Genomic DNA, 115,343 nt, shown 5'->3' on the forward strand with positions numbered 1-115,343 from the left:
AATGGATGGTTATGAAGTTTGCCAAAGGCTAAAGGAAAACCCAGTCACCGCTGATATCCCAGTTATTTTTGTTACTGCCAAAACAGATGTCGTGGATGAGCAGAAAGGTTTCGAGCTTGGAGCGGTCGACTACATCACCAAGCCAGTCAGCCCTCCAATTGTTAAAGCTCGAGTAGCGACTCATATCTCCCTCTACGATCAGAACTTGGCACTTTCTAATAAAGTGAAACAACGCACAGAAGCACTAGAGCTGAGCCGACTTGAAATCATTCGTAAATTAGGACGTGCCGCGGAATACAAAGATAATGAAACGGGTATGCATGTTGTACGCATGAGCTACTACTCGAAGATACTCGCAGAGCAGCTTGATGTAAGTGCTCGCTGGGTAGAGCTGCTCTTTCAAGCCGCCCCAATGCACGACATAGGCAAGATAGGTATTCCGGATAATATTCTTGGTAAGCCTGGAAAACTCGACAAAGACGAATGGGAAATTATGCAAACTCACGTCAACATTGGCGGTGACATCATTGGCAATAACGAGTCTGAACTTCTCAAAATGGCGCAAGAAATCGCGCTTTATCACCACGAAAAGTGGGATGGCAGTGGCTACCCTCACAAACTTAAAGGTGAAGAGATCCCGCTAAGCGCTCGTATTGTCGCTATTGCAGATGTTTTCGACGCACTAACCAGTGAGCGCCCGTATAAACCTGCTTGGCCTGTTGAGAAAGCAGTGAGTCTCATCGAAGAAGAAGCCGGCAAACATTTTGATCCAAACTTAGTGCCAATCTTCATCAGCAAGTTAGAAGACATGCTTTCTATCAAAGATTCATTTACCGATGAACTAGAATAATCATTACAGGTAGCTTATGAATACTGTTTCTCGATTCGCCTCAGACTCGAAAAAAATACTGGTCGCTTTTGTTATTTCCACATTAGTACTTTTCTCTGTCGCGGCTGCAGGTTGGTTTAACCTTAATAAACGATTCCTCGGCGTGGAAGACTATGCGTTAAGCACTCAACTTTTGACATCCGTGGATAAGCTTCGAGTCTACGAGTTAACTTTCAGTGATGACAATCAACTACCTGCCGCTGAAATGGTATTTAACGAGGCCAACGAAACCACAAAACTGGCTCAGTTATATGCTGAAAATAGTCAGCAGCCTAAAGCAACCAACCTTCTTGCTAGCTATCTTGAAGATTTTGAAGCGTATAGTGAGCTTCTGTTATTCAGCGAAGAAACACGTGAACGAATGAACTCCCGTTCGCTTGCAGCGACTCAAGCCTTATCCGATATGCAAGCGTCTCACAAAGCAACCATTTTGAACGTCAGTGATTCTGTTCGCCAATTACGAGACCAAAGTGAAGCTCAAGCCGATATCGCAATGAAATCTGGTTGGCTTTCGACCTTGAGTGCAAATGTGCAAAACTTAGCAAAAGAATACTTACTCAATGAAACGCCTAAAGCTTTTGCACTGGTTAAATTAGAACTGAACAAAGTGTCGAGTTTGGTCGCCCAACTTGAAAACGAGATATCTGATATCGAAGGCACTCAGAATCTGCAGCTTGTGACTCAATCTAAGAATCGTTTTCTTACCAACCTTGTTCAACTGCAAGGTTTACCCAAAAACGCAGACAAGCTTAGAAATTCCATTATTAGTCAGGTTTCTCGCACAGGCATTGAACTGTCTCGCTCATCAACAAAGCTTTCCGAACAGCAACAAGCTTTACTAACCGACCTAAACAAAGAAGTTACTCAGGCTCAAAGTGACCTCTCATCTCAACTTGCCGTTGGTGAAAACTTACTGGTCATTCAAACTCTTCTTAGCCAATCAAAGCAGTATAACCGCGACTTTTCACTCGCTGACGAAGAAAGCCAATTACTGATTGCGGATATGGTGTTTCAGCTAATCAATAATATGCAATCTACATCTGTCGCTGCAAAAGAACTCCTCAGCCGCTATGCACCTGAAATGAAAGTGTCTGCTTTTGATGAGCATGTGGCAATGTACGAGTCTGAATTCATGTCACTCGCAGAAGCGCAGTCCAAAAGTCATAGCGTTCAAGCGGCTATGAACGAACACTTCTATGCTCTTAGAGATATGGTCTCGTCTTCTTACCTTGCTGAAAACGAGAATGTAAAAGATTCTTCAAGTGTTTCTTTCCATTTGGGCATTGGCGGTTTGATCTTTTTCGTCATCATTTTGCTAATGGGAATTTTGGCTAATAAGTCCCACTCAGCTTTGGCACAATTTGCGAAGAACTTAGCCGTCGCTCGTGATGAAGCAGATGCAGCGAACCAAGCTAAATCGGACTTTCTTGCCAACATGAGCCACGAAATCCGAACGCCAATGAATGCGATCATTGGTATGAGTTATCTCGCGTTAAAAACCGACTTAACCAAAGCCCAGCGTAACTACATACATAAAGTAAAACTCTCATCAGATTCTTTATTAGGTTTAATCAACGATATTCTGGACTTCTCTAAAATTGAAGCCGGAAAACTCGACATTGAAAACGTAGATTTCCACTTAGAAAACGTACTCGACAATATTACGAACCTAGTGGGTTTACGTGCATCTGAGCGAGGGCTAGAGCTGTTAATCCAAGTAGACCGTGATGTACCAACCAACCTAGTTGGCGACCCACTACGACTTGGGCAAATCCTCATCAACCTAAGTAATAACGCCGTTAAATTTACAGAGAAAGGGGAAGTCAAAATCTCAATATCTGTCGCGGAAAGACAAGGTGATAACGTCAAACTTAAATTCGCAGTAAGTGATAGCGGAATTGGTATGACGCAAGAACAAGCAGCGAAACTGTTCAGTAAATTCACGCAAGCAGACAGTTCTACCACACGTAAATACGGTGGTACCGGCCTTGGCTTGGCAATCAGTAAAGAATTAAGCCAATTAATGGGTGGCGACATCTCCGTCACAACTGAACTAGGCAAAGGCTCAACGTTTGCATTTACGATTGAAACTACCGTCAGTCACTCGATCACTCAAAACCGAGTGGTAGTACCGACTTCGCTCAACAATCTTAAAGTCTTAGTTGTTGACGATAACTCAAGTGCCCGCCTGATCGTTGGCGACATTCTTGAGTCTCTGAAATTCACTCCAACGCTTTCAGCATCAGTTGATGAAGCGTTATCAGAACTTTCCAACGCCGAATCTCAAGACTCTCCTTTCGATCTCATTATTTCAGATTGGAAGATGCCAGGGAAAGATGGGGTTGACTTAGTCGAGTCCCTAACGAAAGGTAACCTACTTACTCAATTGCCGAAGATCATGATGCTCACCGCATACGGCCGTGAAGAACTCTCTGAAGCCCTTACAATAAGAGGATTAGAAGTTCCCAGTATTTCTGATAAACCAATCACTTCTTCCCATCTATTTGATTCTATCGTGTCACTATATGGCTTAGAAACAGGAAGAGTGTCGCGTAGTGAAATTGAGCAGCAAACACAACTTGCCAACGTTCAGCAACTTGCTGGGGCTAATATTCTTCTGGTCGAAGATAACGAGATCAACCAGGAGCTCGCGACCGAGTTACTTGAAGGTCAGCAAATCCGTGTCACCATCGCTGAAAATGGACAAGAGGCGATCGACAAATACAAACAAGCGATCGCTGAACAGCGACCATACGATGGTATTTTAATGGACTGCCAGATGCCAATTATGGATGGATACGAGGCAACAGAGCATATTCGCGTCCGAATCGGAGACCAGGATGTTCCAATTATCGCGATGACCGCAAACGTCATGGAGCGTGATAAAGAGAAAGCGTTGAGCTGTGGAATGAGCGACATCATCGCTAAACCTATCGACGTAGGTTCAATGTTTGCCACATTAGCAAGTTGGGTGACCCCATCTCAACCGGTTGAGTTTGTTTCTCCAACCACTTCTTATTCTGCTGAAGAACCAGCCCTTGCATTAGACTTATCAGACGTCGATGGGCTCGACACTGACCTCGGCTTACTGCGTGCGAACAACAACCATAAGCTGTATCAGAAATTAGTCTCAAGATTTGTTGATACTTATTCAGATACCGAACTAGTTGTCGCTGAAATCAATGGTTCTAGCCAAGAAAGATACATTCACACCCTAAAAGGCGTGTCTGGAAACTTAGGGGCGACCAAGCTTCATGATCTCTGTGAAGACCTAGAAAGAAAACCAGATAACCAAGCTTTAAAAGAAGAAGTCATCACTCTAACATCTGCGTTAACTACCGCTGTTGGGGTCGTAATGTCCACCTTCGACAATGACACGGCAGAAAGTGATCGTGGCTCGCAAGAGATACAGACTGATGCAACTCTATACCAAACATTGGTTGAAGCGACAAAAAATGATGATACAGAAGCGTTATCAATCGTTCTTGAAATCGAAGATGGACGAACTGTGGGATTATCACCACAAGCGTTCAAACAACTAGAGAACGCCCTTGAAGAATTCGATTTTGATACCGCAATGGAAATTCTAGATACGTCGAATTTAGCGAACTAGACATTAAACCCAATAATTTCAATACTTTAAAAGGAGCCTTCAGGCTCCTTTTTTGTTTTCATCGCTCAGCTCTTTTCGCCCGTGAACTTTATGAACAAAACCTACTTTATGTCCTTTATTCTCAATATCACCACATTAAAGACAAACTTGTAACATCGCGTTAACTTTAGCTTATCTACTCGGCAGCTTGCAGTTTAAAGCTACTGGATAGGCAACATACAAGCATAAGTATCAGTCAACGAACCGATACACTCACATAAGGAACGTGAATCATGTTTAAGGCATTAAAACCTACACTAGCAGCTTCAATCATCGCAGCTACCTTTTCTTTCAGCTCTCTTGCTGCCGATGTTGAAAAAATCCATTTCCTAATCCCTGGCGGCGCCGGTGGCGGTTGGGATATGACGGCTCGCGGTACAGGTGATGTACTGGTTAAATCAGACATCGTAGATAACGTATCTTTCCAAAACCTTTCTGGTGGCGGCGGTGGTAAAGCAATCGCACACCTAATTGAAACTGCTAAACGTCAAGAAGATACCTTGATGGTGAACTCGACTCCAATCGTTGTTCGCTCTCTAACCGGTGTATTCCCTCAATCTTTCCGTGACCTTACGCCTGTTGCGGCAACTATCGCTGACTATGGTGCAATCGTAACCTCGGCAGATTCAAAGTACGACACTTGGGAAGATGTAGTTAAAGAATTCGAATCGAATCCTCGTAAAGTAAAAATCGCTGGCGGCTCGGCTCGCGGCAGCATGGATCACCTAGTAGTTGCTGCAGCGTTTAAAGGCGAAGGCTTCGACGCTAAGAAAGTTCGTTACATCGCTTACGATGCTGGCGGTAAAGCAATGGCTGCCCTACTTTCTGGTGAAACTCAACTTCTATCCACTGGCCTTGGTGAAGTCCTAGAGATGTCTAAATCTGGTCAAGTGAAAGTTCTTGCAGTTACTGCTCCTAAACGTCTAGATGCAGCTCCAAACATTCCTACGCTAACTGAATACGGCAATGAAACAGTATTTGCTAACTGGCGTGGTTTCTTCGCAGCTCCTGGTACTAGCCAAGCGAAAATCGATGAATGGAACCAAGCACTTAACAAAATGTACACCACTGATGAATGGCAAGTTGTTCGTGACCGTAACGGTTGGATCGACAACTACAAAGGCGACAAGGACTTCTACGCATTCCTTGAAGACCAAGAGCAACAAATGGGTGACCTAATGCGCGAGCTAGGTTTCCTTAAGTAAGACCCTGATGGCCTAGGGCTGGAAACGGCCCTTTCCTGTTTTGCCGTACATGAGTTTAACCCTGAAAAACTCCTTTGTTTATTTGTAAGTCGCCTGACTAGCAGCAAGCTTCTTACCTTCCGTTAATGATCCTGAATCTTCTCATTAACTCGCTTATGTACGGCTTTTTTTATTCCCCCTTTACCACGCAAATGGAGTTGGATATGTCGGACTTGCCAACCAAACTATTAAGTAAAGAGTATCTTCTGTGTCGCGACCGCGTCGGCGCTATGATTTTCTTACTCGTATGCCTTTGCTATGGCTACCAAACCACACTCATTCCTTTATTCCCTGGCGACGAATATGAACCCTTCACGGCTCGTACCCTGCCAACACTCTTAACCTTTGCGGGTATTGGCTTATCGCTACTGTTACTGGTTACCGGACAAGAAGACAAACAAAGCGGTGCAGTATCAGATTTTGATTGGAAGCTACTTATCAGCTTTCTAGTTCTTATGGCGTTGTACGGCCTAGGTCTTACTTACTTAGGATTTGTATTAGCGACAAGCTTCTTCTTGCTTGCAGGTTTTTACCTACTAGGTGAGCGTCGTAAACCGGTGTTGTTTGGAGCTTCATTCCCATTCGTTATCGCGTTTTACCTTCTATTAACCCAAGGTCTAGATATCTACCTAGAGCCTGGTCTAATTTTCACACTTTGGTAGGGATAACATTATGTTAGACGGAATTTTACAAGGACTTTCTACCGCAGTCATGCCAATGAATATCATGATGGTAATCGTTGGCTGTTTTGTGGGTACATTCATCGGTATGCTGCCAGGCTTAGGACCGATTTCAGCCATCGCTCTGATGATTCCTATTACATACGGCCTAGACCCATCTTCAGGTCTAATTCTAATGGCTGGTGTTTACTATGGTGCGGTATTTGGCGGTTCAACCTCTTCAATTTTGATTAACGCTCCTGGTTGTTCATCGACAGTGGTTACAGCCTTCGATGGCTATCCAATGGCACAAAAAGGCCAAGCCGGTAAAGCACTTGCTCTTGCAGCATACTCTTCATTCACTGGCGGCACGCTTTCAGCAATCATGCTACTTATTGCGGCTCCTGCTCTAGCAAGCGTCTCGCTAAGCTTTCAGTCGTCTGACTACTTCGCATTAATGTTACTTGGCTTGTCAGCGGTTGCGGCGTTTGCTGGCCCTGGTCAAGTGGTGAAAGCTTGGATGATGACCATTCTAGGTTTGATGCTTTCAACCGTAGGTATCGATAAAGGTGTAGGCGTAGAACGCTTCACTTTCGGCCTAACCGATCTTATGGATGGTTTCAGCTTCCTACTATTAGCAATGGCAACATTCGCTCTTGGTGAGACGCTAATGGGTATCCTAAAACCTGAAAAAGACACCAGCGCCGAAGAAAGCCAGAAGATGTCTGACATTGGTAGCATGAGAGTTACTAAAGAAGAGATCAAAGAAGTGGCACCGGTTTCAATTCGTTCATCGATTCTAGGGTTCTTCACCGGTGTTTTACCAGGTGCAGGTGCGACTATTGCCGCATTCCTAAGCTACGGTATGGAGAGAAGCTTAGCGCCAAAAGACAAACAGAAAGAGTTTGGTAAAGGCAGCATCCGTGGTCTAGTTGCACCAGAATCTGCGAATAATGCGGCTTCTAGTGGCTCGTTTGTACCACTACTAACGTTGGGTATTCCAGGTTCAGGTACAACCGCTATCATGCTAGGCGCACTTATCGCTTATGGTATTCAGCCTGGTCCTCGCCTATTCGTTGAGCACCCGGACGTATTCTGGTCAGTTATCATTTCTATGTACTTCGGTAACATTGTACTAGTGATTCTAAACTTACCTTTAATCCCTTATATCTCGAAGCTATTGGCAGTACCAAGGACGGTTCTTCTTCCAATGATTTTGTTCTTCTCGATTACGGGTGTGTACTTAGTTTCATTCAACACAATGGATGTATTCATCATGCTGTTAGTCGCTATGGGTGCTATCGCATTGAGATTGGCTAACTTCCCTCTCGCACCGTTACTGCTTGGTTTCATTCTTGGCGGTTTAATGGAAGAGAATTTACGTCGAGCATTAATGATCAGTGATGGCGAGTTAAGCTTCCTTTGGGAACGTCCAATCACAATGACATTCACAATTCTGGCAGTACTTGTGCTTGGTAGCCCAATGTTCGTAAAACTGTTTCAAAAGTTCAGAGCTAAACCTGTAGAAGCTTAATATCCCCCGAGCTTATAACCCCAAAAGGAGCGATTTCGCTCCTTTTTCTTTTTCTATGCTTAATAGCGCCATCAATTCATAAAGTTGTGATTAAACGCAATCAAAATTGTCTAATATTCAAGCGGGACTTCAAGTATTGTATACAATCTATTTTGTTATTGGTTGGAACTAATGGATTGGTTCATTTTATTCTTCTCTGGTGTGATTGGCGGCATCCTCAACTCTATTGCGGGCGGGGGGAGTTTTATTACTTTTCCCGCACTCATGTTTGCTGGCGTACCACCAATCGCGGCTAACGCTACCAACACTTTTGCTTCTTGTGCTGGCTATATCAGTGGCGCATATGCGCTGAGAGAAGAAATCATCCACGGCACTATGCAGCTTAGAATGACCATTACTTTAAGTATCCTAGGTGGAGCCATTGGCGCTTACCTATTATTGAACACGCCAGAAGCCGTCTTTACTCAATCCATTCCCTGGCTATTGTTATTTGCCACCCTACTTTTCGCTTTTGGCGGAAAAATCAACCACGCATTAAAAAAAGCCACGTCTAAACATAAACATGCTGCTAAGGCTGGAACGCTTTCAACTGGGTTATTGTTGCTGGTTGTATGTTTATATGGCGGCTATTTCAACGCGGGTTTAGGAATTGTTACGTTGAGTTACCTGGCGTTGGCCGGATACACCAACATAACAGTGATGAATGGCATCAAGCTACTTGTGTCAGCTTGTGCATCCTTTGCTGCAATTGTCTTTTTTATCGTCAGTGACTCGATAGACTGGTCACTCGGCTTTGCGACGTTGCTAGGCACACTTCTCGGTGGCTATCATTCCGCAAAAGTATCCCGGGGCATTTCACAGCAAACCATCAGAACCACCGTGTTATTCGCAAGCGTTATGATCACTGGCTACTTCTTCTATTCTACTTACTCGTAACGAGAACAATTACTCGCAGTGAGCTATCCTAATCTTAGAACCCATGATTAGTGCGCATACTCATGACTAAAACATTCCTTCAAATACTTATTACAATTGCATTATTTACATCAACTAGCACTGCATTCTCAAAAACGGTGGTTTTGGCTAACGGAGAATGGGCGCCCTACCAATCCCAATATCTTCAGCATTCTGGATTTGTCTCAAGGATCGTCAAAGAAGCCTTTGAAGAAGAAGGTTACGACGTCGAATTTGAATTTCTGCCATGGATGAGAGGCGTAGAGAAAGCCAAACTCGGAGAAATTGATGGCACATTCATTTGGGCTCACAGCGATGTGAGGGAAAAATATTTTCACTTTTCAAACCCAGTCCTTACCCTAACCACATCATTATTCCACCGTGTTGACGAGCAGCTAATCTGGAAGCAACCAGAAGACCTAAGAAAATACACCATTGGCGGTGTGATTGGATATGTATATGGATTAGAGGAACTTGAAGAGCTTGGTATCCTTAACATCGACCGAATCCCGAACGATACCGGCAACTACTACAAGCTAACAGCTGGCCGACTCGACATTGTCTTAGAAGATACCGATGTGGGCTTAAACATACTGCGCCGCCTTAACCTTTCACACGAGATTAAAGCCGACCCGAGAACACTTAACCAGCGCCACTATTCATTAATGATTTCACGTAAGTCAGAACGCTCGGAAGAGCTCATCAGTGCCTTCAATCGTGGCCTGAAAAAGCTACAAAATGATGGGCGAATTGATAAATACCGTGAAGACTCAGTGAAAGAAGGGTACAAGAAGTAGCCCTAAAAGCTCTCTACTTGTTGCACTTAACATCCAAGTGAAGTTTGCACACACATCAAACAAAACACTTTATTTTTATCAATAATTTATATTTCCCTTATCAATTCAATAACACTGACATACTATTACGCTCGTAATTGTAAGCCGACTAAAGAACACGTAGTCAGGTTACATAATCAATCCAAATAGGGTTATTTTGATTTTGTTCACTTTTAAGGATGTAAAGTGTCATGAAAAACCTTTCTTTCAAAAATAAGATCGTTGCGTTAATCGTATCAATCATTTCTATTACCATTCTGGTCTCCTACTTTAGTGTGAACCACTTTATCAGTGGTTATATCTACCAATCTGATACTAAAAATATTTCACACAATATCGACTTGATGCAGCAAAAGCTTTCTGGCGAACTTCAAAACAAAGTCTCTTTAGCGGAAAGCCTAAATTTCAGCATGATGGATATCACTGAAACCAAAGAACGTTCCGGTTTTCACCAAGTCGTTAAGATCGTTAATGGCTATGCTTTCGACGATTCAGGCAACATGGAAGAAGACGCTGCTCAGACTTTTATTGACCGCGCAGAAAACCACCCAGAGGGCACCATTGTTAGCCCGGTAACTTTGGCTAACCAAAAGCCTGTTATTACTATATCCATTAAGCGAATTGACGACTCTGTTGATTTCTTTGTCTTAGACCTTCAAGAGTTTGGCGACGTTATTCGCCAATACTCGATAGAAGGCAGTTACGCGGAACTCATCTCAGACAACAACATCACGATCTATTCAAATAAAGCGAGCGATAACGTTATTCCTGTCTATCACGCTATCGAGTTTTCAGGCCAAACTTGGCAACTGAACGGCTATATCGATACAACACTGATTGAAAGTAACACCGCGTCTCTTAATAACATGATCACCTTAGCTTTATTAGTGAGTGGCTTGATCTTCATTCTCTTGAGTGTGTTTCTACTTAACATTGCCTTCAAGCCTCTTCAAAATTTGAAAGCCGTCGTGGCTGACTTATCTCAAGGCAATGGCGATTTAACTCAACGCCTAGAAGTTTCTTCAAAAGATGAAATCGGCGAGATTTCCACATCGATTAACCTTTTCATCGAAAAGCTCCAGTCAATGTTTGTGGAAGTGCTTGATTCAGCAGCCCAGATAGATGCAGCGATTGGCCAATTGTCTCAGCAATCAAAGTCAAACGCTTCGACTTTGAATAGCCACACTGTAGAAACTGAACAAGCCATTGCGGCTATCGAAGAGCTAAGCGCAACGGCTAGCTCGATTGCGCAAAGTTCTAATGATGCGGCGAAGTTGACTGAATTAACCAACTCTAATGCTGGAGAGTCAAAAGAAACGGTGACTGGTGCGGTTTCAAGCGTATCAGACTTGATGAGCCAAGTAGCCTCAATGTCTGACACTATCAGCACGATGAATGAAGATACCAAGCAAATCAGCTCTGTACTTCAGGTCATTGGTGACATCGCCGAACAAACCAACCTACTTGCCCTAAATGCAGCCATTGAAGCTGCTCGTGCAGGAGAACAAGGCCGGGGGTTTGCCGTGGTCGCTGACGAAGTAAGAGCCTTAGCAGCGAGAACCCAACAAAGTACATCTCAAATTAACGAGATGCTTTCTAAGCTTCACGGGACAACGGATAACGTTGTGAAAGAGATGGCAACCACTCATTCAAGCTGTGAGCAAACGGCAGATAAAACCAATGAAGTAATGACCTCTCTAAACGTGGTGACCGATTCTGTTGTTGAAATCAACGATCTGAATACCTTGATGGCAACCGCTGCTGAGCAGCAAAGCCAAGTCACTGGCGAAGTAAGCCGTAACATGTCTGCCATCCAAGAGATGATTCAGCAACTGAATATCAACGCTTCTGAAACGACTTCGGTAAGTGATGAACTAAGAGCAACATCAAGTAACCTTTCCGATGTGGTAAGCCGATTTAAAGTTCAATAATTCACCAGAGTTAAGTACGGTCTACACGTAAAACGCCGCTTCCTAAGAAGCGGCGTTTTACGTTTAATAACCATATAGCTCGTTAAAAATAGCGGCGCCAAAAAGCTAGCCCCAAGAACCATATCGCAACAACTCCCAACCCACCAGCCGATACATCTTCTTGCTTCAAACTTTTTCCACCTAAGGTATTCTCCGCCGCTGCCAATGTGACTGAGTATGGAACCGCAGCCCCATCACCAGACAGCCAAGCATCATCATGCGAGAGCGTAACTTTCAGTGTGTGGCTATTAATTCGTTCCACTTGGGAAGAAGACACTATCTGATATTCATTTGAACCCGTATCGGTTAGCCCATATAGCAATACTTTGTTAGGTAATGGCTCAGTGAAATGGAGAATTAACACATGCCTACCGGAGCTCGGGGTCAGCGTATTCCAAGTAAGCGAAAGGTTCCCCCAAGGGTATTCCAGACCGGGTTGACCAAAAGTTGAATCTAGTTGCGCGAAATCATCGCTGCTATCAGGTGAACTCACTTGCCTTTTCATAGAGCCCGTCACCACACGAACAAACGTATTTCCATCTTCTAATGCAACAGACATCCCTTGCAGGTTTTCTGTCACGAGACCATCAACATGACTCGCGTCATAAGCCTTATCGCCGGCCTCTAGAGCATCAATAATTGAATCAGAGTCCGAATCCAGTGGCGACGTTAAGTCACTGCCAATTTCATCTCTGTCTGTCACACCATCGCCATCTGTGTCGAATGAATTTGGGTTAAGCCCGAGTGAGATAGCGAGCTCATCACTGATTCCGTCAAGGTTGGTGTCTGCACCAACCTGAACCGCGGTACCTACTAAATCAGGCTCTATCGTAAGAGGAAATACATTATAGATTTTCGTTCCAGCAATGCCGTCCTGACCATCAGGCTCCCGATCTAAAGCGTTGATTTCTAAACGAGCACCATTAGTCACGACTTCAAATGTAGTGGACGTGTTTGCCATTGGGTTACCTAAACCAGGGTGGTAGATCTGAAACGCATAATAAACCGTTAAAGTGCCATCATTATTTCGCTCGAAATGAAGTGTGTCACTTGCAGGGTCGATGTCATTCAAATCATGTAAGGCGTAATTAAAGCCCACGGTAAGCGTCGTACCGGATATGGTGACCGTGTCTGTTTCGAAATCCCATATCCATTCGGGATTGGTTACTCCATAACCCATTACATTTCCTAACGGCGCGGCTCGCAACGTCAGTTTATAATCGCCAGTGTACTGGCCGCTTGTTGGAATTGAAGCAAAGGCAAAGCTTTGCAAACTCCAATAAAGAGCAAAGACTAAAAGCAAACGACTTACCATGAGTACCTAGCTCCTATGATTCCATTAATTCCCGGGCCAGGAATAAAGGTGGGTAAATCTGGTGCCCCCTGCCCTCTAATCGCGTATGCAGTTTGATAGGTCGTATTAGTGAGGTTGTTAATCTCTGCAAATATTTGGAATTGATGATTGGGCTGATAGCCCAGCTTCAGACCCAATAAGAAGTATGGGTCTTGAGAGTTCTCGCTCGTATTCATATGATCAGTAAAAGTTTCTAGCGGCTGCCAAGTGAAATTAGGACTGACTCGCCACGATTCCAAAAACGAATAATCGACACTACCTTGAATCAAGTGAACTGGCACACCAGCGATATTATTACCTTGGTAAAGCCCATCTTTGAAATAGAAGTCACTCCAATTGTAGATCAATGTACTGGTCACATTATCTCCAATTAACCACAACTCTTGGTGGTCATGACTAAGGCTCAGTTCCACACCATGATGAATCGTTTCTCCACCATAGTTTATGGTTTGTCCATTAACAGCAAAATCGCCAACAACAGAAATTAGCTCATCTTCAACCCATGAGTAATACCACGACGCATTCACGGCAAAATTTTCAAAATGAAATTGTCCACCCACCTCGGAAGTTGTCGCTGTCTGAGCGTTGAGCTCGTTGATGAACACATGATTATTTAGTGGATCCGTTGGATTAGCAGATACGGTCGCAAGCTGCCAGAAGTTCGGCGCCTCTGAGCTGCCACTGATATTGGCGTAGAGTCGGTTGTCTTCATTCAGCTGATAAACAAGCCCAAGCTTAGGATTCACTATCTGATATTCAAAAGAACTGTCTAATAAACTTTCTGTCAGTTCATCCGTGATTTCTCGGGAGTTATATACCCACTGCAACGCTAGGATAGAAGACAAACCATCAATCCATTCATACGTCCCCTGGGCCCCTAATGTCACGTTGTTTGCCGTGAGATCCATCCTTGCTATGGGCTTCATTAACTCCCCTGTCGCGGGATGGACTGAGGCTATTTCACGAGGCATCTCTCCCGAATTTCCTTGGAGAAAGACAAGAACCTGCCGATTCAGATAGTCATCTGAATAAAAGTTGAAAGTAGAACTCGCATCCATACCAACATTTTTATGTTGCGTATCAGCCTGAGTCAGCGGATTTCTAAACTCATCCGTTAGGCGTTCAAAATACACTCCCAATTGATATTCAGAGTCATCATCGTGCCATAGGCTACGGTTCGCTAAACGAAGTTGAGTAGTATGACGAAAAGGTTTACGTACGGGGATATTAAGTAGAGTATCCATAGGTTCGTCTCCTTCACCCATAACCTGTCCCGGTGTATCAATAGCTCTTTGCTTAGTCAGCAAAAATGGGATTTCGAAGTCATTGTCAGCCAAATTAATATAAGTACGATTCTCCCAACTTGAGGACGCATAACCCACATTCATTGCAAGGCTGTCTCGACGTGCTTTACTGTGATTGCGGTAGCCATCTCGCTGACTTGAGCTTCCCGATAAATAGTAATCCCAGTTTTTATTGCTATTGGCTAGGGCAAACCCGCCTTTAATTAGGCCATATGACCCGACTTCTCCTTGTATTTCATTTTCAGAGTTCAACCCATTTTTGCTGTGGAAGTTGATCGCGCCCCCTAAAGTCGTCGAGCCATAACGCATCGCATTGGCACCACGGTATACCGACAGGAGCCTCGCCTGTTCAGGGTCAACCAACCCTATAACAAAGGAGCCGTCCGCCTGATTGAGTGATAACCCATCAAAAAGTAACTGAATCCCTCGGTTAACAGGGTTGTCCTGAATACCGGAGCCCCTTATGTTTATCCTCGGTTGGTCATTCCCACCAAAAAACTCCTGAACGACAATACCCGACTGCTGACTTAGCACCTTCGCCAAAGAAGATTGGCTTCCAGCTAATTCTGAAGTATCGATTAAATTGGTTCCGCCGGGCACTGCTGCAAGCTCTTCCTCTACTATCAGTAGCTCAGCTTCAGCCTGCCTCTTACCTTCAATGACGATGGTTTCCGTTTGCGCAATTAGATAAGGGCTTATCGAAATAAGCCCTAAACCCATCACCTTTACTACAAGGTTCATCGCTTCTCCCGTCGTCTGAACAGAGAAAACGCCGTTAGCATTGCAAAGCTAAGCCAACCGAGGCTACCACCGCTAGATGAATCTGCATCGGCAGCGTTGTCCGTTACCGTTGTTTTCTTTTCCGGGGCCGCGAATAGAAGTTCAGTTAGAATCGTAGGGGCACTATCAGGGTTACTTAGTTCTAGCGAAACGTTGCCATCGTCTGACACCGCCCACTCAAGCTTGTTAAACTTTTGAACAAACTTACCTAGCTCCATATCTAGCTCTTTGGCGACATGGTAAATTTCGAGCCCTTCAGGGATTTCATCGAATGCGAGAAGTAAATCGACGCTGCTTTTCATTTCAGGGTTGTCGATAGCAAACGCGACATTACCGTATTCATAGTCGAGCACCTTTTCTTGTTCATTAAACTCCGGCGGTAAAAGGCTAACTAATGTGTGGTCTAATGCTACAGATAGGTCGAGTGGATAGGAGCGCGTATGTTTGAAAGACTCTCCACCAACACTCGACAAAGTAAACTTCGCTTTACCTTGCAACGAAATGCCAGACACAATAGCTGCGTTATTCGCTAAGTCTCCAGCTTCATGAGCGTCAGATAAGCCGTCTTGGTCGCTATCTATCCCACGTAAATAGACAGGGGTTTCGACTATATCGTCAATATTGTCGCCATCAGTATCAGTGACGGCCGGGTCTAAATACAGCAGAGCTGACATAGCATCAGTAATACCATTTTGATTGGTATCCACTAGCGTATCCAAAACCATATTTGACGAACTATATTCAGTCTGAACGACAGCTGGAAACACATTTTCGATTCGTGTTCCCGGAACATTGTCACTGCCGATTCCGTCTTCTACATCTGCGGTGGTAATAGACAATGTACCGTCATCGTTCTTCTCTACGTGAAAATGGGTGGTGGTTACTGCAACAGGAAATGGTGTCGCCATTGGTACCATCATTGATGGATCGAAATATTTTTTATGAGCATAAGTCAGATGGTACAAACCTGATGCTTCATCGTAACTTAATGGAATCGCCAACTGATCCATACTTGTTAAAGTGATATCTTCATCATTTCTCACGTTTTCTATTTCATCTTGATTGAACGCTTGAAACGGAACCATCATGACAAAGGCTTGCAGCATACTACCGCGAATCGTCACTACTTCATTATCAAAATCCCATCGCCAAACTCCGTCTGGTTCTGTATTGCCTAGTACTTTGTATTTTTCACCATTATGTTCACCATTCAGAGCAAACTCTGGCCAGGGCATTCCCATCAAACCCTGATCTTTATGAGTATTCATATTGAGTGAATAGTTTCCGACGTAGTTACCGTCGATTGGCGAAGCATAAGTAGCATTCGAGAAAGCGAACGCAGCCGCTATCGCGCTCACACGCGACAGTCTAATTAATGTCATGATAATTCCTTTTGAATAAAGTGACCCGATGGCCACTTTTCTTACCTAATATTGAAGTGAAGTTATTGAGCAGAACCCGTCCAGTTCAACTCAATATCCCAAGGGAAAAGTCCGTAAATTGCTTCACCAATCACACCATCACCATCTGAATCTAACGTCTTGAACTCAAGTCCAAAGCCCGTATCTGTGATTTCAAATTTCGACGTCGTTCGTGCTTTTGGAAAACCATATAGAGGGTTATAAGCCTGAAATACATAATCAAGTGTGTATGTGCCATCGCCATTATCTGTGAATGAGATAGGATCATGAGCGCTGTAACCTACAGGGAATATGGAGAATGAACTTTTAATAAAGCCGGAGTTAATCTTTACGGTTTTATTGTCAAAGTCCCATTTCCAGTTATAGCGTTGACTGCTTTTTGCCATCAACTTGTTAGCCGTAGTTCGAACTTCCAAGTTGTAATCACCGCTATAGCTACCTTGGATATTGGCAGTTCCTGCCGCAAATGCTCCTGAAGCAAGAAGAGTTAGTGATAAAGTCGCTAATTTAAGCATGATACCTTCCTTTATTTGGTAATGATTATTGTTTTCATTTGTATATTGAGCGAATTGTTCTTATCCGCAAATGACAAATGTCAATTCACTACCACTGGATGTAATACATACCTTTTGCTAGGAAAATAATGGCAAGCATGTGAAAGAAAACACTTAAGTGGGTGTACTTAAACCGTTTTGAAGTCATGTTGCCGCAGATTGAATACTTCATTGCCACTAAGAAATGAATCAAGACGCTTAGCGCTAATAATATCTTTACTGTTAATAGCGTTGAGAATGAAGTGGAAAACACAGAGGGTAACGGACTTAAATGCTGATACCCCATTAAAGCACCAGTCACAAACAACGTCACAACAACAAAAGGCATGATTTTTCGCCCTCTGAGGTGAATACCTTGCTCGACCAATGACATAGTTTTGGCGGGAAGATGCGGCCTAATTCCTTCTAAAATTAGTACTTCAAATGCCACTATACCGATGAAGATTGCAGCACATAAAAGGTGTAAACCCACTAATACGCCATAATGCATAATTTATTGCCCTATTGGTTGTTTATCTTAGTTATTGATGTGTATGATAATAGTTATCAATAAGATTAACATTTCAATAGAAATCTCAAATGACATTTGTCAACGGCACGGACCTAATGGACACAATTACGGACCAATTAATCCATAACTCTTTCATTTTCTCGAACATCGATATCAGTGCAAAGGTCTCCCTTTGCAAAGGCATGCAAATAGTAAAAATTTCACAGGGGAAGCACTTATTCGAAGCTGGGGATAACGCCAAACGCTTTTATCTAATTAAATCTGGTGAGATTGCGCTTTACCGTTTTTCACCTGAAGGCGAAGAGAAAATCTTTCAACAGCTAGAGGGAGGTGACAGCATCGCTGAAGCCGTGATGTTCATGAACCCAAGTGTTTACCCACTTAGTGCTAAGGCAAAAACCGACAGTGTTGTGTTGTCTTTTTCTCGCGAAACTCTACTTCAGTTTTGTAGTGCAAATTCCAATTTCGCTTTCCAATTACTCGGGGCAATGGCGAGTAAACTGAACCAAGCTGTCAACCGAGTGGATCAACTCACGCTAAAAGGAGCAAACCAAAGGCTAGTTTCTTACTTGCTAGAGCTTTATAAAAAACAAGGCGCAGACTGGCTAAAACTACCTGTCGCACACAATGTTCTTGCTGGACAATTAAACATCGCGCCTGAAACCTTATCTCGGTTATTCAAGAAATTGCGCCAAGAAGAGGTCATTAGTGGTAAAGGAGGAGTCGTCGTTTTACTAGATATCGACAAAATGTGCGATCTCGTCAACCTTCCAAACCCTTTCAGTGTCAAAGAGCTTCCATCTCATGGAGAAGTGATGGGCGGATGCTGTAATTTGTCTGGTCATTGGATCTAACTTTACATGTTCGATTGGAATCGAACTGTATTCCTTAAAAATTCCGCCATAAACATCGACAAATCATCGTTTTAGTGAACATTTGTTTCAGAATAAACACAATTTTAGTGATGAGATTAAAATTTGCCAGATCGCTCGGTTACTTTATCACCACTTGATTGGTATGGTAACAATTCTTACTTTTGAGATATTTTCATAACAATTAAAACAATTACACAACGGAAGTTAAGGTTGGTTTACACAATGTTTGACTACCCCAAGCTAAGCCAGTTAGCTGCGCAAGACAAAAATATCACTGAAATTTTGGATGACGTATTCCAGTTCGCACGTACCTATTACCCTTCTCTATCTCGGTTTTCGGTCGCATTACTTGGTGAGAACAAAGCGTCTAACTATTACATCTCAGATTTTCTTCATCATGCTTCTAACAAAGACTGTTCCGAGCATGAACTACAAGCGCAGTCTGCACTTGCAAGAATGTCTATTAACCCTGAAGTTAGAATCATTAACGATCTTACCGCGATGGATGCGACGGAAAGAATCAAAAAGCTAGTTCAAAGTGGGCACAGAAGTAGCTATACCTCGCCTATTCCACATCGCGGCCAAAACCTAGGCTTTATCTTCATCAATGCAGAGCAAATAGGTTTTTTCAGTGAACAAAATGTAGAATGCGATATCGCCTTCCTAACGCAGGTTGTCACCAACCTGTTTGTTCAGCAGTTTGAGAATCAGCGTCATTTTCAAAGCTCGTTATCCATTGCCTTAAACATGGGGCATGCGCGCGATCCTGAGACTAAAGAGCACCTAACGCGTATGGGCAAATACAGTGAACTCCTGGCTCGCCTGCTTTCAAAAAGAAAATCTGCGATCACTCATCAGTTTATTCACCGCATTCGGATATACGCCCCTTTCCACGATATTGGCAAATATAGAATCCCAGACAGAGTTTTATTTAGTACTGAAAAATTCTCTGACGAAGATCGTAAGGTCATGAATAACCACACCATCTATGGCGAAGAAATCATTAACGATGTCGTCAATATTTCTAAAAACCATGCGATTTCTCAGGAAGAAATCCAGTTCATTAAAAATATCGTTCGTCACCACCATGAACGTTTTGACGGCGAAGGTTTACCTGATTCTTTAGGGTTCTCTCGTATCCCTTTAGAGGCTCGTATTGTGACCTTAGCAGACGTATTTGATGCCTTACTGAGTAAAAGAGCTTACAAACGAGCATGGCCCCTTTCAAATGTAGTGTCCTACATAGAACAGCATAGTGGTGGGCTTTTTGACCCAGACTGCGTTCAGACGTTAATCAGCCATATTGATTTATTTCTAGCAATCCGCAACAAATACGGTGATCAAGAATCATCTCAAAATGCGATAGCTTCATAGCCACTAGGTGAGCGTGAATGGATTAGTGTAGCTGGGTTCATTAAGGCACAACCAAGCTTATGGTGACTTTTACCCCCTAAATTGTATACAATATATAAAACAATCATAAATAAGGAAGCAACATGATCTGGAAAGTCTATTTAAGCGGTGAGATCCACACAGATTGGCGTGAACAAATTATCCAAGGTTCTAAGCGACTCGGGCTGAATGTGGAGTTCTATTCCGCAAATACAGACCACGAGTCGAGTGACGCGGCTGGTGATATTTTAAGAGAGAACAGTTCTAACTTTTGGCGGGACCATCAATCATCAAAGGTCAATGCGATTAAAACTAAAACCCTGATAAAACAGTGTGATATTGGTATTGTTCGCTTCGGAGATAAGTACCGTCAGTGGAACGCAGCGTTCGATGCTGGTTTGCTAGCGGCAATGGATAAGCCTTTCATCACACTTCATGATGACACGCTTATCCACCCCCTTAAAGAGGTGGATGCGGCAGCAATGGCGTGGGCAGAGTCTCCACAGCATGTGGTAGAGCTTCTCAACTATGTTGTGAACAAATAAATCCTATTGTAAGTAGAACCTACTGCTAACAATAAAGTCCAACTCTAATACACCAATTGGTATTGACGATTTCAATACCATTAGGTGTATTTTCTATTGCGATGACAAATCCCCTCTCCTCCTACTCAAGTGAGAATGGTACTGGTTTTTGACAAAATAGTACTTTAGGCACTCTTGAACACTGCAAAATGGCAAGAAAGTACCACTATTTGACAAACCACTACTAAAAACGAAGAACAAGAGCCTTAACCTAGCTTTATTGCTAAAGAGGGTTCTGTCATGAAAACGCTAACAAAACAAATTAAACAACTCGTCATCCGAAACCGTTTCGACTGGGTCGCTCTAATCGCCCAAGGGTACGGAGTTAACTACCCCGGGCTATGGAAAACGCTCGGCTATCAATGCCCACAAGAGTTTAAGTCTGATTATCAAGCTAGCCTATTACACTTGCCCAGCTCTGATATCAAAAAGTAAGAGACATCATCACTTCCCCTTTCTAGCGGCTCTGTTTAGTCAGCAGGGTCGCTAGAACCTCGAACCCTTTAAATAGACGAAACTAATCCCACCCCAGACGTGGCTTAAACCTTAAATTTTAGAACTATCGTTAAACCTCGAAAGAAGAGTAATCAAGATCACCGAATCAGTTTTTTTGATATCAATTTAGGTTAATTTTCAACCAGAGGTGAGATACTAACTCTGTTAAAGGAAAACACTGTTTAGGGGGCAATATGAATACCAAACTAGGTCATGTTATGTCATCAAGTAGACTTATCTGCTTTGTCGCTTTTCTTGCTGCAACTTTTGCGTGGGTACTCAGTATGCCTGCACTATTTTCTGTATCGGTATTGTTTCTTATCGTAAGCGCTGTCGTTTACGTGATGGATATAATGAAAAATAACGCAAAAGAAAAAGACGCCTAATCCGCCCTCTTTCGATACATTGACTATCGTTGAAAACAAAAAAAGGATGCCAATTGGCATCCTTTTTTAATATTCAATACTGAATCTAACGAACGATTAAACGTCGTAAGTTGTAGAAGCAGTGTCGCCGCCTGTACCAGTCCAGTTTGTGTGGAAGAATTCACCACGTGGACGGTCAGTACGCTCATAAGTGTGAGCACCGAAGTAGTCACGCTGAGCTTGAAGCAAGTTAGCTGGCAGACGAGCAGTTGTGTAACCGTCTAGGAAAGATAGCGCAGAAATCGTACACGGCATTGGGATACCAGACTCTAGAGATTTCGCTGCTACTTTGCGCCATGCTACTAGGCTGCTTTGTAGGATGTTTTTGAAGTAATCATCAGAACCTAAGAATGCGATGTCAGGGTTCGCTTCGTACGCATCACGGATGTTGCCTAGGAAAGCAGAACGGATAATACAACCGCCACGCCACATTAGCGCTACGTTACCGTAGTTAAGGTCCCAGCCGTTTTCGTTCGACGCTTCACGCATTAGCATGAAACCTTGAGCGTAAGAGATGATCTTAGAAGCTAGTAGAGCTTGACGTAGTGCATCAACCCACTCTTGCTTGTCACCTTCAACTGGCGTGATTGATTTCTCAAACAAAGCTTCCGCTTCAACACGTTGGTCTTTCAGTGCAGACAGGCAACGAGAGAATACAGACTCAGAGATAAGCGTTAGAGGAATACCTAGGTCTAGTGCGTTGATACCCGTCCATTTACCCGTACCTTTTTGGCCTGCAGTGTCTAGAATCTTCTCAACTAACGCTTCACCGTCTTCATCTTTGTAACCAAGGATGTCAGCAGTGATTTCAACTAGGTAGCTGTCTAGCTCAGTCTTGTTCCAGTCAGCGAATACCGCTTGCATCTCGTCAGCAGACATACCTAGGCCATCTTTCATGAACTGGTATGCTTCAGTGATAAGCTGCATGTCACCGTATTCGATGCCGTTGTGTACCATCTTAACGAAGTGACCAGCACCGTCGTTACCAACCCAGTCACAACAAGGCTCACCAGCGTCAGTTTTTGCAGAGATACCTTGGAAGATTGGCTTAACCGCTTCCCAAGCTTCTGGTGCGCCACCTGGCATGATTGAAGGACCGAAACGAGCACCTTCTTCACCACCAGATACACCAGTACCGATGAAGTGGATGCCTTTCTCACGACAATGCGCTACACGACGGTTAGTATCTGGGTAGTTAGTGTTACCACCATCAATGATGATGTCGCCTTCGTCTAGAAGTGGGATTAGGTTTTCGATGAACGTATCTACAACGTCACCAGCACGAACCATAAGCATCACTTTACGTGGCGCTTCTAGCTTCTCAACTAGCTCTTCTAGAGAGTAAGCACCAACAATGTTAGTACCTTTAGCTGGACCTTCTAGGAACTCGTCTACTTTTGCAGCAGTACGGTTGTGAGCAACAACTTTGAAGCCGTTGTCGTTCATGTTTAGGATAAGGTTTTGACCCATTACTGCTAGGCCAATTACACCGATATCACCTTTCATTATTTATATCTCCTTGCGGCTATTCGCACTTATGCGATAGCACTTGCTGCATTTGAATCTAGGAACCACTCTGTTTCACCAGTTTTAGACTGGATCTTCGCTGCCGGGTAAGGCAACTCTGAAGCAGGAGTAGTATGAATTTCTTTAACGATTTCAACTTTACCCGCGCCTAGCACTAGGTAGCTGATTCGTTTTGCTGCCTCTAAAACTTTTGCTGTTTTAGAAACGCGGATTTGACCTGACTCTGGGTGAGAAGCCATTACTGATAGGTTCTCATCTTGGTAGTTCGTCGCACCTGGGAATAGAGAAGCCGTGTGGCCATCAGCGCCAACACCTAGCAGAATCCAATCGAAAACAGGCGTACCATTTTCAGATGGGATTACATCAGCCATCTCTTTAGCGAAACGCTCCACTTCTGCTTTCGGCTCATCTTCACCACGAATACGATGTATGTTTTCTGCTGGTAAGTTTACTTGGCTGAAAAGAAGTGCGTTCGCTTCACCATAGTTACTTTCTGCATCATCAGGTGCCACGCAACGCTCATCACCCCACCAGAAGTGAAGGTTGTTCCATTGAATGCCTTCAGCATATGGCGCTTGTGCCAATAGCTTGAAAAGCATTTTAGGTGTACTACCGCCAGATAGTGAAATGTGAACAGGTTTGCCCTGTTCGCTGTACGCTTTCATTTCGTTTGCTAGGTTTTCAACAACTAGCTCTGGCGTTTCAAAGATCTTGTGGTTGATCATAATTCGCAGTAATCCGTGTCTGTTAAGTTTTTGCATGGGAAACGCCATGCGCGACCATCACGTTGAAGCAGTTCATCTGCCTCTTGTGGGCCCCAAGTACCACAAGCATAACCAAACAGCGCTTGAGGATCTTGTTTGAAATCTAAAATTGGTTGAACGTACTTCCAACATGCTTCTACTGCATCGGTACGTGCAAATAGTGTTGCGTCACCGTTTAGCGCATCAAGAAGAAGACGCTCATAAGCCGTTAGCATTTGAGTTTCTGGTAAGTCAGAGTAAGAGAAGTTCATTTTCACTTCTTTTGCTTTGAAGCCAGCGCCTGGCTCTTTAAGGCCAAAACTCATCTGAATACCTTCATCCGGTTGAATACGGATGATCAGTTTATTTTCTGGCGCGTCTTGGCCGAAAACAGGATGAGGCGTGTTCTTAAAGTGAATCACGATTTCTGTTACGCGAGTCGGCAAACGCTTACCAGTACGTACGTAGAATGGTACACCATTCCAACGCCAGTTGTTGATGTGTGCTTTTAGGCCGATATAGGTTTCAGTACGCGAATCGTCTGCTACACCGTTTTCTTCACGGTAACCCAACAAGTGTTGACCACGAACGTCTGAAGCCGTGTATTGGCCTAAGACTAGGTCATTACGTAGGTCATCTTCTTCAAGCGGCTTCAAGCATTGCAGCACTTTCACAACTTCATCACGGATTGAATCCGCATTGATTTGTGCTGGCGGCTCCATACCAACCATCGCTAACACTTGTAGCAAGTGGTTTTGGAACATATCACGTACCGCACCAGAACCATCGTAGTACCCACCGCGCTCTTCAACACCTAGGAACTCTGCACCTGTGATTTCAACGTAATCAATAAAGTTACGGTTCCACAGTGGTTCAAACATGGCATTAGAGAAACGAAGTACAAGTAGGTTTTGTACCGTTTCTTTACCTAAGTAATGGTCGATACGGTAGATTTGGTGTTCTTGGAAGTGATGATGGATTTCTTCATCTAAACTCTGAGCCGATGCTAAATCGTAGCCGAATGGCTTTTCGATAATTAGACGGCGCCAACCGTTTGATTCGTCATTCAATCCATGCGCAGCCAGGTTTGCCGGGATAACGCCATATAGGCTCGGCGGCGTTGCTAGATAGAATAACGTGTTGTGGTTTTCAAATTGATATTCTTTCTCAATTTTATCCAAACGCATTGCTAAACGTGCGTAGTCATCCACATCAGAAGTATTGATTGCCTGGTAATGCAGGTGGTCAATAAAAGCATTCAGAATCTCAGGCTCAGTTTTTTCCATATCCTGAAGGGATTGCTTTAATTTTTCGCGATAAGATTCGTCACTGTAATCAGTGCGACTCACACCCAAAATCGCGAAGGATTTTGGCATCTGATTGTTCGCGTATAGGTGATATAAAGCAGGGATCAGCTTACGGTAGGTTAAGTCTCCCGATGCACCGAAGATTACGATGCTGCTGTTTTCAGGTATTACCATCATCTTTCCTATAAAAACAAGGTATTTAGTATTCGCCAACGGTAGCAGCGAGATACAAAAATAGATAATAGGTCTTAACTATTACACTAATAGTTAGCGCCTATAACTCTAGAAATGTGTTTGGTAAATGAAAGTGATCAATATCACTTTCGATACGGGTGCGTATTGTCTACGACTATTTGATATACATCAACCACTGTGAAGGCAATCGATTAAATATTGACTAATTTGAGGTAGATTTACTGAGAAAGTGGCAGAAAATTAGTAAAGATTATGAAAGGAGATGAGCAGTTTTCACCGCTCTTCGAAAAGTATGATATCTGGTCAGATTTCTGACCAGCTTAATGATTAAGATGTGGAAAGTTCTAGCGCACGAGTTTTGTGTAACAACGTTCTGGTCGACCAACGGTTCCGTAATTCAAATCCGCTTCAAGTTCACCGGCAGTAATCAAGTATTCTAGGTAGCGCCTCGCTGTCGTTCGGCTCGCCCCTATCTTGTCACCAGCTTCATCTGCTGTAATTTTTACGTCTCCGTGAAATAGCGCTCGTATTTTATCTAAGGTTACGCCATCGATCCCTTTGGGAAGGCGATTTGACGCTGCTGAATCTGCGCTATTTGACGCTTGCAGCATTTTATCGACTAAGCCTTGGTCTAAATCAGACACACTGTCGATCTCTTCGCGCTGTGATTGATACTTTTTCAAAGCGGCCTCTAAGCGAGGAAACATCACTGGCTTTAAAAGATAATCAACCACACCACCACGCATGGCTTGCTGTAATGTGTCCACGTCTCGTGCTGCAGTGATAAGAATCACATCACACCCTTGGTTGCTGCCTCGGACTTTCGTCAAAATATCTAGCCCTGATCCATCGGGCAAATACACATCCAATAACACCAGTTCTGGCTTCAACACATCTAACTGCATTTCCGCTTCTGCTTGAGTGGTTGCAATTCCAATCACTTCGAAACCACCCATCTGAGTTAAGTAACGATTATGAAGCTCTGCAATCGCGATATCATCTTCAATGATCATCACTCGCGTCAACGCACTCATTTTTTTGTTCCTTCAAACACAAGTTCTTCCTTCGGTAAATACACCGTCATTCTTGTTCCATATTGCTTATTGCTGACCATTTCCAACTGACCATGGTATCTATCAGCCAATTGCTTAATGAGGTAAAGGCCAACTCCTCGATTCGTTGCTGCTTTGCTTGACACTCCCTTTTCAGTAAGGGAATCAATCGAGAGTTCTACTGGCAACCCGCATCCTTTGTCATCCACTTCCAGAATAATTTCATTACCATAATCGCTGACCGACACGTCAATGATTCGTCTGGATTGCGCAATATGCCCTTCTTCTTTTATCGACGTCATCGTCGCATCAAATGCATTGTCGATAAGGTTACCTAAAATGGTCACCACATCATCGGAGTTAAGCCATTCAGGCAATGGCTCTAACCTTAAGCCCTCTTCAACTGCAAGCTCCAGGCCTAATTCACGAGCTCGCTCAGTTTTGCCCAGTAACATACCTGCGATAAGAGGGTCTTTTACCGTTTCACGCAGGAACTCAATTAATACTTGATAGTGTGCCGTTTCCTGCCCAATGAGATGCTGAACAGACTCCAATTCACCCATCTGTACCAAACCACTGATCGTATTGAGTTTATTCCGATGCTCGTGAGTTTGTGAGCGAAGCAAATCCGCATATTCACGAGTTTGAGAAAGTTGCTCTGTTAGTTCATTAATTTCATCACGCAAACGGAAACTTGATACCGCCCCTACCACTTCACCATTAACAATAATCGGGCTACGGTTAGCGATAAGACGCTTTTTATTTAAGAACAGCTCGATATCATGGTCTGACTCACCCGTCACCAATAAGTCTTCTAAGTCACTACCCGGTAAGACATCTGAAAATCGTTTATTAAGCGCGGTATCTCGTTCTATCGATAGAATCTGACAAGCACTTTTGTTAATCGAACGAAGGTGCCCATTTGAATCGATACTTAGGATACCTTCTTTGATGGTACTCATCGTGACATCAAGTTCGACATACAAACGCCCAATCTCTTCAGGTTCAAATCCTAATATGGCTTTTTGGAAACGACGAGAGGCATAGTTAGAAATGACCGCATTGACCGCAACCACCAGCAATGCCATCAAGATTAAAAAGGCGAGATAAGGCTCTATTCGGTCTTGTAACCGCTCGAGTAAATAACCAACTGACACCACACCAATGATCTCACCATTGATATTTTTGACCGCGGCTTTACCACGTACCGACACACCTAGTGAACCTTGAGCAACCGAGACATACGATTGTCCATAAACAAGGGCTTTTTGGTTATCCCCGCCTCGCATTGGTTTTCCCACACGAGCGTCAATTGGGTGAACCAAGCGGATACCTTGGTCATCACCAATCACTATGAATGCGGCACCAATTAATTCAGTCAAATTACGAAAACGTTGTTGAATGTTATCAGTATCATTGCCTTCAATGATCTCGATAACCGTCGGGCTCGTCGCTAAAAATTCAGCGACACCTAAGGCTTTAAGGCCCATTTCTTTTTCTTGAGAATCTTTGATATATGCGAAGCCAGCAGCCGAGAGTATTAACAACTCGATCAACCCTGTTACTGTCATGATGATCAGTAATCTTTTACGAAAACTGATATTGCGCCATCGCATAAAAATATTCCTTATTTTCAACGCGTTTAAATTAACACTTACTTAACAGGCGCACCTTAAAGGGATGAGATATTTGTGAACCTTACATTGAAATATAACTGACCAAAATATAAATAGTGTAACAAGTGTTCAATCTGGTAGCAGAGAACGCTAGGCACAGGCAAGTACCCTTTTAGAAGTTATGAGCCTTGAGTCATAATATTTTGACCATTTATTGACCTAGATCACTCCGATTTTAGGTTAAATTTAGAACAATTCTTGAAATTCAACTTATACTAAATTCAGCCTTAAAATTTAGTGTTTCCGTGGTGGGCTGTTTTAAATTTGAAACACAGAAGGCAAAATTGAAAACTTAAACATGCTATCTAACAACGTCAGGCAAAAATAGGCTTACAAATCAGGACAAGTTTTCACTTGGACTCCATAACTCCAAAAAGCCACATAACCATTACAAGAATGTGATGATACATAGCTAAGTTTCCGTACCACTTTTTATAAGTATAACGTATCAACATTGTTAATAAGGAAAACGACAATGGAACGCGATTCATTCGGAATTTGCCTTTCTAAGGCCATGCTGTTTGACAACCTACAATCCACTTTTACCCATGTAAGGGCCTATGAAAAAAGTGATAACACGACCCCAGATTTGAAAGTGCTTCTCGCATTCCCTCAAATGTCGGGAAGAGATTTGCTCCAAACCATGCAAGGCTCTCGACAGCTAGTATGGCGAGCAGACCATCACTGCCCTAACTTCAAGTAAAAGTAAACAAAGCCAAAAAGAGCGCATTAGCGCTCTTTTCTTTTATCTGTCCAAAGCAAATTCTCGAACCACAGCAAAATTTGATTTGTTCAAATGTTAATCTCATAAAGACAACGCCAACGCAATCAGTTAACATTAGAGTTAATACTCTAATGTTAACTGATTGCTCATGAAAACCATTCGTTCAAATATTGCAAAACGTATTGCCGTTCTTTTCATTGCTAGCTCAAGCACCTTCTCAGTTCTCTCCGCCCCTATTTCATTTGATGAAGCTTGGGAACTGCTGCAAGAGAACAACAACTCTTTGGCTGCTCAACAAGCCAACCTTGAGCGTTACCAACACTTACAAAGTGCCTCAAATAGTTTAAACCTTCCTTCTGTCAGCCTAGGAGCGAATTACACTCGCCTAGATACAGACGTGACGGTCAGTGGAGAGCAATTAGTAGAAAGTACTGGCTCGTCCATCAATGTTCCTCCAGCCTTTGCTGGTATTGTTGATGGGTTACTATCGACCACTTCAACCATCACTGAACGCGACATTTTTTCATCTTCAATACGTGCGATTTGGCCAATTTTTACTGGCGGACGCATCTCCGCTGCTCAAACAGCTGCTGAAGGCAAAACGGAAGAAGCGAAAAGCCAATATGCGATGGAGCGTCAGGCGCGCTATGAAGATCTCAGCAAGTACTATTTTTCTGTGCTGTTAGCGAAGGATGTACTCGCGACGCGACAAGCGGTAGAAGCAGGCTTAGTCCAGCATCGTGATTTTTCACTGAAATTAGAGCAGCAAGGTCAAATCGCCAAAGTAGAAAGGCTTCAAGCGGAAGCTTCACTGGATAAAGCGAAAGTAGAAACCAATAAAGCGCGAAAAGATCTCAATATCGCTCAGCTCGCCTTAAGCCAAATCTTGGGCCAGTCCTCCACTGTAGAGCCTTCTGATTCATTGTTTATAAACAATAACCTTCCGATGATGGATGTATTTATCAATCAGACGTTATCAACTTACCCTGGACTAGACTTGTTAGACGCAAAAGAAAAGCAAGCTAGCAGCCTAATTAAAGCTGAAAAAGGGAAATACTACCCTGAGGTTTACCTTTATGGGGATTACAGCTTGCATGAAGATGACTCTTTAGCGAGCCAAATGAAACCAGATTGGTTAGTCGGAATTGGCGTAAACATTCCTTTAGTCGATACATCAGGTCGTTCCGAGAAAGTATCTGCGGCGCACAGTGCTGTCACCCAAGTCAAATACCTTAAAGCCCAAGCGAAACAAGACCTGACCGTATTGGTTCAAAAAACTTACCTAGAAGCTCAACAAGCAGTGGAAGAAGTTATGGGGCTAGACTCTAGCATTTCCCTTGCCCAAGAAAACTTGTCTCTACGTAAAAAAGCATTTAATCAAGGGCTATCCAATTCATTAGAAGTCGTTGACGCTGAACTTTATCTCGCAAGCATCAAGACACAGCAATCCGTTGCTCGATTTCAGTATCTAATTTCACTCAATAAGCTTCTTGCTTTAAGCAGTGAGATGGACACTTTCTCAAGCTATACGAACAACTCTATTACAGCTCTACCTTCACCAGACCAGCAAAAGGATCCATCATGAAGTCCATTAAACCAATTTTAACTTCTGCACTCACATTAGGCGTGATTGGTTGGGTGGGTTACAGCTTCTATCAAGCTTATCAACCGCAGCCGATAAAACTTCAAGGCCAGATTGAGGCTCAGCAATACAGCATTTCTTCTAAAGTACCAGGCCGTATTGATCAGGTTCTAGTTCGTAAAGGCGATCAAATCGAAAAAGGTGAGTTAGTTTTTACTTTGCACAGCCCTGAAATCGACGCAAAACTTGAGCAAGCTTTGGCGGGCGAAGTGGCAGCTGGTGCGTTAGCACAAGAAGCGGAAAAAGGCGCACGAACTCAGCAGATCCAAGCATCAAAAGACCAGTGGCAAAAAGCCAAATCAGCAGCAGACCTCATGGAAAAAACGTATAAACGTGTCAATAACTTATACGAAGATGGTGTGGTCGCTGAGCAAAAAAGAGATGAAGCTAAGACTCAATGGCAAGCCGCAAAATACACCGAGAGCGCCGCTTTTCAGATGTACCAAATGGCTAAAGAAGGCGTACGTGATGAAACTAAACTGGCCGCTGCACAAAAGGCGCGCATGGCTGCTGGTGCCGTTGCCGAAGTCGAAGCATACGCTGCGGATACCCAAATCGAGAGTTGGTTTAATGGTGAAGTTTCACAAGTCTTACTCAACAGCGGTGAACTTGCTCCACAAGGATTCCCTGTCGTGACTGTGATTGATACAAACGACACATGGGCGGTACTCAATGTTCGTGAGGATCTGCTTAGCCATTTTGAGAAAGGCACAACCTTCATGGCTTATTTGCCTGCTCTTAATAAATCCATTGAGTTTAAAGTTTCTCATATTGCTGTAATGGGCGAGTTTGCTACTTGGCGGTCAACCGACGCTGCACAAGGGTTTGATTTACGCACGTTCGAAGTTGAAGCGCGCCCTGTTCACGCAAAAGATAAGCTCCGCATGGGCATGAGTTTAGTGGTTGAGCTATAGGGATCGTCATGGTTTCAATGTTTCGCACACAATGGCGCATCATTAAGCAAGATAAATGGCTATTATCTTGCTTAACTTGGCTACCGATTTTGCTTGCGCTAAGTGTCTGGTGGATATTCTCTCAAGGTATTGCTCGCGACCTTCCGATTGGGATCGTAGACCTTGAGCACAGTCAATTGTCACGTACTCTAGCGCAGAAGTTCGATGCATCTCCGACTCTTAAAATTACAGGGCAATACTCTAGCCCTAGTGAAGCAAAGCAAGCGCTGGTCACTCGCGACATCTATGGCTATGTGATTATTCCCAAGGGTTTCGACAAGGCTATCTATTCACAGTCTAACCCGCAGATTGCTGCTTTTTACAATAGCCAATTTATCCTAATCGGTAAGCTATTCCACACAGCAGTTTTGCAGGTTCAGGGCACTTTTGGTGCTGAACTTGAAGTGATGAAGGGGTTAAGTCAAGGGAATACCAACACCCAGTCTGCGCTTGGTCGAGCAGTATCGGTAAAAACGCAAATTACTCCCCTCTTCAATAAAAACACCAGTTACGCTCAGTTTCTTATCTCTGCAGTTGTGCCGGCTTTATGGCAGATAACTATTGTAGTAGGAACGATTCTCGCACTGAGCGCAAACCATCAAAAACTGGGGCTTAATGCCTGGCTATCGACCCGCTCAGCGATTTCGCTAGTGAGAACTCTTATTCCTTACGTCTTCATTTTCAGTGGATTAGGGTTAGCGTTTACATTTTGGTTTTACATCGTCCTGCAATGGCCGATGAATGGGAGTTATTTCACCCTTTTCATCGCCCAAGTCGCTACCGCATGGGCTTGTATCGTGATGGGGTGTCTGTTTTTCTTCTTAACCCTCGACCCAGCGCGAGCAATGAGTTTTGCAGGAGCCTTCACTGCACCAAGCTTTGCATTTATGGGGATTACTTTTCCCGTAAGCCAAATGAATGAGTTGGCTCAAACTTGGCGTAGTCTGCTTCCGATCAGCCATTACATTGAAGTGCAAGTACAACAATCAAGTTACGGTGTAACTAAATTTTCAGCATTTTCTCCATTGATACCTATGGTCGGCTACCTCATTCCGTGTCTACTTGTCGTATTACTTATCAAAAAACACTTGCGATCAGCATAAGGAGTAGAAGCATGAAGCGTTATTCGTTGTTAAGACTGATCAAAAATGAATTGCTCGCTATTCTAACCAATCCCGTCGTTAGCCTGACCGTTTTTGGCGGCGTTATATTCTACTCATTCTTGTACCCTCTTCCGTACGCGAACCAAGTTTCGCAAGAGCTGCCGATTGCTATCGTTAACCTTGATAACAGCCAAACGAGCTATCAGCTTGAACGTATGGTAGATGCAACTCCGCAAATTACGGTTACTAACCGATTGCATAGTATCGCGGACGCAAAAGACCAACTGCTTGCCCAAGATATCGGAGGCTTTTTAGTGATCCCTGAGCATTTCTATAAAGATCTGCTCCTTGGAAAAAGTCCAACCCTTTCTTATGCCGGGGATGCGTCATATTTTCTTGTCTACGGCACGGTTGTAGAAGGGCTAGCGAAAGCCGGAGGTACATTAGCCGCTCAAGTGAAAGTCAGCCATATACTGGCCGAAGGTAGCCCACTTGCATTTGCACAGAACCAATACAACTCGTTTTCTGCAAACATGAAGCCTACGTTTAATAGTCGAATGGGCTACGTTGATTATGTCGTACCAGCTGTATTTGTATTGATCCTTCAACAAACATTAATCATGGCAGCTGGGTTGATCGGAGGCACGCAAAAATCGACACAAGGTTACTGGGTTAATACACCAAAATTTACCTTACTCGCCATTCGTATTTTGGTGTTAACCGCGCTGTATTACCTGCTTGCCATGTATTACTTCGGCGCAAGTTTTGAAATGCATGGTATTAATAAGCTTGCAAGTATTGATACGTTACTTACGCTCCTTCTTCCATTTTTGGTCGCGAGTTGTTTGATAGGAATTATTCTTGGGGAATTACTGCCAAGACGTGAACTGGTTACTGTGGTTGTTCTAGTTAGCTCAATGCCATTGATTTTCCTAGCCGGCTTCATTTGGCCTGTTGAGATGATTCCAGCACCTTTGGTTACCCTATCCTCATTTTTCCCGAGCACACCGGCTATCCAAGCCTTTCTATCTACCAATCAAATGGGGGCTGCGTGGTCTGATGTAATTGGTTTATGGGGAACAATGTGGTTACAAGTTCTTGGCTGGGGTGCACTATGTTGGTGGGCTTGTTCTAAACAGCGCGCAACCTCCCCTATTAGTTAGCTTTTAGCTTCAGCCGCTATTTGATCAAAATATCAAATGCTTACAGCAATAAAAAAGGCTCCGCAATCGGAGCCTTTCTCTTTAAACCTTATTTTCTTTCAAATGAGTTATAAACCCATATCTTCAATTAGTGACTTGATCTGTTTTAAGTCCATTTGATGAACCGCGATCATTTGTCGGATATCACTCAACCTAGAATTAGCGGCATCGTGTTTATCACAAGCATCAGATTTTGCGTCCCATGACGCTCCCTCTAAGAACACGTCGCACTCTTTCTTAAGGGGCTCTATGTTAGGCAAAATTGAATCTCGCTCTTTTTCTAGTTTTTCGAGCTCTTGAGAAATTTGAAGTTCTTTCCTAAATAGCTCTCGTGAGCGTTCAAACATTGTGGACTGCATGTCTGCTTGACGATTCAGCTTAGTATTTTCTTTCTGAGATTCAGTAAGAACTTGTTTTTGTTCACTTAGCTGCATTTCCAAAGAAAGGTTCGCTTTTTCTAACTCAATCGAGGCGTCCTGCAAGGCTTCGAGTTCTTCCAAGTGAACTTTAGCTTGTTTCGCTAACGCTTCTTCAATCTTAGAATCAATTTCTGTATCAACTTTAGCGACTTTCTCTTCTACACGAGTCACTAACTGTTTTTTGCTATCAAGAAGTTCTTCATACCTTTGTTCTAAGACGCTATAAGTATTTTCCCATTTCGTCGCGGTGACAGAAGAACCCACTAAACCGCCTAATGCCAAGCCGATGACCGCCGCGAGACCAATATAAAGGTGACTGCGCTTATCACGCTCCTCAATGACGACGACTTCTTCTTGTTCATTTTGTTCAGTGTTCTGATTCACAGAAAGTCACTCCCATAAGCATTGTTTGTGTTGGCTCGGCGTTAACGAGTCAGTTCCGAGATCATTAATGTTGCGGTATATATAAGAAAACTGCCTACCACAGCAAAAATCACCCCTTTTTGCACTTTTTCATTTGTCCTATAGCGAAAAAGAAAAAAAGCCAGTGCGATCAAAAACGCAATTGCTATCAATCGAGTCATACATCCTCCTTGTTCCCTTTATTTTATACCATTTAAATCGGTAATTTACGTCAGAGTTTGGTTGTTTAATCGTTTACTTGTCTAACATTTGTGCAAACAGATTTTTTGGGGCTGACATCACATTTATCTTTGGTTAGGATGCCCATACAGATTATCTATGAATTAGATAATTGTTCCGATGAAGACTGCAGGAGAGTGGTTTTTAACCAAAACTTAACATTTGGTTAGATTGACCCGCCGAAGAAGTAAATCTTTCAGGTGCTTTATGCTGATGAAAATCAGAAAAGCGAGGACTGTTGTTGGAGGAACCTCTGGAGAGAACCGTTAAATCGGTCGCCGAAGGAGCAAGCTTAGTGATCCTAGCTCAATTTAGTAGCTGTCGTTAAGTGAAACTCTCAGGCAAAAGGACAGAGGAGTGGAGAGCTACAACCTTAATTAACACAAGAATTCTGTCTAGAAATCCGTATGTATTAAGTGGTGTTTTCGATCATTATTGATCAGCACTGCCCTTTCCCTCTTCTCCTTAAATTTTTTAATTTATTAAGGGGAAATCAATGAACCGCCTATACGACACTTTACAAACCATCGACAGCCTAGTTTGGGGGCCACCGCTACTTATATTACTTGTTGGTACCGGTATCTATTTCACTTTTCGCTTAGGCTTACTCCAATTTCGATACCTACCAACTGCTTTAAAAATGGTCTTTAGCAAGGACAGAACTGGCTCTGGCGATGTTTCTAGTTTTGCCGCTTTATGTACCGCTCTTTCAGCGACGATTGGTACCGGTAATATTGTAGGTGTGGCTACTGCCATCAAACTTGGCGGCCCTGGTGCTCTATTTTGGATGTGGCTAGCAGCAGTATTTGGAATGGCGACGAAATACGCTGAATGTTTGCTTGCAGTGAAATACCGTAAAGTTGATAGCAAAGGCCAAATGGTTGGCGGACCAATGTACTATCTACAATATGGCGTAGGGTCACGCATTCTTGCGGTACTGTTTGCAGTGTTCGCGTTAGGTGTCGCTTGCTTCGGTATCGGTACTTTCCCGCAAGTGAATGCGATCCTTGATGCGAGCGAAATTTCATTTGGTGTGTCACGCGAAATTTCTGCTGTTGTACTGACTGCGTTAGTTGCCTTTGTAACGCTTGGCGGTATTCAGTCGATAGCTAAGGTTGCGGGCAAAGTCGTACCAACAATGGCATTATTTTATATCGTCGCTTGTTTGAGCGTACTTATTTCTAATGCTGACCAACTTCTGAATGCTATTCAACTTGTGATTAGCTCGGCCTTTACGAATACGGCAGCAACCGGTGGGTTCTTAGGTGCTAGCATTATGCTTGCTATTCAATCAGGAATCGCGCGCGGCGTGTTCTCCAATGAATCAGGCTTAGGTAGCGCACCAATGGCAGCAGCGGCAGCTAAAACCGATTCTTGTGTGAAGCAAGGCCTGATCTCTATGACAGGGACATTCTTCGATACCATCATCATTTGTACTATGACGGGTCTTGCTCTAATTCTTACTGGCGCTTGGCAAACAGACTTAGCGGGCGCGGCGATGACTACTCACGCTTTTGCGGTTGGTTTAAATGCTGACACATTAGGGCCAATGCTTGTTTCGGTCGGCCTTATTTTCTTCGCTTTCACTACAATCCTTGGTTGGAACTATTATGGTGAGCGCTGTGTCGTGTTCTTGTTTGGCACTAAGGCTGTATTGCCTTACAAAGTAGTATTCTTAGGATTAGTAGCGTCAGGCGCATTCTTGCAGTTAGACATGATCTGGTTAATTGCCGATATTGTGAATGGATTGATGGCTGTACCTAACCTTATTGGCTTGATAGCACTTAGGCACGTTGTAATTGAAGAAACAAAACTATTTTTTAATAACAGCGCCTCTCAAGATAAACACCAATCAGTCGCGGTGTAGGAAAGACTTCTGAATCTTCACCTCAGTGATACTTTTGCGTGAATGGCACTTCGGCTGAAAGCCAGTAAAAAGCCCTTAGACTAATCTAAGGGCTTTTTGTATTCCGTAACTGTTATCAGGAGTTCTTGACTACATCAAAAGCAAGTGGCTACAGCTAGCTAACTCACTCCCTAAAGTGTTCATAACGTTACGCGCTTGGCGCATCTTCTACTAAAAGCTTAATGCCCAAAGAAATCAGAACCACACCCGTAACGCCTTCCATCCATTTCATAAAGGAAGAGTTCTTTAACGCCTGTTTCGCTGAATTAATTGCACCCGCAATACTGCATTGCCAAACCATAGCGATACAAAAATGGATACCTGCCATCAACATAGAGTGCGCGAACGGCGAGCCATTGGGGTCGATAAACTGAGGTAAAAACGCGAGGTAAAAGACGGCTGTCTTAGGATTTAGTACGTTAGACAAAAATCCTTCTCGAAGCGACCGCCTAACATCAAACTGAGAATGACTGCTATCAGTCACACTTAGTGCTTGCTGACCTTTTAGCATTCCATAAAGGCTAGACGCTCCTAACCATATTAAATACGCTGCACCAATCATCTTCACAAACTGAAAGAGTTCTGCTGATTGCAGTAAAATGGCAGAAATACCTATTGCAGAGAATGTCGCATGAACAAATAAGCCTAAGCAAATACCCAAGCTAGTGATATAACCATCTTTCGCACCAGAGCGAGTAGTATTTCGAATAACCAAGGCTGTATCTAGCCCAGGGGTTAGTGTAAGAATAACAATTGCGACTAAAAACGCTTCAAAGTTAAGAATATCCATTTACTGTTGGCTCCATTCTGAGGCTCGCAATTGAAAGCTGAGCCTCATACATTCTAGAAATTGCGAGTTACTGCATAGTTCTTACTTTCTCATAAACGAAAAAGATTAGCGAACAATCAACACTTATCTATTTGCAAGAACGATGGGATCACCTCCTGCTGACCAAGCAAATATGGCTGATTCAACGGCTCACAAAATTAAATCCATAGAGCACCAACCAGAATGAGACTTATTCTCCAAAATATATAAAATAGTTAGATATATTACCTATTCATTGCTATCACCTATTTGGCGATTTGTAATCAGGTTGTTAGAATCAAGTTTTTATGATCAGGGAAGTTGCATGAGCGCATTCAAAAAACTGGTTGAACATTCTAAAAAATGTTCTCACTTCAAACATTTAGGTTCTATCTGCGGATGGGATCAAGCGTCTATGATGCCCGCAGGAGGCAACCAAGCCCGTAGTGAAGCTATGGCTGAGTTATCTGTTCATATTCATGGCTTAATGACTCAACCCCAACTGGCCGACTGGTTCAATGAAGCGGAAACCGAGACTCTGAACTCAGACGACCAAGCCAGCCTTCGTGAGCTTAAACGTCAGTGGCAGCAGGCTAACATTCTTCCAGAAAAGCTTGTACAAGCGAAATCTCTAGCAGGTTCAAAGTGTGAACATGCATGGCGTAGCCAACGTGGGGAAAACGACTGGAATGGATTTGAAAGAAACTGGCGTGAAGTGGTCGAGCTGTCTAAAGAAGAAGCACAGATCAGAGCTGACCACGCTAATTTGTCCCCTTATGATGCAATGCTTGATATCTATGAACCAGGAACAAGCTCTGCGTCTCTCGACACCTTATTCGCAGATGTAAAAACATGGTTACCCGACTTAATCGATCAAGTCATTGACAAGCAGTCTACTGAAAAGTTTGTCGCACCTTCTGCAACCTACTCAACCGAAAAACAAAAAGCACTTGGCTTAGAGGTCATGAAGTTACTTAAATTCGACTTCAACCACGGCCGTTTAGATGAAAGTGTCCACCCGTTTTGTGGAGGAGTGCCTTCTGATGTCCGCATCACTACGCGCTACGATGAAAACGAATTCGTCCAATCTTTGATGGGCATCGTTCATGAAACTGGTCATGCTCGTTATGAACAAGGTTTGCCTAAATCATTAGCTGGCTTACCGGCTGGTGAAGCTCGCTCGATGGGCATACACGAGTCCCAATCTCTGTTCTTCGAAATGCAGGTTGGCCGTAGCGAGCCATTCATCGGACACTTAGCACGTCTTGCGAGTAACCAATTCAGCGGTGCTGAATTTGAAAAAGAAAACTTCCAAAAAATCTATACTCGTGTTGAGAAAGGGTTCATTCGCGTCGATGCAGACGAGCTTACTTACCCTGCTCATGTCATTTTACGTTATGAAATTGAGCGCGATCTTATCAACGGTAAGATCAAGCATACCGACGTACCTGAACTATGGAATCAGAAAATGCAGTCCTATTTGGGGCTGTCTACTAAAGACAACTATAAGAATGGTTGCATGCAAGATATCCACTGGACGGATGGCGCTTTTGGATACTTCCCGAGCTACACACTAGGTGCGATGTACGCAGCTCAGTTCATAGCTTCAATGAAGAAGACACTTGATGTGAACTCTGTGATTGAAAGCGGCGATCTATCGCCAATCTTCAATTGGCTAGAAGCTAATATCTGGAGTAAGGGCAGTTTACTAACAACGAATGACTTAGTGACTCAAGCGACTGGTGAAACCTTAAACCCAGAGCATTTCAAAAAGCACCTTATTGAACGTTACTTGTAGTGAAAAGCCAGTGCCTCTTACCAGGAGGCACTGTTATCCCCTGACCGCAGTGACTGTCACTTCTATTAAAACTTTCCCTTCAAGTGCGACACCTAAGCAAGCTCGTTGTGGCCAGTGTTGCGGGTTGTCACCTAACCATTCACACCACACTTCATCCATTGTTTGTTTGTCTTCCATATTCGCAATAAATACCTGAGCGCTGACAATGCGTGTTTTGTCTGATCCCAATTCTTCCAAGTTTTGAGCGATAGTTTGCAGTGTTAGTCGTGTCTGACCTCTGATACCTTGATCCGTATCAGATGACGTCGCGACCGTCCAAACAAGATCTTTATAAGCGGAAGATTTGTTACGCCCGTTATAAATACCGGCTTTCTTTCTATCATTACCTCTCCTTGTAAATAAACCCTAAACCACTGCGCTCTCTTCTTACTCAATAAAGTGAAGAGGATAACCGTGCCAAATCCTCCAAATCTAAATCGACGACGAGGTCAGGTTATTTCCAACCCTGAAGCCAGTTTTCTTTCTGTTTCAGTTCTTTCCAGTCAATGAGGTATTCTTTTTTTGAAAGTATCGCTTCCAAAGTGCAAGAAGCCACCGCACCACTTTCTTCAAACTCAACATCAGACACCAAAAAATGCTTTTCTCTGTTTTTCGGCTTCACGGAAGTCCACTTGCTGTTCAACAATTTAGCAGGATTAATGAGATTCATATCCACTCCTAATTTTACCCACAAACGTAGGGCGTTATACGAACTCTATAGACATTTAGTTCAAGTACGCATGTCGACGCTCTAAAGCAATCAAGACTCTAAATACGTTTTGGGGCTTTAATAGGATGACCTTCTAACTGCACAGTGTTTCTTGAATCTTAAACTTATTAACTGTTAAGTATTCAATGTCTCTGAGGTAAGCGTTTAGATGCCCTTGCTCTATATCATTGGTAAACTGTTCATGACCCTTGGCGGCTTCAGCACGCATAAAATCCACTAATGCCTCTAGTCGCTTGACCATCGCATCTACCAAGTTCTCCTTGTCAGTCATCGTTACTCCATAACTGTCACAGAACCTCTTTGCCCTTAATATCTGTTCGTCAACCGATCCTAGCCTATCCGCTGGGTCAGTTTTAAAAGGCGCCCAACAATAAATAGAATAAGCTAGGTCCCAAATCCTAGGGGCTGGATGAGCGGCATCAAAATCAAAAACGCCCGATACAGTATTGCGAGTTAGCGCGACATTATAAGGAGTAAAGTCTCCATGACATATTACTTCAAACGGCTCTCGCGGCTTTAACATCCAAGGTAACTCCGTCACGTTTTTCTGAGTCAAAAACGACATCGTAGCGTCATGAATTTTTCGTAGTAATTGTGCAGCAGAGTCTAACGCCTCCATAGTGGCAATCGGCCCTGACAACGGGTAATTATATGTGTCACCGACAACGTAACTTAGTACTTCTTGCTTACCGATAACCGCTAGTAATTTAGGCGCTTCACTCACATTGTTATCGTTCAAATGATTCAACAATAAATGAACCGAACTGCTCCATGGTTGTAATGGCCGATAGACAGCTTCACCATCGCGATAAATTGCGCTTTTTCTTCCACCAGTTAACTCTTCCATTTAACCCTTCTCTTTATGATTAATGAGCGTGACACCAACAAATCTTTATCAATCAACGCACTCCTGAATTTGTTTAGACCTTCACTTCTCTAGTTTCATGACAAAATCATTCAATTCTGAAAGCGTTCGAATAACATACACATCTTTTTCCTTGGCATGAGCCTGTATCGACTCCATAAACTCGTTGTTCCAAAATCTCGGGCACATTTTAAGGGTTTTGTAACTGGCTAACGTGCCTTTAAGTACAGAGCACCCTTCAGGCCAACCTTCTGGTGTTACGAAAAAGCCTTTCAAAAAACGTTTTGTGACAAACCAATAGCTCAACACGTACGGAAGGTCTATATAGATCAATGTATCCGCCTGTTGTAAACGATTATGAAATGCCCCTATTGGCCCCAAACCATCGATAACCCAGTGCTCGGATTCCAATATTGTGCTGTGAGCCTTATCAAATACTTCTCTAGAAACCAGTTCACCACTTGGTTCATAGGCAATCGAATCCAATTGATGAAGTGGAAGATTAAGGTTGGAAGATAATGCCTTGCTTAACGTCGACTTTCCGCTACCTGGTTTACCAAAAACGGCTACTTTCTTCATGGAGTCACCTCTAATAAAATAAATTCTATAAAGGCAGATACAGAAAACCCACCTTTACTGGTGGGTTTGACAAACAACAACGCATCAAAAAACCACCATTCCTATGGAATGATGATAATTCGTTGGTTAAGTCGATTTTGTTTCTTTTTCATACAACCACTCTCATATACATGGTGTGACTTGTCAATCACATTCGCGATTAAAATTGGCGTTAAGATTAGTGTTAGCGCTCTTCCATATCCAATCGCTTTCTTCGTTGTCATGCGCCTTTGCTTTAAAGTTAAGCCATGCGTTTCTTCGGATTTTTTTGCACCAATATTTCTCTAACAAGTGCACAATTTGAGGCGACTTTCAGATTGTGATTTAGCCACTTCAACTAAGTAGGTGCCAATCCCCTTTGCCAAAAATGACCTAAATCAAGACAAGGTTTGATTACCCCTTCCTTATCATAGCTTTCAATATCAGTGCTCTATAACATCAAGGTGGTTAATCAATAATAAAAAAGTGAGAAAGAATCATGGGTTCAATTCAGCAATTTATGACACAACATCACAAAGAGTGTGACGATTTGTTAGTAGAAGCAGAAGGTATGCTCGCTAAGCAAGATTGGGCCGCATTTTCTGCACGTTGGGCTCAGTTTGAAAAAGAAACATTGCACCATTTTGAGTTAGAAGAGCAAATTCTGTTCCCTGAATTCGAATCTCAAACCGGTATGACCTCAGGGCCAACCATGGTGATGCGTCACGAGCACGAACAAATCAAATCAATGTTCGATCAAATGAATTCAGCCATCGATCAGCAAGATATTGAACGTGCAATGGGGAGTTCTGAAAGTATTATGATTTTTATTCAGCAACATAATATGAAAGAAGAACAAATCCTTTATCCAATGACAGATAACCACCTCAACAATGGAGAAGCCGTTGTTGAAAAAATGAAAACGCATTAGTAACAGCGTGCTCTTTGAACATAAGGAATAACGGTATGCTGTTAGAAAATGTGCAGACTCTTGATGTGAGTGAGTTAGAACCTCCGCACCCAATGCATCAAATTACTTCTTCATTGAAGCTATTGTCAGCTGGAGAAGTACTCTCAGTTAAACATAGAAGGCTTCCTATTCCGCTATTCGATATGATTGAAGGTCAGTATCAACACGATCACGTCCAAATTAGCACAGAGCACGTTCAAATTTATTTTTGGCGACAAGATGATGAATGTGCCTGCAGTTTGGCCTCTAAGTTAATTAAAGAGTGTGAACTGCGATGAGAATGGCGGGGCTTAACTTTGATGCCATTCCAGATATATCGACTCCCTTCCGGTTTTATCTAACCGCACCGATATTTGTTATATTTGCTTCTCTACTACTGGCATTTCACGGTGACTCCATTTGGCTGAGCCGCTGGATGCCAGTTACTCTTGCCGTCACCCACTTGGTCGCGCTAGGCACAATGGCGATGATCATGATTGGTTCACTCTTTCAAGTGATGCCCGTTTTGTGTGGCGCGCCTATTCCGATTAACGGATGGCGGCTCACGCTGTTCCACTCCATATATTCAATCGGCATTGTGGCCCTTAGTGCAGGATTTCTTGGGTGGGCTAATTTTGGCATTGCTTACATTCTTCTTAGCGCGAGCTTAAGCTATTTCATATTCAAGCTTGGGCAAGCACTGCTGTTCAATGCAAAAGGGGAACAAACACGTTTTCCAATACTACTTTCAATCATTGCGCTTTCAGCTCTAATGATTCTTGGCCTCTTTTTACTTAGCGGCTATTTATGGACTCAATTGCCCGCCTTAGGAAAGTCTTTAACAAACTTGCACGCAGGAGTTGGCGCTTTTGGCTGGGTCATGCTGCTGATTATGGCGGTCAGTTTTCAAGTCATCCCAATGTTTCATGTCACACCCAGTTTTTCGGCTCGATGGCGTAATGGGTTAGTGCTCTCTTCTGCACTGGGACTAGTCATCTCCGCATTAAGTATCCAAGAAGTCAGTACCCATTGGGGATGGGTTATTTGTATCACTTCTGCATTATTTTACTGTGGCATAACCCTTGAGAAATTAGGTAAACGGAAACGAAAGTTGCCCGATATCGTCGTGACTTACTGGCGGTTTGGGCTAATCAATTTAATGCTATCCTGTGTATTGTTACTCTGGCTAGTAGTGCCATTTACTCACCCAATTTGGGCAATTCAGTGGCATAGCAAACTAGAAGTATTAATTGGCTTTGTTTTTAGTCTGGGCTTTGTTCTTGCGATTATTCAAGGAATGCTATTAAAGATCGTTCCTTTCTTGATCACCTTACACCTTCAGCGAATCATGATGAAAAATCCTATGTCAATGATACCGCTCCCCGACCATTATCAACTGATCAGCCGAAAGCGAATGAAATATCAATTCAACCTTTACCTCGCGTTGTTCATCAGTATTGTGATCTGCTTTTTTGCCCCTCACCTCACCGTACTTATTGCCATCGCTTTTACGGCAAATTGGTTATGCATTGCCAACAATATTTTTCACGCATTACGACAATACCGAGACTATCGTAATCAGTTAACCTCCACTGCTCCAAATACAATGCCTACATAACCTCATATTAAAAAAGCGACTAAAGGTAGCCCTCCCCCTAGTCGCTTTTATTTAGATCTATCTACTGTTTAAGCTAAGAAGAATTTATAGCCAAGAGAAAACATTAACAAGCTTAACGACAGTGAAATCGTTCTCTGGATTAGCTTAGGTCCATATTTCATCGCTGAAGCACTACCCATATGGTTACCAAGTAAGTTCATCACAACAAGTGGCAGCGCTAGTGCGTACAAAACATGCCCTGCAATAACGAAGGCAATTAAAGCACCAATGTTTGATGCAAAATTAAATAACTTAGACGTCGCTGATGCGGCAACCAAATCAAATTTAAGCAAGTAATGAAGAGCAAGAATCAGAAAGCTACCAGTTCCTGGGCCAAAAAATCCGTCGTAAAATCCAATCACGAATACTGCTGCCGGAACACCAAACAGGATTACGCCTTTCTTAATTTCTTGATCCGATTCCTCTTTGTTTTGCTTCTTAGGAATGAAAGAGAGAACAATACCAATTGGCAACATGCCAAGTATAATCTTTCCGATTGTATCAGGATCAAAATACAGTATTGCTTCAGCACCAGCATAAGCCCCTATTAAACCAGCAGGGATACCTGTTGCAGCGGCGGTCCATACCACTCGTTTATTCTTCACGAAATTTCGAATTGCGGCAATCGTGCCTAAAGTACTGACGATTTTCTCTTGCCCTAGCGCTACTTGTGGTGGCAACCCCGCTAGTATAAACGACGGAACAAGAATCAAACCGCCGCCCCCAGCGACACTATCAATAAAGCCTGCTGCAAATGCCGATACCATTAAGGCAACTAGTACCCAAAATGTAATGTCGCTCCCTAACCATTCCATAATCTAATCCTTTATATATTTATTATTCGTAAGCTTTAATGAGTACCGACGTATCCATTCTGCCAAGCCCTTTGGCTTGAAGATCTGCATATTGAGCATCCACTTCTTGTGTTAGCGGTAATTCCAAATCATGTTTTTGTGCTTCATTGAGACAAATGCCTAAATCCTTTCGCATCCAATCAATCGCGAATCCGAAGTCAAACTTGTCTTCCGCCATCGTGACAGCACGATTTTCCATCTGCCATGAGCCCGCCGCGCCGTGCTTTAATACGTTAACGACTTGCTCAATATTCAAATTCGATTTTTGAGCCAATAGTAGCGCTTCGCTTAACCCTTTAAGCACACCAGAAATACAAATCTGATTGACCATTTTGCAACGCTGTCCTTGCCCGTGGCCGCCTAGAAGCGTTGCCTGTTTAGCGTAACTGTTCAGAAGTTCAGAAATCGACGCGAATACCGTTTCTTCACCGCCACACATGATAGTCAGTGCACCGTTTTCAGCACCGGCTTGACCACCTGATACTGGAGCATCAACAAAGTAAATGCCTTGCTTTTTACACGCTGCTGCCAATTCCTCGGCGAGTTCTGCTGATGTAGTTGTGTGGTCAACTAATACCGAACCCGACTTCATGCCCATTAAAACGCCGTTATCGCCATACACGACGCTTCTTACGTCGTCATCATTACCTACACAAATTGCAACTACATCGGCGTGCAGTGCTGTTTCTTTTGGTGTGACGGCATAGTCACCTTTGTATTGCTTAGCCCAATCTTGCGCTTTACTCTCTGTACGGTTGTATACTTTGGTATTAAAGCCAGCGTTAGACAAGTGCCCCGCCATTGGAAAACCCATTACGCCTAATCCGATAAATGCTACGTTTTTAACTTCCATTGCCTTGCTCCTAATCTTGTCCAATATGTTCTGTTTTTGGGTATGCTTGTACGATTCGATCTAAAGAGTTCATTCCAAATAAACGCATCAGCCAACGATCTGCTCCGTCGTCTCTCGGAGAGAACCCCTCGCGGCTATGCAATACTCTTTGATTCTTGATAATCACCAAATCGCCTGGTTGATATACGATGTGTTGCTTCAATGAAGCATCTTTCAATTGAGCCTCCAACATCACTAGTGCCGCGGCAGCTTTCTCTGTCATTGGAGTAGTGTTTTCTTTGTCATAACGGCAATGAATTACGCCATTGTCATCAAATACCACCAACGGCAAAATCGTCGAACTTGATTGCCCAAATGAATCTGGTCGTCTAATACTAAATTGTGGTTTTGCTAACTCTTCTAGTACTCCGCGGCTGAGCTTCGCCATCAGTGAATCAATCAAGATAAAATTTGAGCTAACGCTCAAGTCAGAGCGAAGTGCCATTAAAGAAAGGAACTCCGGACATCCGCTCTTTCCATTCAAAGGTTCACAAGAAAGAGGTAAATCAGGGTTATCTACGTGATGTCCGAATGTATGTGTAGAGCCGTGTGAAGACTTCTCGTTGCGCCCTTTAATTGCCGGTACAACATGGCGAAAAAGCAAGCCATCATTCTCTGTTTTATACGCAATTGGTTCAATTCCAGCCAATTGATATATGCCAATGTGACACGCGCTAGCCAATGGTGTTTTTGAGGGTGCTAAATAGCCTTTATAAGGTGTCGCACACAAATCGTTGTCGATCGGTAAGCCGCGAACAATCAGTGCACATTGTTCATCAGAGGTTTTGAATCGCTGAATCGCTTCTACAATGTTTACCGGCAAGCTATGTTTCACAGTATTTCCAAGCCACTCTCGAGTTTCTAGCCAAGAACTGTCATCCCCTAACCTTAGGTTTGTAAAAGTACTTTTTAGTTTTCTCGAAGCTTCATATGAAATATGCAGCTCCTGCACACTTTCAAACTGAAGTGACTCAACATGAGTGTTTAACATTTCCCTATCCCTAATTTGACGTTGTTATTTTGTTTTGAGTTAATTTAATTCAACCTAATGACATATGTCAATAACAAAAATTAACATAATTTACATATTTTTATTTATATTAAACTAAGTAATGGACTATACTCTTCGTCATATTGAGTCAGGAGGAAGGCTGTGAGTGACGTAAAATTCAGCAAGATAGCGCAGGTTATTAGGGAAAGAATTGAGTTAGGTGAATATTCACCTGGTTGCAAATTACCAACTCATCGTGTTTTAGCTAACGAGTTAGACACCACCCCTGCAACGGTCGCAAAAGCATACAAGCTATTGGCACAAGAAGGTCAACTTGAATCCTTTGTTGGCCGCGGGACATTTGTTTGCGCCCAGTCTGACTTAAATGTTGCAATTAAAGCGCCTGAAGAAGAAGACAACTTTAACTTCTCGATCTTACAACCTTGCTTGTATAAGAACGTCGCACCTTTAAAAAAAGCGTATCAAGTAGCTGGCGAACAGCTGACTTCTGAACTGATTGGTTATACTGAATTTTCTGGTCACGAAGCTCACCGATTAGCTGGCGTAAAATGGGCAAAGCACTTCGGTTTAGAGGGTGGCGATACAAACAACACAGTGTTAACTGATGGTGCTCAGCATGCACTCTCTTTGCTTATTAATCTATTGACCAAACCTGGAGACACCATTGCGGTTGAATCTCTGACCTACCCGGGTATCCTAGCTATTGCGAGTTTGGCAGGTCGAAAAGTCGTTGGCGTTTCGATGGATGAACAAGGTATTTGCCCAGCCTCTTTAGAGAACGTTATAACTGAACACAAGCCGAAGTTGGTTGTCGTTGTCCCATCTCATCAAAACCCGACAGGCATTACTATGCCAGAGCCTCGTCGAAGAGAAGTCGCCAATGTCATTGAAAAACATAACATTTGGCTGGTTGAAGATGATATTTATTGCTTCTTAGATGAAAATCCCATTCCTGCGATCAGCAACTTTGTTCCTGAAAAAGCATTCCATGTATCATCACTGTCCAAAGCGCTTAGCCCAGCCATGCGATGCGGTTATATCAAAGCACCACTTAGCCAAATGGCATTATTGAATGCTCATATCCGTGCCAACATTTGGTTATCGTCTCCAATCAATTACATTGCTGCGACTCACTTGATTGAATCAGGGGAAGCATTTGAAATAGCTGAGAACCAAAGGAAAACAGCAGCAGAAAGACAAACAATCGCTCGGAGTGTGTTGCCATCGATTTGGTGTCGAGCAACCGGATACCACATCTGGTTGCCCTTGCCAGTAAACTGGAAAGCCGATCGTTTAATGATGGAAGCCAAAAATCGAGGTGTCATTGTAAGCAGTGGCGGGTACTTTGATGTTAACGGTAGTGAATCCGAACATGTTCGACTATCTCTGATGTCTGTCAGCACGGAAGCCCGGCTTGAAGAAGGGTTGAACATCTTAAAAGAGCTCTTAGATTCTGAAACCAGTACCTTGTTCCCATTCTAATTCTTCTCACTTCCAAGCGCTTCGATTCTGAGGCGCTTTTCGATTTCCCCTCCCTAGCTCATCTGTTCCAGGTATTCTTATGCGTAAAATGCAAAGACGTTTTGAAGCATGGTAGCATGCAAGTCAGATCATAAAATGTAGGAATTACGATGTCTACGACTAACCGATTATTGCTGTTTTTAGACGTTGTTCAACAAGGTTCATTCACCAAAGCAGCCACCTTACACGACATGGATAATTCCGCGCTCTCCAAACAAATAAAGAAACTAGAAGCCGACCTTGGTGTTCAGTTGCTCAATAGGTCTACACGTTCTTTTTCTCTAACTTCTGCTGGTGAAGAGATTTTGGATCAAGCCCATGTTCTGAAAGACTCACTTGATCAGGTTCAGCTTATCGCCGACTCTTATCAATCTAAGCCGAAAGGGATTCTAAGGATCACCTCCCCTATTTTCTTCGGACATGGGTATTTGCAACCTGTGATTTCGCAATTCATGAAAACCTATCCAGATATCCAGATTGTTCATGTCTTATCCGATAAAAAGAATGACATCATTTCTGAGAATATTGATCTCGCATTCCGCTTGGGCAAGCTACAAGATTCAAACCTCATTGCAAAAAAAATTGCTGAAACTAACTTTATATTGATCGCGTCAAACGACTTCATCAAAGAACATGGCAACCCAGCTACACCTCAAGAGCTAATACAACTGCCATCGGTTCTGTACACCAATGGGGATATGACGGTCGATCAGTTAGTCATAAACGATGAAGTAGGAAGTGCATCTTATAGTACCCACAAAATGAAAGGGAGCTATAAGGTCAGCGACGTAAGAACCACCATTGACGCAGTGAGAGATGGACTCGGCTATGCGATGATTGAGCTTGCTAATTTACATAGCTCACTAGAAGAATTAAACCTTTCGTTACTCCTACCCGACTACGATATATCAACCAAAGATACCGCAATTTATGCTATCTATCCGCACAGAAAGCATACGAAGATTGCAAAGATGTTTGTTGAAGAAGTGCAAAAATACATTGGGACACCACCAAGGTGGGAAATATATTTGAAGTAAACAACTCGAAGAAAAAAGCCCCGCAAATTCAGCGGGGCTTTTTAAGAATTATAACACTGAGATCACATCGTCTAATGCAAGACGTGCTTTTGGAAGTCCGTGATTATAGTCTTCGCCATCTTGATGGTAGCCAATCGCTAATGCGACTTCACAAACATGCCCATCTAGATGGTCTTTAAATGCTTCACCAACAAGAGCTGAGTCAATACCTTCCATCGGCGTAGAGTCGATACCTAAGCGAGCAAGTGTATGCAAAAGGTTCCCCAAGGCAATATAAAGCTGCGCTTTCGTCCACGTACCATTGTAACCAGACTCGTCAGTATTCATCTCAGCGAACGCGTATGCGCCCATAAAGGTATCGTACATATCAGCAGGTAAATGTCCTGAAGTCACTTCCGCATCCACACGTTTAGCAAATTTTTCTTTAGTGAACTTCGGATCATGCGCTAGCAAAATCGTATGTGATGCCGACTTAGCATGTGGCTGATTGAATTGGTGCATATTTTCAAACGTATCGTGGAAACGCTGCTTTGCTTCATCACTCTCGATAACAATAAATTTCCAAGGCTGAGAGTTAATGGATGAAGCCGACAAGCGAATCGATTCCTTGATAACTTCCATATCTTCAGAGGTAATACGTTTCTCTGCGTCATACTTTTTAGCTGTATAGCGGTTATTTAAGTCTGTAATAATTTGATGTGCCATTTCGAATTTCCTCGTAGAGCGAAAGCAATGGAGGCATCTTAGAGATTACTACCAATTAGAAACAGACTAAAAATCGCCAATCATTATGGATAAAAATCACCACAATCAGATTAAGTACCCGATTAAAAGCAGAAGTGACAATTTTCTTCATTCAGGCCCGCTAGGTTTTGCAACGCAATCATATGTTTGAACCCTTCTTCTTTCCCCATATTGTATCCAGCCATCAGCTTTCTTTTATCCATTGTCAATCTCTTCACATGGTAATCAGGAGAGGGAGCAATTACTCGAACCGTAGCATCGCTTGGCGGGTTACGAATGAACTCAATGGATGCGTTATACCGTTCTTCCCTTAACAACATTGCCTGTACTAACCTAGGATTATCAGAAAACAATGCATTGACTAACCTTGGGTACTTCAAAGGCTTCATCTGAAAAGTAAGCGGGCGAGAGAGAACGACAGTAATATCTTTGAACCCATTGCGGTAAGCTTCCATCACTGGAATAGAATCTGCAACGCCGCCATCGGTGTAACACTGATTATCAAAACACGGCGTATCTTTATAGATCATTGGCAAAGCTGCGGTTGCTTCCATGACCTTATCTATATTGTCTGGCGTGACTTTGTGATATTCCGCTTGACCATTCTTAATGTTGGTCACCGCAACGTACAATGGAATAGCGGAAAATAACGTTTGATTATCAATAGGGAATGCCAGTTTTGATTGTTCCCATAGCCATTTCACATCCGCTAAACTTCCACCAGAAATAGCACGCCTAATATTAAAAAAATCTTTCGTCGTCGCCATTTTAGTGATGACTTCAATGCTGCGCTTTGGCTGTTGAGACAAGAAACCTACAAGATTACTCGCCCCAGCCGAAACACCAAAAGCAGCCTCATACGGGCTATGATTTTTTTCCATGAAAGCGTCTAGTACCCCACTGGCAAAGACCCCACGCATTGCCCCACCTTCTACTACTATTGCTTTTTTTTCATTCATATTCTTATCCCCCAATTGCGGCTGAGGATAAATCGTTACGCTTATTGAATAAAATTGGTTGTGGCTTTTTATTCAATAGGGAAAACCTATAGCCTAATTGAGTCGTATATCTAGTCGACGAATTGAGATTAGAGGCTCGCCATTCTGATTCACTATCAGTAGAATGCCGCCTTTAACCAAAAAACAATAATAGGGAAAAACTTTGCATACTCTCGAGCAGTTACGAACAGGTCAGCTAAAAGGCGTAAAGCGCGTTCAGATCTCGGAACAACTTACATCATTTCCAATGGAAATTCTTGAGTTAGCGGATTCATTAGAAATCTTAGATCTGTCGAATAATCGCCTTTCTGATATTCCCGAGCAAATTGCTGAGTTACGCAAACTAAAAATCCTATTCGCCTCCAATAACTTATTTACCGAACTACCGGCTTCACTAGGCGCGTGTGGACAGTTAGAAATGGTCGGTTTCAAAACGAATCAGATTAAAAACGTTCCAGAAACATCACTACCACAACAATTACGTTGGTTAATTTTAACTGATAACCAAATAGAAGCTTTACCTAACTCTTTAGGCGAACGCCCTCGCCTCCAGAAGCTCGCGTTAGCCGGTAATCAAATACGTCAACTGCCGAAAACTATGTCTAAGTTAGTAAACTTAGAGTTAATCCGACTATCAGCAAACCAGCTTCAAGAGTTTCCTAAATCGCTACTGGAGCTACCAAAATTGGCGTGGATCGCATTTGCTGGAAACCCATTTTGCAAGCATGCCGTCAGTTCAGAAGGCGTACCAAAAGTTCCTTCTACGAGCTACAGCTTAAATCAAGTTTTAGGTCAGGGTGCTTCTGGCGTCATTTCACACGCTAACTGGCACAATCCAGAGTTTGATTTTCCAAAAGAAGTTGCCGTAAAGGTGTTTAAAGGAGAAGTGACAAGTGACGGCTATCCGCACGACGAACTTGAAGCTTGTCTACAAACTGGTTTTCATCAAAACCTTGTTAAATCAATCGCTCAAGTCGATGAACCAAATTACCTTTCACTAGTGATGGAGCTCATCCCTTCTGACTATTTCAACTTGGGATTACCGCCTTGCCTAGAGAGCTGTACTAGAGATAGGTTCAATGACGGCTTTTCTTTATCAATTGAGAATATCGATAAAATTGTCACGCAAATGATCGGTGTATTTGAGCATCTTCATGCTAACAAAGTTTGTCATGGTGACCTATATGCTCACAACGTACTGATCAATAGCCAAAGTGAGATGATATTTGGTGATTTCGGAGCAGCTTCAATCTATGGCTACTTAAGCCAAGACCAGCAACAAAAAGTTAAAGCGATTGAATCTAGAGCTCTAAAATATTTCATTGAAGATCTTTTATCCGTTTGCGCTCCTGAAGACAAGTTCAGTACAACCTTTAAGAAATTAGAAAACTTCGTCGCCTAAACTAAAAAAAGCCTAGTTATTAAACTAGGCATTTTTTAAGGCTTAACTTGGGCAAGCTTTAAGTAGGAGTGGAGCTCTCCATTCTTGTACTCTATGGCCGAATGTATATTCACTTCCCTATTGCCAACCACAATAAGTTGATATTTATTTTCACCTTTAGCGATTTCTACGTCTAAACATCCATCTTTAATGCTCCAACACCCCGACGTCGCAAAACGATCAAAGAGCCGGTATTCATTAAGGGTTCCATCATGGCGAAAAATCACTTCCGTTATATACCCTCCGGTACAGGTCTTAATCCAAGTGGTATCAGCAACGTCTGCACGCTCGAGGGATCTTCTAGTTGAACACCATTGAGAGAAAGCCTCTGCCTGTTCATCACTTATGAGAGACTCATGTCGCTCTAAAAGTTGATGATTATATTCACGCTGAAATAGCTGAAACATTATCTCTTTAGACATAAACAAGATTTCCGAATTAAGGTGCTAGTTGATATTGAACGACATAGAGCTGATCAATACCTGGATATATATCTTGTATCACGCGTTTTAATTCAAAGAGCGTCATGTTTTCTTGTTGAGCATGAAAGTCGTCCAAGTCCGCAAATAGAACCGGAGTAACAGACAGTATTTTTAACGAACAAAACTTTCGACCGCTTTCAAGAGTTGAGACTTTGACAACAGTGCCGGACTGATAGTATTTTTCCGATTCATCGCGAATCGTGATAGTTTTCTTGCCTGAAAGGATATCTGCTTCAAAACGTTCGAAGAATGTCATCGTCGTTAGGGCTTTCATTTCTCATTCCTAGATAGATTTTGTCCCGATAATTTACCCCAATTAGTGACAGGTAAGAAGAGGGACTTCTAGCAACTTATTTACTCTGAATTCGATTAGGAATTAAGAGCTATAACATTAAGTCGTAATGGGAATATTAGCGAAGACGACAGGCTGAATTTACTGCAAAATAAGGGGAATCACTGCAGTTTACAAAGTACGTTTAGCCCGCCGCTGTTCACACAACGTAAGAATTAGTTGTTTATCTTCTTCTGAAGAAGCATTCCAATTAATGATTTCTAGATAAGTTCGATAACAACCTAAGCAAACATCGTTATTATCTAAACAGCAATTCCTAACGCAAGGGTTAGGAATCGAATGCTTTCCACACTGAGAGTTAGAACGACTTACAACCATTTAAGATACCTCTACTCAAATACTAGAGGTTTCCATCAAGTTTGCCTAATACTTACAGCGTTAAAGGCCGCCAGTTGTATCCACAAAACTGCCAGTGACAAAGGAAGATTTATCAGACGCGAGCCAGACGATCGCTTCTGCTACTTCGCGTGGCTCCCCACCTCTTTTCAAAGGTATATTTTCACGAAGTCTATCAACACGACAAGCCTCACCGCCTGATGCGTGCATTTCAGTATAAATTAATGCCGGTCGAACACCATTTACTCGAATCCCCTCTTCCGCAACTTCCATTGCTAAGCCGCGGGTCATTGTATCCATTGCCCCTTTAGAAGCTGCGTAGTCTACATATTCATTGGGAGAACCACTCTTGGCTGCTCCTGACGACACATTCACGATACTTCCACCTGTCCCACCATGTCTTGTGGACATCCTTTTGACTGCAGCTTTACTACACAAAAAGCAACTCATGACATTAGTTTGTAGAATCTCAGAAAACCGTTCAGCGGAGATATCTTCCATACGCGATTGCTGCTTTAATATTCCAGCATTGTTAACCAGTACATCAAGAGTTCCTAGCTCATTGTCCACCGTATTAAATAAGCGCTCCACATCTTTTTCAATTGAAACATCGGCTTGAACAACTATGCATTTCGCCCCTAACTTCTCAATATCTTTCTGCAGTGCTGAGGCCGCATTGAAGTCAGACACATAGTTGATACATACGGAATAACCTTCTTTGGCGAGCAATTTAACTGCCGCAGCGCCGATACCTCTTCCACCACCTGTTACCAAAGCTACTTTATCTTTTTTCATTTTCTTCCCTGAATGGAAATCCAAACAATGTGTTGAAATAACATAACCTTACCCAACATTGCCGTGCAACCTTTTTATAAGATTGCACTGATACCCCTATTGCACTAACTAAGCCTCAGAGGTATCAATATTCAGTGTAAAGAGGACCGCCACAGTGTTGATGAGAACAAACTCACCATACGTTAGGTTAAGACTAACTTATTAGTAGATAAGAGAAACTCAGACAAGCGTTAAAGGAAGGACAAATTTCAGGTAATAAAAAAGGAGAGCCGAAGCTCTCCTTTTCTTAAACCTTTAAGCAAACTCTAAATTATAGAGACGCTTTCGCTTTTTCAACTAGAACTGCGAATGCAGCCTTGTCGAATACTGCGATGTCAGCAAGAATCTTACGATCGATCTCGATAGATGCTTTCTTAAGACCGTTGATGAAACGGCTGTAAGATAGACCATTTTGACGAGATGCCGCGTTGATACGTGCAATCCATAGTTGACGGAATTGACGTTTCTTGTTGCGACGGTCACGGTAAGCGTATTGACCAGCTTTGGTAACTGCTTGGAAAGCTACGCGGTAAACACGTGAACGTGCTCCGTAGTAACCTTTAGCTTGTTTTAGAACTTTCTTATGACGTGCACGAGCTTGTACACCACGTTTTACGCGAGGCATTATGCTTCTCCTAAACTAAACGATTATTAAACTAAAAAGAATTAAGCGTATGGCATCATACGTAGAACTTGAGCCACTTCACATTTAGGAAGGATCGCATTCGGACGTAGCTGACGCTTGTTCTTAGTAGTACGCTTAGTCAGGATGTGACGTTTACCAGCGTGCTTAAACTTAATACCACCAGCAGTTTTCTTGAAACGCTTAGCAGCACCTTTGTTGGTTTTCATCTTAGGCATGATGAATAACTCCGCATTGTTGAGTTGTTAATAAACATAGTAATTAGGGCGAATAAAACGCCTCTGCTGTAAAACAGCAGAGGCGCTATTATTACTTGTAAAGCCTTTAATTACTTCTTCTTCGGCGCCAATACCATGATCATCTGGCGACCTTCAATTCTCGTTGGGAAAGATTCGACTACTGCAAATTCTTCAGTATCCGCTTTCAAACGATTTAGAACGTCAACACCGATGTTCTGGTGGGCCATTTCGCGGCCACGGAAGCGAATTGTTACCTTCACTTTGTTGCCGTCTTCTAGGAAACCAGTCAGGTTGCGTAGTTTTACCTGATAGTCACCAATATCAGTTCCAGGACGGAATTTAATTTCCTTAATCTGAACCTGTTTTTGCTTCTTCTTCTGCTCTTTCGCAGCTTTGCTCTTCTCGAAGAGGAACTTACCGTAGTCCATCACACGACAAACTGGCGGCTCGGCGTTAGGGCTGATCTCTACAAGATCCATACCAGCTTCATTAGCTGCTTCAAGTGCTTCATTGATTGAAACAACACCAACAGCTTCACCATCAGCGCCAGTTAGACGAACTTCACGTACGCCACGAATATCACCGTTTAAACGGTGCTGGTTTTGTTTGGCCGGTTGTTGGCCACGTCTTCCGCCTTTAATAGCTATTCCTCCAGATTGAGCTTACGGCTTGAAACCTCAGCTTGGATGTAAGAAATAAAGTCATCCACTTTAAACTTGCCAAGGTCTTTACCTTTACGCGTACGTACTGCAATTTCGCCGGCTTCCATTTCTTGGTCACCACACACAAGCATGAACGGTACACGTTTCAAAGTATGTTCGCGGATTTTAAAGCCTATCTTCTCATTTCTCAAGTCCGCTTTGACTCTAAATCCACTTTTTTGCAGTTTTTTTGTAATTTCTTGCACATATTCAGACTGTTTGTCGGTAATGCCCATTACAACTGCTTGCTCCGGCGCCAACCAAGTTGGGAAGAAGCCTGCGTATTCTTCAATTAAGATACCAATGAAACGCTCTAGTGAACCAAGGATAGCACGGTGAATCATAACTGGCGTGTGACGCTCGTTATTTTCTCCAACGTAAGTTGCACCTAAACGCTCTGGTAATGCAAAATCAAGCTGCACTGTACCACATTGCCACGCACGATCTAGACAATCATGTAGCGTGAATTCAATTTTCGGTCCGTAGAATGCACCCTCGCCGTCTTGAATTTCATATGGAATTTCCATTGATTCAAGCGCTAGCTTAAGGTCAGCTTCCGCACGGTCCCACATTTCATCAGAACCTACACGTTGCTCAGGACGAGTTGACAGCTTAACTACGATGTTTTCGAAACCGAAAGTCGTGTAAGTGTCATACACCATCTCGATACACGCTTTCACTTCTTGCTGTACTTGTTCTTCAGTACAGAATACGTGAGCATCATCTTGAGTAAAGCCACGAACACGCATGATGCCGTGTAGTGCACCTGACGGCTCATTACGGTGACATGAACCAAATTCAGCCATACGTAATGGTAGATCACGGTACGATTTAAGACCTTGGTTGAAGATTTGAACGTGACCTGGGCAGTTCATTGGCTTAAGAGCGTATTCACGGTTTTCTGAAGAAGTCGTAAACATTGCTTCTGAGTATTTGTCCCAGTGGCCTGAACGTTCCCAAAGAACGCGATCCATGATTAATGGACCTTTCACTTCTTGGTAATCGTATTGAGTTAGCTTTTCGCGTACGAACATTTCTAGTTCACGGAAGATTGTCCAACCATTGTGGTGCCAGAAAACCATTCCAGGAGCTTCTTGCTGCATGTGGAATAGATCTAGGTGCTTACCAATCTTACGGTGGTCACGCTTCGCCGCTTCTTCTAAACGAGTTAGATGAGCTTTTAATGCTTTTTTGTCGTGGAATGCAGTGCCGTAGATACGTTGTAGCATCTTGTTGTCACTGTTACCGCGCCAATATGCGCCCGCAACACTTAGAAGAGTAAAGTGTTGGCAGAACCCCATGTGCGGTACGTGTGGCCCACGACACATGTCGATGTATTCTTCATGATGGTATAGGCCCGGACGATCGTCTTTAGAAACGTTTTCATCCAAGATTTCCATCTTGTAAGTTTCGCCGCGAGCTTCAAATGCATCGCGCGCTTCCTGCCAGCTAACCGTTTTCTTAACTACTTGATACTTGGTCTTAGCAAGCTCTTTCATACGCTTTTCGATTTTTTCGATATCTTCTTGCGTTAAAGAGTGTTCCAGATCGATATCGTAGTAAAAACCATTATCGATAGTTGGACCAATTGCCATTTTAACTTCTGGGTAAAGCTGTTTAATCGCGTGGCCAAGTAAGTGAGCACAAGAGTGGCGAACGATCTCTAAACCATCGACTTCGTCTTTCGCGGTGATGATTTCAAGGCTCGCATCTGCTTCAATTAGATCACAAGCATCAACACGCTTGCCATCTACACGGCCAGCGATGGTTGCTTTCGCAAGACCTGGACCGATTGATAGTGCAACATCTAAAGTAGAAACTGGGTTGTCGAATTGACGCTGACTGCCGTCAGGAAGAGTAATAATAGGCATTATTTGTCCTTTACAGTGGTGTTGCATACCAAGCAACACATGCTAAGTGTATTTCCTTCAAAACACTGAAGGAATTCAATAAATAGATAAAAATCACTAAGTAAAGTCGTGCAATACTGATGCTCAAACCTTTACTAAGCCGACCATTCTAACCGACCTATCAAAAATAACAATCAAAGCGATAAAGATTGTTTAGCCTCCTTATCACCCGTTTTGTTGGGGTTTTCTCTTACGTTAAAGATTTCGCACTAAACTTATAGTCAGACAGGCTGCATTCAAGGAGAAGATATGAACAGATATTGGGTTTTCATTAGCCTACTCTACTTCGCCTCAGCTCAGTCGAATGAACAGCCAAACCAATACGGTCCAATCACTAGCTACGCTCAAGCACCGCTTCAAACCATAAGCCTAACCCCACGTTTAAAATCGGGGTTTTCTTTACCTGAAAATGAGTTTCAGTTTTATTCGAGCTTGACCGCCGCCAGCATTTGGATTGAATCCGGCGACTATCATGCTGATTATTATCAGAACCAACTGATATTAGGAGGGAAATGGCAAGCATCAAAGAACTGGCAGTTCGACCTTAACTACCGCTGGAACTATGCTGCGAACAACTACTTAGACGGGCTCGTAAGAGATTTCCACAGCCTATTTGGAATTTCTCAAAATGGTAGAGATCAAGTCGATAACCATCAATTCAATATTCAAATTCCTAAATACGGCATTGATGCACAAGGCTTCCAGCGAACGACGATAGTTAATGCATTGACTTTATACGGACAATACCAAGTATTGACCCAAGAAAATTACGGTTTATCTATTGGTGGCGCAATTTATGTCAATCGAGTCAATAACGGGACATTTGAAGGCGACAGTGTCGAGCAAAGCCTCCAAGCCAATTACACACACACTAAAGACGAGCATACACTTTTCGGTACGGTTGGTACCAATTACCGGCATAGCCAAAACATGATTGGCGACTTTCCAATGAAGAAAATGACATTATCTTTGATCGGTGGTTACCAATACCAATGGCGTAAGAACCATCAAATACATTTAGAGTATCGATGGTATCAAGGGGCTGAAAGTGGCTCATCTGACTTTGCTCATTCCGCTAATGAGTTCTTGCTCGGCTACCGTTACTTGATGGAAAACTCGGCGATTGAGCTATCACTCGTCGAAAACGTTTTTTACATGGACAACAGTACCGATATCGCTTTTTCAATCGGCTATATACGCTAGTCATAAAAAGGGTAGATGGAAATGCCCATCTACCCTCTCCTTGTTAACTGGATAACTAAATGCTTAAAACATGCCTAACCGCATTCGATACTTCTGAGTCACTTGCATTCATTGACAAGCTAAAAGAAGTATATTGATCCCCTCTAAAGCTCAATGAGCGGTCAACTTCTGCCAAGCAATGTACCATCTGACCTTCCAATACAAATGAAAGCTCAACTTCTTTATTATTTACAAAACCACCAGACCTAAATTCCAGTTCTTGGTAGCACCCCGAGCGAGAAGAAAAGTTATTGCTCTTCAAATACCCTTTTTCAACATCCGCTTTAACCATCGTCATTCCTGCCGCTTCAAGGGCTGAAATTACTTTGCTTACGACAGGCAACGGCTTAACTTGCACAAAATCACGGTCTTTAGGGTCAATTGCAAAATCAATATCAAGCGTCGTTTCTACCCACACATGAGTTTGATTTTTTAGCACATTAAGTTCAGTAATCGGTGTTTCAGGATTCAACTGTAATCTGAAGGGAACTTGTTTGACTTCTCCAGGTTGAACCACAAACGATTCAACAGCCTGAATTCGCCCTAAAGAGAACGTCTCATAGCTCGTGCTATCTTCTGTTTCGACTTTGACTTCAGTATTAAGAACCAAATTAATTGCATCTATTTGCTGCTCAACGTCTCCACCCATAATATGAACTTGGCCTGTCAGTTCTCCGCCCTGAACGACATCAATACTGTCTAAAATCGTATCTACTTTCGCGGCACCAATACCTAAAGACGATTTTAATTTCTTAAACATACTTATTTCCCAATCATCACTGATAGTTATTATTCATTAGAGTTAGGCTAGTGAACCTTGTTTACTCACCGGATTCAAGCCTTCAACCATAAAGAATTCGAGTGACACACCATTCGTCTGCGTACCAATTGAAAATAAATCTGAATACGTTAAGCTATTTGTATAGTCAATTTAAGGGTCAATTATGCCTAGCTCTCCGCTTTACCTTCAGATCAAACAGTACATTGACGAAAAAATCGTGAGTGGTCAGTGGCCGGTTGGACACCAAATCACTACAGAACTTGAGCTTACAGAGCAATTTAATGTCAGCAGAATGACTGTCAATAAAGCAATTCGCGATCTTGTATCTGAAGGGAAACTTGTAAGAAAGCCAAGGCTGGGTACTTTCGTCTGCAAGAGTAAAGATAAGGCTGAATCTCCCCTGCTAGATATTCGAAATATCGCGCAGGAAGTCAAAAATAGAGGCCAGGATTACAGCAGTGAAGTACTGAAACAATGCGAGATCATTGCTGATGAAAGTGTCGCCACACGTTTAGGTATCATGCTTGGCGCTACCGTGTTCTACAGTGAAATCATTCACTTTGCAGATCAAAAGGCCATTCAGCGAGAAGTCAGATGGGTTAATCCACTTTACGCCCCACAATATCTAGATCAAAACTATACTCGCACCACCCCAAACCAATACCTTTCCGAAAACTGCCCACTTAGTGCTATTGAGCACACGGTAGAAGCAATAGTCCCTGATGCTGCTACCAAACAGATTCTTGAATTGTCAGGCTCTGAGCCCTGCTTGCTGCTTAATCGCCGTACTTGGAGTGGAGACAAGCTTGTGAGCTTTGCCCTGCTTTACCATCCAGGATCTAAATACAAATTAAGCTCCAAGGTTTTGCTCTAATATAGGGTTTCATCCTATTTACTGATCACATTTTCGCAACATCAACTTGCTAAGTATCATTTAATGCTCTATTTATTTGTATATACATTTAAATGTAATTATCGAATAAGACGAGATTGGAATGGATTTAATACTTAGTAATGCGCGTTTAGTTACGATGGCTTCTTCAGAATCTGGTTACCAACCGACCGAGCCTAAACACGTCGTCGTAAAAGCAGGAAAAATCGTTTCAATCTTTAATACACTCAGCGATGTTGATTCTCAACTCCCTATTATCGACTGCTCCGAAAACATCGTTACTCCTGGCCTTATCGACAGCCATACTCACCTTGTATATGCCGGAAACCGCGCCAACGAATTTGAAATGCGTTTGCAAGGTGTGCCTTATCAAGAGATCGCTAAACAAGGGGGAGGCATCCTTTCAACGGTACATTCAACTCGAAACGCTTCGGAAGAAGAGTTAGTGGATCTTGCACTTCCTCGCTTAGAAGGTTTGATGAAATCAGGTGTAACGAGTGTCGAAGTAAAATCTGGCTACGGATTGACCTTGAACGATGAATTAAAGATGCTCAGAGCTGCAAAGGCGCTCGAAAGTCATCGTCACATTAAAGTGTCTACCACTTTGCTAGCTGCTCATGCTCTTCCACCAGAGTTTGCGGGCAAGGCAGACCAGTATATTGATTTGGTCTGCCAAGAAATAATCCCTGCAGTTGCCGAAGAAAACTTGGCCGATGCCGTTGATGTGTTCTGTGAGTCCATAGGGTTCAACCTAGATCAAACCGCCAAAGTGTTTGAAGCAGCAAAGCAGCATGGACTCGCAATTAAGGGGCATACAGAGCAACTTTCCAATATGGGTGGCAGCGCTTTAGCTGCAAAATATGGTGCACTTTCTGTTGATCATATCGAGTATCTGGATCAAGCAGGTGTAACACAGCTCGCTCAGTCCAACACCATCGCTACACTACTCCCTGGTGCATTCTACTTCCTAAAAGAAACGCAAGAACCACCGATTCAATTATTACGCGACAGTAACATTCCGATGGGTATAGCGACTGACTTAAACCCAGGAACATCCCCTTTTGCAGACCTAACCTTGATGATGAATATGGCCTGTACATTATTTAGACTCACACCAGAAGAAGCTCTGCGTGCAGTTACTGTCAATGCCGCTCAAGCAATAGGACAAAAAGGTAAACGAGGACAAATAGCAGTAGGGATGGAAGCAGACTTTGCAATTTGGAACATTCAACATCCAGCTGACCTAAGCTATCAAGTAGGTGTCCCACGCTTATCGCAACGTATTGTTAATGGAGTAATCTGTCATGACTAATTCTGTGCAACCTGAAACTACCCACGAATTTCACTGGCAAGGACGACATGACGCTGAAGACGGTGACCTAGGTCAACGTGTACATCACGCTATTCGTTCAAAACAAGTGTTCGACTTAAACGCTGCTGAGCAAAGTGTGGCGATATTGGGTTACGCTTCTGATGCCGGTGTTGCAAGAAACAAAGGCCGAATTGGAGCTAAACGTGCTCCTGATTTAATCCGTCGCGCATTAGCTAATATGGCTTGGCACCAAGATGCTCCCATCTACGATCTTGGAAATGTCACTTGCGAAGACGACCAATTGGAGCTGAGCCAAGCTCAGTGCTCAGATGTTATTGCTCAAGCCCTGTCTTCAACCAAGGTGATCACTCTCGGAGGCGGTCACGAAGTTGCATGGGCATCATTTCAAGGGCTAGCTAAGCACTTCAAAGCAACGCAACCAGACAGCAAGCCGAAGATTGGCATCATCAATTTCGACGCCCATTTCGATTTACGCGCATTTGAAAGCCACCTAGCGGATGTGAAACCAAGCTCGGGCACCCCTTTCAATCAAATTCAGCAATATTGCGCTGAAAACGATTGGCTATTTCACTACGCATGCCTTGGCGTCAGCCGTGCAAGTAACACCGCTGCACTCTTTAAAAGAGCTGACGAGCTCGGCGTTTGGTACGTAGAAGATCATGAGTTATCTCATATCAATCACATCTACCATCTGACTCAATTACAGCATTTTATCGACAACTGCGACTACATCTACCTGACGATCGATCTTGATGTATTCTCAGCAGCCACCGCTCCAGGAGTCAGCGCTCCTGCCGCTCGTGGTGTCAGCTACGATTCACTTGCCTTATTCCTAGAAAGAATTTTGCATTACAACAGCAAACTACTCATTGCAGATATCGCCGAATATAACCCCACCTACGACGTAGACAGCCAAACCGCTCGACTAGCGGCAAGGCTAAGCTGGGACATCGCGAATGCAATGGTCAAGAAACAACACAAATAAGTTAGCTCACAGAGCCTAACGATAAAAATAACCCTACGTGAAACTAAAGGAGTCTCAAATGACGGATCATCACTCAAATGACCCTCGTCTCGATACCACTCGTGAAATTCGTGCACCACACGGTACTACACTACGTGCTAAGTCGTGGTTAACAGAAGCACCGCTTCGTATGTTAATGAACAACTTAGACCCAGATGTAGCAGAACACCCGCATTCACTAGTGGTTTATGGCGGTATTGGTCGCGCGGCTCGTGATTGGAAATGCTACGACAAGATCGTTGAAGTGCTTGAACGTCTAGAGGATGACCAAACGTTACTTGTTCAATCAGGAAAGCCTGTGGGTGTATTCCCTACTCATAAAAATGCGCCTCGCGTTCTGATTGCTAACTCTAACCTAGTGCCACACTGGGCAAACTGGGAGCACTTCAACGAGCTCGATAAAGAAGGTTTAATGATGTACGGCCAAATGACAGCGGGCAGCTGGATTTACATTGGCTCGCAAGGCATTGTGCAAGGTACCTATGAAACCTTCGTTGCTATCGCGAAGAAGCATTTCCAAGGCGAAGCGAAAGGAAAATGGGTTCTAACTGGCGGTCTTGGCGGTATGGGTGGCGCGCAACCACTAGCAGCAACCATGGCTGGTTTCTCTATGATTGCCGTTGAGTGTGATGAGTCGCGTATCGACTACCGTTTACGCACAGGTTACGTAGATAAGAAAGCCACCAGCTTAGATGAAGCGATGGCGATCATCAAAGAATCTGACACGCCTATTTCTGTTGGTCTTCTAGGCAACGCGGCTGACGTATTCCCTGAGCTTGTGGAACGCAATATCACTCCTGACGTGGTAACAGACCAAACTTCAGCGCACGATCCACTGAATGGCTACTTGCCACAAGGTTGGAGCATGGAAAAGGCTGCACAAGAACGACTAGTTGATGAAGCTAAAGTTGTGAAAGCGGCAAAACAATCGATGGCGATCCAAGTACAAGCAATGCTTGACCTTCAATACCGTGGCGCGGCGACGGTGGATTACGGAAATAACATTCGCCAAATGGCACTTGAGGAAGGCGTAGAAAACGCATTCGATTTCCCGGGGTTCGTTCCTGCATATATCCGTCCATTATTCTGTGAAGGTATCGGCCCATTCCGTTGGGCAGCGTTATCTGGCGATCCAGAAGATATCTATAAAACAGACCAAAAAGTAAAAGAGCTTATCCCTGATAACCCACACCTACACAACTGGCTAGACATGGCTCGTGAGCGTATTCAGTTCCAAGGTTTACCTGCTCGTATCTGTTGGGTTGGATTGAAAGACCGCGAACGTCTAGGCCAAGCTTTCAATGAAATGGTCAAAAACGGCGAGCTAAAAGCACCGGTGGTTATCGGCCGTGATCATCTAGATTCAGGTTCTGTAGCCAGCCCTAACCGTGAAACTGAAGGCATGATGGATGGGTCAGATGCCGTTTCAGATTGGCCGCTACTCAATGCCCTACTAAATACTGCAGGTGGTGCAACGTGGGTTTCTCTTCACCACGGCGGCGGTGTTGGAATGGGCTTCTCACAACACTCTGGCATGGTCATCTGTTGTGATGGTAGCGAAGATGCGTCACAACGTATCGCTCGCGTACTTCATAATGACCCTGCGACTGGTGTTATGCGCCATGCCGACGCAGGTTACGACATTGCAAAACAATGCGCGAAAGAGCAGGAGCTCGACCTACCTATGCTTAATGAAGAACTGAAAAACCTTTAATGTCTGGAGAAAACATGCTGAATTTATTACTAAAACCTGGACAGCTAGGCCTATCGGAACTGCGTAAGATCAGCCGCAGCCCTGTCAATCTATCGCTAGATCCAGAAGCCATTCCAGACATCGAAGCGAGCATGCAAGTTGTAGAACAAGTGATCGCAGAAGATCGCACAGTCTACGGCATCAATACGGGTTTTGGCTTGCTAGCCAACACCAAGATCGCCCCGGAAGATTTAGAAGTTCTACAGAAGAGTATTGTGCTCTCGCACGCGGCAGGTATTGGCGAGTTCATGTCGGACGAAACCGTTCGCTTAATGATGGTACTTAAAATCAACAGCTTAGCACGTGGTTATTCAGGTATTCGCCTGAAAGTAATCAACGCGTTAATCGATCTAGTCAACGCTCAGGTATACCCATGTGTGCCACAAAAAGGCTCGGTCGGCGCTTCTGGTGATTTAGCCCCATTAGCTCACATGAGTACTGTCCTACTTGGAGAAGGCCAAGCAAGACATAACGGCAAAATCATTACTGGCCTAGAAGCCATGCAAATCGCAGGCTTAGAGCCTATCACACTTGCACCGAAAGAAGGCTTAGCGCTGTTAAACGGTACTCAAGCATCTACGGCGTTCGCTCTTGAAGGCTTGTTTGTCGCTGAAGATTTGTTTGCATCCGCTACCGTATGTGGTGCTATGTCAGTAGAGGCCGCTTTAGGCAGCCGTCGTCCATTTGATCCACGAATCCACCGCGTACGCGGCCACAGAGCACAAATGGACGCAGCAATGGCATACCGCCATATGCTAGATCAAAGTAGTGAGATTGGTGATTCTCATACCGGTTGTGAAAAGGTACAAGATCCTTATTCACTTCGTTGTCAACCTCAAGTCATGGGTGCATGTTTACAACAGATCCGCAACTCTGCAGAGATCCTAAAAGTAGAAGCGAATTCAGTATCGGATAACCCATTGGTATTTGCTGACGACGGCGACATCATTTCAGGCGGTAACTTCCACGCTGAACCAGTAGCGATGGCAGCGGATAATTTAGCGTTAGCCATTGCCGAGATTGGTAGCCTTTCGGAGAGACGTATGGCTCTACTGATCGACAGTGCATTGAGTAAGCTTCCTCCGTTCCTCGTTGATAACGGCGGCGTTAACTCTGGATTTATGATCGCTCAAGTGACGTCCGCGGCACTCGCGAGTGAAAATAAGACGCTAGCGCACCCAGCATCGGTCGACAGCTTGCCAACTTCAGCGAACCAAGAGGATCACGTTTCAATGGCAACGTTTGCAGGCCGACGCTTACGTGAAATGGGAGAAAATACCCGTGGTATCTTGGCAGTCGAATATCTTTCTGCCGCTCAAGGCATCGATTTCAGGGCGCCAAATAAGTCTTCTGTACGTGTTGAAGAAGCTAAGCAAATCTTGCGTGAAAAAGTCTCTTTTTATGATAAAGACCGCTACTTCGCACCGGATATCGAACAAGCTAACTTATTGCTCAAGCTTTCTGTACATAACCACTTAATGCCAGAAGGCTTACTAGCAAGCTTCTAATATCAACTATTCGAAAGGGTTTACTTCGGTAAACCCTTTTGTAATGAACCACTATCCACTTCACACTCCTCTCCTTTGCTCATAACCACAGCATGGTAAAAGCGTCTATTGAATAACTGACAAGATGAAAAAAGAATCATATGAATACATGTTCTAACTGGATAGACCATTAGTTTCATCATAGTTGGATATAATCGCGACCAGATTTGACTACTAAAAGCGTATTATGTTTCTGACACCGTATTTTTCAACTGACCAAAACCAATTTCAATTCACTCGTGAGCAAGCAAGCCACTTCGCAAAAAAAGTTGCAGGTGACTTCAACCCAATTCACGATGAAGACAACAAACGCTTCTGTGTGCCAGGCGACTTATTGTTCGCTGTTCTTCTGCAAAAAGAAGGCATTAGCCAAACAATGCGTTTTGATTTTTCTGGTATGGTTAGTGATGGTATTGCTCTTAATGTCGAAAATAAATGCGATAAAGAAAGCGCACTTGTAGACGCAAATGGCAAAGAATACCTACACATGACATGTGAAGGTGAACGCAGCCACAACCAAGCATTCATTGAACATGTAGTAACAAACTACGTTCAATTCTCTGGTATGAACTTTCCTCACATCATGGTTCCTCTTATGGAAGAGCAGCAAATGATGATCAACTGCCAACGTCCATTAGTTATTTATGAAAGCATGGAAGTTGAATTCACTCACCTAGACCTATCTCACCCTGAGGTTGTATTCTCGGGTGCAACTTTTGATGTTGAAGGTAAACGTGGTGTTGTGACGCTAAACTTCGATTTCAAAGAAGATGGCGAAGTCGTCGGTAAAGGCATTAAGCGTATGGTCGCAAGTAGCCTGAAGCCATTCAGCCAAGAAGCAGTTGATGACCTAGTAAACCGCTTTAATGAACGTAAAGATATGTTTCTCGCTCAATTTGCAGCAGCGGCGTAGTCATAGCTAATCACCCATATTAAAAAGCCCTGATAAGCTAACTTATCAGGGCTTTTTGTTTATTTCATGTCATTGTAAACAATCATTGGTGATAAACTTTTCTTCTGTATGCGACAAGCATTAATACCGGTACTAAAAACCAAGCTACTCCACCACCACTAGAACTCGATGTGGCATTTGATCGCGTCGTTGACGTAGTGCTATCTGTCTCTTCTGTATCTGATGTATCTGATGTATCTGATTCTTCCGAGCCTGAAATATCTGTGCCCTCTGAACCCGAAGTATCCGTATCTCCTGAATCCGAGCTATCCGAGTCTTGTGAGCCTGAAGTGTCTGAGCCTTCCGAACCCGAAATATCAGTATCTTCAGAAGACGAACCATCCGTGTTTTCCGAACCTGAAGTATCCGTGCCGCCTGAATCCGAATTATCCGAGTCTTCTGAACTTGAAGTGTCTTTATTTTCGTAAGGGAGGCTACCCAGGTCTTCTGAATAAGTAATCTCAAACACTTTCACTCTATCTAACCCACTAGTCACAATCTCATCTTTAGAATATAAAAGGGTGAGCACATTGTCAGAATCTCTATATAGGGGAACATCAATGTCTCGAGTTACTTCTCCACTTAGTCGCATGACACTCTTGCTGTTACTAAAGATAGACACTTCATCGAAATCAGCCTCCGAAGATACATTTAGTGACACAGTTACCGTTCCTTTAGGTATACCGGTGATCATCAGTTTAGTGCTTTCGTTATGGGAAATTGTTGGGGAAACGATACTCCCACTCTCGCTATCCCAAGTACCATTAATGCTGTAAACACCATTGTTAGGAGCAGTAATAAGATTCGTTACACTATCTCGTGCTAAAATCACCCCTTCGTATGAAGCGCTCATTTGGATATCGCTAGGGAACGTATTACCGTCGGTAGAAAGTGATATCGTCGCTTTACCTGAGGTTAGATCATTTACTGTATAGGCGATTTGAACTTGGCATGTACCACCAGCCTCAATCCCATTAACAGAGCAATTCTCAGAAACAATATTGGTATCTGCGGTAATAGCTTGGAGAGCTGTTACCTTGACAATCTGATCCGAATGATTGGTTAAGTCGAAGCTGTGGTGATGTTGACCGACTAACTTAGGCCCAACACGTTCATTCTGGCGATAACTTAAACCAGCCGTCTGCATTTCGATCCAGTCAGCAAAATGACTAACGTTCGCATAAACTCCATAAGCATTTTGTTGAGCACATCCGATTCCCCAACTAACCACACCTAACTGCTCGAAATTTTCACCACTTTGAACCACAATAGGACCGCCACTGTCGCCTTGGCAGGAATCCCTACCGCCTTGAGAATACCCCGCACAAAATGCATCATCACCGATATCCTCATAATCTCCACCTAGAGAAGTACAAACGTTTTGGTCGACCAATGGAACATCCACTTGATACAAGTGGTTTGAAAAAGAGGTACCGGCGCCAGCATCTTGATCCCCCCAACCCATCACGGTTAGCAACTCTCCAGTTTGAATATTCGAACGAAGATATTTATCGGCGGTGCTAATGGCTTTTTCGTTAACACTTTCCGCTAGTTCGATAATCGCTATATCATTATCATTAGAATTCGTCTGAGCGTAATCAGCGTGCACATAAACAGCCTGTACTTTATAACTGTGTTCATTGACCGTTTGCGCTTGTAGATCACTTTGTCCAATCACAACATAAAAATCTTCGGGTTCAAGTGTATCTACACAATGGGCAGCCGTTAAAATGTATTTTGTGCCAACAAAGCTACCACCACAAAACTGCCCCAAGTATGCGTCTGGATTATTGAAAGATAGCGCCGTCATGAATGGCCAACTGCTACTATCTGATTGCGTACCATTGATGATCCGCGAAGAGGCTTCAGTCGCAGCCATAGCCGACGATAACCCTAGAGAACTAATACTCAGAGTTAGCAGCATCGCCTTTAAGTTTTTCATTGGTTTCCTTACTCCAAATTGCACCTATATATTCACCAGAACAATAATTTATAAAAAATCGAATCTGAAGAAATAAAACACTATTCAATTTATTTTTGTGACGAATAAAACTTATTAGCACTCACTGATTTAGCTTGTTCTAAATCCACCTGCGTTCTTGTGCCATTCAAAAAATCAAAAAAGCCCCGACAACAAAAGTTATCGGGGCTTTTTCATCAGGGAGGCGAATCGCTATTTACGTCTTCGATTGGCTAAAAATAGCAGAACCACAGGTACAAACCATCCTAAACCACCACCACTTGAACCACTTTTCGCAACATTAGAACCATTTGATTTTGAGATACTTACCGCATCTGAATGGCTAAAGCCACTCACTAATGCTCTATCGTCACCAGCAGAAAACAATCCGTCTTTCTTGTACTCAAGTAGAAGGGAATTGTCGTTATCTCGGAGTAATGGGACCCTTATGGTGCCAGTAAACTCACCACTGACGCTATCTACTAACCAAGCGTTACTATAAATGTTAAGAACATCGAAGCTTTCTTCAGAGCTGACATCCAAATTGAGGGTTAATGTGCCCGTTGGAATACCCGTAACAACCAGTTTACTCTCAGTATTATCCCATTTGTTCGACGAAACTAAATCACCGTTATCTTCCTGCCACTCATGTTGTGTTGTATATACATCGTCATGTTGGATCGATACTTGATCAGCTACGTTACTGGACGCCGCTTTCACACCAACATACGTCACTTTCATCTCTATATCTGATAAATTGCCATGATCGGTCAAAACAGATATTTTTGCCTCACCAAAATCTAACTCATCAACCATATAAGAAATGTTGATCTCGCATGATGCTCCAACACTTAGTGGTGTCGAACATGTATTACTTTGAATTGAGGTATCTGTTGTAACGGCAGTAATTTGAGTAACTGATACTGGCTGTTGAGTATTGTTGGTCACGCTAAAGGCATGAGTGTGCTGTCCGGCTAACTTCGCGCCTACACGTTCGTTTTGTTGGAAGCTAAACCCTTCCGTCATCGAAGAAATCCAATCGGAAAAATAGCTCACGTTAGCGTACACGCCATAAGCACCTTCTTGAGCGCAACCAATACCCCAGCTAACGACACCTAGTTGTTCATATTCATCGCCATTTTTCACGACGATAGGACCACCGCTATCCCCCTGACAGGAATCTTTCCCACCCTCAGGGTAACCTGCACAAAAGGCATCCTCGCCAATACTCGCATAGTCTCCACCAAGGCCTGTACAAGTAGACTGCTCAACTAAAGGGACATCGACTTCAAATAAATGATTAGACGAAGAATAAACGTCTGGGTCAGCATTTTGATCACCCCATCCCATAACAGTTAAAACTTCACCAGACTCCAAATTATTTCGTAAATATCGATCGGCTGTAGTTATGGACCTAGCATCAGGAACATTCGACAACTCAAGAATTGCTAGATCATTTTTGATATTTGGAGATGATTCATAGGAAGAGTGAATATAAACTTGTTCGACAGAGTAGCGGCTACTCTCTGCATCAGAAGCCGATAAATTCGAAGTACCTACGACAACATCAAAGTCTAGTGATTCAAACTCTTCGACACAGTGAGCAGCGGTAAGAACGTATTTCCCACCGATGTAACTCGCTCCACAAAACTGCCCATCATAAGCATTTACGTTTTTGAACACTAAAGCTGTCATGAAAGGCCAACTATCACTCCCTGATTGCGAGCCATTTATGATGCGCGAAGAAGCATCTGTCGTAGCATGAGCCGACGATAGCCCTAGCGAACAGACGCTTAGAGCTAACAGCGTCGTCTTAAAATTTTTCATTCGTTTTCCTATACCAACTTATATCTATACATTCACCAGAACGATAATTTATAAATAACTTTGGTTAAAGGAATACAACACTATTCAATTGTTTTTTGTGACGAATGAAACTTATTAGCATTAACTGATTTAGGGGGTGCTAAACCCATCTGCGCACTCGTTGCTTATAATCCACATAACTAGCCCCGAACAAGGCTTCAAGTGCCTGTTCTTCTGGTTTTATTTGAAACTGGTTCATATAGATGACGAACAAACAACTTAAGCTGATACTGAAAAAATTCTGTAAGTAATAACCAAAACCAAATAACACTAAAAACAACCCTAAATACATTGGATTACGGGTATACGCGAAGATTCCGGAATCGACGACTAGCGATGCTTGCTCAGGTTTTATTGGATTAACCGTGGTCTTCCTTTTTCTGAATTCATAGACGCCCGCAAGACCGATATACGTACTGATTAGTACTAAACCTCCAAACACATAAAAGCGAAAAGGAAACTCTACTAGCACGTTCACAAATACTGTACTGACATAGTACGACAGCCCAAGCATCACAATAAAAAGGGCCACCGGCGGTATTTTCAATTCCAGAAACTTCATAAACTAAATTCATCCTAGCTCTAACACTAATGACAAAAAGCCCAGTAAAAATACTGGGCTTCGTGAGTTACACTATATTGACTAACGCTTGTAATGGGTGAGCGAGTTTCTCCCCCTCAAATCGCTTCACTTGGCTGCGACAGGAATACCCCGTAGCCAAACATCTATCTTTCGGCAAGGATTCCATTTGTGGCTTCCAGCTCAAACCGTAGATATCTTTCGACGTTTGAAGCTTATCGACCTCATGACCATATGTACCGGCCATACCACAGCAGCCTACTGGAACTGTATTCAACTTAGCACCGAAGTGAGTGAAGATAGCGCCCCACTCTTTCTCGGCGTTCGGCATTTTGGTTTTTTCTGTACAGTGAGCAAATAAATACCACGCCTCTTCCGAGTCACTTTTCTTCGGCTCGAATTCAGCAAGTAATGGGCTCATCCATTCATGAACAGTAAGTACATCAAACTCGCCACGCTTGTCCCCTAACACTTCAGCGTATTCATCGCGATAACAAAGCACTAGAGCTGGGTCTACGCCCACCAATGGTATTTCAAGCTCAGCAACCATAGACAAAAAGTCAGCCGTCGATTTGGCGTTCTTAGCAAATCGACTTAAGAACCCCTTAACATGTTGGGCTTTACCGTTTGGTTTAAACGGAAGAATTACAGGAGTTTTGCCAAGTTTAGCGGCCAGTGTTGCAAAGTCTTCCACTACATCTGCATCATAGAAGCTAGTAAACGGATCTTGAACTATGATGACGTGTTGTTTTCTGTCTTCTAGAGAAAGGCCCGCTAACGCTTGTAGATCAAATTCTTTCACTGAATTGTCTTTAAGTCGCTTTTGTAATGTCGGGACAGACATCAAAGGTGCATCGACATAACCGATCGTTGAAGCTGTTAAGTTTTGTGCCCATTTTTGTGATAACGCAGCATTCACGACTTTTGGCGCTTTTGCCATCAGCGGCAATACCGTTTCGATATTAGCGACGAGATAATCTTTTGCAGGGCGCTGATAACGATCATAGTAAATGTTGAGGAATCGCGAACGGAAACTTGGGACATCAACCTTGATCGGACATTGGCTTGCACACGCTTTACACGCCAAACAACCGTTCATTGCGTCGTAGACTTCATGAGAAAAGTCGTACTCATGACGTTTATTTAACGAGTTCCTCACTCGTTCAATCATCGTTTTGATAGGTGTCGTGTCTTTTAGCGCTTGTTGCTCTAAATCGAGAATATCTACACCTTGTTCTGTGAGCTGACGTAACCACTCACGAACTAGCCCTGCACGCCCTTTCGGTGAATGACGGCGGTCGGCCGTCACTTTCATCGATGGACACATCGGTGAGCTCGTGTCGTAGTTGAAACACAAGCCGTTACCGTTACATTCCATCGCTTGTTTGAAGCTGTCACGCACTTGAACATCAATCTGGCGATCATAGTAACCGCGCTTAGTGTCACTCACTTTAACCAGTTCAGCGTCACTCTCTAAAGGCGTACAGATCTTGCCAGGGTTCATTTTGTTATGCGGATCGAACGCCGATTTAATTCTGCGTAATTCGGTGAATAGCTCTTCACCGAAGAAATCTGGACCATATTCAGAACGGAAGCCTTTACCGTGCTCGCCCCACATTAAACCGCCGTATTTAGCCACCAGCTTGACCACTTCGTCGGATACTTGATGCATTAAAGCTTCTTGCTGCGGATCGCACAGATCTAACGCCGGACGAACATGGAGTACTCCTGCATCCACGTGGCCAAACATGCCGTAGTTGAGCTCTTTTGAATCAAGAAGTTCACGAAACTCGGCAATGAAGTCGGCGAGATTCTCTGGCGGTACACAAGTATCTTCTGCAAACGCAACTGGCTTCGCACGGCCTTTCGCTGCGCCTAATAAACCTACAGCCTTTTTACGCATGTTGTAGATTCGGCCAATGCTTGCGAGATCGCTACAAACCTGAAAACCGATAACGCCGGCTTCTTCTGTTTCAACCATAGTGGCGAGCTTATCTGTCAGCGCCTGCACCTGCAGTGCTACTTCTTGCTCATTTTGCCCAGCAAACTCGACCATATTAATGCCGAGCATTTCTTTATTTGGAACATCAGCGAGTAAGTCACTCACGGTATGCCAAACAATGTCTTGCTTCGCTAAGTTGAGAACGCGGGAATCAATGGTTTCAACAGACAGCGCACTTGCTTCCACCATAAAAGGAGCGTTGCGTAGTGCTGAATCGAAGGTGTTGTACTTCACGTTCACCAAAGTGCGCGCTTTAGGGATCGGAGTTAAGTTCAGCTTAGCTTCAGTAATGAACGCTAGAGAGCCTTCAGCACCACATAGAACACGGGTTAAATCAAAAGAATCATCTTGTTCACTAATCGCATTCTTAAGATCGTAACCGGTTAAGAAACGATTAAGAGGAGGGAATTTATCCACTATCTGCGCACGCTTTTCACGACAAACCAACTCTGTAACTTTCAATGCCTCAGACGCGTATTCCCCTTCTTGAGGTAAGCCATGAGACAAATCAGATTCTAAGCACGAACCATCCGCAAACACCGCTTGCAGCGACAGAACATGGTCAGACGTTTTGCCATACTTTAACGAGCCTTGCCCTGATGCATCGGTATTGATCATACCGCCCAATGTGGCTCGATTACTCGTTGAAAGATCTGGAGAGAAGAAATACCCAAATGGACGTACAGCATCATTAAGTTGATCTTTAACGATACCTGACTGAACTCTAACCCAACCCTCTTTTTCATTAATTTCAAGGACCTGGTTCATATGACGGGATAGGTCGACAACGACCCCCTTCGTTAAAGATTGACCATTAGTCCCAGTGCCGCCCCCTCTTGGAGAAAAGGTAATTCTCTCAAAATCGGATTTTGAGCTAATCTTTCCTATAAGGGTCACATCTTTTGTTGTTCGAGGGTGAACCACAGCTTGAGGTAATTGTTGGTAAACACTGTTGTCGGTTGCAACAGCTAGACGGCTAGAATATTGAGATTCGATATCGCCAGTGAAACCTGCAGCTTTTAGTTCATTTAAAAAGCTTACAACCACCGGATCGACATCCGCATTGAGTTGAAGTCTTGGTAACATTTGCTTCCTGCCCCTACTTCGCTGATCCAATCAGCAATGGGTTGATAGTGATTTTGATTATATTTTTGAGTTGAGTCACTTTACTACTAATAACTTCATATAAAAAGGTGATCAAATAAGAATCTCAGTGCGAAAATGAATCTAACGCTTTCTTTTTCCTCAAATCTATTCAATATATATTGAACAACATTCGTTTAATGGATACATCAAGAGCACATGGCAATGAAAAAAAATAAAACAGTAACAACAGAAGATATTTTATTGAAGCTGTGCCAATCGGTATCTGGTGTCTTAACATCAGCAACAGCATCTCAAGTTTCTTACTCTGCGATGGTGCAGAAAATCAACAAGACCAGTCTGAAACCAGACTTTGGCTGTTTTGTTCTATTTGATGGTGGTTTCTCTGGCCTCGTCGTCATTAACTTTACTTCCAAAGCCGCTTTGGAGCTTTATACAAACTACATGCGCAATATGGGCATGCCTGAAGAAGAGCTTGCTGTGCTACACACTTCTGATGAGGTAGGTGATGTACTGGGCGAGTTAATGAACCAATTGGTTGGTGATTTCACTAATAAAATTCGCAAAGAGCTACAAACAAATATCACGCAAAACCAACCGAAAATGCTGGCATTGAACAAGCAAGTGAACCTGTCTGTCGACACCAACTTGGATCGCCCTCAGGCACGTCGAGTGACGTTCTCTACTGAAGCAAACAACATCTTTTACCTTGAGCTAGCAATGGACAAGACTGAATTTATTCAGCTAGAAGAATTCGAAGTGTCTGAAGATGAGTGCCCGGATTCAATCTTAGAAGCGACTCAACAAAAAATGAATACGCCGAAGGAAACACCAGAATCAAAAGGTTCTGATGCGGCCACTGACTTGTTGGATGAACTAGGTATCTAATTCCATATTACCCTCTTACCAAGTCACCCTGTCGTTCGCCGATGACGACACCATTGAACGCCACCGAACTTCTTCGGTGGCGTTTTGCTAAGTAGAGATTTCCATCTACCAATGAAATTACGCTAGATAAATCATCCTTAGGGCTCAGCTTAACTAAGCTTAAGCCTAGTGTTAATGTCACTGAATCAGACACACCGGAATGCTGATGGGGAGTCCTCTGGCTCTTCATTGATCGCTGAATCGCTTGTGCGATTTGTTTAAGCGGTGCTGCTTCTATACTCTCTATCAGAATAAAAAACTCGTCCCCGCCGTAACGGAAGATACTAGCTTGAGTATGCTTGCACGCATCCGTTAAGACTTGAGCGATATTTTTTAAAACAGAATCACCAGCATCATGTCCATAGCTATCGTTGTATTCTTTGTAGAAATCAACATCTATCATTATCAAACCAACCGTGGCTTGCTCAATACAAAGCTTAGTTATTGAGCTCTCTAGCTGAAGGCGATTGAGCAAACCGGTCAACGGATCAGTCATCGCAAGATGATTCAATTGAACGTTACTTTGCTGCAATTGCTTTTGTTGCTCTATCAGAGTTTGCTGTTGGTGCAAATTCTGCAGAGCGATCGCTATATATTGCGCAAACTGCTCAAGTAACTGACGATGATAGGTTTTGTACTTGTACGCTTCATGATGCTGGACTGTCACAATCCCAAGTAACTCATCCCTCAATAATATTGGAGTAAACAGAACAGAATTAGTATTGTGGTCTGAACCGGTTTTATAAGTAAAGTTGCGTCTGAGGTTACTGCCGAGCGCAGAAGCCACTTCTTCATCGGTTCCAGTGTTAATCAACACCGTCTTTCTTGTTCGGCAACAATACGCCCCGATCCCGTGGTTGCTTTCACATTTGACAACTTTGGGCTCGACTCGACACCCTCCATCAACGGTAAAACAATAATTCAGTTCGTTATTGAGGGCGTCATATAAACCAATACTAAAAAACGTCGCCGGGAACAGAGTTTGAATGTCATAAAACACGTCGACGATGTCGTCCACTAAGTTCGTCGACGTCGCTATTTTTTGACCAAGCAAAGTAATCGAACTGAGTTGATTCAGAAGCTCTTCCTGATTTATTTTTTCGCGGTATTCTCGAACCCGCTTAATATTTGCCTGAAAATATTGGCTTTCTTGACTTTTAAATCGCTCGAGTTCACTTTCTGCATAACCAATTTGTTCTTCGTAAACTCTATCAATATCATCACGTTCATTGAGACGTTGATGACAAGATTTTAAGATCGAGTACAGTCCAAACAGTAGTTTTGCGTGGTCTTTTATCTGCTTTCCTGCGATAACTTTGTCGCACAATTCGATCGCCTGATGGTAACGATGGCTGTCGAAAAGAAACTGCGCGTATAGGTAAGCGGACTCAGCAACCCCATAGCCGTCATTCTGTTGAACAAAGGTGTCATAAGACGCTTCGAAAAGCTGATTCGCTTGATGGTGAGCATCACGATCTTTTTCAACCAAGGCTAAATATAGGTTTGCAAAACCAAGATTGCGGGTAAATGAATGGGCTTGGCTAAGGGCTATGCTCTCTTTTAACCAAACCTCTGCTTCTCCTAGCTCACCTAACTCTCTTTTCGAACGCCCATAGTTGAGGTAACAAAGACTCAGAGAAGATGGGTCACTTATCTGATGCAGATTGGTAATGGCCGACTTAGCAATATCTGCGCACATTTCATAATCCCCTAACTGACTGTAAATAGCCGCCAAGTTAGTATTAAGTAATGACTCGAAATATGCGTCTTCGAATTCCTGTTTAGACTGTGCTTCCAGTAAATACGTTAATGCTTGCTGATAATCCCCTACAAGAGAACATAAAGTGCCTAAATGCACTCGCAAATATTGTGCGAGTACGAATTCACGATCTCGTTCACACGCACCAAGTAGATCCAGAAACTCTACCGCCGCTTGCTCAAATTGATGACTACGATACTTCTGATAGGTATCCAAAAACGATAGATAATGAAGGTTAGGCTCCAGCGCGGCATTTGAATAAATCAGCTGTATTCTGGTTTTTAGCTCAACCACCGCGTTAGCGGTTCTGTCCATGTAAACCCTTGATATCATTTTTAAACAACACTGATCCGTTGCGAATCGCATGCATCTCTAACCTTCACACTTCATTATACAGAACATAGTATTATATAGTAATTACAAGTCACTATCTCAATTCGCCTGATTACTTGCCTCTTTCTGTTCAAGGCGAAAACAGGTAAAATGGCGGACTTTTCTAAATTTGCGGAAGATATCTAGTTAGTCGATGGATAAGAAAAAAGCCCTTAAAAAAATTGCGAAGTGTTTAGAACTTGGCAATTCAGCAAACGTAAATGAAGCCGCTAACGCGATTAAAATGGCTCATAATTTGATGATCAAATATGGTCTTGAAAAAGACGATATTGAATTCATCAAGATGGGGAAAACTCAATCTACTCACTTACTTCCTGCGAATATCAGTTCCACTCTACTTCGAGTGATTCGTGGCATTAATACCAAGTTTGGTGTTGAAGCAGTTTTGCTTAACCACAAAGGTTTAAAGCGTGCCGAATTTATCGGTGAAGCCGATCGAGCGATATTCGCCGCTTTTGCTTTCGACATTATTTACCGCGAAATGAACGAGCACACAGGTCAATTCAGAAATAGTTTTGCGGGCTCAGGAACGAGCTCACTTGAAGTCACTCGTCGCGTGAACTCATTTGTTTCAGGTTGGGTTGAAGGTGCACTGGAAAAACTTCCGGTGATCACGCCAGATGATGAATCAAACAACAAGATCAACAACTATATTGATAAAGAGTTCAAAAACATCGATCGTGAAACCTTTAAACAGCAATTGAAAGAAGCGATGAAAAACTTAACCGCCGATTACGAAGTCGGCTTAAAAAAAGGGCGTAAGCTTTCAGTTAACCGCCCTGTTGCTGGCGCTCAAGCCGCGAAACGTATTCAAAAAGCCTAAACTCTATTCTTTACAACCCTTTGAAGGGTTTGATATACAGAACATTATTTTTTATACGCAACTCTACTTGATAACAGTAGTACCGTTATATATGGAGATTTCAAATTGAAAAAAATGACGATCGCTTTGGCTCTGACTATCGCTTTAACTGGCTGTCAGGCTACTCAACGCCAAAATGCGACAACCGGTGAATCAGAAACAAATTCAGCGACTCAAGGCGCACTTCTTGGCGCGATCGCGGGTGCAGTAGCAGGAGCAGCAACTGGCGATGATTCAAAAGACCGTCGTAAGCGTGCCCTTATTGGCGCAGCTGGTGGTGCGGCTGTCGGTGGCGGTATTGGCTACTACTTCGATCAACAAGAAAAAGCGTTACGCGAAGAACTTCTTAACTCAGGTGTTCAAGTCGAACGTGTAGGTGAGAACCAGCTATTACTGCGATTAGAAAACGGTATCGGCTTTGCCTCAGGTTCATACGCATTAGAATCGAGTATTCATAATACGCTTCGCGGCGTCGCTCGTATCTTAGTTGAATACCCAGATACAAGTTTGGTTATCGATGGACACACTGACAGTACAGGCAGTGAATCTGGCAACCAAGTATTGTCAGAGCGCCGTGCAGAATCAGTACGTTCATTCCTAATCTCTCAAGACGTTGCAGCTGGCCGTGCCATTGCTCGTGGTAATGGTGAACGTTACCCTATCTGCGATAACAAAACGTCAGAAGGACGAGCATGTAACCGCCGTGTCGAAATTCAGATATTACCTCTGAAATAATCCACGATAAGGCTCGGTCTCCTAAAAGACCGAGCTTTTTTATTGAGTACCCATAATTGTTTAAAAAATTTTTCATCTCACTTGTTCTCTCCTTATCAGCAACTGGGGTTCACGCTGACTCTATTGCGAGCCTGACAGAAAAGGCTAACCAGCAAGATCCAAAATCTCAGTACCTGCTGGCTCAATCGTATGAGCTTGGAGTCGATGTAAAGAAAAACGATGACCACGCGTTTTATTGGTATTCACAGGCAGCACAAAACGGCCAAAGCAATGCACAAAAAAAAGTGGCCTACTTTTTAGTAAAAGGGATTGGTACCAAGCGGGATATAAGCGAAGCTGCTCGTTGGTATACACAACTGGCGTTAAACGGAGACACTCAAGCCCCGTTGCAACTAGCAAAACTTTATGAAGCTTTCCCTAATGAATTTAAGCCTTTAGATCTTGCAGAAGCTTGGTATCAGGTCGCTCTGAAATTTGATGAACAGGCGGAAGAAGGTTACAACCGCGTTTTAGAAGCACAATTTAATGCTCGCAAAGCTAATCAGCTTTCATCTTTCGAACAATTAGACATCGAGTTTACTGAACCCGAAGTTTCAGAAGAGCCACAATTACAAGAATCTAAAGCAACTACTGGCGGCTTAACCACTCAAGAATATGTGTTGGCTGTGCTTTTAGTCCTCCTCACTGTCGCGCTTTTTCTCATGGCTAAAAAAATCAAAGCCAAACGAACAAATAATCAACAACAGCAACAAAAAAGTTTGGATGATCAACTGAAGAGTCAGCAGTTCACGATCAAACAGCAAAAAAGACAGTTAGAAGCCATGTTCCGTGAGGTCAAAAAGTATCAAGCAAACAATAAAACTCAGAAGCTCAAAGTAGCCTGTGCGTTATTTGGCTACACTCCGACAGCCATACCTGATGCTAAAAAAATTAAAGTTAGGTATAAGCAGCTATCCAAGGTTTATCACCCTGATTTGCATGGTAGCGATGAAGAAATGAAACGCTTGAATGCAGCGCTGAAAACGATACTACAAAATGTTACACAAAAGTAACCAAACGTAATAAGTTATGTCTATTACTTTCGCTTAGGTCTGAATTTATTACCCTCGCAATCGATATCGCTCTCAAAACCACGTAACAAATAGTTAACTTCACCCGGTCAAATATGTCATAATCTATCTCGACAATAACACCTGATTCAAACAGGTGGGGAGAATAGAATGTTCACAATTGAAGGCACATGTGATTGGTGTAAGCAGCCAAATTTAGTAACTAAGCACGATTATATCGACGGTAAATTTCATCATGCATGTAAAGAGTGCAATGATTTAGCAGTATTAGACGTACGTCAATTCAACATTGGCGAAATGGAAATGAGAGCGAAACTATCTCAAGCCACCCTACGCTAAATCAGTATTACTCGTCGATTAAAATGAAGAAACATAAGAAGCGCCCTAGGCGCTTTTTTTGTATTTGTCTCCCCTAGCACCTCGAACCTCATTCCATTTATACAGTGTTTTCAAACAAACACCTGTATAAACACATTAAGTTCTTTCTGAACCTCAGATTTTCACAAAAACCAGCTAAAACAAAACCTTCATAAAAACAATAACTTATTAAAGTCATCACCTATATACACCAAAATGCGTTCGAAAAAGCATCAAAAAAGTCTTGAATTATGAGCGAACAATAACTACTGTATAGACATACAGCATGTATATAAGGACAGCAAAATGATTCAAGCACAGGCTCAAACTTCACATACTCAGTTCCATGGCGCTATTAACTCACGCCGTGTAAGTTCGTTTAATCCGTCTTCATCTGTATTTGAGCGTTTGTCTGAGTTGTCTAACCAGAATCAATGGGTACTCTTCACTTCAGAGACCCCACGACCTTCCGCAAAACAATTGGAAGCACATGCCGTCTGCTGTAATCGCGTCATTCATATGAAAGCCTCTAGTAGCCAAACAGAAGAAATCATTGTAATGAAAGCCATTCAGTCAGGAAACGCGAGTGCCGTCGTTGCTAGTGACGCTATCGCTCCATTTAATCAAGCGCAGTTAAAGAGCCTTGCAAGACAATATCACTGTGAAGTGTTCTTCATCCCATCTTCATCATCTGTACACTAATTCGCGACTCGCTGATTAAAAAACCTGTCTTTTTGCCTCCTAGTAACCAACTCTATTAGGAGGCTTTTTTATGTACCCAAAAACATAGCAAACGTTTGCTTTTTCTGTGGCGACAAAAAATAGTTCTGGTATGATGCCGTCTAAACACAGTGCACCTTCGCACTCTCGTCTGACGTTTGATAAAAGATAGGAATGTCTAAATGAGCCTCGCTGATCAAGTTCTTGCAGTAAATGATGATCTACCAATCCGCACCAATAAGCCTGTTCACAGTGGAAAAGTCCGCTCTGTATATTGGTTAACCGAAGAAGACAGTCAACGCCTGATCAAAGATAAGGGTTACGATGTCGCACCAGATGCGCCACTCGCAATAATGGTGATCAGCGACCGTATTTCAGCGTTTGATTGTATCTGGCGTGGCGAAGGTGGTCTAAAAGGCGTTCCTGGTAAAGGTGCTGCATTAAATGCAATTTCCAATCACTGGTTTAAGTTATTCAAAGAAAACGGCTTAGCAGACAGCCATATCTTAGATATCCCTCACCCATTCGTATGGATCGTGCAAAAGGCTAAGCCAGTAATGATCGAAGCTATCTGCCGTCAATACATAACTGGGTCGATGTGGCGTGCGTACGACAATGGCGAGCGCGAGTTTTGTGGTATTGAAATGCCTGAAGGATTAGAGAAAGATAAGAAGCTGCCAGAGCTACTGATTACTCCTTCAACAAAAGGTATTTTAAAAGGTATTCCGGGAGTCCCTGAAGCCGACGACGTGAATATCACTCGTCAAAATATTGAAGACAATTTTGCTTCATTCAACTTCTCCCATTCTTCAGATATCGCGCATTACGAAAAGCTGCTAAAAGAAGGCTTCAACGTGATCAGCCAAGCGCTTAATGAAGTCGGTCAAACATTTGTTGATACTAAATTCGAATTTGGCTACGTGCATGATGCAAAAGGCAATGAGAAGCTTATCTATATGGACGAAGTCGGCACACCAGACTCATCTAGAATCTGGGATACGCAGGAATATAAAGCCGGTAAAATTGTCGAAAACTCTAAAGAAGGTTTCCGTCAGTTCTTACTCAATCACTTCCCTGATCCAGACATTCTTTTGAACAAAGAACGTATGCCGGAAAGAGAAGCGCTTGCACAAGATAACGAGCTTCCATTAGATGCGCTTATGTCCGTTTCACACACTTATACAGATATTGCTGAAAAAATCACAGGTAAGAGAATCGTTCTAAGTGAGAATCCAAAGCAAGAAATTGTTGATATTCTCCGCTCTGAATACGACTTGATTGATTAATCAAAAACCTCACATAGAAAAGCGGCCTCAATTGAGGCCGCTTTCATTTTGAGCGTTCATAGTCATTGTTATAAGCGAATTGTAAACTCTTCCTGAGATTTACCAGTGATAACCAAGTGACTTCGCGACTCGATATATTCGATTTGTTCATCTTCTAATGAGTACGGCATGACCACTTTAAGTTCATTAATTCCTTCTAATTTCGCGAGCTTTAGTAACGTTACGATATTCGACTCATCACTCTTGCGAGAAGACATTGATTTCAATGCCATTTCCCATAGTCTGTCTTCCGGTGTTGCGAGCTCTTTGAGGCTATCTCGCCACACTGTCCCAAATACAGGCGCAAAAGTTGTGAGTGCTTCTAAAAATGTCCATTTTTTACTGCATGAGGCCCCAAGAAACGTTGTGTAATCAAATTCCACACTCGTTTTCTTTTGCTTATCCATAATGTCCCCCGACACACTAGCAACACAATGTTCTAAATATCCAACAAGTGGCTGGTTATAGCAATAGGATATAAGAGATCGGTCTTTTATACCCTCTTTAGTACACAAAAAGAAATATCAAATTCAAAGTCGTAACAATCCATGAACGCAAAATTACATATATGTGCTTAATTGATTAATATTTTAGTGGATGAATAAAAACTACTTTATATCTACAATTCGACTCGCTTTCTTATACTGAACTCTCCACCCTTGCCACGTTGGAAGTTCCCAGCGTTTTGGTACCGTTTTTCTTAGCCCGCTCTTATGCACCACATACACCAACTTTCTGCTCGGAAAATATTCTACCGTGAGTTGCAGATCGCCTAAACAAAGCGATAGAGGGTGCTTGGCTGCAAAGTCATTATATTCCCAATAAGGTATACCATCGAAAGGGAAATCCTCATTCGAAAATAGGCTTAAATCATCTAAGTTTTCGACCCCTAACGACTCCAATTGATTCACAAACCACGATTCAAATGTCAATACGGAGAGCTCGTCAGTCATTGTACTCGCTTCCGAAAGCCCTAGTTGAACATACAACTGCCACATTGCTATTTCTTGAGAGCGCTGAATCGCTAGCCCCTCCAATACCTGTTCAGCAATGACCATATCTACGATTGGTTTTAGAGCCAGTTTCCCTTCAGGTTCGGCATGTTTGGTCGCGATAACCCTACCTGCATACATTAATTGAAGCTCGGTGAACACTTGCTCACCATCGGTAATAGTCTCTCCTTGCTGCCATTCTCCGACTTCGTTATCTACGAGCAATGATAGTGGTACAGGCATAGTCACAGTCGCGAGTGTTAACGTTTGTTTTACCCCTCTTCCGGGTAAGCTATGCGTATCTAATACAATACTCGCTTCAGTTTTATCGCTTAATAGGCTTTGCTTCCCTAACATTACTTCAAGGTGGCCATTTGAAAATGCGTCTCTACGTTTAGCCCTACGCACGAACAATAACTCTGGATGTAGTGCAACAATGGCTTTAATTAGGTCATTGCGGTCATAACGAGATGCGACTTCAAGCTCAGGCAATTCGAACACTTCTCTCATTTGATTCGAAAGTCCCCTTGCTTCTTTGACAGCGTCAGGTTCAGTTATCAAATTAGGGAGTGGATGCCCTCTAACCAATTTCACTAGTAATGTCGCATCGCATTGTTCAGGAATAGTCTCAATTAATTCTTCGAATTGTTCTTCACTTTTAGGAAGTTGGTATAACTTGGCGGGAACCGACAGCGCTGCGGTTAAATCAATCATGACTTCTTTTAACGCCTTATGACTGATCCTAGTAACCAAGTCTGCATAAATTGCATCAATTGGTAGCGGGTATAACGCTTTTCCATGCTCAGTAATCGCACCTTTCTCATCAATCGCTGACATCATAAGCAGCTTTTGTCTCGCCGAATCTAGCGATTTACTAGGCAACTCATCGATAAATGACAGGGATTCCATGTTGTACCCACAGCTAGCGCTGGCGAGCAATGGTTCGATCAATTCTTCACGCTGAAGCTCTGGTGGAGTCACAAGTTCCAATGCCGCGTGCTGCCCATATAAGTGCACACATACCCCTTCCATCACACGACCAGCGCGGCCAGCCCTTTGCTTGGCGCTAGCTTGAGAAATATTTTTTAGTGAAAGCGTCGTTCGCCCATTTCGTTGAACCGTTCTTCGCTCTAATCCGGAATCGATAACAACCTCGATATTTGGGATCGTTAACGATGTTTCAGCCACATTGGTCGCGAGCACAACTTTCCTTTGGTTTTGTATGGTAAGTGCGAGATTGCGTTCTTCATCACTAACAGAAGCGTGCAGCTTGACGATCTTGACACCATCAAGACCACTTAACATTTGAGCGCACTGAGTGATTTCTTTACGGCCTGGGAGAAAAACCAAAATATCGTTCGAAGAGTGCTCCAGTTGATATTCAACTTCCGCTTTCACTTTCTGTTCGAGGTTTCTAATATCTGGTAAATCTCTGGAGTCACGAGAACGATATTGTACTGCGACCTTGTAAATTCGGCCTTCGCTCTTCAACCGTTTCGCAGACAAGTAAGTCGCTAGCTTTTCGCCTTCAATAGTCGCCGATGTGATAATTAATCGGTGACTCTGTTTTTGCTTTAACAACGCAACGAATAAATCGATGTCCCAACGACGTTCGTGAAATTCATCGACGACGATGGTATCGAATTCACTGAGCCCACTTTCCGAAAGCCACCTTAAAGCGACACCCGGAGTTACAAACACAACTTCTGTCTCAGCTGTAAATGTCGCTTCTAACTTAATTGCGTAACCAATTTTTTTCCCTAATGGTTCGCCAGATTGTTCAGCTAAGAATTGAGCTAAAGAAGTACACGCAATTCTTCTTGGTTCAACCACCAATACTCGACCTTGCTCGGCCGCCCAAATGGGTAGACGTGTCGACTTACCTGACCCTGTTTCAGCTTCAACGATTAAGTGATGATGTTGCATAGCCTGCGAGAATTCAGACTTTAAAGAATCAATGGGAAGCGTGTGCATATAATAGAAAGGTAACTTATAAAATAGAGCGATTTGAGATACGTGATTATAACCAAAATTGCTACTAATTTGCGTCCACGTTCAACTTAACGAAAGTTTAATACTTAATTGCATCATATAAAGGGAGAAATTGTTTACAATTGAATAACTAAACCGTTATCATTTTTCTCGTATTCTTTCACCCCTACATAGGCAACCAATGAACAACGATAAACGCCCTCTTTATATCCCGTATGCGGGCCCAGCCCTCCTTGCCACTCCTCTTCTAAATAAAGGTAGCGCTTTCTCAGCAGAAGAACGCAGCTCTTTCAACCTAGAAGGCTTATTGCCAGAAACTACCGAAACTATTCAAGAGCAAGTTGGACGTGCGTACAAGCAGTACTGCAATTTCGATAACGATATGGATAAACATATCTACCTTCGAAACATCCAGGATACTAATGAAACGCTTTTCTATCGTTTAGTACAAAACCACATTTCTGAAATGATGCCTATCATTTATACCCCTACGGTTGGGGCTGCATGTGAAAACTTCTCGAATATTTACCGCCGTGGCCGTGGATTATTTATTTCATACCCGAACCGTGACCGTATTGATGATCTCCTGAACAACGCAACTAACCACAATGTTAAAGTTATCGTAGTAACGGATGGCGAGCGTATCCTAGGCCTTGGTGACCAAGGTATCGGTGGCATGGGTATTCCAATTGGTAAGCTTTCTCTGTACACCGCTTGTGGTGGTATCAGCCCTGCTTACATGCTTCCTATCGTTCTTGATGTAGGTACAAACAACCCACAACGTTTAGCAGACCCTATGTACATGGGCTGGCGTCATCCTCGTATCACGGGTGCAGAATACGACGCTTTTGTTGAAGAGTTCATTCAAGCAGTTCAACGCCGTTGGCCTGATGCGCTTGTTCAATTCGAAGACTTCGCGCAAAAGAATGCAATGCCTCTTCTTGAAAGATACAAAAACCGCATTTGTTGTTTCAATGATGACATCCAAGGTACTGCTGCAGTAACAGTAGGTTCATTAATTGCCGCGTGTAAGGCGGCGGGTAGCCAACTTTCTGAACAGCGCGTGACTTTCCTTGGTGCGGGCTCTGCTGGTTGTGGTATTGCAGAAGCGATCATTGCACAAATGGTGTCCGAAGGGATCAGTGATGAGCAAGCGCGTTCTCAAGTTTACATGGTAGACCGTTGGGGCTTACTACAAGAAGGCATGCAAAACCTACTCGACTTCCAACAACGTCTTGTTCAAAAGAACAAAAACACTCAAGATTGGGAGAGCGAAGGTACAGGCTATTCGCTTTACGATGTTATTCGTAACGCGAAGCCAACCGTTCTAATTGGTGTATCAGGTGCACCGGGCCTATTTAGCAAAGAAGTCATCCAAGAGATGCATAAGCACTGTGAACGCCCGATTGTATTCCCACTATCGAACCCAACAAGCCGTGTTGAAGCAACGCCTAACGATATTCTACGTTGGACACATGGCCAAGCTCTCGTAGCGACAGGTAGCCCATTTGAGCCTGTTGTAGTTGAAGGTAAGACGTACCCAATTGCTCAATGTAACAACAGCTACATCTTCCCTGGTATAGGCTTAGGTGTACTTGCCGCGAACGCCTCTCGCGTTACAGATGAAATGCTAATGGAATCAAGTCGTGCGCTTGCGACCTGTTCTCCACTAGCAATCAATGGTACAGGCGCGCTATTACCGCCACTTGAAGAAATCCACTCAGTATCTAAAAAAATTGCTTACGCTGTGGGTAAAAAAGCGATTGAGCAAGGTGTAGCGTTGGAGATTACTGACGAAGCACTTCAACAAGCTATTGACCAACATTTCTGGCAGCCCGTTTACCGCCGCTACAAGCGTACTGCCTTCTAAGGTAAATCAATAATATTGGCCTCTGTATCTACAGGGGCCTTTTTATTTCATAGGCAAACACATCGCTCTCACACCCTAAAAACTCACGCTAATCACTTCACAAGTTTTATTCTATGGATGCTATTTGATAAATCATTTTGCTATTATCACTCTTTCCGCTTCTGTATCGAGATCTGTTTAAAACGTGAGAATCCACAAGCTACTTTCCGATATCACCTTAACTAAAATTCGGTCATCCATCCGTCCATTAGTCTCTGCTATGGGTATTCTACTGTTAGCGACGGTCTTAACAGTAATAGCGATTGATAGATGGGTATCGTGGCAAGCAGAAGGACGAATTGTGTTTTCCATAGATGACGTTCCCGAACGGGATGTCGCTGTCGTACTAGGTACAAGTAAGTATTTAGGAAGAACCTTAAATGAGTATTACACTCATCGCATCGATGCGGCGATAGAGCTTTATCAATTAGATCGCGTCCAACAATTCCTACTCAGCGGCGATAACGCCCATCGTTCTTATAACGAACCATGGACAATGAAACGTGACCTTTTGAAATCCGGTGTACCTGAAGAGGCAATCAACTTAGATTACGCAGGGTTCAGAACCCTAGATTCCATTGTTCGTGCCAAGGAAATTTTCGATACGGATAACTTCCTAATCATCACGCAAAAATTCCACTGCGAAAGAGCACTCTTCATCGCTCGTTCTTTCAATATTCAAGCCCAGTGTTTCGCGGTATCTGGTCCAACACGCCACTCCGGTATCACAATACGTTTACGCGAAGTATTTGCGCGCAGCAAAGCATTTCTGGATCTCTACATCATCGGGACCATGCCCAAGTTTTTGGGTCCCAAAGAACCAATTAGCACGATTAATGATACCGAAACCACTCAGCCAGAATTAAATGTGTAGATTTCTACACGTTTTGAATTTGTTCCCTCACATTTTCCTCGAACACTATTAAATCACACCAACGCGCAGTCATTAACCTTAGTAACATCTCCTCAACAAAAGTCTAAGTCTGACATTAAGTCAATCAAGCCTCATATAACTATAGGTCTCACAAGACACCCAAGAGGCAATGCAAAAGGAGCATCTTATGACTGCACTAGCAGTAACTATGAAAAACTGGTTATTCACCAAAAACAGCATGATCTTAATCGGTAATGCTATTCTCTTTGCCACTTTACTCAATACACTACCGTTCGAAGAGAACGTCAATACAGGCCTAAGCTTGTTAACCTTCATCGCCATTTTATGGCTTACTGAAGCCGTTCACGTCAGCGTGACAGCGTTGTTAGTTCCATTACTTGCCGTATTGCTTGGGGTTTTCAACACTCAAACTGCACTGGGTAACTTCTCTAACCCAATCATTTTCTTGTTTCTAGGCGGATTTGCCTTAGCCGCTGCGCTTAATAAGCAAGAACTTGATAAAGCCATCGCAGATAAAGTTCTACTACTCGCAAAAGGCAGAATGTCAGTAGCGATCTTCATGCTGTTTGGTGTCAGTGCTGGGCTTTCGATGTGGATATCCAACACAGCAACAACCGCAATGATGTTGCCATTAGTTTTGGGTGTCATGAATAAAGTCGATCAACGAGAAAATCGCAATACTTATGTATTTGTCTTATTAGGTATCGCTTACTGTGCCTCTATTGGTGGTATCGCAACATTGGTCGGTAGCCCACCAAATGCGATCGCTGCTGCTGAAGTTGGGCTGAGTTTCACGGAATGGATGGCGTTAGGCTTACCTATCTCATTAATTCTGATGCCTATTGCGATGTTCATTCTTTATGTAATGACCAAACCAAATTTAAATCACACCTTTGAGTTAGACCACCAGCCAGTTGAATGGACAAACGGAAAGAAGATCACTCTGGGTATTTTCTTGCTTACTGTGACTTTGTGGATTTTTGGTAAACCAATTAACGCAATGCTGGGCGGGTTTTCGAAATTCGATAGCTTAGTCGCGGTCGGCGCTATCGTATTACTCGGTGCATCACGTGCTGTTCAGTGGAAAGATATTGAAAAAACAACCGACTGGGGCGTTCTTATCCTATTCGGTGGCGGTATCTGCTTAAGTAACGTACTCAAAGCAACGGGAACCAGTGTATTTCTAGCACATTCTTTAAGTAGCTTCCTTGAGCAAGCGGGAGTTCTGCTTACAATCCTTGCTGTGGTCGCTTTCGTCGTATTCCTGACTGAATTCGCAAGTAATACAGCCAGTGCTGCGCTATTGGTACCAGTATTTGCAACTATCGCGGAAGCGCTAGGCATGTCCCCTGTCATTCTTTCGGCTCTAATCGCTGTAGCTGCTTCTTGTGCCTTTATGCTGCCAGTCGCTACACCACCGAATGCTATCGTGTTCGCCTCTGGTCATATCAAGCAGCAGGAAATGATGCGTATCGGTATGGTGCTGAACATCGTGTGTATTTCAATACTGACTTTATTCGCTTGGTTGTTCTGGTAATAGCCTACTAGCATAGCTAGTTTCCCTTCAAATAGCAGCGCCACTCATGAGAGTGGCGCTAAAAACTAAAGAGCACTACTAGGTTAACGAAAGGGTTTTGGTTATCCCCCGATTTAAACCGAATCCTTTGTTATCCTTTTCCCTTTTGGTGGCTGTGTGGCCACCATTTTTTTATCGTGTTCACTCAAACCCTACACTAACCTCAACCCGGTTTCTTCCAAGGTGCTTGGCTTGATATAGCGCTTCATCAGCACGCGCAATCGCTTCTGTCACCCGCTCCTTCCCAACTTCAGCGACACCAACACTGCATGTCATCGCATCTCCATGAACCCAAAAATGCTGAGCAACTTGGCTGCGTATACGTTCTGCAATTTCAGTGGCTTTTTCTAAATTTTCACCTGGGCAGAACACTATAAATTCTTCACCGCCCCACCGAACCAAACGATCTTTGCCACTCAGCACACTGGAAACCACCATGCAGAACTCTCGGAGAATATCGTCACCCACTTTATGTCCGTATGTATCATTGACCTTTTTAAAGAAGTCGATATCCAGATACAACATTGAAAGTGTGTCTTTCCCCTGCTTTACATGCTTAGATTGGACTTTAAGCCAGTCACGAATAGCATGACGGTTTTGAGCACCAGTCAACGCATCACGATGTGCCAATTCTGCAAACTCAAAATTTTTCGCTCGTAATGTTTGGTTTACCTGCTTTAAGTGCGCATGGCGTTTATCTGATAGTGCAACTTGACGGCGAGATTTATGCAGTTCAGAAACAACAAATAACGCGGCAATAAACAGCCAAAGTGCAAGTAGTAAAAGGAAGAGGTTTTCGCCTTTGATGTAAGAGCCTTCAAACTCAATGCTCTTAATAACAATATGATGATTACCAAGGGTCGAAGAAGACCCGGTCGCGAACTCTATTTTATTGACGTTCGAGTATTCAGGGGCAGAATGTTCGATAGAAATTTTATTATCGGCCAACCACCAAGTCATCACCTGCAAATTCCCAATCGGGATCTCCAGGACACCATTACCAACCCCCGGCGCAAACTCCATCCCGTTGTACTTATGAGTATATTCATCATCAACTACCGAATACTCAGGGTTGAAGTTTCTTAAATACGTTCTTAAGCGCAAGTCAGTGCGCTCATCCTGCTTGTAGTCGATGTTAACTCTAAGGGTATGAAATTGAGAAAGGTCGATGCCTTTTGCAGGATCTTCATTGATATGAATCGATAAACCACAATAAGGCCAAGGATAGTCTGACTTAATCAGCTCACAATCTAAGACGTACTCCCCATCCTTGAGATCTAGGGATGATGTGCTAAGCCCACCACTTGCTTGATCATTGGTTGCGAAAAAACTGTACTTTTCTGGTGATATCGTCGCTATACGGTGATCACCTTTCACTCGATAACCCTGAACAACCAAAATTGTCAGCAATATCAGCCCAAAAATGGCTTTATGTATCCACTTCAACTCTTATTCCTAATTCTGCCTGAATAAACAGGTTAGATTCACACTATTAATAAAACGTCAACAGCCGATCAATCAAAGTTGTAGCTTTATTCCAATTGTCTCAATCGTATTACAATTTTAAACCACCGACTTAAGCATTGTCATCAGCTAATTTAGTAAATACTTAAGCTACGCGCCTCACTTTTCACTCATTTTTTAACATCGTTTGTTCGGGATACGTACGATTCCGACCTTAAACGAGGCTCAGTTTTTGTTATCATAACACCACAAAAGTATAGGACTGGTTTCGCATAAGAAGCACAATCACTATATACAAAAAATTATAAGAGTAATGTCATGTCTTTATTAGCAAAGGGAACACTAAAAAAAATGAGTGCTTCTCTAGATGGAAATGTCACCTATCGATTACCGGTTGGGGATGAACTCGTTGAGCTCACGCCTTTTATTGGTAAAACGTTAACTTTGACCCATACGGGTAATATCTTCTGCAGCTCATGTGGAAAGAAAACGAAGAAAAGCTATTCTCAAGGCCATTGCTTCGTGTGTATGAAAAAGCTTGCAAGCTGTGACATGTGCATTATGAAGCCTGAAACTTGTCACTATGACGAAGGAACTTGTCGTGAACCTCAATGGGGTGAAGACAATTGTATGGTTGACCATTTTGTGTACCTATCAAACACTTCTAGTTTGAAAGTCGGTATTACGCGCCACACTCAGATCCCAACTCGTTGGATTGATCAAGGCGCAACCCAAGGTTTACCAATCTTAAAAGTAAAGACTCGACAAATCTCCGGGCTTATCGAGGTAGAGTTGGCAAAGCATATTTCAGATAAAACCAACTGGCGTACACTGCTTAAAGAAGACGGGGCTGATATGGATCTCGTACAGCGGGCTGCAGAATTGCTACCGCTTGTAGAACCAACTATTGCAAAGCTCAAAGAGCAATACGGTGAAGATGCGATTGAAGTACTTCAAGAGTCTATTACTCCACTGAGCTACCCAGTAGAAGAACACCCGACTAAAATCACTTCCCACAACTTCGATAAGAACCCAGAGGTGACAGGTATTTTGAAAGGCATTAAAGGCCAATACCTTATTTTTGATACTGGTGTGATTAACATTCGTAAATTCTCTTCTTACGAAGTCGAAGTTTCAGCATAGTTATTTAAAGTTCAAAACAAAAAAGGCTCTTCAATATGAAGAGCCTTTTTATATCAACAGAGGAAGATTTCTCTATTCATCGACTTTAACAATGCTTTCAAGAATATTGAAAAGTAGATCAATTTCATCAATTGAGTTGTAGTGCATACACCCAATTCGAACGACGCCTTTTTCTTCAATCCCTAATTGTTTTACCAAACCAAGGGCATAGAAATGGCCATTCCAAACACAAATATTATGCTCACCAAGCTTTCTAGCGATGAATTCAGGTTCAAAGTCATCAAAGGTTAGCGCAAACGTAGGGGTGCGTTCACTGTACTCTGGAGACGTCTTACCATATAGATGAACACCATCAAGGTCTGACAACCGTTGTAAAAAATAGCGACTTAGCTTTTCTTCATGCTGATTGTACAGTTGATAGCTTTGCTTCAAACGCTCTCTTAAAGGCGCTTCTGGCGCACCACACTGTGCTAAGTACTCTACCGCAGCGATTAGGCCAGCTAATCCTTCAAAACTTTGCGTCCCTGTTTCAAAGCGCCCGGGGCCAATATTGGTAGCCGGCTCAACTTTGTAGGGTTTTAGCGAATGCAGCCATTGCGGTGCAATGTAGGCCACACCGACATGAGGCCCAAAAAATTTATACGCTGAACATGCTAGAAAATCACATTTTAAAGCTTGTACATCAATCAAATGATGAGGCGCATAATGGACGGCATCCACATAAACTTGAGCACCAACGTGATGAGCTTGCTCAATCACTTTCTCCATATCGACGATGCTGCCTGTCGTATTAGAAGCATTAGTGACTGCCACTAGCTTGGTCTTCTCATTAAGCAAAGAGGAATAATGAGCCATATCTAAGCTGCAATCCGACTCATCCACTCGCACTTGGTGCACCACCACCCCTTTATCTTCAGCAGCTTGCTGCCAGCTCGATACGTTAGAGTAATGATCTAAGGCTGTAACAATGATTTCGTCGCCTTCTTTCCAGTCACGACTAATGGCACGGCTCAACTGAAAAGTCAGAGACGTCATATTCGCCCCAAACACTATGTTACCTGACGATTCAGCATTAAGTAGGGCCTGAGCGGATTCACGAGCGGTTTGCATAAGGCTCGTGGTTTTTTGGCTAGAGAAATAGTGCCCACCCAGATTCGAGTTAAAATGGCCTAAATATTCTTGCATTGAAGACAAGACCGAGACAGGTACTTGAGAACCACCTGGCCCATCAAAAAACGTCACAGGCTTATCATTATGGTACTGGCCCAATGCCGAAAATTGATCTCTAATCTGATTAAGAATGAAAGCCATTCGCCCCTACCTTTGCCGTTAGTACAAACACATCCATATAGCCTTCCTGATTTTCTTGTAAGCTTCGGATTGGCTGAGCGTTATGCCATAGTTTGCTATCCGCTAGCATTGCAACTTCTCCGTTTTGCAATACCTTCGAGAAGAACGGTTCTTCCGTATTCGTGCTGTAAAGCATGATGTCACCACCGGTAATGTTGTGACGCCCAACACCGACAATAGCGATATGATCAAACCCGTCTTGGTGCACACCTTCTGGCGCTACTTGAGTTTCATCGTAGATAGCCGTGATACGAATCTGATGGATTTCAATTTCTTGCCCATTCGGAAGATGGTTGCTTGCGGTAAACATACCGCACATTTCTAGCATCCCATCACTCTGCAGCATTTCGGAGTCAATAGGTTCAAACTGACGGACTACATTGCCTTGAAAGTGATTAATATCATCTGACTGCATAAACTCATGCTTGGCTTGCTCAACCAATTTTCCGTTAACAACTTTTACCACTGAGTATCGGCGTAAACGGAATTTTCCATCCGCGTGCTCTGTGCTTGGTAAGTTAGAAAAAGATGGAGAAAGCTGAGAAATAGCATCGCTACTCAAGCTAGTTAATTGTAGGGTGTTTCCTTGTGAATGTAACAACATCGACTCCTTAATGAATGTGCAATACCTGTAAATATTTAACATTTATTTCACAACCAAGGATACGCACTAATATCGTAACATCAACTTTAAATAGCAAATAACTCCAGTAAATCTTAATATTTGGAACAAAAAGCCACCGCTAGAGCAAAAACCAGTTATAGCCACCAGTTTTGAAAGTTGATAACGTTCAAAACTAGAACACTTAACTAGACCAAGCACTTATATCAAATAAAAACAAATACTTAGCACATAATCTTCTATCCGACTGATCCACAACTGGGATGAGGAAACGATTTTCCTTCTAACCTATAACCATTAATTACAATTCGCCGCTTGTTAAATCTTTAATTGGCGCCATATTTTCCATACAATCGTAAGCAACTAATATACGAAGTATTTCGATTTCGGAGTCTGAATGAGCGACGTAAAGCATTGTAATTTATTAATTCTTGGTTCTGGTCCTGCCGGTTATACCGCGGCAGTGTATGCAGCTCGAGCAAACCTTAACCCAGTGATGATCACCGGTATGCAGCAAGGTGGCCAATTAACGACGACAACTGAAGTTGAAAACTGGCCAGGCGACGCTGAAGGCTTAACTGGCCCGGCTCTAATGGAACGCATGAAAGAACACGCAGAGCGATTTGAAACCGAAATCGTGTTTGACCATATTAATGAAGTCGATTTTTCAAACCGCCCTTTCCGACTTAAAGGCGATTCAGGTGAGTACACTTGTGACTCCTTGATCATTTCTACCGGGGCATCGGCTAAATACCTAGGGCTTGATTCAGAAGAAGCGTTCAAAGGCCGCGGTGTGTCAGCATGTGCCACATGTGACGGTTTCTTCTACCGCAACCAAAAAGTGGCGGTTGTGGGCGGAGGCAATACTGCCGTAGAAGAAGCGTTATATCTTTCTAACATTGCTTCTGAAGTTCACTTGGTTCACCGCCGCGATACATTCCGTGCTGAAAAAATCTTAGTCAAACGCCTGATGGATAAGGTAGAAAACGGCAATATTGTCCTTCATACCGATCGTACGCTAGACGAAGTTCTGGGAGACGATATGGGCGTGACCGGTATTCGTATTAAAGACATACAGTCGGACAAAACCGAAGACATCGATGTCATGGGCGCATTCATCGCAATTGGCCACCAGCCAAATACTGCGATATTCAAAGGCCAATTGGACATGAAAGATGACTACATCATTGTTAAGTCTGGTCTTGAAGGCAACGCCACTCAAACAAGTATCGAAGGCGTATTTGCAGCCGGTGATGTAATGGATCACAACTACCGCCAAGCTATTACTTCAGCGGGTACTGGATGTATGGCAGCATTGGATGCGGAACGTTTTCTTGACAGTTTAAATGATAAATAAAATGTGATTTTTCACTTTTGTTTCAAATCCCTAAAGCCCGGTGGTATATCCACCGGGCTTTCTTTTGTATACTACCCGCCTTCAAATCAAAAATAATTCTCATTAAGCCTTCATAATGGATAAGAAAAAACAACGCAGCTTGAATAAGTGGCTTAAGCAACAGAGTAGCCTAGCAAAACGCTGGCTCATGATTGCGATTGGCCTAGGCGTACTTTCAAGTGTGTTTTTGCTGGCTCAAGCCGCTCTTCTCGCCTCTATCCTTCACCAGTTAATAATCGAAAACGTAGACAAATCTGAACTTGTCTTGCAGTTTGCTGGGTTAGCCGTTTCCGTGATTGGCCGTGCCGGCTGTACGTGGGGACGTGAGATCGCAGGTTATCGTTGCGGTGAACAAATTCGGGTCTATATTCGACAATTGATTCTCGACAAGCTTCGTGAACTCGGCCCTGCTTATATCAAAGGTAAACCAGCAGGAAGCTGGGCAACATTACTGTTAGAGCAAGTAGAAGATATGCAAGATTTCTTCTCGCGCTACTTGCCTCAAATGTCCCTATCCGTTCTAATTCCATTCATTATTCTTATCGTCGTATTCCCTATTAACTGGGCGGCAGGCTTAATCTTCTTGCTAACGGCTCCTTTAGTGCCGATGTTTATGGCACTCGTAGGCATGAAGGCTGCCGATGCCAACCGCAAGAACTTTAAAGCACTTCAACGTTTGTCGGGTCACTTTTACGACCGATTACAATCGATGACTACGATTCGTTTATTCAATCGCACTGACGCTGAAACTGAAGTTCTACGCGGTGCTTCTGAGGTTTTCAGAACCCGAACAATGGATGTATTGAAAATTGCTTTCCTTTCATCTGCCGTATTGGAGTTCTTCACTTCAATCTCAATCGCGATCACTGCTGTTTACTTCGGTTTCAGCTATATCGGTGAGCTCAACTTCGGACATTACGGCGTCGGAGTTACCTTGTTTGCTGGCTTGTTCATTCTGATTTTGGCACCAGAGTTTTATCAGCCCCTAAGAGATTTAGGGACCTTCTACCACGCTAAACAGCAAGCGGTTGGGGCTGCCGAGAGCATCGTTGAATTCCTTGATACGGACATCACAAAAGTGCAGTCTGGCTCTATCGATATCCAATCGACAGACAGTGTTTCAATTGAAGCGAATGAATTAAAAGTCTTCAGCCCTGAAGGCGTTCAGCTACTTGGCCCTATTACTTTCTCGATTAAGTCAAACCAATCAGCAGCCCTTGTAGGCCCAAGTGGTGCAGGCAAAACGAGTTTGATCAACGCCATTTTAGGTTTCATGCCTTATGAAGGCAGTCTAAAAATTAATGGTATTGAATTAAGAGATGTTGAGCTTAGCTCATGGAGAAAGCAGATAAGCTGGGTCGGTCAAAACCCACTTCTGTTACATGGAAGTATTCGTGACAACGTCACCCTTGGAAAGGCGAATATCTCGGATGAAACGATCAACCAAGCGTTGGCGGAATCATACGCGGACGAGTTCGTTAGTGAACATGGTTTAGAGTACATGATTTCCGATCGTTCAGGCGGCTTGTCCGTGGGTCAATCTCAACGTTTAGCGTTAGCAAGAGCGATGATACAAAATGGTAATTTCTGGCTACTCGATGAACCAACAGCGAGTTTAGATGCTCGAAGCGAGAAGCTAGTGATGAAAGGCATTCATAGCAATATTGCCGACAACACAGCGTTATTGGTAACCCATCAGCTCGCCCCTTTACAATCGGTGGATACCATCATCGTGATGCAATCAGGGCTCATCGAAGAACAAGGCTCCTATCAAGACTTAGCTAATGCCGGCGGACTATTCGAAGAAATGCTCAATGCTAACCTTGCTCAACAAACACAAGACAAGGGGAACCTAGATGCGTGATTTACTCCCTTACCTAAAACTGTATAAGAAGCATTGGTTTGGTTTGTCTCTAGGCATGCTTCTCGCATTCGCTACATTAGCGGCCTCAATTGGGCTTCTTACTTTATCCGGTTGGTTTATTTCTGCATCTGCAGTGGCCGGACTAACGATTGCCCGTGAAACGTTCAACTACATGTTACCTGGTGGTGGTGTTCGTGGACTCGCGATGGCTCGAACCGCAGGACGCTGGGGTGAACGCGTCGTCAGCCATAATGCGACTTTTAAGCTTCTCACAGACTTACGTATTTTCTTCTTCAAGAAATTAGCACCGCTCATTCCTGGCAGAGTCTCGAATTTACGTGATGCTGATTTGCTGAATCGATTAGTGGCTGACGTAGATGCAATGGACCACGTTTACTTACGACTTATTAGCCCAGTAACCGTTGGTGTTCTCGGTATTCTATGCCTTACCGCTTTCTTAATGTGGTTCGATAGCTCTCTAGGCATACTGCTAGGTGGCATTCTTGTAATGCTACTCATTTTATGGCCGGTTCTGTTCTACAAATTGGGCAAAAGGAATGGTTCAGAGCTTACGCAAAACAAAGCCGATTTGCGCGTGACAACACTAGACTGGTTAGAAGGTTATAGCGAGCTGACTCTATTTGGTGCGGAAGAACGCTACCGCGATGCCATTTTTGAATCACAGAAAAAGTTGATGACGAACCAGTTCGTCAATGCGAACCTGACAGGCATGGCTTCGGCTTTACTCATGCTGCTTAATGGCTGGACGCTCGTTCTTATTCTTTGGCTTAGTGCAGATGGTGTTGGTGGCAACGCTCCCGATCCACTAGTGGCCCTAATGGCATTCGCGACAATGGCAAGTTTTGAGCTACTCATGCCAATCGCAGGCGCCTTCCAATATTTGGGACAAACACTTTCCTCTGCTCGTAGGCTTAACGACATCACCCTCGCCAAGCCTGATGTCGTGTTCAACGAACAACACGCAGAACTTTCGGATGGTCAGACGATTCAATTTGAAAATGTCACTTTCCGTTACCCAGATAGTGAACGCGATGTTCTTAATACGATTAACTTAACGATTCCGACGAACACTAAAGTCGCAATTGTCGGACAGACAGGTTCTGGTAAATCTACACTGATTCAACTTCTTTGCCGATATTGGGATGTAAACCAAGGTGCTATTTCTATTGGTGGACATAATCTAAAAGCTTGGAGTGAAAGTCAGCTAAGAAATTCGATAAGTGTTGTAAGTCAGCGGGTTGATATATTAAACGGCTCATTAAGAGATAACTTATTGATCGCTTCACCTGAAGCTGAGGATGTAACGCTTGAAGGCATCCTAAGGAAAGTAGGCCTTGAGAAGTTACTAGAAGGTACTGGGTTCGATACCTGGCTGGGAGATGGCGGCAGACACCTGTCAGGAGGCGAGAAACGCCGAATCGGCATCGCTCGAGCATTACTCCATGATGCCCCTATCCTACTGCTTGATGAGCCGACCGAAGGTTTAGATAAGCAAACAGAGAAGAAAATCATGGCCCTCTTCAAAGAGCACTTTACTAATAAAACGGTCATCTTTATTACCCACCGTTTAGTAGAGCTTGAAACTATGGACGCTATTTGTCTGATTGAACAAGGTGACATTGTAGAATATGGCAGTCATCAGCAATTGCTTGAGCAACAAGGCCGTTACTATCAATTGAACCAATCTCTATAAACAAAAACGCCGCTAACTATAGCGGCGTTTTTCTTTTCAATTTTCAATATGAATTATGCATTCTCAGCTTCAAATGACTTCATAAAATCGACTAGAGCTTGAACGCCTTCCAAAGGCAGAGAATTGTATATGGATGCACGCATTCCACCTACCGCTCTATGACCTTTAAGCGATTTTAAGCCCGCTTTGTCTGCCAACTCCAAAAACTTTGCATCCAGATCTGGCTTAGCCAGTTGGAAAGGAACGTTCATACGTGAGCGGTTTGCTGGGTGTACATCATTCTTGTAAAAGCTAGACTGGTCGATGTAGTTATAAAGTAGCTGTGCTTTCTCTACATTGATGCGTTCCATCGCTTCTACACCACCTTCCTCTTTCAACCACTTGAACACTAGCCCAGATAGGTACCATGCAAAAGTTGGAGGCGTATTAAACATCGACTCTTTTTCAGCCAATACTTTGTAGTTCAATACACTAGGTAATACGTGATTAGCAAGCTCTAGCAGGTCATCACGAACAATCGCGATACACAGACCAGCTGGACCAATGTTTTTCTGAGCACCAGCGTAAATCACACCGTACTTCGAAACATCAATCTTTCGAGACAGAATATTTGACGACATATCAGCGACGATTGGCTTGTCAGTTTCTGGTAAGTCACTCAGTTCTACACCGTCAATAGTTTCATTTGGACAAAAGTGAACATACGCAGACTCAGCATCAATCTTCCATTCTGAAGCCGGTAATATTGCGTGCTTGCCGTCAATGTTTGTCTTGGCATTAAAAGCATCGATCTCGCAATATTTTTTTGCTTCAGCAATAGCACTTTCTGCCCAGTAACCAGCATCAATGTAAGTCGCTTTTTTAGCATCACCAAGCAAATTCAAAGGAACAGCAGCAAATTGAGCACGTGCTCCGCCTTGGCAAAATAGAACTTTGTAATTGTCAGGAATACTTAGAAGGTCACGTAAGTCTTGTTCTGCTTCAGCCGCAACTTTAAGAAACTCTTTGCTACGGTGACTGATTTCCATTACGGAAGTGCCAAGCCCATTCCAGTCGATAAGATCGGCTTGAGCTTGCTTCATTACTGGTTTAGGTAATCCCGCGGGGCCAGCACTGAAATTAAAGACATTGTCTACATTAGATTCCATGGTAGGTTTTGCTCCTGCTTAATAGTAACTAAGCAAGTAATACCATGTTTTGGGTCACATAAAAAGCAACAAAAGAGGTCTTAAGACCTCTTTTGTTGTGTAACGGGTGAAATTATCAATAACATCGAGCGATTAACTGTAAATTATCAGCTCTGTAGATTAGTTTACTGCAGTAACATCGGCATCATAAGTGCAAGTAAAGGTACTTGTTGGCCATTTTCAAACACCAAGTTTCCTTTTTCTAGCTGCGCTTTGATTTCATAACCCTTAGCTGTTTTATTGATCATTTCCATAACGATCAGCTCATCGATACCTTCTTTAATAAAAGGATACTCTTCCACTAGCTCATCAGAAAAGTAGGTATCGAGATTACCCGTCAGTGCAGGGATCAGCGTAGACGGATCTTGGCTAACATTATCTGTACCTTCAGGCACGCTCACTAGCCATTTTGATTCAAACTCGCCTGCTCCAAGATTCAATGACATGTTCTTCATCGATAAATCAAAGCCTTTTGCGAAAAGAATGTCGATGTAAGGGATGATGCTTTCTACATCTTGTTCCGTCATTACCGGTGCATCTTGGTAAATAGCAAACACTTTTTCAAAAGAGTCGCTATCCAGATTAGATAACTCAAAATCCACATTCAGATTATTAACTTCACCATCCATCGATTTCATTGAAGCGATATCTAGCATCATGTTACTGCGAAGGCGTTTCGTCACTTCATCCAAGTCAGAATCGAATTTATATGTGGAGTTTTCTACCGAAAGGTATGGTTCACTCATGGCGTCGGTTACTAAAAATGAATCCATAGCGAATTGTTGATTGCCTAACCAGTAGCCATTCGCTTGTTTACCTTCACCAGTTCCCTTCAGACTGGAGAAGACCACTTCTTCACCTGAATCGAAATCAACTTGGATCGATGGTATTGAAAGTTCGTAGTCAATTTGCCCTAGCACTGTCGCATGACCTTTAAGGTATGACTTAGTTACCGAGATCGACACGCCTTCTTCATTTAGGCTCTGATGATTAAGCTGACTCAACTCAAAGTTGAAGTCGCTATTGCCGTTCAGTTGCGTCTTTGTCGCCAGCGTTAAAGGTAGAGCGTCAAAACCTTCTAGTGTCGAAATAGCACTTAAGCTAATCAGCCCATGGCTGATCTGACTATTCACGATGAACTCTGTCGGTAAACCGTCTATTTCCAGCTGCTCTTTTAAAGTCACGTCAGTAACTGTGAAACGTGTTTTAACGTCAGAAGACAAATACCCACGGTCGAATTCAACCAACTCAGCTTTCACGCTTGAACTATCAATACTCGCAACGCCGTCTGTCACAACGTTTTGTCCGATTTGTCCAACGGCGAGTGGCCAGCATAAAGCTAATGAGATCGCCCCGCCAATTGCACCGATTTTCTTAAGTTGTTCCATGAATACTCTTCTAGCAATAAATGATCTTAGGCACAGTCTAACGTATCCCGTCGGTTCAGGAAACATTGAGATAAATCAGGCTATTGCTTGTTATATCGATGCCCTCTTTGTTTTTGTACCTAGCTCTCACCTCGATTTTGAAATTCTTGATAAGTTTAAAGGCAATATGACTATGGGAGAGTGAATAAGGTGAATCGATACGCTGTCGTTTGTTTAGACAATAACCCAATCAGTGTTGAACAGATTCGCGGTGAACTTAGCTCGTTTAGCGCTCTTTTTGATATCTACACCGTGGAGGATATCGAAGGAGCACACCAAGCCATCGATTTTTCAAACAAGCAAAATCAAACCGTAGCCCTTGTGATTACCCATCACCACTCTCATTTTAATGGCGTGCAATTTTTAGTCGACCTCGAACAACTCCCACACACCAAGCAAGCCAGAACCATACTGGTCAGCCACTCTTCAGATATTGAAGCTATCCTAACCGCAGTGAATGATGGCCGACTCGACCAATGCCTAACTAAACCTCTACAAAACAAGGTGCTATACAAAGCGGCGGTGAAAGAACTCACAACATTTATCATTCAACATGAGAAAGCTGAACTATTGAAATATAGCCAGGTTCTCGATCAACAGCGTGTACTTAGAGCTCATATTGAGTATCAAATGCGCTCCTTCCAGTCCGGGTTCATTCACGATTTTCACGAAATGTCAGACGGTGAGCTTGCGGAAAGCGTGATAAGTGCACTGTTAGAATTCTTTTCAAATGCCGATGAATCTCGCGCGATACGAGCCTATTCACCAGAACACTTACTGACGAAAGAAGGGCAAGCCAATCGCTTTCTATGGCTAATTACTGAAGGGGAAGTAGCGCTTTATAAAAAGGATGAATTAGGGCAACAAAGAGAAGTTGTCCGTCACTCAAAAGGTAATCTGGTTGGAGGGATGTCGTTTGTGACTGGCGAAGATTCATTTTCTACCGCCATTACCCTGACGGATACGCATGTCATTAAACTGGATCGTGATGTATTTACTCAGGTTATGCATTCAAATAGTCGCCTGCTCCCTTTGTTTACAAATTTGCTATTGAGGCATTTCAACCGAAGACTACAACGTAGCATTACGACTAAGCTTCAACTCCAGAAAACACTTGAATCATTAGAGTCCGCCCATAAGCAGCTCATAGAAAAAGAAAAGATGGCTATGCTTGGCCAACTCGTAGCCGGAGTCGCACACGAGCTAAATAACCCTATTGCTGCCATTTTAAGAAGTACTGAAACCTTATCGACCAACTTAGACAAACTGCTCTCTACTACCGAGCAATCTAACGATCATCTTGGGTTTAGCGTAATGGAAAACGCTCGAGGCTCTAGTCCCATTCCAACATCAGTAGAGCGAGAGCGTGTTAAAGCAACGATTAACGAGGTCGGAGATCGCCAAATTGCGAAAAAGTTGGTCAAGCTTAACCTACATGAAAATGCCAGCTACGTTCATTCCATTAAGCAATCTAACCATCCCCTTGAGGAGCTAGAATACCTGGAGCAATTTCATCTAACAGGTAATGCGATTCGCTCGATAAAGGTATGCGCCGAACGTATTGCAGATATGGTCAAGAGCTTAAAAGGCTACTCCCGTGAAGATGATGAAAAAGTCCATGTCGTGGACATACATGAAGGCATCGAAGATACCTTAGTAATTTTCGAAAACCGCCTAAAGTTTCATCAGGTAGAAAAACATTATGACCTAGAACTCCCACCTATATTCTGCCAACCGCTGGCTTTACAACAAGTATGGACAAACTTACTTTCCAATGCGTTAGATGCGATTTCCAGCCATGGAAAATTGGCGATTTCAACCTATCCAGCTTCGGACAATAACAATTCATATTTAGTAGTCGAGCTTTACGATAATGGCCACGGGATCGCTCCTGACAAAATATCGACAATATTTACTCCCAACTACACAACGAAAAAAGAAGGCAACTTTGGTCTTGGGATTGGGTTGTCTATTTGCCAACAAATTATTGCGTCCCATCAAGGGCGGATTACCGTTGAATCCGAAGTAGACCAATTTACCAAAATGAAAGTGTGGCTTCCGCTCACCTTAAAAGGAAATTCAAATGAATAAATACCTAATTTTGTGTGTCGACGATGAAATTGAAATACTAGAAAGTGTTCTTCAAGATTTGGCACCATTTGAAGAGCATTTTATCGTTGAAGGTGCAGAGTCGGTGAAAGAAGCAAAGCAAGTGATTGCTGAGATGGCCAATGATAAGATCCCACTCGCATTAATCCTATGCGACCATATCATGCCCAAGCAAACCGGAATCGATTTTCTCATTGAATTGAATCAAATGAAGTCTACCGCCTCCGCTCGAAAAGTTCTCCTTACTGGCCAAGCAGGCTTAGAAGATACTATCAGCGCCGTTAACCATGCCGCCTTAGATTTTTACATAGCGAAGCCTTGGTATGGCGAGCAACTTCGAAAAACTCTGCGAACTCAGCTAACCGAATACATGATTAATAATGACGACCAACTATTGAGTTGGTCTTCAGTGCTAGATACTGAAAAAATATTTAATGCGATGGCGGCCAAAAGAAATAACTTTGGTGAATAATCGCGCTATTAACATGTCGCTTTTATCAGACAATGGCACTTAATTTGCTTATTTTTTAGCTAAACGACAAAGGAATGACATTTTAATTGATTACTTTTTCTGTAGATACATTAAACTGTCTTTCAAGTTAATGGTTGTGCTAACGAGCTAAAACCAAAGGGATTAACATAAATTAAGGTTTACTGTAATTATGCGTAAAATACTACTAACCACAGCAATGTTACTTGCATCTAATCAGGCATTGGCACTTAGTGACCCAAATGAGCCTCAAGTAATGAGCAACTTCAGCTACGATTACTTAGAAGCGAGAATTGGTGCTAGCCCAGTAACATTCGGTGCGGCAATGAGTAAATCTATTCACCCTAACGCTCATGCTGTTGCTCGTATCGATTCTGAATTTGAAGGCGACTTCGATTCTGCTGTTGGTCTAGGCTTTCACTCTCCAATTAACAACTGGGCTGACCTTACTGGTGAAATGCTAATGCGCATTGTTGATTCACAAGGCTCTAGCAGCAGCTCCACAGACGTAGGTATGGAGCTAAACTTAGGTGTACGCCAATGGTTAGGTCCTCAATTAGAAGTCGGCGGTAAAGGGGCTTATGTATCTATCGACGATAACGACGATTGGACAGGTTCAGTTTACGCACGCTTCCACTCTACAGAGCTATTCTCCTTGGGTGCGGAAGCTCGTATCAACGATACTTACGGTGATCAAGTAATGTTCACTACTCGCTTTAAGTTCTAAGATTAAGCGAGACTCATATATAAAAAAACCGAGGGATTATCCTCGGTTTTTTATGATTATCTTATTGGCAGCTTTCTAACAATTGCTGTTTTCGCGGTTCTTGAAGAAGCTTCCAGTGAATACCATCGATTGCACCTGCAAATTTCCAAAGAAGCTTAACATCGACATCATTGCCGTAAGCGGCTCTTACTTTACTAAATACTTCTGGCGCGCCCAGTTGCATGAATGTTGCAACATCTTCTACACCCGCCTTTTTCACCATGCGCTCTAAGGTCAACTGCATGTTTGGCAAATCTCTTAAACGACGACTTGCCGATGATTTTTGAAAGCTCCGCTGTTGGATCGAATTATCAATAGAAGCGCGAATGATAGCGTCTAATTCAGGGCTTTCATCTTTAAAAAGTTGAGTTATATCGTAGTAGTTTACCGTCGCGGTCGTTTGCTTCTTAACATGGCGATATTTTTCGCAATCAAGACCCGTCAGTTTTTTGTCTAGTGTATTACCACCACGAATAAATAAGTGCTCCTCACTTACTAAGGCGAACATGGCATCGTTCTGAAACAGTCCAATCCCACCGAACATTGAACGTTTCTGATACTCACCAAATTTAGTTACGTACGTGTAAAATGCTTGCTCAATCATATCCATTGATCCTTAATCTTATAACCCCGATTAGTTTGATCACCAGATAGCAGCTTTTTATGCGAAAAATTGTAAAACTCAATATCGACCGTAAATATTATTTTTTATTCGTCGACCTTTTGAATAATCATACTTTACTCAGAAAATTAAGTCTGGATGTAAGTCACATCGATTAACTGAATATCAATTTTTTATATGAGCGACATCACAGAAGATAATTTACCGTGCTGTTTTTTTGACGGTAAAAAACTCTAAGTACACATTTTTGGCACTTTAGAACTTCTTGTTTCATGTTTTTCACTACAGTGTATTGCCAGCCTATTGACCTAATTGTAAACTAATAACCTACTCAGACCACTCAGTATACATATGAATCATTTATCTTTTTTCTGGCTTCCACATAACAAAGAACTTTTAGTCAAGGGGTTAGAAACTGAGTTTTCACAATTAGTCGAGCATTCAATTTCTACAGGCAAGATTTCTCTTCCCCCTATTCCTGATGTCGTTCTAAAAATTCAGCGACTTTGTACATTAGACTCCACTGGAATTCCAGATGTCGCTGATTGCCTTCTTCAAGACCCAAGCCTAACAGCTATCGTCATTCGAGTTGCTAACTCAGTTGTATTTAACCGACGAAATATCACTTGTACTGACCTCACAACAGCAGTGTCTCGCTTAGGTATCTTGAGAGTAAGAGATATCGTCACGGCCCAAGCCATTGAACAATTAAAGCATTCTGTAAACCTTAATAAAGAATGTAATAGCTTGTTGGTCCGAAGTGCATCTATCTCTCGAGAGTTAGGGGCAACGATGGTACTCGTGACAAACGAATTTAAAGCTCTGAAACCATCGGAGTACAAGTACCTAGAACATGAAAAATCTTTACTCGTCGGTTTATTAGCTGACATTGGCTTATTCTGTTTAGTAAATGAATATCACCTCTATCTTGATCAAGGGAATTACCTAGATCATGATATCGCGCTTCAAATCTTCCAATCTCAATGTTCTGCGACCAGCAAATTAGTTCTTAGCCATTGGGGTTTCGACGCGGATTTCATCGATGTGTGTTCCAACGTTCGCAGTAAAACAACAGAAAATGAAGTGACGTACCTAGATATCGCTAGAATTGCTAACCATCTTCTAATGTTCCGCAATCAAGATGAAAGAATTGACGATCACGAAGTCGAGTTTGATGCGACCGGAGCAGAGGTGCTTTATAAGTTAAGTAACTTAAGTGAGCACGAGTTCAGCGATCGGATTAATGAAGTAATCAATGCCAGCGGCTTATAAGCCATTAAAACAGCGGAAGTCAGCAATGCTTCCGCTGTAAATTACTAATTCTATTAAAAAGTTTTTTCAGAACCGCATCACAACTCTAGCTCTATCATTCTGTTTTCTATATCCTATCTTGAATCTGCTTTTGACCTGATATCATATTGGTAAGTCACCTCTTTTGACCTTCGCAGATAATCCAAACTCATATTCGCTCGTACGCCAAACTTTCAAGGACTGAAGGGAACTGTCATGTTTACTGGAATGATTTTTATATTCTCCCCTCTTATCGTGGGATATCTGTTTTCAATTTCACGCCCAGAGTTACTTGAGAAAATCAATAAAGCCACTTCTCATCTTATCTACATTATTTTGGCATTAATGGGATTGAGCCTCGCTGCTCTCGATAACTTGGGCAGTAACCTTCAAACGATTTTATTGTATACCGCGACATTTTTCGTTTGTCTCAGCGTATGTAACCTGCTCGCTCTCCCGATTATTGATAAAGTATTACCGCTTGAAACAGAAGGTAGCCACAAAAAGTTACCTCTATCATCGATGGCGCTTGAATCAGCAAAGCTCATCATCGTTGTGGGATCTGGCCTAGTTGTGGGATTGTTGCTACCCGTTGATTTAAGTTGGGTAGATACTGCAAGTGAATGGATTCTATTTCTGCTGCTGTTTTTTATTGGAATTCAGCTTCGCAACAGTGGTTTGACTCTAAGACAAATTTTACTCAATAAACACGGCATGATAATCGCCGCCACAATAGTGGTTACTTCATTACTAGGAGGCATTCTTGCTGCCCTGCTTTTGGATATATCCATTTACCGTGGTCTAGCAATGGCCTCTGGGTTTGGTTGGTACTCTCTTGCTGGAATATTAATGGGCGATGCTTTCGGACCTATTTATGGTGGCGCATCATTTATGCTTGAACTGCTTCGAGAGCTTGTAGCACTTGTAGTGATCCCTCTCCTTATTCGCACTAAACCTTGCACATCTATCGGATATGCCGGCGCGACGGCAATGGATTTCACCTTACCCGTCATTCAAACAACAGGTGGTGTTAGGTGTGTTCCTATCGCTATCGTCAGCGGGTTCATCTTGAGCTTACTGGTACCCATTTTGATGCTTTTCTTTGTATCTCTTGCTAACTAGATCGCAGGAAAAAGAGCAAACTTCGATTAGAATGCCTGACTCAGTACAATTACCGCATTTAAAATCGACTAACTGTCATTGCTCAACGAACAAAAGTCGCGATAATTATTATTAGATAACTGATCTAACAAGAATAAACCTTAAAAGGAACCGTTATGAAACGCCTTTGTGTCGCTTTACTGCTAGCCTCAACATCAACATTTTCTCTAGCTGCTGACAATCAGTGCCTATCAGGCAAATATGACGCATATATTGATGCCTCACTGAATTGGTATTCAGACCTCGTTCAACTTACCTCAAACCAATACCCAGAGTTAACTGAAGTAAGTAACTGGTTCTTAGAAGGTCGTAAGCATCACTTTGAACTTAACAGAGCTGCAGTTCGCTATTACCTAGATAAAGATTCAAGCAAGGTAGCGACTGAACAGCCTATTGAAGCGTGGTTGCAACTTGAGCAGCACGACATCAAACAATTGGCGACTCGTGATGATGAGCTCGGCAAAATCGCTAAAACTACATTCGACGACCGTCAATCTACACCTCATGGAAAGAACTACGAGCTTCGCTCGGCATTCGCAGAACTACTAAGTCACCCGAAACAAATCGACACTGCTTTGCAACGCTACAACAAAGCAATTAAAGGCATCGAAGCGACTCAGTGTAAATAAATACTCTATCAGATTCGTATCGAGAACTTGGATTTCATAATTAAGACGGGACTTTGTGCCCGTTTTCGTTTAGATTGTCCCGCTCGCGTCAATATTAAAAAAATAATTCGCTTGTATGGTAACGGAACAAAAAACAGCTGATGTCAACTTCGAAAGTCTTCTTAAGATCTTTACGGTCCCAGAAGGCCCAGACTCAACACTGACTCAAATAGAAGACAAACTTTCGCAAAACCTGAATCAATTCTTGCGAGAGCATATTGTTGCTGAAGAAAAACCCCTCAAAGAAATCGAAAAAGACTTCTCTAATGCGCATATTCCAGAACAACCAGAGTTTGTTTCGGAGCATACAGAGCACCTACTCGATTCTTTAGTTTCTCATTCCGTTCATACGTCTGCTCCTAGCTTTATTGGGCATATGACTTCGGCATTGCCTTATTTCCTAATGCCTCTTTCTAAAATCATGATTGCCCTCAATCAAAATTTGGTAAAGATCGAGACTTCCAAAGCTTTTACTCCACTGGAACGTCAAGTGCTAGGGATGCTTCACCGCCTGATATACCAGCAAGAAGACCAGTTCTACTCTAAGTGGATGCACAGTGCGAATCACTCTCTTGGGGCTTTTTGCTCGGGAGGCACAATTGCCAACATTACTGCACTTTGGGTCGCTCGAAATAATGCATTGAAAGCCCAAGGTGATTTTAAGGGCGTGGAGAAAGAAGGCTTATTCAAAGCCATGAAGCATTATGGCTATGAAGGTCTTGCGATATTAGTTTCAGAACGTGGGCACTATTCCTTAAAGAAGGCAGCAGATGTGTTAGGCATCGGCCAAGAAGGATTAGTTTCAGTCAAAACTGACAGTAATAATCGTATATGCCCAGACGATCTCAAATCAAAAATCCAAGAGCTAAACGCAAACCGAATCAAGCCTTTCGCCGTGATCGGTGTAGCCGGTACCACAGAAACGGGTAACATTGATCCACTGGCTGAAATGGCGAAAATTTGCCAAGAGTTTGACTGTCACTTCCATGTCGATGCAGCTTGGGGTGGTGCTACGCTCATGTCCAATAATCATCGTCATTTGCTGGCGGGGATCGAATTAGCTGACTCGGTGACAATTGATGCCCATAAGCAGCTTTACATCCCTATGGGCGCGGGCATGGTCTTATTCAAGAAGCCTGATGCCATGACCGCTATTGAGCACCATGCTCAATACATTCTGCGTAAAGGCTCTAAAGATCTTGGTAGCCATACACTTGAAGGCTCACGTTCGGGAATGGCTATGCTTGTGTATGCAAGTATGCATATTATCAGCCGCCCTGGATATGAACTTTTGATTGACCAGAGCATTAATAAAGCTCGTTACTTCGCAGATTTGATCGCACAGCAATCAGATTTCGAATTGGTCAGCGAACCAGAGTTGTGTCTACTAACCTATCGCTACATCCCGGAGTCGGTTCAGGTCGCATTGAGCCAAGCGAATAGACAGCAAAAAGAAGTGTTAAACGAACAACTTAATGAATTAACAAAATTCATCCAAAAGAAACAAAGAGAAACAGGTAAATCATTTGTTTCCCGAACTCGCTTGAACCCAGATAAGTGGAATCGCCAAAATATTATTGTCTTCCGAGTCGTCTTAGCCAATCCATTGACCGGAAATGATATCTTGAATTCAGTACTAGACGAACAACGTGAAATTGCTCAATTAGCACCAAATTTAATGAAACGTATTCACAAGATAGCAACCAGCATTACAGACTAATTACTCAAATTAAGTTGCATCAAAATGAAAATTTATTTCGTTTTGGTGTAACTAACACATCATTCCTGCACTAGATTTGCCCATCAGGCGAAACTTTAACCTTCAATTCTGTAGTTTTCTAAAATTTTGTTGAGGCTTGTCATATTCTCAAGCATTCTTCTCGCCTTTTAGTATTAGCAAACCTTTAGTTAGGTTTATACTAACCTTATGGTGCTGATTAGCTTATATCTTTTGGGAATGATTGTTTAAAACGCAATTTTTATTCCTCCTCCCCCGGTTGGATTGATATTAGTCAGCAAGTTGTTCTCTATACCCTCGTGAACACTATGAATACATTAGAAAAAATACAAAAAAATCTAGAAAACTTTAGTAAGTCTGAGCGTAAAGTTGCAGAAGTCATTATGGCTTCTCCTCAGACTGCCATTCATTCTAGCATTGCTACACTAGCAAAGATGGCTGATGTGAGTGAGCCAACTGTTAACCGCTTTTGCCGTCGTTTGGATACCAAAGGTTTTCCTGACTTCAAATTACACTTAGCCCAAAGTTTAGCCAACGGTACTCCTTACGTTAACCGTAACGTAGAGGAAGATGACGGCCCAGATGCCTACACGCATAAGATTTTTGAATCAACAATGGCGTGTCTAGATGTCGCTAAAAACAGCTTAGATGCAATGCAAATCAACCGTGCTGTAGACTTGCTGACCCAAGCTAAACGTATTTCGTTTTTTGGTTTAGGCGCATCTTCAGCAGTAGCTAAAGATGCTCAGAATAAGTTTATTCGATTCAATATCCCTATCACATGTTTCGAAGATATCGTGATGCAGCGTATGAGCTGTATTAACTGTAGCGACAATGATGTGATTGTTCTGATTTCTCATACGGGTCGAACGAAAAGCCAAGTTGAAATTGCCAACCTTGCCCGTGAGAATGGTGCAACGGTTATTGCGATCACGGCTAAAGATTCTCCGCTTGATAAAGCAAGTTCGCTATCTATTTCACTAGATGTGCCTGAAGATACTGACGTTTATATGCCAATGGCGAGCCGCGTTGTTCAAATGACGGTAATCGATGTTCTGGCAACGGGCTTTACTTTACGCCGAGGCTCAGGTTTTAGAGAAAACTTAAAACGAGTGAAAGAGTCTTTAAAAGATTCTCGCTACGAAAAGTACTCACAATTCTAATAAAAACGGAGCTTAAAGCTCCGTTTTTTACACTCTATAAAGTTAAACATAAGTTGGATCGCTAGGTTAGATTGTCCAACTGCTCCCCTTTTCAGTAATACTATTTTCTGCAGCATAAGAATTGATAAGGGAGACCTTAGGTTCCTTGCTCGAAAGTAACGCGCTTCCTTTATCATCACTTTTCGACACCTGGGTTAATATGTGCATCAATCGCTCATAATTAAGTGGCAAAGGGTTCCCTTTAATAGCTACAGATTTTAAAGCATCATTACACACTTCATGTAAATCAAAGTTACTCAACCCATAAGCACTTAAGTTTGGAATCATTAACACATTGAGCATTCGCTTCAGCCAAATGACTGAATCGTAAATTTTTGCCTCTTCATTGTTCAGAAGCAATTGAGCAACTTTCAAATAACGATTCAAAATATCCTCAGCCTGCTGCTCTTCTGCAACCGAGATATTCTCTTCCATCACATAAGGAGCTAGCCGGCCTGTAATCACGCTATGAGGTGCGCTTAGCTTCCCACCCAAAGCAGACGCCAGACCATGGGCTGCCCCTAATTTCGCATTCGTGATCGCCATTCCACCAAGCATCGCTGCAAACGATAAATCTTCTCTTGCTTGATGAGAGTCTTTGACACAAGCCGACTCAACAGAACGAGCTAGTCGCCTTAGGCCCTCTTCACAAATCATATCGGTTAACGGGTTAGGATCGCCGCACACGTAGGCTTCCATTAAGTGAGTAAACGCATCCATCGCCCCTCTACCTGAAGTAAGCACATCAGTGCCATAAGTCAAAGAAGGGTCGACAATGGCTAAGTCAGCAAGCATATCTGGGCTTCGTAAGCTCACTTTAACTTGGTCTTGCCCAGACTTCAGGACCGCATTCTTAGTAACTTCAGCCCCTGTACTGGCAGTGGTAGGAATAGCAATAAAAGGGATCGGCTTCGCTTTAAGAGGAACATTTCGTCCAACGACTTCTACATAATCATATAAGTCACCTTGGTTTGGAATAATCGCAGCGAGAGCTTTACCCAAATCAATCGCACTTCCACCGCCAAATGCCACGACCATATCAGGCTTAAAACGACGCGCTGACAATGCAGCCTCTTCAACCATTTTAATGTTCGGCTCACCATGAATAACAAGGTGCTGATAGCGCATTGATTGGCTCTCTAAATAGTCCACAAGTGGAGAAGCCCTTTCAAGGTTTTGTCCTGTCACTAGTAATACGCTATAGCCAAATTGGTTAAGTAGCGTTAATGAAGCACTTAGCGAACCTTCGCCAAAAATTATCCTGGTAGACGTCATAAATTGAAACATTGGAGTCCCTCCCTTTGCCACGTGGCATCAAACGATACGTCAGACTCAACACTATTCTCGTGTAACGAGTTACAGCATGCCTTATTGAAAGCTTTATTTTTTAGACAGGCGACAACTTATTACACTCTCTTTCAGTGCTTATTTAATAGTACGATTGAACTCACAATTTTATCGAACACCAAGTCACAACTTCAGCAACCAAAGCAAACTTTTCCCATCGATTATAAAGATGATTAATATTTCGACTGATAGGTTTTACCTATAGTATTAAGAGGTAAATCCTTCTTTATTTCCTAATGTCATTGAGGCATAGTTGGTTTCAAGAAAGTTTGGGGCTGATTAAGTGAAACCACATCGAGTTCCCTCATCATGTATTTTGGAGAAATAAAATGTTTGTAGTTATCTTTGGTCGTCCTGCTTGCCCATTCTGTGTTCGTGCAAAAGAGCACGCTGAAACTCTTAAAGCTAAGCGCGATGATTTCAACTACCGTTACGTAGACATTCACGCAGAAGGTATCAGTAAAGCTGATCTAGAAAAAACTGTAGGTAAGCCTGTAGAAACTGTACCTCAAATCTTCGTAGATCAAGACCACATCGGTGGCTGTGATGACTTTGAAGCTTACGCAAAAGAAAACCTAGGTTTATTCGATTAATCATCGCAAAAACGTATTTTTCACAGCCCGCATATCTATGCGGGCTGTTTTGTTTCAGCCGCGTAAAAATATAAAGTCAATTCCTAGTAAAATGCCAAAATAACACTTATATTTTTGTAAGATTCGGATACAATTCAGCACTTATCCTTTCAGTCCTTCGCACAATATATTGAGCCCCAGTTGTGAACATCGACGTTGTTTTTTTGCTAGAGCAAAACCCTATTCTTCTTATTTTCGTAGTCCTCGCGATTGGTCTCGCAATCGGAAAAATCCGATTCGGCAGTCTACAACTCGGAAACTCCATTGGCGTTTTAATCACCTCACTGATTATGGGGCACTTAGGTTTCTCTTTTAACGCAGATGCGCTAACCATTGGTTTCATGTTGTTTATCTATTGCGTTGGCATTGAAGCTGGTCCTAACTTTTTCGGCATTTTCTTTCGAGACGGAAAACACTACCTAATACTCAGTTTAGTTGTCCTCACCAGTGCAATGGCACTCACCTATTTCAGTAGTCATTACCTAGGTTTGGATTTTGGTCTTTCTGCTGGAATGATGGCTGGAGCGCTTACTGCAACGCCAATCTTAGTAGGTGCGCAAGACGCTCTAAACTCAGGCCTAGCTAACGTGCCAAGAAATGTCGATATCGGCCTAGTGATAGAGAACCTATCTGTTGGTTA

General features: G+C 42.9%; 101 protein-coding genes, 1 pseudogene and 1 riboswitch (2 of these 103 cut by a window edge). Of the genes and pseudogenes, 57 read left to right on the forward strand and 45 right to left on the reverse strand.

Annotation, left to right across the window (positions count from 1 at the left end):
* The 8 genes from ACHUFI_RS16835 to ACHUFI_RS16870 all read left to right on the forward strand — a co-directional run.
* Window positions 1–850, forward strand: partial view of an HD domain-containing phosphohydrolase gene (locus tag ACHUFI_RS16835; RefSeq protein ID WP_394251191.1) — the 3' portion only. It extends 191 nt beyond the left edge of the window; only the last 850 of its 1,041 coding nucleotides appear in the window; the start codon falls outside the window, past its left edge; it ends in the stop codon at window positions 848–850.
* A 16-nt stretch (window positions 851–866) separates the two neighbouring features.
* A complete protein-coding gene (locus tag ACHUFI_RS16840) occupies window positions 867–4,502 on the forward strand; it encodes a hybrid sensor histidine kinase/response regulator (protein ID WP_394251193.1) in 3,636 nt (1,211 codons plus the stop codon).
* Between the two features lie 272 nt (window positions 4,503–4,774).
* Window positions 4,775–5,746: a tripartite tricarboxylate transporter substrate binding protein gene (locus ACHUFI_RS16845; RefSeq protein ID WP_394251195.1), complete on the forward strand. Its 972-nt coding sequence runs from the start codon at window positions 4,775–4,777 to the stop codon at window positions 5,744–5,746.
* Window positions 5,747–5,949: 203 nt separating this feature from the next.
* On the forward strand, window positions 5,950–6,447 hold the full coding sequence (locus tag ACHUFI_RS16850) for a tripartite tricarboxylate transporter TctB family protein (RefSeq protein WP_394251197.1): 498 nt from the start codon (window positions 5,950–5,952) through the stop codon (window positions 6,445–6,447).
* A 10-nt stretch (window positions 6,448–6,457) separates the two neighbouring features.
* Window positions 6,458–7,978 (forward strand): tripartite tricarboxylate transporter permease, encoded by a 1,521-nt coding sequence (locus tag ACHUFI_RS16855; protein WP_394251199.1) that lies wholly within the window; start codon window positions 6,458–6,460, stop codon window positions 7,976–7,978.
* Window positions 7,979–8,149: 171 nt separating this feature from the next.
* A complete protein-coding gene (locus ACHUFI_RS16860) occupies window positions 8,150–8,914 on the forward strand; it encodes a sulfite exporter TauE/SafE family protein (protein WP_394251201.1) in 765 nt (254 codons plus the stop codon).
* Window positions 8,915–8,976: 62 nt separating this feature from the next.
* A complete protein-coding gene (locus tag ACHUFI_RS16865) occupies window positions 8,977–9,729 on the forward strand; it encodes a substrate-binding periplasmic protein (protein WP_394251203.1) in 753 nt (250 codons plus the stop codon).
* 230 nt (window positions 9,730–9,959) lie between these two features.
* Window positions 9,960–11,699 (forward strand): methyl-accepting chemotaxis protein, encoded by a 1,740-nt coding sequence (locus ACHUFI_RS16870; RefSeq protein ID WP_394251205.1) that lies wholly within the window; start codon window positions 9,960–9,962, stop codon window positions 11,697–11,699.
* A gap of 82 nt (window positions 11,700–11,781) precedes the next feature.
* Here the strand turns inward: ACHUFI_RS16870 and ACHUFI_RS16875 are convergent, their stop codons facing one another.
* From ACHUFI_RS16875 to ACHUFI_RS16895, 5 genes are all read right to left on the reverse strand, one after another.
* Complete coding sequence (locus ACHUFI_RS16875) at window positions 11,782–13,053, reverse strand: hypothetical protein (protein ID WP_394251207.1); 1,272 nt, start codon at window positions 13,051–13,053, stop codon at window positions 11,782–11,784.
* Entirely contained in the window at window positions 13,047–15,137 is a 2,091-nt protein-coding gene (locus tag ACHUFI_RS16880; RefSeq protein ID WP_394251209.1) for a TonB-dependent receptor family protein, read from the reverse strand. Before ACHUFI_RS16880 ends, ACHUFI_RS16875 begins: the two co-directional genes overlap by 7 nt.
* Window positions 15,134–16,558 (reverse strand): GlyGly-CTERM sorting domain-containing protein, encoded by a 1,425-nt coding sequence (locus ACHUFI_RS16885; protein ID WP_394251211.1) that lies wholly within the window; start codon window positions 16,556–16,558, stop codon window positions 15,134–15,136. Before ACHUFI_RS16885 ends, ACHUFI_RS16880 begins: the two co-directional genes overlap by 4 nt.
* Before the next feature lie 62 nt (window positions 16,559–16,620).
* Complete coding sequence (locus ACHUFI_RS16890) at window positions 16,621–17,112, reverse strand: hypothetical protein (protein ID WP_394251213.1); 492 nt, start codon at window positions 17,110–17,112, stop codon at window positions 16,621–16,623.
* Window positions 17,113–17,200: 88 nt separating this feature from the next.
* Window positions 17,201–17,641 (reverse strand): CopD family copper resistance protein, encoded by a 441-nt coding sequence (locus ACHUFI_RS16895; protein WP_394251215.1) that lies wholly within the window; start codon window positions 17,639–17,641, stop codon window positions 17,201–17,203.
* 89 nt (window positions 17,642–17,730) lie between these two features.
* Here ACHUFI_RS16895 and ACHUFI_RS16900 point away from each other — a divergent pair, with 89 nt between their 5' ends.
* The 5 genes from ACHUFI_RS16900 (at window position 17,731) to ACHUFI_RS16920 (ending at window position 21,394) form a co-directional block, all read left to right on the forward strand.
* A complete protein-coding gene (locus ACHUFI_RS16900) occupies window positions 17,731–18,516 on the forward strand; it encodes a Crp/Fnr family transcriptional regulator (protein ID WP_394251217.1) in 786 nt (261 codons plus the stop codon).
* Between the two features lie 243 nt (window positions 18,517–18,759).
* Entirely contained in the window at window positions 18,760–19,911 is a 1,152-nt protein-coding gene (locus ACHUFI_RS16905) for an HD-GYP domain-containing protein (RefSeq protein WP_394251219.1), read from the forward strand.
* Between the two features lie 122 nt (window positions 19,912–20,033).
* Complete coding sequence (locus ACHUFI_RS16910; RefSeq protein WP_394251221.1) at window positions 20,034–20,474, forward strand: YtoQ family protein; 441 nt, start codon at window positions 20,034–20,036, stop codon at window positions 20,472–20,474.
* Between the two features lie 279 nt (window positions 20,475–20,753).
* Window positions 20,754–20,948 (forward strand): hypothetical protein, encoded by a 195-nt coding sequence (locus ACHUFI_RS16915; protein WP_394251223.1) that lies wholly within the window; start codon window positions 20,754–20,756, stop codon window positions 20,946–20,948.
* 254 nt (window positions 20,949–21,202) lie between these two features.
* Window positions 21,203–21,394, forward strand: coding sequence for a hypothetical protein (locus ACHUFI_RS16920; protein ID WP_394251225.1), 192 nt, complete (start codon window positions 21,203–21,205; stop codon window positions 21,392–21,394).
* A gap of 96 nt (window positions 21,395–21,490) precedes the next feature.
* On the opposite strand, the gene gnd is transcribed toward ACHUFI_RS16920, so the two are convergent.
* From gnd to ACHUFI_RS16945, 5 genes are all read right to left on the reverse strand, one after another.
* Entirely contained in the window at window positions 21,491–22,939 is a 1,449-nt protein-coding gene (gnd, locus tag ACHUFI_RS16925; RefSeq protein WP_394251227.1) for a decarboxylating NADP(+)-dependent phosphogluconate dehydrogenase, read from the reverse strand.
* A gap of 29 nt (window positions 22,940–22,968) precedes the next feature.
* On the reverse strand, window positions 22,969–23,685 hold the full coding sequence (gene pgl, locus ACHUFI_RS16930) for a 6-phosphogluconolactonase (RefSeq protein ID WP_394251390.1): 717 nt from the start codon (window positions 23,683–23,685) through the stop codon (window positions 22,969–22,971).
* Window positions 23,682–25,184, reverse strand: coding sequence for a glucose-6-phosphate dehydrogenase (gene zwf / locus ACHUFI_RS16935; RefSeq protein ID WP_394251392.1), 1,503 nt, complete (start codon window positions 25,182–25,184; stop codon window positions 23,682–23,684). Before zwf ends, pgl begins: the two co-directional genes overlap by 4 nt.
* A gap of 365 nt (window positions 25,185–25,549) precedes the next feature.
* The gene (locus tag ACHUFI_RS16940; RefSeq protein WP_394251229.1) at window positions 25,550–26,239 is read right to left on the reverse strand and encodes a response regulator; all 690 of its coding nucleotides are present in this window, start codon (window positions 26,237–26,239) and stop codon (window positions 25,550–25,552) included.
* Window positions 26,236–27,873, reverse strand: coding sequence for an ATP-binding protein (locus ACHUFI_RS16945; protein ID WP_394251231.1), 1,638 nt, complete (start codon window positions 27,871–27,873; stop codon window positions 26,236–26,238). Before ACHUFI_RS16945 ends, ACHUFI_RS16940 begins: the two co-directional genes overlap by 4 nt.
* Window positions 27,874–28,408: 535 nt before the next feature.
* Here ACHUFI_RS16945 and ACHUFI_RS16950 point away from each other — a divergent pair.
* From ACHUFI_RS16950 to ACHUFI_RS16970, 5 genes are all read left to right on the forward strand, one after another.
* Window positions 28,409–28,636: a hypothetical protein gene (locus ACHUFI_RS16950; protein ID WP_394251233.1), complete on the forward strand. Its 228-nt coding sequence runs from the start codon at window positions 28,409–28,411 to the stop codon at window positions 28,634–28,636.
* Window positions 28,637–28,805: 169 nt separating this feature from the next.
* Window positions 28,806–30,242 carry a TolC family protein gene (locus ACHUFI_RS16955; protein ID WP_394251235.1) on the forward strand — a complete coding sequence of 479 codons (1,437 nt, stop codon included), beginning with the start codon at window positions 28,806–28,808 and terminating at the stop codon, window positions 30,240–30,242.
* Window positions 30,239–31,213: an HlyD family secretion protein gene (locus tag ACHUFI_RS16960; protein WP_394251237.1), complete on the forward strand. Its 975-nt coding sequence runs from the start codon at window positions 30,239–30,241 to the stop codon at window positions 31,211–31,213. The genes ACHUFI_RS16955 and ACHUFI_RS16960 overlap by 4 nt, the downstream gene beginning before the upstream one ends.
* Window positions 31,214–31,221: 8 nt before the next feature.
* Complete coding sequence (locus ACHUFI_RS16965) at window positions 31,222–32,355, forward strand: ABC transporter permease (protein WP_394251239.1); 1,134 nt, start codon at window positions 31,222–31,224, stop codon at window positions 32,353–32,355.
* 11 nt (window positions 32,356–32,366) lie between these two features.
* Window positions 32,367–33,518 (forward strand): ABC transporter permease, encoded by a 1,152-nt coding sequence (locus ACHUFI_RS16970; protein ID WP_394251241.1) that lies wholly within the window; start codon window positions 32,367–32,369, stop codon window positions 33,516–33,518.
* 107 nt (window positions 33,519–33,625) lie between these two features.
* Here ACHUFI_RS16970 and ACHUFI_RS16975 read toward each other — a convergent pair whose 3' ends face one another.
* The gene (locus ACHUFI_RS16975; RefSeq protein WP_394251243.1) at window positions 33,626–34,360 is read right to left on the reverse strand and encodes a chromosome partitioning protein ParA; all 735 of its coding nucleotides are present in this window, start codon (window positions 34,358–34,360) and stop codon (window positions 33,626–33,628) included.
* A 41-nt stretch (window positions 34,361–34,401) separates the two neighbouring features.
* Window positions 34,402–34,560, reverse strand: a complete 159-nt coding sequence (locus tag ACHUFI_RS16980; protein ID WP_394251245.1) for a hypothetical protein — start codon at window positions 34,558–34,560, stop codon at window positions 34,402–34,404.
* A 301-nt stretch (window positions 34,561–34,861) separates the two neighbouring features.
* A riboswitch (glycine riboswitch) is annotated at window positions 34,862–34,981 on the forward strand.
* 133 nt (window positions 34,982–35,114) lie between these two features.
* On the opposite strand from ACHUFI_RS16980, the gene ACHUFI_RS16985 reads away from it, so the two are divergent.
* The gene (locus ACHUFI_RS16985) at window positions 35,115–36,485 is read left to right on the forward strand and encodes an alanine/glycine:cation symporter family protein (RefSeq protein WP_394251247.1); all 1,371 of its coding nucleotides are present in this window, start codon (window positions 35,115–35,117) and stop codon (window positions 36,483–36,485) included.
* 187 nt (window positions 36,486–36,672) lie between these two features.
* Here the strand turns inward: ACHUFI_RS16985 and ACHUFI_RS16990 are convergent, their stop codons facing one another.
* On the reverse strand, window positions 36,673–37,314 hold the full coding sequence (locus ACHUFI_RS16990) for a LysE family translocator (RefSeq protein WP_394251249.1): 642 nt from the start codon (window positions 37,312–37,314) through the stop codon (window positions 36,673–36,675).
* A gap of 343 nt (window positions 37,315–37,657) precedes the next feature.
* Here ACHUFI_RS16990 and ACHUFI_RS16995 point away from each other — a divergent pair, with 343 nt between their 5' ends.
* On the forward strand, window positions 37,658–39,130 hold the full coding sequence (locus tag ACHUFI_RS16995; protein ID WP_394251251.1) for a carboxypeptidase M32: 1,473 nt from the start codon (window positions 37,658–37,660) through the stop codon (window positions 39,128–39,130).
* A gap of 33 nt (window positions 39,131–39,163) precedes the next feature.
* On the opposite strand, the gene ACHUFI_RS17000 is transcribed toward ACHUFI_RS16995, so the two are convergent.
* From ACHUFI_RS17000 to ACHUFI_RS17015, 4 genes are all read right to left on the reverse strand, one after another.
* The gene (locus ACHUFI_RS17000) at window positions 39,164–39,493 is read right to left on the reverse strand and encodes a RidA family protein (RefSeq protein WP_394251394.1); all 330 of its coding nucleotides are present in this window, start codon (window positions 39,491–39,493) and stop codon (window positions 39,164–39,166) included.
* A 130-nt stretch (window positions 39,494–39,623) separates the two neighbouring features.
* Window positions 39,624–39,839, reverse strand: coding sequence for a TIGR02450 family Trp-rich protein (locus tag ACHUFI_RS17005; RefSeq protein WP_394251253.1), 216 nt, complete (start codon window positions 39,837–39,839; stop codon window positions 39,624–39,626).
* 133 nt (window positions 39,840–39,972) lie between these two features.
* The gene (locus ACHUFI_RS17010; RefSeq protein ID WP_394251255.1) at window positions 39,973–40,746 is read right to left on the reverse strand and encodes a phosphotransferase; all 774 of its coding nucleotides are present in this window, start codon (window positions 40,744–40,746) and stop codon (window positions 39,973–39,975) included.
* 81 nt (window positions 40,747–40,827) lie between these two features.
* Window positions 40,828–41,343 carry a P-loop NTPase family protein gene (locus ACHUFI_RS17015; protein ID WP_394251257.1) on the reverse strand — a complete coding sequence of 172 codons (516 nt, stop codon included), beginning with the start codon at window positions 41,341–41,343 and terminating at the stop codon, window positions 40,828–40,830.
* A gap of 517 nt (window positions 41,344–41,860) precedes the next feature.
* On the opposite strand from ACHUFI_RS17015, the gene ACHUFI_RS17020 reads away from it, so the two are divergent.
* From ACHUFI_RS17020 to ACHUFI_RS17030, 3 genes are read left to right on the forward strand one after another with little or no spacing between them, the layout of a single operon-like run.
* On the forward strand, window positions 41,861–42,292 hold the full coding sequence (locus ACHUFI_RS17020) for a hemerythrin domain-containing protein (protein ID WP_394251259.1): 432 nt from the start codon (window positions 41,861–41,863) through the stop codon (window positions 42,290–42,292).
* A 35-nt stretch (window positions 42,293–42,327) separates the two neighbouring features.
* Complete coding sequence (locus ACHUFI_RS17025; protein WP_394251261.1) at window positions 42,328–42,609, forward strand: DUF2249 domain-containing protein; 282 nt, start codon at window positions 42,328–42,330, stop codon at window positions 42,607–42,609.
* Window positions 42,610–42,611: 2 nt separating this feature from the next.
* Window positions 42,612–43,928: a hypothetical protein gene (locus ACHUFI_RS17030; protein WP_394251263.1), complete on the forward strand. Its 1,317-nt coding sequence runs from the start codon at window positions 42,612–42,614 to the stop codon at window positions 43,926–43,928.
* Window positions 43,929–43,996: 68 nt separating this feature from the next.
* Here ACHUFI_RS17030 and ACHUFI_RS17035 read toward each other — a convergent pair whose 3' ends face one another.
* From ACHUFI_RS17035 to ACHUFI_RS17045, 3 genes are read right to left on the reverse strand one after another with little or no spacing between them, the layout of a single operon-like run.
* Window positions 43,997–44,782 carry a TSUP family transporter gene (locus ACHUFI_RS17035; protein ID WP_394251265.1) on the reverse strand — a complete coding sequence of 262 codons (786 nt, stop codon included), beginning with the start codon at window positions 44,780–44,782 and terminating at the stop codon, window positions 43,997–43,999.
* A 22-nt stretch (window positions 44,783–44,804) separates the two neighbouring features.
* Window positions 44,805–45,674: an NAD(P)-dependent oxidoreductase gene (locus ACHUFI_RS17040; RefSeq protein ID WP_394251267.1), complete on the reverse strand. Its 870-nt coding sequence runs from the start codon at window positions 45,672–45,674 to the stop codon at window positions 44,805–44,807.
* Between the two features lie 10 nt (window positions 45,675–45,684).
* On the reverse strand, window positions 45,685–46,704 hold the full coding sequence (locus ACHUFI_RS17045; RefSeq protein WP_394251269.1) for a TauD/TfdA family dioxygenase: 1,020 nt from the start codon (window positions 46,702–46,704) through the stop codon (window positions 45,685–45,687).
* A gap of 162 nt (window positions 46,705–46,866) precedes the next feature.
* On the opposite strand from ACHUFI_RS17045, the gene ACHUFI_RS17050 reads away from it, so the two are divergent.
* Together ACHUFI_RS17050 and ACHUFI_RS17055 are read left to right on the forward strand one after the other, a co-directional pair.
* Window positions 46,867–48,207 carry an aminotransferase-like domain-containing protein gene (locus ACHUFI_RS17050; protein ID WP_394251271.1) on the forward strand — a complete coding sequence of 447 codons (1,341 nt, stop codon included), beginning with the start codon at window positions 46,867–46,869 and terminating at the stop codon, window positions 48,205–48,207.
* Window positions 48,208–48,356: 149 nt separating this feature from the next.
* Window positions 48,357–49,283 (forward strand): LysR family transcriptional regulator, encoded by a 927-nt coding sequence (locus ACHUFI_RS17055; protein ID WP_394251273.1) that lies wholly within the window; start codon window positions 48,357–48,359, stop codon window positions 49,281–49,283.
* Window positions 49,284–49,331: 48 nt separating this feature from the next.
* Here the strand turns inward: ACHUFI_RS17055 and ACHUFI_RS17060 are convergent, their stop codons facing one another.
* Both ACHUFI_RS17060 and ACHUFI_RS17065 read right to left on the reverse strand, forming a co-directional pair.
* Complete coding sequence (locus ACHUFI_RS17060; RefSeq protein ID WP_394251275.1) at window positions 49,332–49,988, reverse strand: NAD(P)H-dependent oxidoreductase; 657 nt, start codon at window positions 49,986–49,988, stop codon at window positions 49,332–49,334.
* Window positions 49,989–50,110: 122 nt separating this feature from the next.
* Window positions 50,111–50,986 (reverse strand): patatin-like phospholipase family protein, encoded by an 876-nt coding sequence (locus tag ACHUFI_RS17065; protein WP_394251277.1) that lies wholly within the window; start codon window positions 50,984–50,986, stop codon window positions 50,111–50,113.
* Window positions 50,987–51,188: 202 nt separating this feature from the next.
* Here ACHUFI_RS17065 and ACHUFI_RS17070 point away from each other — a divergent pair, with 202 nt between their 5' ends.
* Entirely contained in the window at window positions 51,189–52,427 is a 1,239-nt protein-coding gene (locus ACHUFI_RS17070) for a leucine-rich repeat-containing protein kinase family protein (protein ID WP_394251279.1), read from the forward strand.
* Between the two features lie 35 nt (window positions 52,428–52,462).
* Here ACHUFI_RS17070 and ACHUFI_RS17075 read toward each other — a convergent pair whose 3' ends face one another.
* The 8 genes from ACHUFI_RS17075 to thrS form a co-directional block, all read right to left on the reverse strand.
* Window positions 52,463–52,873: a hypothetical protein gene (locus ACHUFI_RS17075; RefSeq protein WP_394251281.1), complete on the reverse strand. Its 411-nt coding sequence runs from the start codon at window positions 52,871–52,873 to the stop codon at window positions 52,463–52,465.
* A gap of 31 nt (window positions 52,874–52,904) precedes the next feature.
* A complete protein-coding gene (gene yqfB / locus ACHUFI_RS17080; RefSeq protein ID WP_394251283.1) occupies window positions 52,905–53,222 on the reverse strand; it encodes a N(4)-acetylcytidine aminohydrolase in 318 nt (105 codons plus the stop codon).
* Between the two features lie 189 nt (window positions 53,223–53,411).
* Complete coding sequence (locus ACHUFI_RS17085) at window positions 53,412–53,618, reverse strand: DUF1289 domain-containing protein (protein ID WP_394251285.1); 207 nt, start codon at window positions 53,616–53,618, stop codon at window positions 53,412–53,414.
* A 60-nt stretch (window positions 53,619–53,678) separates the two neighbouring features.
* Window positions 53,679–54,431 carry a glucose 1-dehydrogenase gene (locus ACHUFI_RS17090; protein ID WP_394251287.1) on the reverse strand — a complete coding sequence of 251 codons (753 nt, stop codon included), beginning with the start codon at window positions 54,429–54,431 and terminating at the stop codon, window positions 53,679–53,681.
* A 310-nt stretch (window positions 54,432–54,741) separates the two neighbouring features.
* A complete protein-coding gene (gene rplT / locus ACHUFI_RS17095) occupies window positions 54,742–55,095 on the reverse strand; it encodes a 50S ribosomal protein L20 (protein ID WP_004733517.1) in 354 nt (117 codons plus the stop codon).
* Between the two features lie 41 nt (window positions 55,096–55,136).
* Window positions 55,137–55,331, reverse strand: a complete 195-nt coding sequence (rpmI, locus tag ACHUFI_RS17100) for a 50S ribosomal protein L35 (protein WP_137358066.1) — start codon at window positions 55,329–55,331, stop codon at window positions 55,137–55,139.
* A 110-nt stretch (window positions 55,332–55,441) separates the two neighbouring features.
* Complete coding sequence (infC, locus tag ACHUFI_RS17105) at window positions 55,442–55,999, reverse strand: translation initiation factor IF-3 (RefSeq protein WP_463596587.1); 558 nt, start codon at window positions 55,997–55,999, stop codon at window positions 55,442–55,444.
* Entirely contained in the window at window positions 55,996–57,924 is a 1,929-nt protein-coding gene (thrS, locus tag ACHUFI_RS17110; RefSeq protein ID WP_394251290.1) for a threonine--tRNA ligase, read from the reverse strand. Before thrS ends, infC begins: the two co-directional genes overlap by 4 nt.
* Window positions 57,925–58,212: 288 nt before the next feature.
* Here thrS and ACHUFI_RS17115 point away from each other — a divergent pair, with 288 nt between their 5' ends.
* A complete protein-coding gene (locus ACHUFI_RS17115) occupies window positions 58,213–59,166 on the forward strand; it encodes a DUF3187 family protein (protein WP_394251292.1) in 954 nt (317 codons plus the stop codon).
* Window positions 59,167–59,221: 55 nt separating this feature from the next.
* Here the strand turns inward: ACHUFI_RS17115 and ACHUFI_RS17120 are convergent, their stop codons facing one another.
* Window positions 59,222–59,965, reverse strand: a complete 744-nt coding sequence (locus ACHUFI_RS17120; RefSeq protein WP_394251294.1) for a sporulation protein — start codon at window positions 59,963–59,965, stop codon at window positions 59,222–59,224.
* Between the two features lie 184 nt (window positions 59,966–60,149).
* Between ACHUFI_RS17120 and hutC the strand changes: the two genes are divergently transcribed.
* From hutC to ACHUFI_RS17150, 6 genes are all read left to right on the forward strand, one after another.
* Window positions 60,150–60,860: a histidine utilization repressor gene (gene hutC, locus ACHUFI_RS17125; RefSeq protein WP_394251296.1), complete on the forward strand. Its 711-nt coding sequence runs from the start codon at window positions 60,150–60,152 to the stop codon at window positions 60,858–60,860.
* A gap of 121 nt (window positions 60,861–60,981) precedes the next feature.
* Window positions 60,982–62,190 (forward strand): imidazolonepropionase, encoded by a 1,209-nt coding sequence (hutI, locus tag ACHUFI_RS17130; RefSeq protein ID WP_394251298.1) that lies wholly within the window; start codon window positions 60,982–60,984, stop codon window positions 62,188–62,190.
* Entirely contained in the window at window positions 62,183–63,196 is a 1,014-nt protein-coding gene (gene hutG, locus ACHUFI_RS17135; protein ID WP_394251300.1) for a formimidoylglutamase, read from the forward strand. Before hutI ends, hutG begins: the two co-directional genes overlap by 8 nt.
* A 58-nt stretch (window positions 63,197–63,254) precedes the next feature.
* The gene (gene hutU, locus ACHUFI_RS17140; RefSeq protein ID WP_394251302.1) at window positions 63,255–64,949 is read left to right on the forward strand and encodes a urocanate hydratase; all 1,695 of its coding nucleotides are present in this window, start codon (window positions 63,255–63,257) and stop codon (window positions 64,947–64,949) included.
* A 14-nt stretch (window positions 64,950–64,963) separates the two neighbouring features.
* On the forward strand, window positions 64,964–66,496 hold the full coding sequence (gene hutH, locus ACHUFI_RS17145; protein WP_394251304.1) for a histidine ammonia-lyase: 1,533 nt from the start codon (window positions 64,964–64,966) through the stop codon (window positions 66,494–66,496).
* 226 nt (window positions 66,497–66,722) lie between these two features.
* Entirely contained in the window at window positions 66,723–67,448 is a 726-nt protein-coding gene (locus ACHUFI_RS17150) for a DUF3581 domain-containing protein (RefSeq protein WP_394251306.1), read from the forward strand.
* A gap of 82 nt (window positions 67,449–67,530) precedes the next feature.
* On the opposite strand, the gene ACHUFI_RS17155 is transcribed toward ACHUFI_RS17150, so the two are convergent.
* The 4 genes from ACHUFI_RS17155 to ydiJ all read right to left on the reverse strand — a co-directional run bounded on the left by ACHUFI_RS17155 (window position 67,531) and on the right by ydiJ (window position 74,981).
* A complete protein-coding gene (locus tag ACHUFI_RS17155) occupies window positions 67,531–69,429 on the reverse strand; it encodes a S1 family peptidase (protein ID WP_394251308.1) in 1,899 nt (632 codons plus the stop codon).
* Window positions 69,430–69,660: 231 nt separating this feature from the next.
* Window positions 69,661–71,274 carry a S1 family peptidase gene (locus ACHUFI_RS17160; protein ID WP_394251310.1) on the reverse strand — a complete coding sequence of 538 codons (1,614 nt, stop codon included), beginning with the start codon at window positions 71,272–71,274 and terminating at the stop codon, window positions 69,661–69,663.
* Between the two features lie 139 nt (window positions 71,275–71,413).
* Window positions 71,414–71,875: a methyltransferase family protein gene (locus ACHUFI_RS17165; protein WP_394251312.1), complete on the reverse strand. Its 462-nt coding sequence runs from the start codon at window positions 71,873–71,875 to the stop codon at window positions 71,414–71,416.
* Between the two features lie 67 nt (window positions 71,876–71,942).
* Window positions 71,943–74,981: a D-2-hydroxyglutarate dehydrogenase YdiJ gene (gene ydiJ, locus ACHUFI_RS17170; protein WP_394251314.1), complete on the reverse strand. Its 3,039-nt coding sequence runs from the start codon at window positions 74,979–74,981 to the stop codon at window positions 71,943–71,945.
* Between the two features lie 222 nt (window positions 74,982–75,203).
* Between ydiJ and ACHUFI_RS17175 the strand changes: the two genes are divergently transcribed.
* Window positions 75,204–75,887, forward strand: coding sequence for a DUF3334 family protein (locus tag ACHUFI_RS17175; protein WP_394251316.1), 684 nt, complete (start codon window positions 75,204–75,206; stop codon window positions 75,885–75,887).
* A gap of 7 nt (window positions 75,888–75,894) precedes the next feature.
* Here the strand turns inward: ACHUFI_RS17175 and ACHUFI_RS17180 are convergent, their stop codons facing one another.
* Window positions 75,895–78,000: a sensor domain-containing diguanylate cyclase gene (locus tag ACHUFI_RS17180; RefSeq protein ID WP_394251318.1), complete on the reverse strand. Its 2,106-nt coding sequence runs from the start codon at window positions 77,998–78,000 to the stop codon at window positions 75,895–75,897.
* Window positions 78,001–78,211: 211 nt separating this feature from the next.
* Here ACHUFI_RS17180 and ACHUFI_RS17185 point away from each other — a divergent pair, with 211 nt between their 5' ends.
* The 6 genes from ACHUFI_RS17185 to ACHUFI_RS17210 all read left to right on the forward strand — a co-directional run bounded on the left by ACHUFI_RS17185 (window position 78,212) and on the right by ACHUFI_RS17210 (window position 83,108).
* Window positions 78,212–78,901 (forward strand): DUF2786 domain-containing protein, encoded by a 690-nt coding sequence (locus ACHUFI_RS17185; RefSeq protein WP_394251320.1) that lies wholly within the window; start codon window positions 78,212–78,214, stop codon window positions 78,899–78,901.
* A 105-nt stretch (window positions 78,902–79,006) separates the two neighbouring features.
* Window positions 79,007–79,675 carry a YiaD family glycine zipper/OmpA-like lipoprotein gene (locus ACHUFI_RS17190; protein WP_394251322.1) on the forward strand — a complete coding sequence of 223 codons (669 nt, stop codon included), beginning with the start codon at window positions 79,007–79,009 and terminating at the stop codon, window positions 79,673–79,675.
* A 56-nt stretch (window positions 79,676–79,731) separates the two neighbouring features.
* Window positions 79,732–80,727: a J domain-containing protein gene (locus tag ACHUFI_RS17195; RefSeq protein ID WP_394251324.1), complete on the forward strand. Its 996-nt coding sequence runs from the start codon at window positions 79,732–79,734 to the stop codon at window positions 80,725–80,727.
* A gap of 168 nt (window positions 80,728–80,895) precedes the next feature.
* The gene (locus ACHUFI_RS17200) at window positions 80,896–81,084 is read left to right on the forward strand and encodes a hypothetical protein (RefSeq protein WP_394251326.1); all 189 of its coding nucleotides are present in this window, start codon (window positions 80,896–80,898) and stop codon (window positions 81,082–81,084) included.
* A gap of 324 nt (window positions 81,085–81,408) precedes the next feature.
* Window positions 81,409–81,804 (forward strand): hypothetical protein, encoded by a 396-nt coding sequence (locus ACHUFI_RS17205; protein WP_394251328.1) that lies wholly within the window; start codon window positions 81,409–81,411, stop codon window positions 81,802–81,804.
* A gap of 200 nt (window positions 81,805–82,004) precedes the next feature.
* Window positions 82,005–83,108 (forward strand): phosphoribosylaminoimidazolesuccinocarboxamide synthase, encoded by a 1,104-nt coding sequence (locus ACHUFI_RS17210; RefSeq protein ID WP_394251330.1) that lies wholly within the window; start codon window positions 82,005–82,007, stop codon window positions 83,106–83,108.
* 68 nt (window positions 83,109–83,176) lie between these two features.
* Here ACHUFI_RS17210 and ACHUFI_RS17215 read toward each other — a convergent pair whose 3' ends face one another.
* Both ACHUFI_RS17215 and ACHUFI_RS17220 read right to left on the reverse strand, forming a co-directional pair.
* Complete coding sequence (locus ACHUFI_RS17215) at window positions 83,177–83,554, reverse strand: transporter (RefSeq protein ID WP_394251332.1); 378 nt, start codon at window positions 83,552–83,554, stop codon at window positions 83,177–83,179.
* 201 nt (window positions 83,555–83,755) lie between these two features.
* Window positions 83,756–86,113: a helicase-related protein gene (locus tag ACHUFI_RS17220; protein ID WP_394251334.1), complete on the reverse strand. Its 2,358-nt coding sequence runs from the start codon at window positions 86,111–86,113 to the stop codon at window positions 83,756–83,758.
* A gap of 199 nt (window positions 86,114–86,312) precedes the next feature.
* On the opposite strand from ACHUFI_RS17220, the gene ACHUFI_RS17225 reads away from it, so the two are divergent.
* From ACHUFI_RS17225 to ACHUFI_RS17235, 3 genes are all read left to right on the forward strand, one after another.
* Complete coding sequence (locus ACHUFI_RS17225; RefSeq protein ID WP_394251336.1) at window positions 86,313–88,001, forward strand: NAD-dependent malic enzyme; 1,689 nt, start codon at window positions 86,313–86,315, stop codon at window positions 87,999–88,001.
* Between the two features lie 238 nt (window positions 88,002–88,239).
* A complete protein-coding gene (locus tag ACHUFI_RS17230) occupies window positions 88,240–88,914 on the forward strand; it encodes a SanA/YdcF family protein (protein ID WP_394251398.1) in 675 nt (224 codons plus the stop codon).
* A gap of 187 nt (window positions 88,915–89,101) precedes the next feature.
* Window positions 89,102–90,472: an SLC13 family permease gene (locus tag ACHUFI_RS17235; RefSeq protein ID WP_394251338.1), complete on the forward strand. Its 1,371-nt coding sequence runs from the start codon at window positions 89,102–89,104 to the stop codon at window positions 90,470–90,472.
* A 180-nt stretch (window positions 90,473–90,652) separates the two neighbouring features.
* Here ACHUFI_RS17235 and ACHUFI_RS17240 read toward each other — a convergent pair whose 3' ends face one another.
* A complete protein-coding gene (locus ACHUFI_RS17240; protein ID WP_394251340.1) occupies window positions 90,653–91,957 on the reverse strand; it encodes a GGDEF domain-containing protein in 1,305 nt (434 codons plus the stop codon).
* 336 nt (window positions 91,958–92,293) lie between these two features.
* On the opposite strand from ACHUFI_RS17240, the gene ACHUFI_RS17245 reads away from it, so the two are divergent.
* Window positions 92,294–93,118, forward strand: a complete 825-nt coding sequence (locus tag ACHUFI_RS17245; protein ID WP_394251342.1) for a DUF2797 domain-containing protein — start codon at window positions 92,294–92,296, stop codon at window positions 93,116–93,118.
* A 72-nt stretch (window positions 93,119–93,190) separates the two neighbouring features.
* Here ACHUFI_RS17245 and ACHUFI_RS17250 read toward each other — a convergent pair whose 3' ends face one another.
* Both ACHUFI_RS17250 and ACHUFI_RS17255 read right to left on the reverse strand, forming a co-directional pair.
* Complete coding sequence (locus tag ACHUFI_RS17250) at window positions 93,191–94,429, reverse strand: cysteine desulfurase-like protein (protein WP_394251344.1); 1,239 nt, start codon at window positions 94,427–94,429, stop codon at window positions 93,191–93,193.
* Window positions 94,413–95,072 carry a 2OG-Fe dioxygenase family protein gene (locus ACHUFI_RS17255; protein WP_394251346.1) on the reverse strand — a complete coding sequence of 220 codons (660 nt, stop codon included), beginning with the start codon at window positions 95,070–95,072 and terminating at the stop codon, window positions 94,413–94,415. The genes ACHUFI_RS17250 and ACHUFI_RS17255 overlap by 17 nt, the downstream gene beginning before the upstream one ends.
* A 415-nt stretch (window positions 95,073–95,487) precedes the next feature.
* Between ACHUFI_RS17255 and trxB the strand changes: the two genes are divergently transcribed.
* The 3 genes from trxB (at window position 95,488) to cydC (ending at window position 100,064) form a co-directional block, all read left to right on the forward strand.
* On the forward strand, window positions 95,488–96,447 hold the full coding sequence (trxB, locus tag ACHUFI_RS17260) for a thioredoxin-disulfide reductase (protein WP_394251348.1): 960 nt from the start codon (window positions 95,488–95,490) through the stop codon (window positions 96,445–96,447).
* Between the two features lie 115 nt (window positions 96,448–96,562).
* The gene (cydD, locus tag ACHUFI_RS17265; RefSeq protein ID WP_394251350.1) at window positions 96,563–98,350 is read left to right on the forward strand and encodes a heme ABC transporter permease/ATP-binding protein CydD; all 1,788 of its coding nucleotides are present in this window, start codon (window positions 96,563–96,565) and stop codon (window positions 98,348–98,350) included.
* On the forward strand, window positions 98,343–100,064 hold the full coding sequence (gene cydC / locus ACHUFI_RS17270) for a heme ABC transporter ATP-binding protein/permease CydC (RefSeq protein ID WP_394251352.1): 1,722 nt from the start codon (window positions 98,343–98,345) through the stop codon (window positions 100,062–100,064). The genes cydD and cydC overlap by 8 nt, the downstream gene beginning before the upstream one ends.
* A gap of 53 nt (window positions 100,065–100,117) precedes the next feature.
* On the opposite strand, the gene serC is transcribed toward cydC, so the two are convergent.
* Entirely contained in the window at window positions 100,118–101,212 is a 1,095-nt protein-coding gene (gene serC / locus ACHUFI_RS17275; RefSeq protein WP_394251354.1) for a 3-phosphoserine/phosphohydroxythreonine transaminase, read from the reverse strand.
* A gap of 164 nt (window positions 101,213–101,376) precedes the next feature.
* A complete protein-coding gene (locus ACHUFI_RS17280; protein ID WP_394251356.1) occupies window positions 101,377–102,639 on the reverse strand; it encodes a DUF945 family protein in 1,263 nt (420 codons plus the stop codon).
* A 189-nt stretch (window positions 102,640–102,828) separates the two neighbouring features.
* On the opposite strand from ACHUFI_RS17280, the gene ACHUFI_RS17285 reads away from it, so the two are divergent.
* The 3 genes from ACHUFI_RS17285 (at window position 102,829) to ACHUFI_RS17295 (ending at window position 106,004) form a co-directional block, all read left to right on the forward strand.
* Window positions 102,829–104,769, forward strand: a complete 1,941-nt coding sequence (locus tag ACHUFI_RS17285) for an ATP-binding protein (protein WP_394251358.1) — start codon at window positions 102,829–102,831, stop codon at window positions 104,767–104,769.
* Window positions 104,762–105,259, forward strand: coding sequence for a response regulator (locus ACHUFI_RS17290; protein WP_394251360.1), 498 nt, complete (start codon window positions 104,762–104,764; stop codon window positions 105,257–105,259). The genes ACHUFI_RS17285 and ACHUFI_RS17290 overlap by 8 nt, the downstream gene beginning before the upstream one ends.
* A 190-nt stretch (window positions 105,260–105,449) precedes the next feature.
* Complete coding sequence (locus tag ACHUFI_RS17295; RefSeq protein ID WP_394251362.1) at window positions 105,450–106,004, forward strand: hypothetical protein; 555 nt, start codon at window positions 105,450–105,452, stop codon at window positions 106,002–106,004.
* Window positions 106,005–106,065: 61 nt separating this feature from the next.
* Here the strand turns inward: ACHUFI_RS17295 and ACHUFI_RS17300 are convergent, their stop codons facing one another.
* Window positions 106,066–106,647 carry a TfoX/Sxy family DNA transformation protein gene (locus ACHUFI_RS17300; protein ID WP_394251364.1) on the reverse strand — a complete coding sequence of 194 codons (582 nt, stop codon included), beginning with the start codon at window positions 106,645–106,647 and terminating at the stop codon, window positions 106,066–106,068.
* Between the two features lie 369 nt (window positions 106,648–107,016).
* Between ACHUFI_RS17300 and ACHUFI_RS17305 the strand changes: the two genes are divergently transcribed.
* The 5 genes from ACHUFI_RS17305 to ACHUFI_RS17325 all read left to right on the forward strand — a co-directional run bounded on the left by ACHUFI_RS17305 (window position 107,017) and on the right by ACHUFI_RS17325 (window position 112,685).
* Entirely contained in the window at window positions 107,017–107,937 is a 921-nt protein-coding gene (locus ACHUFI_RS17305) for an HDOD domain-containing protein (RefSeq protein ID WP_394251366.1), read from the forward strand.
* Window positions 107,938–108,171: 234 nt separating this feature from the next.
* Window positions 108,172–109,077: a LysO family transporter gene (locus tag ACHUFI_RS17310; RefSeq protein WP_394251368.1), complete on the forward strand. Its 906-nt coding sequence runs from the start codon at window positions 108,172–108,174 to the stop codon at window positions 109,075–109,077.
* Between the two features lie 155 nt (window positions 109,078–109,232).
* A complete protein-coding gene (locus ACHUFI_RS17315; RefSeq protein WP_394251370.1) occupies window positions 109,233–109,745 on the forward strand; it encodes a hypothetical protein in 513 nt (170 codons plus the stop codon).
* Between the two features lie 115 nt (window positions 109,746–109,860).
* Complete coding sequence (gene panP / locus ACHUFI_RS17320; protein WP_394251372.1) at window positions 109,861–111,504, forward strand: pyridoxal-dependent aspartate 1-decarboxylase PanP; 1,644 nt, start codon at window positions 109,861–109,863, stop codon at window positions 111,502–111,504.
* Window positions 111,505–111,830: 326 nt separating this feature from the next.
* Window positions 111,831–112,685 carry a MurR/RpiR family transcriptional regulator gene (locus ACHUFI_RS17325; protein WP_394251374.1) on the forward strand — a complete coding sequence of 285 codons (855 nt, stop codon included), beginning with the start codon at window positions 111,831–111,833 and terminating at the stop codon, window positions 112,683–112,685.
* Between the two features lie 186 nt (window positions 112,686–112,871).
* Here ACHUFI_RS17325 and ACHUFI_RS17330 read toward each other — a convergent pair.
* Window positions 112,872–114,011: pseudogene (locus ACHUFI_RS17330) on the reverse strand (iron-containing alcohol dehydrogenase); the annotation flags it as partial.
* Window positions 114,012–114,400: 389 nt separating this feature from the next.
* Between ACHUFI_RS17330 and ACHUFI_RS17335 the strand changes: the two are divergent.
* Both ACHUFI_RS17335 and ACHUFI_RS17340 read left to right on the forward strand, forming a co-directional pair.
* Entirely contained in the window at window positions 114,401–114,664 is a 264-nt protein-coding gene (locus ACHUFI_RS17335) for a GrxA family glutaredoxin (RefSeq protein WP_137358021.1), read from the forward strand.
* A gap of 182 nt (window positions 114,665–114,846) precedes the next feature.
* On the forward strand, window positions 114,847–115,343 hold the 5' portion of the coding sequence (locus ACHUFI_RS17340; RefSeq protein ID WP_394251376.1) for an aspartate:alanine antiporter. The gene runs 1,186 nt beyond the window's last position; only the first 497 of its 1,683 coding nucleotides appear in the window; its start codon is at window positions 114,847–114,849; the stop codon falls past the right edge of the window.

It is taken from the genome of Vibrio profundi (assembly GCF_043642225.1).
Classification (GTDB): domain Bacteria; phylum Pseudomonadota; class Gammaproteobacteria; order Enterobacterales; family Vibrionaceae; genus Vibrio; species Vibrio profundi_A.

Coding starts and splice junctions, on each gene's coding strand:
- ACHUFI_RS16840 (WP_394251193.1), top strand. CDS start 867: ATGAATACTGTTTCTCGATTCGCCTCAGACTCGAAAAAAATACTGGTC.
- ACHUFI_RS16845 (WP_394251195.1), top strand. CDS start 4,775: ATGTTTAAGGCATTAAAACCTACACTAGCAGCTTCAATCATCGCAGCT.
- ACHUFI_RS16850 (WP_394251197.1), top strand. CDS start 5,950: ATGTCGGACTTGCCAACCAAACTATTAAGTAAAGAGTATCTTCTGTGT.
- ACHUFI_RS16855 (WP_394251199.1), top strand. CDS start 6,458: ATGTTAGACGGAATTTTACAAGGACTTTCTACCGCAGTCATGCCAATG.
- ACHUFI_RS16860 (WP_394251201.1), top strand. CDS start 8,150: ATGGATTGGTTCATTTTATTCTTCTCTGGTGTGATTGGCGGCATCCTC.
- ACHUFI_RS16865 (WP_394251203.1), top strand. CDS start 8,977: ATGACTAAAACATTCCTTCAAATACTTATTACAATTGCATTATTTACA.
- ACHUFI_RS16870 (WP_394251205.1), top strand. CDS start 9,960: ATGAAAAACCTTTCTTTCAAAAATAAGATCGTTGCGTTAATCGTATCA.
- ACHUFI_RS16875 (WP_394251207.1), bottom strand. CDS start 13,053: ATGGTAAGTCGTTTGCTTTTAGTCTTTGCTCTTTATTGGAGTTTGCAA.
- ACHUFI_RS16880 (WP_394251209.1), bottom strand. CDS start 15,137: ATGAACCTTGTAGTAAAGGTGATGGGTTTAGGGCTTATTTCGATAAGC.
- ACHUFI_RS16885 (WP_394251211.1), bottom strand. CDS start 16,558: ATGACATTAATTAGACTGTCGCGTGTGAGCGCGATAGCGGCTGCGTTC.
- ACHUFI_RS16890 (WP_394251213.1), bottom strand. CDS start 17,112: ATGCTTAAATTAGCGACTTTATCACTAACTCTTCTTGCTTCAGGAGCA.
- ACHUFI_RS16895 (WP_394251215.1), bottom strand. CDS start 17,641: ATGCATTATGGCGTATTAGTGGGTTTACACCTTTTATGTGCTGCAATC.
- ACHUFI_RS16900 (WP_394251217.1), top strand. CDS start 17,731: ATGACATTTGTCAACGGCACGGACCTAATGGACACAATTACGGACCAA.
- ACHUFI_RS16905 (WP_394251219.1), top strand. CDS start 18,760: ATGTTTGACTACCCCAAGCTAAGCCAGTTAGCTGCGCAAGACAAAAAT.
- ACHUFI_RS16910 (WP_394251221.1), top strand. CDS start 20,034: ATGATCTGGAAAGTCTATTTAAGCGGTGAGATCCACACAGATTGGCGT.
- ACHUFI_RS16915 (WP_394251223.1), top strand. CDS start 20,754: ATGAAAACGCTAACAAAACAAATTAAACAACTCGTCATCCGAAACCGT.
- ACHUFI_RS16920 (WP_394251225.1), top strand. CDS start 21,203: ATGAATACCAAACTAGGTCATGTTATGTCATCAAGTAGACTTATCTGC.
- gnd (WP_394251227.1), bottom strand. CDS start 22,939: ATGAAAGGTGATATCGGTGTAATTGGCCTAGCAGTAATGGGTCAAAAC.
- pgl (WP_394251390.1), bottom strand. CDS start 23,685: ATGATCAACCACAAGATCTTTGAAACGCCAGAGCTAGTTGTTGAAAAC.
- zwf (WP_394251392.1), bottom strand. CDS start 25,184: ATGGTAATACCTGAAAACAGCAGCATCGTAATCTTCGGTGCATCGGGA.
- ACHUFI_RS16940 (WP_394251229.1), bottom strand. CDS start 26,239: ATGAGTGCGTTGACGCGAGTGATGATCATTGAAGATGATATCGCGATT.
- ACHUFI_RS16945 (WP_394251231.1), bottom strand. CDS start 27,873: ATGCGATGGCGCAATATCAGTTTTCGTAAAAGATTACTGATCATCATG.
- ACHUFI_RS16950 (WP_394251233.1), top strand. CDS start 28,409: ATGGAACGCGATTCATTCGGAATTTGCCTTTCTAAGGCCATGCTGTTT.
- ACHUFI_RS16955 (WP_394251235.1), top strand. CDS start 28,806: ATGAAAACCATTCGTTCAAATATTGCAAAACGTATTGCCGTTCTTTTC.
- ACHUFI_RS16960 (WP_394251237.1), top strand. CDS start 30,239: ATGAAGTCCATTAAACCAATTTTAACTTCTGCACTCACATTAGGCGTG.
- ACHUFI_RS16965 (WP_394251239.1), top strand. CDS start 31,222: ATGGTTTCAATGTTTCGCACACAATGGCGCATCATTAAGCAAGATAAA.
- ACHUFI_RS16970 (WP_394251241.1), top strand. CDS start 32,367: ATGAAGCGTTATTCGTTGTTAAGACTGATCAAAAATGAATTGCTCGCT.
- ACHUFI_RS16980 (WP_394251245.1), bottom strand. CDS start 34,560: ATGACTCGATTGATAGCAATTGCGTTTTTGATCGCACTGGCTTTTTTT.
- ACHUFI_RS16985 (WP_394251247.1), top strand. CDS start 35,115: ATGAACCGCCTATACGACACTTTACAAACCATCGACAGCCTAGTTTGG.
- ACHUFI_RS16990 (WP_394251249.1), bottom strand. CDS start 37,314: ATGGATATTCTTAACTTTGAAGCGTTTTTAGTCGCAATTGTTATTCTT.
- ACHUFI_RS16995 (WP_394251251.1), top strand. CDS start 37,658: ATGAGCGCATTCAAAAAACTGGTTGAACATTCTAAAAAATGTTCTCAC.
- ACHUFI_RS17005 (WP_394251253.1), bottom strand. CDS start 39,839: ATGAATCTCATTAATCCTGCTAAATTGTTGAACAGCAAGTGGACTTCC.
- ACHUFI_RS17010 (WP_394251255.1), bottom strand. CDS start 40,746: ATGGAAGAGTTAACTGGTGGAAGAAAAAGCGCAATTTATCGCGATGGT.
- ACHUFI_RS17015 (WP_394251257.1), bottom strand. CDS start 41,343: ATGAAGAAAGTAGCCGTTTTTGGTAAACCAGGTAGCGGAAAGTCGACG.
- ACHUFI_RS17020 (WP_394251259.1), top strand. CDS start 41,861: ATGGGTTCAATTCAGCAATTTATGACACAACATCACAAAGAGTGTGAC.
- ACHUFI_RS17025 (WP_394251261.1), top strand. CDS start 42,328: ATGCTGTTAGAAAATGTGCAGACTCTTGATGTGAGTGAGTTAGAACCT.
- ACHUFI_RS17030 (WP_394251263.1), top strand. CDS start 42,612: ATGGCGGGGCTTAACTTTGATGCCATTCCAGATATATCGACTCCCTTC.
- ACHUFI_RS17035 (WP_394251265.1), bottom strand. CDS start 44,782: ATGGAATGGTTAGGGAGCGACATTACATTTTGGGTACTAGTTGCCTTA.
- ACHUFI_RS17040 (WP_394251267.1), bottom strand. CDS start 45,674: ATGGAAGTTAAAAACGTAGCATTTATCGGATTAGGCGTAATGGGTTTT.
- ACHUFI_RS17045 (WP_394251269.1), bottom strand. CDS start 46,704: ATGTTAAACACTCATGTTGAGTCACTTCAGTTTGAAAGTGTGCAGGAG.
- ACHUFI_RS17055 (WP_394251273.1), top strand. CDS start 48,357: ATGTCTACGACTAACCGATTATTGCTGTTTTTAGACGTTGTTCAACAA.
- ACHUFI_RS17060 (WP_394251275.1), bottom strand. CDS start 49,988: ATGGCACATCAAATTATTACAGACTTAAATAACCGCTATACAGCTAAA.
- ACHUFI_RS17065 (WP_394251277.1), bottom strand. CDS start 50,986: ATGAATGAAAAAAAAGCAATAGTAGTAGAAGGTGGGGCAATGCGTGGG.
- ACHUFI_RS17075 (WP_394251281.1), bottom strand. CDS start 52,873: ATGTTTCAGCTATTTCAGCGTGAATATAATCATCAACTTTTAGAGCGA.
- yqfB (WP_394251283.1), bottom strand. CDS start 53,222: ATGAAAGCCCTAACGACGATGACATTCTTCGAACGTTTTGAAGCAGAT.
- ACHUFI_RS17085 (WP_394251285.1), bottom strand. CDS start 53,618: ATGGTTGTAAGTCGTTCTAACTCTCAGTGTGGAAAGCATTCGATTCCT.
- ACHUFI_RS17090 (WP_394251287.1), bottom strand. CDS start 54,431: ATGAAAAAAGATAAAGTAGCTTTGGTAACAGGTGGTGGAAGAGGTATC.
- rplT (WP_004733517.1), bottom strand. CDS start 55,095: ATGCCTCGCGTAAAACGTGGTGTACAAGCTCGTGCACGTCATAAGAAA.
- rpmI (WP_137358066.1), bottom strand. CDS start 55,331: ATGCCTAAGATGAAAACCAACAAAGGTGCTGCTAAGCGTTTCAAGAAA.
- thrS (WP_394251290.1), bottom strand. CDS start 57,924: ATGCCTATTATTACTCTTCCTGACGGCAGTCAGCGTCAATTCGACAAC.
- ACHUFI_RS17115 (WP_394251292.1), top strand. CDS start 58,213: ATGAACAGATATTGGGTTTTCATTAGCCTACTCTACTTCGCCTCAGCT.
- ACHUFI_RS17120 (WP_394251294.1), bottom strand. CDS start 59,965: ATGTTTAAGAAATTAAAATCGTCTTTAGGTATTGGTGCCGCGAAAGTA.
- hutC (WP_394251296.1), top strand. CDS start 60,150: ATGCCTAGCTCTCCGCTTTACCTTCAGATCAAACAGTACATTGACGAA.
- hutI (WP_394251298.1), top strand. CDS start 60,982: ATGGATTTAATACTTAGTAATGCGCGTTTAGTTACGATGGCTTCTTCA.
- hutG (WP_394251300.1), top strand. CDS start 62,183: ATGACTAATTCTGTGCAACCTGAAACTACCCACGAATTTCACTGGCAA.
- hutU (WP_394251302.1), top strand. CDS start 63,255: ATGACGGATCATCACTCAAATGACCCTCGTCTCGATACCACTCGTGAA.
- hutH (WP_394251304.1), top strand. CDS start 64,964: ATGCTGAATTTATTACTAAAACCTGGACAGCTAGGCCTATCGGAACTG.
- ACHUFI_RS17150 (WP_394251306.1), top strand. CDS start 66,723: ATGTTTCTGACACCGTATTTTTCAACTGACCAAAACCAATTTCAATTC.
- ACHUFI_RS17155 (WP_394251308.1), bottom strand. CDS start 69,429: ATGAAAAACTTAAAGGCGATGCTGCTAACTCTGAGTATTAGTTCTCTA.
- ACHUFI_RS17160 (WP_394251310.1), bottom strand. CDS start 71,274: ATGAAAAATTTTAAGACGACGCTGTTAGCTCTAAGCGTCTGTTCGCTA.
- ACHUFI_RS17165 (WP_394251312.1), bottom strand. CDS start 71,875: ATGAAGTTTCTGGAATTGAAAATACCGCCGGTGGCCCTTTTTATTGTG.
- ydiJ (WP_394251314.1), bottom strand. CDS start 74,981: ATGTTACCAAGACTTCAACTCAATGCGGATGTCGATCCGGTGGTTGTA.
- ACHUFI_RS17175 (WP_394251316.1), top strand. CDS start 75,204: ATGAAAAAAAATAAAACAGTAACAACAGAAGATATTTTATTGAAGCTG.
- ACHUFI_RS17180 (WP_394251318.1), bottom strand. CDS start 78,000: ATGGACAGAACCGCTAACGCGGTGGTTGAGCTAAAAACCAGAATACAG.
- ACHUFI_RS17185 (WP_394251320.1), top strand. CDS start 78,212: ATGGATAAGAAAAAAGCCCTTAAAAAAATTGCGAAGTGTTTAGAACTT.
- ACHUFI_RS17200 (WP_394251326.1), top strand. CDS start 80,896: ATGTTCACAATTGAAGGCACATGTGATTGGTGTAAGCAGCCAAATTTA.
- ACHUFI_RS17205 (WP_394251328.1), top strand. CDS start 81,409: ATGATTCAAGCACAGGCTCAAACTTCACATACTCAGTTCCATGGCGCT.
- ACHUFI_RS17210 (WP_394251330.1), top strand. CDS start 82,005: ATGAGCCTCGCTGATCAAGTTCTTGCAGTAAATGATGATCTACCAATC.
- ACHUFI_RS17215 (WP_394251332.1), bottom strand. CDS start 83,554: ATGGATAAGCAAAAGAAAACGAGTGTGGAATTTGATTACACAACGTTT.
- ACHUFI_RS17220 (WP_394251334.1), bottom strand. CDS start 86,113: ATGCACACGCTTCCCATTGATTCTTTAAAGTCTGAATTCTCGCAGGCT.
- ACHUFI_RS17225 (WP_394251336.1), top strand. CDS start 86,313: ATGAACAACGATAAACGCCCTCTTTATATCCCGTATGCGGGCCCAGCC.
- ACHUFI_RS17235 (WP_394251338.1), top strand. CDS start 89,102: ATGACTGCACTAGCAGTAACTATGAAAAACTGGTTATTCACCAAAAAC.
- ACHUFI_RS17245 (WP_394251342.1), top strand. CDS start 92,294: ATGTCTTTATTAGCAAAGGGAACACTAAAAAAAATGAGTGCTTCTCTA.
- ACHUFI_RS17250 (WP_394251344.1), bottom strand. CDS start 94,429: ATGGCTTTCATTCTTAATCAGATTAGAGATCAATTTTCGGCATTGGGC.
- ACHUFI_RS17255 (WP_394251346.1), bottom strand. CDS start 95,072: ATGTTGTTACATTCACAAGGAAACACCCTACAATTAACTAGCTTGAGT.
- trxB (WP_394251348.1), top strand. CDS start 95,488: ATGAGCGACGTAAAGCATTGTAATTTATTAATTCTTGGTTCTGGTCCT.
- cydD (WP_394251350.1), top strand. CDS start 96,563: ATGGATAAGAAAAAACAACGCAGCTTGAATAAGTGGCTTAAGCAACAG.
- cydC (WP_394251352.1), top strand. CDS start 98,343: ATGCGTGATTTACTCCCTTACCTAAAACTGTATAAGAAGCATTGGTTT.
- serC (WP_394251354.1), bottom strand. CDS start 101,212: ATGGAATCTAATGTAGACAATGTCTTTAATTTCAGTGCTGGCCCCGCG.
- ACHUFI_RS17280 (WP_394251356.1), bottom strand. CDS start 102,639: ATGGAACAACTTAAGAAAATCGGTGCAATTGGCGGGGCGATCTCATTA.
- ACHUFI_RS17290 (WP_394251360.1), top strand. CDS start 104,762: ATGAATAAATACCTAATTTTGTGTGTCGACGATGAAATTGAAATACTA.
- ACHUFI_RS17295 (WP_394251362.1), top strand. CDS start 105,450: ATGCGTAAAATACTACTAACCACAGCAATGTTACTTGCATCTAATCAG.
- ACHUFI_RS17300 (WP_394251364.1), bottom strand. CDS start 106,647: ATGATTGAGCAAGCATTTTACACGTACGTAACTAAATTTGGTGAGTAT.
- ACHUFI_RS17305 (WP_394251366.1), top strand. CDS start 107,017: ATGAATCATTTATCTTTTTTCTGGCTTCCACATAACAAAGAACTTTTA.
- ACHUFI_RS17310 (WP_394251368.1), top strand. CDS start 108,172: ATGTTTACTGGAATGATTTTTATATTCTCCCCTCTTATCGTGGGATAT.
- ACHUFI_RS17315 (WP_394251370.1), top strand. CDS start 109,233: ATGAAACGCCTTTGTGTCGCTTTACTGCTAGCCTCAACATCAACATTT.
- panP (WP_394251372.1), top strand. CDS start 109,861: ATGGTAACGGAACAAAAAACAGCTGATGTCAACTTCGAAAGTCTTCTT.
- ACHUFI_RS17325 (WP_394251374.1), top strand. CDS start 111,831: ATGAATACATTAGAAAAAATACAAAAAAATCTAGAAAACTTTAGTAAG.
- ACHUFI_RS17335 (WP_137358021.1), top strand. CDS start 114,401: ATGTTTGTAGTTATCTTTGGTCGTCCTGCTTGCCCATTCTGTGTTCGT.